The 114,192-nt window shown below is 73.1% G+C and carries 103 protein-coding genes and 1 tRNA gene (2 of these 104 cut by a window edge); 56 read left to right on the top strand and 48 right to left on the bottom strand.

Annotated features, from left to right (window positions below; genetic code table 11):
* Positions 1-195, top strand: partial view of an aspartate-semialdehyde dehydrogenase gene (locus tag GA0070607_RS13900; protein WP_089018584.1) — the 3' portion only. The gene continues 864 nt to the left of window position 1, outside the view; the window shows 195 of its 1,059 coding nt (coding positions 865-1,059); the start codon falls outside the window, past its left edge; the stop codon is at positions 193-195.
* Positions 196-411: 216 nt separating this feature from the next.
* Here GA0070607_RS13900 and GA0070607_RS13905 read toward each other — a convergent pair whose 3' ends face one another.
* Positions 412-1,788 (bottom strand): sensor domain-containing diguanylate cyclase, encoded by a 1,377-nt coding sequence (locus GA0070607_RS13905; protein WP_408630905.1) that lies wholly within the window; start codon positions 1,786-1,788, stop codon positions 412-414.
* Positions 1,789-2,033: 245 nt separating this feature from the next.
* On the opposite strand from GA0070607_RS13905, the gene GA0070607_RS13910 reads away from it, so the two are divergent.
* From GA0070607_RS13910 to GA0070607_RS13920, 3 genes are all read left to right on the top strand, one after another.
* Positions 2,034-2,813, top strand: coding sequence for a phosphodiesterase (locus GA0070607_RS13910; protein ID WP_089018586.1), 780 nt, complete (start codon positions 2,034-2,036; stop codon positions 2,811-2,813).
* An 11-nt stretch (positions 2,814-2,824) separates the two neighbouring features.
* Positions 2,825-3,493: a histone deacetylase gene (locus tag GA0070607_RS13915; protein WP_231931029.1), complete on the top strand. Its 669-nt coding sequence runs from the start codon at positions 2,825-2,827 to the stop codon at positions 3,491-3,493.
* Between the two features lie 286 nt (positions 3,494-3,779).
* Positions 3,780-5,486 (top strand): bifunctional metallophosphatase/5'-nucleotidase, encoded by a 1,707-nt coding sequence (locus GA0070607_RS13920; RefSeq protein WP_089018587.1) that lies wholly within the window; start codon positions 3,780-3,782, stop codon positions 5,484-5,486.
* A gap of 68 nt (positions 5,487-5,554) precedes the next feature.
* Here the strand turns inward: GA0070607_RS13920 and GA0070607_RS13925 are convergent, their stop codons facing one another.
* Positions 5,555-6,838 carry an MFS transporter gene (locus tag GA0070607_RS13925; protein WP_089021846.1) on the bottom strand — a complete coding sequence of 428 codons (1,284 nt, stop codon included), beginning with the start codon at positions 6,836-6,838 and terminating at the stop codon, positions 5,555-5,557.
* 157 nt (positions 6,839-6,995) lie between these two features.
* On the opposite strand from GA0070607_RS13925, the gene GA0070607_RS13930 reads away from it, so the two are divergent.
* Complete coding sequence (locus GA0070607_RS13930; protein ID WP_089018588.1) at positions 6,996-7,469, top strand: hypothetical protein; 474 nt, start codon at positions 6,996-6,998, stop codon at positions 7,467-7,469.
* Positions 7,470-7,496: 27 nt separating this feature from the next.
* On the opposite strand, the gene GA0070607_RS13935 is transcribed toward GA0070607_RS13930, so the two are convergent.
* The 7 genes from GA0070607_RS13935 to GA0070607_RS13965 all read right to left on the bottom strand — a co-directional run bounded on the left by GA0070607_RS13935 (position 7,497) and on the right by GA0070607_RS13965 (position 14,638).
* The gene (locus GA0070607_RS13935; RefSeq protein WP_089018589.1) at positions 7,497-8,315 is read right to left on the bottom strand and encodes a class I SAM-dependent methyltransferase; all 819 of its coding nucleotides are present in this window, start codon (positions 8,313-8,315) and stop codon (positions 7,497-7,499) included.
* 40 nt (positions 8,316-8,355) lie between these two features.
* On the bottom strand, positions 8,356-10,992 hold the full coding sequence (locus GA0070607_RS33795) for an ATP-binding protein (RefSeq protein WP_089018590.1): 2,637 nt from the start codon (positions 10,990-10,992) through the stop codon (positions 8,356-8,358).
* Between the two features lie 38 nt (positions 10,993-11,030).
* On the bottom strand, positions 11,031-11,648 hold the full coding sequence (locus tag GA0070607_RS13945) for a TMEM175 family protein (protein WP_089018591.1): 618 nt from the start codon (positions 11,646-11,648) through the stop codon (positions 11,031-11,033).
* Positions 11,649-11,725: 77 nt separating this feature from the next.
* A complete protein-coding gene (locus GA0070607_RS13950; protein WP_089018592.1) occupies positions 11,726-12,730 on the bottom strand; it encodes a CU044_5270 family protein in 1,005 nt (334 codons plus the stop codon).
* The gene (locus tag GA0070607_RS13955) at positions 12,727-13,260 is read right to left on the bottom strand and encodes an RNA polymerase sigma factor (RefSeq protein WP_089018593.1); all 534 of its coding nucleotides are present in this window, start codon (positions 13,258-13,260) and stop codon (positions 12,727-12,729) included. The genes GA0070607_RS13950 and GA0070607_RS13955 overlap by 4 nt, the downstream gene beginning before the upstream one ends.
* 203 nt (positions 13,261-13,463) lie before the next feature.
* Positions 13,464-13,540: transfer RNA gene (locus GA0070607_RS13960), tRNA-Pro, on the bottom strand.
* Positions 13,541-13,744: 204 nt separating this feature from the next.
* Positions 13,745-14,638: a metallophosphoesterase gene (locus GA0070607_RS13965; RefSeq protein ID WP_089018594.1), complete on the bottom strand. Its 894-nt coding sequence runs from the start codon at positions 14,636-14,638 to the stop codon at positions 13,745-13,747.
* Positions 14,639-14,663: 25 nt separating this feature from the next.
* On the opposite strand from GA0070607_RS13965, the gene GA0070607_RS13970 reads away from it, so the two are divergent.
* A complete protein-coding gene (locus GA0070607_RS13970) occupies positions 14,664-15,119 on the top strand; it encodes a GatB/YqeY domain-containing protein (RefSeq protein ID WP_074315185.1) in 456 nt (151 codons plus the stop codon).
* Between the two features lie 113 nt (positions 15,120-15,232).
* Here GA0070607_RS13970 and GA0070607_RS13975 read toward each other — a convergent pair whose 3' ends face one another.
* Entirely contained in the window at positions 15,233-17,683 is a 2,451-nt protein-coding gene (locus tag GA0070607_RS13975) for a penicillin-binding protein (RefSeq protein WP_089018595.1), read from the bottom strand.
* Positions 17,684-18,088: 405 nt separating this feature from the next.
* Between GA0070607_RS13975 and GA0070607_RS13980 the strand changes: the two genes are divergently transcribed.
* Positions 18,089-18,409: a WhiB family transcriptional regulator gene (locus GA0070607_RS13980; protein ID WP_007466209.1), complete on the top strand. Its 321-nt coding sequence runs from the start codon at positions 18,089-18,091 to the stop codon at positions 18,407-18,409.
* A 6-nt stretch (positions 18,410-18,415) separates the two neighbouring features.
* Here the strand turns inward: GA0070607_RS13980 and GA0070607_RS13985 are convergent, their stop codons facing one another.
* Genes GA0070607_RS13985 through GA0070607_RS13995 form a run of 3 tightly spaced genes read right to left on the bottom strand, consistent with a single transcriptional unit; the run spans position 18,416 to position 21,213 of the window.
* Positions 18,416-19,567, bottom strand: a complete 1,152-nt coding sequence (locus tag GA0070607_RS13985; protein WP_172899031.1) for an ArsA family ATPase — start codon at positions 19,565-19,567, stop codon at positions 18,416-18,418.
* 54 nt (positions 19,568-19,621) lie between these two features.
* Positions 19,622-20,599, bottom strand: coding sequence for an ArsA-related P-loop ATPase (locus GA0070607_RS13990; protein ID WP_089018597.1), 978 nt, complete (start codon positions 20,597-20,599; stop codon positions 19,622-19,624).
* 26 nt (positions 20,600-20,625) lie between these two features.
* Positions 20,626-21,213, bottom strand: a complete 588-nt coding sequence (locus GA0070607_RS13995) for an Rv0361 family membrane protein (protein WP_089021847.1) — start codon at positions 21,211-21,213, stop codon at positions 20,626-20,628.
* Positions 21,214-21,792: 579 nt separating this feature from the next.
* On the opposite strand from GA0070607_RS13995, the gene GA0070607_RS14000 reads away from it, so the two are divergent.
* The 7 genes from GA0070607_RS14000 to GA0070607_RS14035 all read left to right on the top strand — a co-directional run bounded on the left by GA0070607_RS14000 (position 21,793) and on the right by GA0070607_RS14035 (position 29,910).
* On the top strand, positions 21,793-22,275 hold the full coding sequence (locus GA0070607_RS14000) for a hypothetical protein (RefSeq protein ID WP_089018598.1): 483 nt from the start codon (positions 21,793-21,795) through the stop codon (positions 22,273-22,275).
* Between the two features lie 44 nt (positions 22,276-22,319).
* Positions 22,320-22,475, top strand: a complete 156-nt coding sequence (locus tag GA0070607_RS14005; RefSeq protein WP_088950574.1) for a DUF4177 domain-containing protein — start codon at positions 22,320-22,322, stop codon at positions 22,473-22,475.
* Positions 22,472-22,933, top strand: a complete 462-nt coding sequence (locus GA0070607_RS14010; RefSeq protein WP_089018599.1) for a RidA family protein — start codon at positions 22,472-22,474, stop codon at positions 22,931-22,933. The genes GA0070607_RS14005 and GA0070607_RS14010 overlap by 4 nt, the downstream gene beginning before the upstream one ends.
* A gap of 121 nt (positions 22,934-23,054) precedes the next feature.
* Positions 23,055-23,891: an MBL fold metallo-hydrolase gene (locus GA0070607_RS14015; RefSeq protein WP_089018600.1), complete on the top strand. Its 837-nt coding sequence runs from the start codon at positions 23,055-23,057 to the stop codon at positions 23,889-23,891.
* Positions 23,888-27,541 carry an adenylate/guanylate cyclase domain-containing protein gene (locus GA0070607_RS14020; protein WP_089018601.1) on the top strand — a complete coding sequence of 1,218 codons (3,654 nt, stop codon included), beginning with the start codon at positions 23,888-23,890 and terminating at the stop codon, positions 27,539-27,541. The genes GA0070607_RS14015 and GA0070607_RS14020 overlap by 4 nt, the downstream gene beginning before the upstream one ends.
* Before the next feature lie 329 nt (positions 27,542-27,870).
* Complete coding sequence (locus tag GA0070607_RS14030) at positions 27,871-28,395, top strand: hypothetical protein (protein ID WP_231931031.1); 525 nt, start codon at positions 27,871-27,873, stop codon at positions 28,393-28,395.
* Positions 28,396-28,425: 30 nt separating this feature from the next.
* On the top strand, positions 28,426-29,910 hold the full coding sequence (locus tag GA0070607_RS14035) for a serine/threonine-protein kinase (protein ID WP_089018602.1): 1,485 nt from the start codon (positions 28,426-28,428) through the stop codon (positions 29,908-29,910).
* Here the strand turns inward: GA0070607_RS14035 and GA0070607_RS14040 are convergent.
* The gene (locus tag GA0070607_RS14040) at positions 29,897-30,238 is read right to left on the bottom strand and encodes a hypothetical protein (protein WP_157743154.1); all 342 of its coding nucleotides are present in this window, start codon (positions 30,236-30,238) and stop codon (positions 29,897-29,899) included. The genes GA0070607_RS14035 and GA0070607_RS14040 overlap by 14 nt on opposite strands.
* Positions 30,239-30,408: 170 nt before the next feature.
* Here GA0070607_RS14040 and GA0070607_RS14045 point away from each other — a divergent pair, with 170 nt between their 5' ends.
* Together GA0070607_RS14045 and GA0070607_RS14050 are read left to right on the top strand one after the other, a co-directional pair.
* Entirely contained in the window at positions 30,409-31,350 is a 942-nt protein-coding gene (locus GA0070607_RS14045; RefSeq protein ID WP_089018604.1) for a transporter substrate-binding domain-containing protein, read from the top strand.
* Positions 31,347-32,531 (top strand): hypothetical protein, encoded by a 1,185-nt coding sequence (locus tag GA0070607_RS14050; RefSeq protein WP_089018605.1) that lies wholly within the window; start codon positions 31,347-31,349, stop codon positions 32,529-32,531. Before GA0070607_RS14045 ends, GA0070607_RS14050 begins: the two co-directional genes overlap by 4 nt.
* Before the next feature lie 22 nt (positions 32,532-32,553).
* Here the strand turns inward: GA0070607_RS14050 and GA0070607_RS14055 are convergent, their stop codons facing one another.
* From GA0070607_RS14055 to GA0070607_RS14095, 9 genes are all read right to left on the bottom strand, one after another.
* Positions 32,554-33,717: an acyl-CoA dehydrogenase family protein gene (locus GA0070607_RS14055; protein ID WP_089018606.1), complete on the bottom strand. Its 1,164-nt coding sequence runs from the start codon at positions 33,715-33,717 to the stop codon at positions 32,554-32,556.
* Positions 33,714-35,711: an ATP-binding protein gene (locus GA0070607_RS14060; RefSeq protein WP_089018607.1), complete on the bottom strand. Its 1,998-nt coding sequence runs from the start codon at positions 35,709-35,711 to the stop codon at positions 33,714-33,716. Before GA0070607_RS14060 ends, GA0070607_RS14055 begins: the two co-directional genes overlap by 4 nt.
* A 13-nt stretch (positions 35,712-35,724) precedes the next feature.
* The gene (locus GA0070607_RS14065) at positions 35,725-37,326 is read right to left on the bottom strand and encodes an acyl-CoA carboxylase subunit beta (RefSeq protein WP_089018608.1); all 1,602 of its coding nucleotides are present in this window, start codon (positions 37,324-37,326) and stop codon (positions 35,725-35,727) included.
* Positions 37,323-38,519 (bottom strand): acyl-CoA dehydrogenase family protein, encoded by a 1,197-nt coding sequence (locus GA0070607_RS14070; RefSeq protein ID WP_089018609.1) that lies wholly within the window; start codon positions 38,517-38,519, stop codon positions 37,323-37,325. Before GA0070607_RS14070 ends, GA0070607_RS14065 begins: the two co-directional genes overlap by 4 nt.
* On the bottom strand, positions 38,516-40,135 hold the full coding sequence (locus GA0070607_RS14075; RefSeq protein WP_231931159.1) for an acyclic terpene utilization AtuA family protein: 1,620 nt from the start codon (positions 40,133-40,135) through the stop codon (positions 38,516-38,518). The genes GA0070607_RS14070 and GA0070607_RS14075 overlap by 4 nt, the downstream gene beginning before the upstream one ends.
* Positions 40,136-40,191: 56 nt before the next feature.
* Entirely contained in the window at positions 40,192-41,001 is an 810-nt protein-coding gene (locus tag GA0070607_RS14080; protein WP_089018611.1) for a TIGR03084 family metal-binding protein, read from the bottom strand.
* A gap of 37 nt (positions 41,002-41,038) precedes the next feature.
* Positions 41,039-41,644, bottom strand: a complete 606-nt coding sequence (locus GA0070607_RS14085) for a TetR/AcrR family transcriptional regulator (RefSeq protein ID WP_089018612.1) — start codon at positions 41,642-41,644, stop codon at positions 41,039-41,041.
* Positions 41,645-41,721: 77 nt separating this feature from the next.
* Positions 41,722-42,465, bottom strand: coding sequence for a metallophosphoesterase family protein (locus GA0070607_RS14090; protein ID WP_089021848.1), 744 nt, complete (start codon positions 42,463-42,465; stop codon positions 41,722-41,724).
* A 135-nt stretch (positions 42,466-42,600) separates the two neighbouring features.
* A complete protein-coding gene (locus GA0070607_RS14095; RefSeq protein WP_007073398.1) occupies positions 42,601-43,278 on the bottom strand; it encodes a Crp/Fnr family transcriptional regulator in 678 nt (225 codons plus the stop codon).
* A 143-nt stretch (positions 43,279-43,421) separates the two neighbouring features.
* Here GA0070607_RS14095 and GA0070607_RS14100 point away from each other — a divergent pair, with 143 nt between their 5' ends.
* The 6 genes from GA0070607_RS14100 to GA0070607_RS14125 all read left to right on the top strand — a co-directional run bounded on the left by GA0070607_RS14100 (position 43,422) and on the right by GA0070607_RS14125 (position 48,684).
* On the top strand, positions 43,422-44,084 hold the full coding sequence (locus GA0070607_RS14100) for an adenosylcobinamide amidohydrolase (protein ID WP_089018613.1): 663 nt from the start codon (positions 43,422-43,424) through the stop codon (positions 44,082-44,084).
* Between the two features lie 56 nt (positions 44,085-44,140).
* Positions 44,141-45,313, top strand: a complete 1,173-nt coding sequence (locus GA0070607_RS14105; protein WP_089018614.1) for a CapA family protein — start codon at positions 44,141-44,143, stop codon at positions 45,311-45,313.
* A 40-nt stretch (positions 45,314-45,353) separates the two neighbouring features.
* Positions 45,354-46,142: an endonuclease III gene (gene nth / locus GA0070607_RS14110; protein WP_089018615.1), complete on the top strand. Its 789-nt coding sequence runs from the start codon at positions 45,354-45,356 to the stop codon at positions 46,140-46,142.
* A complete protein-coding gene (locus GA0070607_RS14115) occupies positions 46,139-46,753 on the top strand; it encodes a TlpA family protein disulfide reductase (protein WP_089018616.1) in 615 nt (204 codons plus the stop codon). Before nth ends, GA0070607_RS14115 begins: the two co-directional genes overlap by 4 nt.
* Positions 46,750-47,442 (top strand): NUDIX hydrolase, encoded by a 693-nt coding sequence (locus GA0070607_RS14120; RefSeq protein ID WP_089018617.1) that lies wholly within the window; start codon positions 46,750-46,752, stop codon positions 47,440-47,442. The genes GA0070607_RS14115 and GA0070607_RS14120 overlap by 4 nt, the downstream gene beginning before the upstream one ends.
* Before the next feature lie 63 nt (positions 47,443-47,505).
* Positions 47,506-48,684 carry a MarP family serine protease gene (locus GA0070607_RS14125; RefSeq protein WP_089018618.1) on the top strand — a complete coding sequence of 393 codons (1,179 nt, stop codon included), beginning with the start codon at positions 47,506-47,508 and terminating at the stop codon, positions 48,682-48,684.
* Positions 48,685-48,696: 12 nt separating this feature from the next.
* Here GA0070607_RS14125 and GA0070607_RS14130 read toward each other — a convergent pair whose 3' ends face one another.
* From GA0070607_RS14130 to eccCa, 3 genes are all read right to left on the bottom strand, one after another.
* A complete protein-coding gene (locus GA0070607_RS14130; RefSeq protein ID WP_089018619.1) occupies positions 48,697-49,428 on the bottom strand; it encodes a phosphatase PAP2 family protein in 732 nt (243 codons plus the stop codon).
* A gap of 55 nt (positions 49,429-49,483) precedes the next feature.
* Positions 49,484-50,818 carry a type VII secretion-associated serine protease mycosin gene (gene mycP / locus GA0070607_RS14135; protein WP_089018620.1) on the bottom strand — a complete coding sequence of 445 codons (1,335 nt, stop codon included), beginning with the start codon at positions 50,816-50,818 and terminating at the stop codon, positions 49,484-49,486.
* 74 nt (positions 50,819-50,892) lie between these two features.
* The gene (gene eccCa, locus GA0070607_RS14140) at positions 50,893-54,876 is read right to left on the bottom strand and encodes a type VII secretion protein EccCa (protein WP_089018621.1); all 3,984 of its coding nucleotides are present in this window, start codon (positions 54,874-54,876) and stop codon (positions 50,893-50,895) included.
* Positions 54,877-54,977: 101 nt separating this feature from the next.
* Between eccCa and eccD the strand changes: the two genes are divergently transcribed.
* Entirely contained in the window at positions 54,978-56,381 is a 1,404-nt protein-coding gene (gene eccD, locus GA0070607_RS14145) for a type VII secretion integral membrane protein EccD (RefSeq protein WP_089018622.1), read from the top strand.
* A gap of 31 nt (positions 56,382-56,412) precedes the next feature.
* Here the strand turns inward: eccD and GA0070607_RS14150 are convergent, their stop codons facing one another.
* Positions 56,413-56,919, bottom strand: coding sequence for an inorganic diphosphatase (locus GA0070607_RS14150; protein ID WP_089021849.1), 507 nt, complete (start codon positions 56,917-56,919; stop codon positions 56,413-56,415).
* A 589-nt stretch (positions 56,920-57,508) separates the two neighbouring features.
* Here GA0070607_RS14150 and dacB point away from each other — a divergent pair.
* The 3 genes from dacB (at position 57,509) to tilS (ending at position 61,110) form a co-directional block, all read left to right on the top strand.
* On the top strand, positions 57,509-58,945 hold the full coding sequence (gene dacB, locus GA0070607_RS14155; protein ID WP_172899188.1) for a D-alanyl-D-alanine carboxypeptidase/D-alanyl-D-alanine endopeptidase: 1,437 nt from the start codon (positions 57,509-57,511) through the stop codon (positions 58,943-58,945).
* A 91-nt stretch (positions 58,946-59,036) separates the two neighbouring features.
* The gene (locus GA0070607_RS14160) at positions 59,037-60,107 is read left to right on the top strand and encodes a zinc-dependent metalloprotease (RefSeq protein WP_089018624.1); all 1,071 of its coding nucleotides are present in this window, start codon (positions 59,037-59,039) and stop codon (positions 60,105-60,107) included.
* A gap of 10 nt (positions 60,108-60,117) precedes the next feature.
* On the top strand, positions 60,118-61,110 hold the full coding sequence (gene tilS / locus GA0070607_RS14165) for a tRNA lysidine(34) synthetase TilS (RefSeq protein WP_089018625.1): 993 nt from the start codon (positions 60,118-60,120) through the stop codon (positions 61,108-61,110).
* A 10-nt stretch (positions 61,111-61,120) separates the two neighbouring features.
* On the opposite strand, the gene GA0070607_RS14170 is transcribed toward tilS, so the two are convergent.
* Complete coding sequence (locus tag GA0070607_RS14170; protein WP_089018626.1) at positions 61,121-62,083, bottom strand: GlxA family transcriptional regulator; 963 nt, start codon at positions 62,081-62,083, stop codon at positions 61,121-61,123.
* A 138-nt stretch (positions 62,084-62,221) separates the two neighbouring features.
* Between GA0070607_RS14170 and GA0070607_RS14175 the strand changes: the two genes are divergently transcribed.
* The 4 genes from GA0070607_RS14175 (at position 62,222) to folE (ending at position 66,240) form a co-directional block, all read left to right on the top strand.
* Complete coding sequence (locus GA0070607_RS14175; protein WP_157743155.1) at positions 62,222-62,371, top strand: hypothetical protein; 150 nt, start codon at positions 62,222-62,224, stop codon at positions 62,369-62,371.
* Positions 62,372-62,471: 100 nt separating this feature from the next.
* Positions 62,472-63,047 carry a hypoxanthine phosphoribosyltransferase gene (hpt, locus tag GA0070607_RS14180; protein ID WP_074315138.1) on the top strand — a complete coding sequence of 192 codons (576 nt, stop codon included), beginning with the start codon at positions 62,472-62,474 and terminating at the stop codon, positions 63,045-63,047.
* A 476-nt stretch (positions 63,048-63,523) separates the two neighbouring features.
* A complete protein-coding gene (gene ftsH / locus GA0070607_RS14185; RefSeq protein ID WP_089018628.1) occupies positions 63,524-65,539 on the top strand; it encodes an ATP-dependent zinc metalloprotease FtsH in 2,016 nt (671 codons plus the stop codon).
* A 35-nt stretch (positions 65,540-65,574) separates the two neighbouring features.
* Positions 65,575-66,240 carry a GTP cyclohydrolase I FolE gene (gene folE / locus GA0070607_RS14190; RefSeq protein ID WP_089018629.1) on the top strand — a complete coding sequence of 222 codons (666 nt, stop codon included), beginning with the start codon at positions 65,575-65,577 and terminating at the stop codon, positions 66,238-66,240.
* Between the two features lie 54 nt (positions 66,241-66,294).
* Here the strand turns inward: folE and GA0070607_RS14195 are convergent, their stop codons facing one another.
* Complete coding sequence (locus GA0070607_RS14195; RefSeq protein ID WP_089018630.1) at positions 66,295-67,005, bottom strand: hypothetical protein; 711 nt, start codon at positions 67,003-67,005, stop codon at positions 66,295-66,297.
* 28 nt (positions 67,006-67,033) lie between these two features.
* A complete protein-coding gene (locus GA0070607_RS14200; protein WP_089018631.1) occupies positions 67,034-69,595 on the bottom strand; it encodes an FtsK/SpoIIIE domain-containing protein in 2,562 nt (853 codons plus the stop codon).
* A gap of 195 nt (positions 69,596-69,790) precedes the next feature.
* Between GA0070607_RS14200 and GA0070607_RS14205 the strand changes: the two genes are divergently transcribed.
* A complete protein-coding gene (locus tag GA0070607_RS14205) occupies positions 69,791-70,348 on the top strand; it encodes a hypothetical protein (protein ID WP_089018632.1) in 558 nt (185 codons plus the stop codon).
* Between the two features lie 3 nt (positions 70,349-70,351).
* Here GA0070607_RS14205 and GA0070607_RS14210 read toward each other — a convergent pair whose 3' ends face one another.
* The 7 genes from GA0070607_RS14210 to GA0070607_RS14240 form a co-directional block, all read right to left on the bottom strand.
* Positions 70,352-70,951 carry a hypothetical protein gene (locus tag GA0070607_RS14210; protein ID WP_089018633.1) on the bottom strand — a complete coding sequence of 200 codons (600 nt, stop codon included), beginning with the start codon at positions 70,949-70,951 and terminating at the stop codon, positions 70,352-70,354.
* Positions 70,952-70,964: 13 nt separating this feature from the next.
* Positions 70,965-72,134, bottom strand: a complete 1,170-nt coding sequence (locus GA0070607_RS14215; RefSeq protein WP_089018634.1) for a M23 family metallopeptidase — start codon at positions 72,132-72,134, stop codon at positions 70,965-70,967.
* Complete coding sequence (locus tag GA0070607_RS14220; RefSeq protein WP_089018635.1) at positions 72,131-72,688, bottom strand: hypothetical protein; 558 nt, start codon at positions 72,686-72,688, stop codon at positions 72,131-72,133. The genes GA0070607_RS14215 and GA0070607_RS14220 overlap by 4 nt, the downstream gene beginning before the upstream one ends.
* Entirely contained in the window at positions 72,685-74,640 is a 1,956-nt protein-coding gene (locus GA0070607_RS14225; protein WP_089018636.1) for an MFS transporter, read from the bottom strand. Before GA0070607_RS14225 ends, GA0070607_RS14220 begins: the two co-directional genes overlap by 4 nt.
* 1 nt (position 74,641) lies before the next feature.
* On the bottom strand, positions 74,642-78,025 hold the full coding sequence (locus GA0070607_RS14230) for an ATP-binding protein (RefSeq protein WP_089018637.1): 3,384 nt from the start codon (positions 78,023-78,025) through the stop codon (positions 74,642-74,644).
* Positions 78,026-78,104: 79 nt separating this feature from the next.
* Complete coding sequence (locus GA0070607_RS14235) at positions 78,105-78,467, bottom strand: hypothetical protein (RefSeq protein ID WP_007466101.1); 363 nt, start codon at positions 78,465-78,467, stop codon at positions 78,105-78,107.
* A 12-nt stretch (positions 78,468-78,479) separates the two neighbouring features.
* The gene (locus GA0070607_RS14240) at positions 78,480-78,794 is read right to left on the bottom strand and encodes a hypothetical protein (RefSeq protein ID WP_089018638.1); all 315 of its coding nucleotides are present in this window, start codon (positions 78,792-78,794) and stop codon (positions 78,480-78,482) included.
* Positions 78,795-79,150: 356 nt separating this feature from the next.
* On the opposite strand from GA0070607_RS14240, the gene folP reads away from it, so the two are divergent.
* The 7 genes from folP to GA0070607_RS14275 all read left to right on the top strand — a co-directional run bounded on the left by folP (position 79,151) and on the right by GA0070607_RS14275 (position 83,755).
* Positions 79,151-80,026: a dihydropteroate synthase gene (folP, locus tag GA0070607_RS14245; protein ID WP_089021850.1), complete on the top strand. Its 876-nt coding sequence runs from the start codon at positions 79,151-79,153 to the stop codon at positions 80,024-80,026.
* Entirely contained in the window at positions 80,023-80,388 is a 366-nt protein-coding gene (folB, locus tag GA0070607_RS14250; RefSeq protein WP_089018639.1) for a dihydroneopterin aldolase, read from the top strand. The genes folP and folB overlap by 4 nt, the downstream gene beginning before the upstream one ends.
* Positions 80,385-80,912 (top strand): 2-amino-4-hydroxy-6-hydroxymethyldihydropteridine diphosphokinase, encoded by a 528-nt coding sequence (gene folK, locus GA0070607_RS14255; RefSeq protein WP_089018640.1) that lies wholly within the window; start codon positions 80,385-80,387, stop codon positions 80,910-80,912. Before folB ends, folK begins: the two co-directional genes overlap by 4 nt.
* A gap of 19 nt (positions 80,913-80,931) precedes the next feature.
* Positions 80,932-81,471, top strand: a complete 540-nt coding sequence (locus GA0070607_RS14260; RefSeq protein ID WP_089018641.1) for a DUF3180 domain-containing protein — start codon at positions 80,932-80,934, stop codon at positions 81,469-81,471.
* A 150-nt stretch (positions 81,472-81,621) separates the two neighbouring features.
* Positions 81,622-82,836: an ABC transporter permease gene (locus GA0070607_RS14265; RefSeq protein ID WP_089018642.1), complete on the top strand. Its 1,215-nt coding sequence runs from the start codon at positions 81,622-81,624 to the stop codon at positions 82,834-82,836.
* Between the two features lie 53 nt (positions 82,837-82,889).
* Positions 82,890-83,198 (top strand): hypothetical protein, encoded by a 309-nt coding sequence (locus GA0070607_RS14270; RefSeq protein ID WP_089021851.1) that lies wholly within the window; start codon positions 82,890-82,892, stop codon positions 83,196-83,198.
* A gap of 125 nt (positions 83,199-83,323) precedes the next feature.
* Entirely contained in the window at positions 83,324-83,755 is a 432-nt protein-coding gene (locus GA0070607_RS14275; RefSeq protein ID WP_231931033.1) for a hypothetical protein, read from the top strand.
* A gap of 24 nt (positions 83,756-83,779) precedes the next feature.
* Here GA0070607_RS14275 and GA0070607_RS14280 read toward each other — a convergent pair whose 3' ends face one another.
* Positions 83,780-84,784, bottom strand: coding sequence for an ABC transporter ATP-binding protein (locus GA0070607_RS14280; RefSeq protein ID WP_089018643.1), 1,005 nt, complete (start codon positions 84,782-84,784; stop codon positions 83,780-83,782).
* A gap of 2 nt (positions 84,785-84,786) precedes the next feature.
* Between GA0070607_RS14280 and GA0070607_RS14285 the strand changes: the two genes are divergently transcribed.
* From GA0070607_RS14285 to GA0070607_RS14300, 4 genes are all read left to right on the top strand, one after another.
* Complete coding sequence (locus tag GA0070607_RS14285) at positions 84,787-85,473, top strand: ABC transporter permease (protein ID WP_089018644.1); 687 nt, start codon at positions 84,787-84,789, stop codon at positions 85,471-85,473.
* A 32-nt stretch (positions 85,474-85,505) separates the two neighbouring features.
* Positions 85,506-86,207, top strand: a complete 702-nt coding sequence (locus GA0070607_RS14290; RefSeq protein ID WP_089021853.1) for an ABC transporter permease — start codon at positions 85,506-85,508, stop codon at positions 86,205-86,207.
* Positions 86,208-86,433: 226 nt separating this feature from the next.
* The gene (locus tag GA0070607_RS14295; protein ID WP_089018645.1) at positions 86,434-87,438 is read left to right on the top strand and encodes a glycine betaine ABC transporter substrate-binding protein; all 1,005 of its coding nucleotides are present in this window, start codon (positions 86,434-86,436) and stop codon (positions 87,436-87,438) included.
* A gap of 110 nt (positions 87,439-87,548) precedes the next feature.
* On the top strand, positions 87,549-89,201 hold the full coding sequence (locus GA0070607_RS14300) for a hypothetical protein (protein WP_089018646.1): 1,653 nt from the start codon (positions 87,549-87,551) through the stop codon (positions 89,199-89,201).
* A gap of 22 nt (positions 89,202-89,223) precedes the next feature.
* Here GA0070607_RS14300 and GA0070607_RS14305 read toward each other — a convergent pair whose 3' ends face one another.
* From GA0070607_RS14305 to GA0070607_RS14315, 3 genes are all read right to left on the bottom strand, one after another.
* Positions 89,224-90,411, bottom strand: a complete 1,188-nt coding sequence (locus GA0070607_RS14305) for an NADH-quinone oxidoreductase subunit D (RefSeq protein ID WP_172899032.1) — start codon at positions 90,409-90,411, stop codon at positions 89,224-89,226.
* The gene (locus tag GA0070607_RS14310; protein ID WP_089018648.1) at positions 90,408-91,613 is read right to left on the bottom strand and encodes an SAM-dependent methyltransferase; all 1,206 of its coding nucleotides are present in this window, start codon (positions 91,611-91,613) and stop codon (positions 90,408-90,410) included. The genes GA0070607_RS14305 and GA0070607_RS14310 overlap by 4 nt, the downstream gene beginning before the upstream one ends.
* Positions 91,614-91,677: 64 nt before the next feature.
* On the bottom strand, positions 91,678-92,589 hold the full coding sequence (locus GA0070607_RS14315; RefSeq protein ID WP_089018649.1) for an SDR family oxidoreductase: 912 nt from the start codon (positions 92,587-92,589) through the stop codon (positions 91,678-91,680).
* A gap of 116 nt (positions 92,590-92,705) precedes the next feature.
* Here GA0070607_RS14315 and GA0070607_RS14320 point away from each other — a divergent pair, with 116 nt between their 5' ends.
* The 7 genes from GA0070607_RS14320 to nadC all read left to right on the top strand — a co-directional run bounded on the left by GA0070607_RS14320 (position 92,706) and on the right by nadC (position 99,382).
* Entirely contained in the window at positions 92,706-93,275 is a 570-nt protein-coding gene (locus GA0070607_RS14320) for a TetR family transcriptional regulator (RefSeq protein WP_089018650.1), read from the top strand.
* Between the two features lie 128 nt (positions 93,276-93,403).
* Positions 93,404-94,378, top strand: coding sequence for a Rossmann-like and DUF2520 domain-containing protein (locus tag GA0070607_RS14325; RefSeq protein WP_089018651.1), 975 nt, complete (start codon positions 93,404-93,406; stop codon positions 94,376-94,378).
* Complete coding sequence (gene panC, locus GA0070607_RS14330; protein ID WP_089018652.1) at positions 94,375-95,223, top strand: pantoate--beta-alanine ligase; 849 nt, start codon at positions 94,375-94,377, stop codon at positions 95,221-95,223. Before GA0070607_RS14325 ends, panC begins: the two co-directional genes overlap by 4 nt.
* 41 nt (positions 95,224-95,264) lie before the next feature.
* On the top strand, positions 95,265-95,693 hold the full coding sequence (panD, locus tag GA0070607_RS14335; protein ID WP_089018653.1) for an aspartate 1-decarboxylase: 429 nt from the start codon (positions 95,265-95,267) through the stop codon (positions 95,691-95,693).
* A 96-nt stretch (positions 95,694-95,789) separates the two neighbouring features.
* Positions 95,790-96,686, top strand: a complete 897-nt coding sequence (locus GA0070607_RS14340; RefSeq protein ID WP_089018654.1) for a septum formation family protein — start codon at positions 95,790-95,792, stop codon at positions 96,684-96,686.
* 108 nt (positions 96,687-96,794) lie between these two features.
* Positions 96,795-98,489 (top strand): L-aspartate oxidase, encoded by a 1,695-nt coding sequence (locus tag GA0070607_RS14345; protein ID WP_089018655.1) that lies wholly within the window; start codon positions 96,795-96,797, stop codon positions 98,487-98,489.
* Positions 98,486-99,382, top strand: coding sequence for a carboxylating nicotinate-nucleotide diphosphorylase (gene nadC, locus GA0070607_RS14350; RefSeq protein WP_089018656.1), 897 nt, complete (start codon positions 98,486-98,488; stop codon positions 99,380-99,382). Before GA0070607_RS14345 ends, nadC begins: the two co-directional genes overlap by 4 nt.
* A gap of 18 nt (positions 99,383-99,400) precedes the next feature.
* On the opposite strand, the gene GA0070607_RS14355 is transcribed toward nadC, so the two are convergent.
* A complete protein-coding gene (locus GA0070607_RS14355) occupies positions 99,401-100,492 on the bottom strand; it encodes a DUF5919 domain-containing protein (protein ID WP_157743156.1) in 1,092 nt (363 codons plus the stop codon).
* Positions 100,493-100,610: 118 nt separating this feature from the next.
* Between GA0070607_RS14355 and GA0070607_RS14360 the strand changes: the two genes are divergently transcribed.
* Positions 100,611-101,369: a type III pantothenate kinase gene (locus GA0070607_RS14360; protein WP_074315086.1), complete on the top strand. Its 759-nt coding sequence runs from the start codon at positions 100,611-100,613 to the stop codon at positions 101,367-101,369.
* A 10-nt stretch (positions 101,370-101,379) separates the two neighbouring features.
* On the opposite strand, the gene GA0070607_RS14365 is transcribed toward GA0070607_RS14360, so the two are convergent.
* Positions 101,380-102,120, bottom strand: a complete 741-nt coding sequence (locus tag GA0070607_RS14365) for a class I SAM-dependent methyltransferase (protein WP_089018658.1) — start codon at positions 102,118-102,120, stop codon at positions 101,380-101,382.
* Between the two features lie 88 nt (positions 102,121-102,208).
* On the opposite strand from GA0070607_RS14365, the gene lysS reads away from it, so the two are divergent.
* The 3 genes from lysS (at position 102,209) to GA0070607_RS14380 (ending at position 107,220) form a co-directional block, all read left to right on the top strand.
* Positions 102,209-103,717, top strand: a complete 1,509-nt coding sequence (gene lysS / locus GA0070607_RS14370; RefSeq protein ID WP_089018659.1) for a lysine--tRNA ligase — start codon at positions 102,209-102,211, stop codon at positions 103,715-103,717.
* 111 nt (positions 103,718-103,828) lie between these two features.
* The gene (locus GA0070607_RS14375) at positions 103,829-104,173 is read left to right on the top strand and encodes a histone-like nucleoid-structuring protein Lsr2 (protein WP_074318984.1); all 345 of its coding nucleotides are present in this window, start codon (positions 103,829-103,831) and stop codon (positions 104,171-104,173) included.
* Between the two features lie 515 nt (positions 104,174-104,688).
* Positions 104,689-107,220, top strand: a complete 2,532-nt coding sequence (locus GA0070607_RS14380) for an ATP-dependent Clp protease ATP-binding subunit (protein ID WP_089018660.1) — start codon at positions 104,689-104,691, stop codon at positions 107,218-107,220.
* A 134-nt stretch (positions 107,221-107,354) separates the two neighbouring features.
* Here GA0070607_RS14380 and GA0070607_RS14385 read toward each other — a convergent pair whose 3' ends face one another.
* Positions 107,355-108,266, bottom strand: coding sequence for an HhH-GPD family protein (locus GA0070607_RS14385; protein ID WP_089018661.1), 912 nt, complete (start codon positions 108,264-108,266; stop codon positions 107,355-107,357).
* Positions 108,267-108,362: 96 nt separating this feature from the next.
* Between GA0070607_RS14385 and GA0070607_RS14390 the strand changes: the two genes are divergently transcribed.
* From GA0070607_RS14390 to GA0070607_RS14400, 3 genes are all read left to right on the top strand, one after another.
* The gene (locus GA0070607_RS14390) at positions 108,363-108,875 is read left to right on the top strand and encodes a glycine cleavage system protein R (RefSeq protein ID WP_089018662.1); all 513 of its coding nucleotides are present in this window, start codon (positions 108,363-108,365) and stop codon (positions 108,873-108,875) included.
* Positions 108,872-109,468 (top strand): peptide deformylase, encoded by a 597-nt coding sequence (locus GA0070607_RS14395; protein WP_089018663.1) that lies wholly within the window; start codon positions 108,872-108,874, stop codon positions 109,466-109,468. The genes GA0070607_RS14390 and GA0070607_RS14395 overlap by 4 nt, the downstream gene beginning before the upstream one ends.
* 118 nt (positions 109,469-109,586) lie before the next feature.
* Complete coding sequence (locus tag GA0070607_RS14400) at positions 109,587-110,303, top strand: RAD23 family protein (protein ID WP_089018664.1); 717 nt, start codon at positions 109,587-109,589, stop codon at positions 110,301-110,303.
* Positions 110,304-110,309: 6 nt separating this feature from the next.
* Here GA0070607_RS14400 and disA read toward each other — a convergent pair whose 3' ends face one another.
* From disA to GA0070607_RS14420, 4 genes are all read right to left on the bottom strand, one after another.
* Entirely contained in the window at positions 110,310-111,494 is a 1,185-nt protein-coding gene (gene disA / locus GA0070607_RS14405; protein WP_089021854.1) for a DNA integrity scanning diadenylate cyclase DisA, read from the bottom strand.
* 130 nt (positions 111,495-111,624) lie between these two features.
* Positions 111,625-113,082, bottom strand: a complete 1,458-nt coding sequence (gene radA / locus GA0070607_RS14410; protein ID WP_089018665.1) for a DNA repair protein RadA — start codon at positions 113,080-113,082, stop codon at positions 111,625-111,627.
* 83 nt (positions 113,083-113,165) lie between these two features.
* A complete protein-coding gene (locus GA0070607_RS14415) occupies positions 113,166-113,924 on the bottom strand; it encodes a hypothetical protein (protein WP_089018666.1) in 759 nt (252 codons plus the stop codon).
* 140 nt (positions 113,925-114,064) lie between these two features.
* A protein-coding gene (locus tag GA0070607_RS14420; protein WP_089018667.1) for a UbiA family prenyltransferase crosses the window boundary here: on the bottom strand, positions 114,065-114,192 show its final stretch. Its footprint extends 712 nt past the window's final position; 128 of the gene's 840 nt are visible here — the last part of the coding sequence; the start codon falls outside the window, past its right edge; it ends in the stop codon at positions 114,065-114,067.

A 114,192-nucleotide genomic window follows, 5' to 3' on the forward strand; every position in this document is an offset into this window, starting at 1 on the left:
GATCCCGCCGCCGGTGAGTTCCCGATGCCGATCGACGCCGTCGGCACCGACCCGTCCTGGGTCGGCCGGATCCGCCGCGCCCTCGACGACCCGCGCGCCCTCGACCTCTTCATCACCGGCGACAACCTCCGCAAGGGCGCAGCCCTCAACACCGCCCAGATCGCCGAACTCCTGGCCAAGGACCTGACCGCCTAAACCCCCGCGCCCCTCTCCCCTCTCCCCGCCCCGCCCCGCCGCCCCCGCCGCGCCGCGCCCCGCGGGCCCCCCGCCCGGCCCCGTCGATCTAGGGCATATCGCTGCGGCAGGAGATCAACTCGCGGCGATATGCCCTAGATCGACGCGGGCTGGGGACGGGGGCGCGGCGCGGCGCGGCGGGAGGACGGGGAGGGGAGGGGAGGGGCGCGCGGCGGGTCAGGCGGCGGAGAGGTGGACGCCGTCGCGGCCCTGGCGCTTGACGGCGTAGAGGGCCTGGTCGGCGCGGCGGAGGGTGAGGTCGGGCGACTCGCCGGGGCGGGGTAGGGCGACGCCCACGCTGATCGTGCGGCCGGTGCGCCGGGCCGCCTCGGTCAGCCGCTCGGCGATCCGCACCGCCTCCTCCGGGCGGCTCACCTCGATCACCGCGACGAACTCGTCGCCGCCGATCCGGTACAGCTCGTCGCCGTGCCGCAGTGCCCCCTCCAGCGCCCGGGCCAGCCCGACCAGCACCTGGTCGCCGGCCTGGTGGCCGTACGTGTCGTTGACCGTCTTGAAGCCGTCGACGTCGATCGCGAGCAGGGCCGTACGGCCAGGGGTGGCGGCCGCGATCCGCTGCCCGAACGGGCCGGTGTGCCGCAGTCCGGTCAGCGGGTCGGAGCTGGCCTGTTCCCGTAGCCGGGCCAGCGTGCGCAGCCGGTCCAGGCTGGTCCAGGCCTGCCCGGCGAGCAGTTCCATCAGGCTGACCGTGGTCGGGTCCGGGCGCAGCAACCGCTCGTCGGCTACCAGCAGCACCCCGCCGGCGTCCGCCGGACCAACGGGGACGGCGACCAGGGTGCGCACCCCGGCCCGGGTCAACGGCCGGTAGTCCTCGGTCGGTGGCTGACCCGCCTCGCCCAGCGTGTATCCGGCGCCGTACCGGTGCGCCCGGTCGACCATCCGGCCGAGCGCCGCCGGGCCCGCCTCGGTCAGCTCGGCCCGGATGCGGGTCTCCAGCTCGCCGGGGGCCAGCGGCGACGGCCCCAGGAGGGCACCCTCCGGGCCGGCGATCAGCAGCACGGCGGTGGAGAGGGTGGAGACCTCCCGGGCGGCGCAGCTCGCCGCGCCCATCAGTTCCCACTCGGTCGGCGCGGAGGAGAGCGAGGCGGCGTGCCGGAGCAGCTTCTCGCTGCGGCTCTCCGCCGGCGGGCCGCCGAGCGCGACGATGCGCGCGCCGAGCCGGGCGGCCAGCCGCTGCGCGGTCTCCCGCCACGGCTCCAGGTCGACGGGCCCGCTCCACTGCAGGTCGAGCACGCCGATCGCGCGGCCGGACGGATCCAGCACCGGCACGCACAGCTCGGCGGTCACGTCCGGGCGTACCGGCAGGTAGTCCGGGTCGGCGGTGACATCCGGGACGACGGCTGGGGCGCCGGTCGCGTACACCCGGCCGACGATCCCGGTCCCGGGCGGCACGGTGGCGAAGACCTGCCAGGCGCCGGTCGCCGCGACGCAGCGCAGCCGGTCGTGGACCTGGAGCAGCACGGAGATGGTCGCCGGGGTGTAGCGGGACAGCGCGGCGACCGTCCACCGGCAGGCCTCTTGCGCGCTCGACGCCATCGGCAGGCGGACGGTGACGTCACGGATGAGTCGCTGATGATCCACTCGCACGTCGTTCCAGGTAGGGGAGGGGCCGGCCGGCGCCAAGCCGCACGATCAAGCGTACCCACGGCTGTCCGGGGCCGGCCGGGCTTCGTACACATGTGCCATCCACAGGCTGTGGACGCAGCCTGTGGGCGACGCGGGACCCCGGGCGGCGCCGGCCGGCGATAGCGTGGAGTTTCCGGCACCGAGGAGGCGAGCCCATGCTCATCGCCCAGCTCAGTGACCCCCACCTGACCACGGGCGTGCTCGCCGCCGAGCCGGCCGCCGGGCTGCACGGTGCGCTCGGCCGGGTGCTGGCGCTGCGGCCCCGACCGGACTGCGTGGTGATCACCGGCGACCTGGTTGACCACGGCCGACCCGACGAGTACGCCGTGCTCCGCGAGCTGATCGGCCGGTTCCCGCTGCCGGTGCACCTGGTCGCCGGCAATCACGACGATCGGGAGTCCCTGCTCGACGCCTTCGGCGGTACGCCCTGGCTCGGCGGCGGATTCTCCGCCTACTACCACGTCGACCACGCGGCGGCGACCGTCGTGGTGCTCGATTCGCTCATCCCCGGCAGCGACGGCGGCCAGCTCGGCGAGGAGCAGCTCGGCTGGCTCGACGGCGTGCTGGCCGGGCGGCCCGAGGTGCCCGCGGTGGTCTGTCTGCACCACCCGCCGGTCGCGGTCGGCATCCCGGTGGCCGACGCCATCCGGCTTGCCGACGGGGACGCGTTGGCCGAGGTGATCGTCCGGCACCGGCACGTCGTGCGGGTCGCCGCCGGGCACCTGCACCGTCCGGTCACCACGGGGTACGCCGGCACGGTGCTCACCGTGGCGCCCAGCACCTGGCGGCAGAGCACGCTCACCATGAGCGCCGACGAGCTGATCGGCTGGGTTGCCGAGCCGACCGCCTTCCTGCTGCACTCGGTGGAGCCGGGTGGCTGCGTGACGCACACCGTGCAGGTGAGCCACTCCGCCGGCCAGACCTGCGGCTTCTGAGGGCGCCCGTCGTGGTCGACACCGAGGAGCGGCTGGTCTGGTACGTCGCCTACGGCTCGAACATGCACGCCGCCCGGCTGGCGTGGTACATCGGCGGTGGCTGCCCGCCCGGTGGGCGGCGGACCTACCCGGGCTGCCGGGACCGCCGCCCACCGAGCCGATCGGTGCCGGTGTCGCTGCCCGGTGGAATCTACTTCGCCGGGGAGTCCGGCGCCTGGACCGGCGGGATGGCGTTCTACGACCCGCAGCTGCCGGGCGTGGCCGCCGCCCGCGCCTACCTGGTCACCCTCGAGCAGTTCACCGACATCGCGGCGCAGGAGATGTACCGGCCAGCAGGTCACGCCGCCGACCTGACCCGGGCGACCGGCGCGGCGATCGACGCGGCCGTCGTCGACGGGCGGTCCACGCTGGGCCCGGGGCGCTACGAGACGCTGGTCTGCCCGGGTCACCGCGCGGGAGTCCCGATGCTCACCTTCACCGCACCGGAGCCGGCGTCCGCCGTGCGCTGCCGTCCACCGGCGCCGGTCTACCTGGGCATGATCGCCCGAGGGTTGCACGAGTCGCACGGCTGGTCGGCCGAGCGGATCGTCGGCTACCTGGCGCAGCGCCCCGGGGTCGTGGACGGCTGGCCGCGCGACGCCGTCGCGGCGCTGGTCACCGAGGCGGTCGCCGCGGGGTGACCGTCGGTCGTGTCCTCTCTGGACCGGTGTCCGACCGGCTCGGACGGCCCTCGTCATTCGACGTCAGGTCGACGCCATCCGGCTGCCGATTCGGGGGCCACCCGGTGTATCCGCAGCTCCGATGTGCTGCCCGGGTCGACCGGTGGGCGTCTGGATGAGAGGCTGTCCGGGCGGGCGGCGATCCCCACCGCCAGCATCCGCGATCGACCCTTCCGATGGCGTCGGTCGGCGGCCCGGTCGACCCACAGTCCGGGCACCGCACGCGCCGATTCTCACGAGGAGTTCCATGTCCATCCCCGGGATGCGTCGGGCCGCAGTCGGCCTGACCGCACTCGCGCTGGCCGCGTTCGGCGCGGTCGCCACAACCCCCGAGCAGGCCGAGGCGGGACCGAAGCCGGTCGACGTCACCCTGCTGGCCCTCAACGACTTCCACGGCAACCTCGAACCCCCGAGCGGTTCCAGCGGCACCATCGCCGGGCAGGCCGCGGGTGGCGTCGAGTTCCTGGCGACCCACCTGGCCGAGTTGCGCGCCGCCGCCAAGAAGAAGAACACCATCACGGTCGCCGCCGGTGACCTGATCGGCGCGTCCCCGCTGCTCTCCGCGGCGTTCCACGACGAGCCGACCATCGAGGCTCTGAGCATGGCCGGCCTGGACTACGCCAGCGTCGGCAACCACGAGTTCGACGAGGGCGCCGCCGAGCTGCTGCGGATCCAGAACGGCGGCTGCCACCCGGTGGACGGCTGCGCCGACGGCACCCCGTACCGGGGCGCCAGCTTCAAGTACCTGTCCGCGAACGCCTTCAAGACCGCGACCGGCAAGCCGCTGATGGCGCCGTACGCGATCCACAAGGTGCAGGGCGTCAAGGTCGGCTTCATCGGGATGACCCTGGAGGGCACCCCGGAGATCGTCAGCCAGCAGGGCGTCGCCGGCCTCACCTTCGCCGACGAGGCGGTCACCGCCAACCGGTACGCCCGCGAGCTGCGTAGCAAGGGCGTGGAGACGATCGTCGTCCTGCTGCACGAGGGTGGCACCCAGGCCGCGACCGGCGGCATCAACGACTGCGTCGGCATGACCGGCCCCATCGTGGACATCGCCAACCGGATGGACCCGTCGATCGACGTGGTGGTCAGCGGGCACACCCACCAGGCGTACAACTGCGACATCAACGGCAAGCTGGTCACCAGCGCCAGCTCGTTCGGTCGCCTGGTCACCGACATCGACCTCAAGATCGACCGTCGGAGCGGGGACGTGATCTCCGCCGCGGCGAACAACGTCGTGGTCAGCCGGGACGTCGCCAAGGACCCGAAGCAGACAGCTCTGATCGACCGGTACAAGACCGTGCTCGGCCCGGTCGCCGACCGTCAGGTCGGTGAGACCACCCAGGCGATCACCCGCGCCCAGGAGACCCTCTTCGGTACGGCCATGGGCGAATCCGCACTGGGCAACGTGATCGCCGACGCGCAGCTCGCCGCCACCGACGACGAGCAGGGGGCGGTCGCCGCGTTCATGAACCCGGGCGGCGTCCGGGCCGACCTCGACGCCGGCCCGGTCACCTATGAGGAGGCGTTCACGGTGCAGCCGTTCGCCAACAACCTGGTGACGCTCGACCTGACCGGCGCACAGCTCTACTGCGTGCTGGAGCAGCAGTTCGTCACCGGCCGCACGCTGTACCCGTCCGCGACGGTCGGCTACGTGGTCGACCCGGACGGCACCACCGGCACCGCCGCCGACCCGTGCGTCGGCACCCGCGTCGTCCGGGGCAGCCTCACCTTCGGCGGCACCGCGGTCGACACCGCCGCCACCTACCGGGTGACGGTGAACAACTTCCTGGCCGGCGGCGGCGACGGGTTCAGCGCCCTCACCGGCGGCACGAACCTGGTCACCGGGCAGATCGACCTGGACGCGTTCGTGGCGTACCTGACCGCGCAGTCGCCGGTCTCCGCTCCGACGCTGGACCGGATCCGCACCACCGCCGAGGTCCCCGCCGCCTGACGGGCGACCCCGCGACGATCGGGCCCCGGAGCACCCGCTCCGGGGCCCGACCCGTCCCTGCCCGCTCGTCAGGCGGTGGCGGGTGCCGGCTCGGGGGAGGTCGCGCCGGTCGTCACCCGCCCGTCCTGCGCGGCGGTGAGCAGCCGGCGCAGCGAGAGCGCCACCAGCGAGGCCACCAGGCAGCCGCCGACCACGACCGCCACCCAGACCATGCCGTTGGCGGCACCGATGAGTGGACCGGCGGTCACCGGACCGATCACGCCGCTGACTCCGAAGATCATCGAGCTCATGGCGTTGTACCGGCCGCGCAGCTCATCGGTGGCCAGCGCGTTGGTCAGCGCCGGCATCACCGGCGACAGCATCGTCTCGCCGAAGCCGAAGATCGCCGAACAGGCCACCACGCACAGGGCGGCCACCAGGGCGTTTCCGGCGCTGACCAGGCCGGCCGCACCGAGAACCAACCAGGCGGTGGCGAACACCGCACCGACCACCGCGAGCGCGGCGGTGCGGCTGCGCCCCTCGATCCGGCGGATCACCAGCAGCTGGGCGAGCACGATCATCACGGTGTTGGCCGCGAGCGCCCAGGCCACGACCCGGGGGTTCACCTCGGCGACCCGCACGGCATACGCGGCGAAGCCCACCTCGATCTGGGCGTACCCGCACGTGGTGAGGACCAGGCCGAAGATCACCAGCCGGCGGAACGGGCGGTCGCGGAGCACGGTCAGGTAGCCACCGGCCGACGGCTCGCCACGCGTCCGGCGGTTGCCGAGACGGTGGCCGACGCCCGGCAGGGTGAGCAGGATCAGCGCCGGCATCAGGTAGCTCACCGCGTCCAGCAGGTAGATCACCTGGAAGGTGCCGGGTCGGGCGGTGTCGATGATCGCGCCGGAGGTCATGCCGCCGATACCGATACCGAGGTTGAGCAGGGCGAAGTTCAGGCCGAAGACCCGCTGCCGCTCGCCGTCGTCGGTCAGCGAGGCGAGGATCGTGTTCTGCCCGGACCAGATCGCCGAGCTGCCGATCGCGATCACCGTCATCACCAGCAGCGCCGAGCCGGTCGAGTGGACCAGCCCCAGTGAGCCGGTGCCCACCGCCTCGACCAACAGGCACGGCACCACCACCCGGCGGGCGCCGAACCGGTCGATCAGCGTCCCGCCCAGCGGCGACAGGGCCAGCGTGACCGCGCCGTACCAACCGATCACCAGGCCGGCGCGGGTGTCGGTGAGCCCGCGCACGTCGGTCAGGTAGATGAACAGGAACGGCAGGGTCAGCCCGCGCCCGATCGCCGACAGCAGGGTGCCGACGAGGATCCGGCGAGCTTCCGAACGGCGGGGGAGGGAGCGACGCAGCATGTCCGGCATTCTGTTCGTCGGGTGTGACGGTTGGCGAACCGATTACCGTGCTCCCCGCGCACCCGCCGGTGGGTCCGTGACGGAGCACACGACCGGGTCCCTCCAGTCCGGTCGGTGCCCGCGCCCGGCTGTCGGTGCGCTCTGCCATGCTGGCCCGGTGACCGTGACCTGGCGACACCTGCCCGCACCGGCCCGTGAGATCGCCGTCGCGGCCGGCGAGGCCGTCGCCGCCGCACAACAGCGCGACCCCACGGCGTACGGGGCGGCCGTGGAGCGGCTCACCGGTGCCGACCGGTCCGGCCTGGTGCTCGGCGCGGCGGTCCGGCTGCTGTTGGAGGAGACACATCCGGACGGGCTGGACGGCGACGACGTCCGCCAGGTGCTGGAGGTCTGCGTTCGCTCGGCCGCCGGCTGGCTTCCGGAGGTCGACCCGCACGTGGTGCTGGTGCTGCTCGCCGGTGCGCTCGGTGTGTACGACCCGGGCGACGACGACAACCCGCCGGGCCCGGCGGCGATCGCCCGGCACGCCCCGCTGCTCGTCGCCGACCTGCTGACGACCGCCGGCCGGCCGCTCGACGGCTACCTGGCCACCGCGTTCGCCGAGATCGAGCGCACCGAGCGGCAGGACTGACGCCACGCCCGGTGCGCTCCCCTCGGGTCATGCCGCCGTCCGCTGCGCCACCACCTCCAGGTACTCCGCCGGGATCCGTACCGTGCCGTCGCTGGCGCTGTTGTGCGTCCGGGCCAGCTCCACCAGGTCGGCGTGCAGTTGCGGGCGTCGCTCCTCGGGCAGCGCCTCGAACGCCTTCAGCGTCGGCCCGTAGTTGGCCCGGAAGAAGTCCGCGAACTCCTCGGGCGTGCCGAAGCGGAAGACGAAGTCACGGCGTACCGCCCGCAGTTCGCCCACGGACCCGCCCAGCAGCTCGCGGAGCCGGCCCTCGTCGCCCCACTGGACCGGCGGGCGCAGCCCGGCCGGCGGCGGCACGTGCCGCCCGACCGTGCGGAACAGGTCTCCGATGAACCCCTGGGGCGTCCACGACGCCAACGCCACAGTGCCGCCGGGCCGGCAGACCCGGAGCAGCTCCGCCGCCGCCTGCTCCTGGTCCGGCGCGAACATCACGCCGACGACGGAGAGCACCGCGTCGAAGGAACCATCGGGGTACGCCAGCCGCTCCGCGTCGCCGGTCACGAAGGTGACCGGCAGCCGCTCCGCCGCGGCCCGCGCGTGGCCACGCTCCAGCAGTTCGGGTACGTAGTCGACGCCGGTCACCAGGCAGCCGCAGCGGGCGGCGGCGATGGCGGCGTTGCCGGTGCCGGTCGCCACGTCCAGCACCCGGGCGCCGGCCGGCAGGTCGGCCGCCGCCACCAGCCACTCGGCGATCGGGTGGATGAGCGCGGCGACCGCGCCGTAGTCGCCGCTGGCCCAGGTCACCTGCTGGCGTGCCTTCACGGCGCTGAGGTCGAGTGCGGTGGTCATTGTGTGGTCCCCCTTTGGACGGATCGCTGTGCCACCGACGCTAGGTGGCGCGCTGCACCGGGGGATCGGCAGAAACACCTATGTTGGGCGGCACCAGGCCCTGCCGGCGGGCCGCCGCGGCCGCCTGACCACGGCTGGGCACCGCGAGCTTGTCCAACACCGCCGACACGTGGTGACCGACGGTCCGGGTGGAGAGCGACAGCCGGGCGGCGATCTCGGCGTTGCTCAACCCCTCGGCGACCAGCGCGAGCACCTCCCGCTGCCGGGCGGTCAGGCCCGTCGGGTCTGCGGCCGTCGCCGGGCGCGGCCCCCGCGGCACCCGGGCCATGCCGCGTCCGCGCAGCTCGGCCCGGAGCCGCCGGGCCACGGCGACCGCACCAAGCCCGTCCAGGACCCGCAGCGCCTCGCCGGCCGCCGCGTCGTCGCCGCAGGCCAGCGCCTCGGCCCGGGAGTACGGGCAGCCGAGCTGCTGCCACTCCTCGGCCGCACCGGCCCAGTCGCCCTCGATCAGCCGCCGGTACGGGGATGCCAGCGCAGCGGTGTCGCCGACCGGCTCCCCCGACCGCCACAGCCAGTACGCCAGCTCCCCGGCGAACCACGGTTGTCCGGCCTCGACCGCCAGCCCGTGGACCCGGCGCAGCTCTGCGGTTGCCCGTGTCGGCTCGCCGGCCAGCCAGTGCCGTTCCGCCAGCGCCGCGGCCACCGGCACGACGAACTGGAGTTCCCGGCTTTGCGCGGCCCAGCGCGTCGCGCCGTCCAGGTGGTGTGGCCCGGCCGGGCCGCCGCGCCGGGCGTCCAGCCGGTTCAGCGTGACCAGTGCCGGGGCCAGACTCGCGCCGGGCTGCTCGGTGCCGCTCAACGCCTGTTCGGCATCGGCGCGGGCACCGGACCAGTCCCCGGTGGCCAGCCGCAGCCGGGCCCGGTAGCCGAGCAGATGGCGGGCGTACCCGTCGAGGTCCCGCGTGGTGGTGAAGTGCAGGGCGCGATCGAGCGCCTCGGCAGCCGGCGCCAACCGGTGCCAGTCCACCGTCACGGTGGCGAGGTTGACCAGCGCGCGGGCCGCGTGGTCGTCGAGGTGGTGGGCGGCGGCCAGGGTGTGCCCGCGTTCCAGCTCGATGACGCCGGCGACGTCGCCGCGTTGAAGGCGCGCCGAGCCGACGTTGACCAGCGCGTGGGCCTCGGTCTCCGCGTCGCCGAGCCGCCGGGCCAGCTCCCGGGCCCGGCCACCCCAGTCGATGGCCCGGTCGACGTCGTCGCCGAGCATGAGCAGCTGCGACATGTTGCTGTACGCCATGGCCAACTGCACGCCCGGTGGCGCGGACTCCAGCACCTGGACCGCGCGGGTGCCCGCCGCCCGGGCTGCCGTGCTGTCCCCGGTCCACCAGCAGAGCCGGGACACCCAGCGCAGGTTCTCGCCGATCCGCAGCGGATCGCCCTCGGCCTCCCGCAGGGTCAGCGCGTCCCGCCGTGCGGCGAGCGCCTGCGCGCCCAGCCCGGCCAGATATGCCGCGGTCGCGTACGCCTCCAGGAACTCGGCACGGCGCGGCGGCGGCAGACCCGCGGCGTGCGGGAGCGCGACGGTGTAATGGTCCGCCGCCTGCCGGTGCGCGCCCGCCCGGCTCGCCCGCTGTGCCGCCACGGGGGCCCAGCGCAGCACCGCCGTGGGATCGTCGGCGTGGTGTGCGTGGTGCACCAGCCGGGCGGCGTCGACGTCGGCCCGTGGCGTGAGCCGGGCCAGCACGGCCGCGTGCAGCGCGGCCCGGCGCACCGGGGACAGTGACTCCCGCACCGCCCGGCCCAGCAGCTCGTGCCGGAACGCCACCCCGTTCCCCGCCGGCACGAGCACGCCCAGGTCCAGGCTCTCCTGCACGGCGGCCGGCGAATGATCGACCAGCAGGTACGGCTCGGCCCGGGACGGAACCACCGAGACCAGGGCGGCGACCTCCCGCGCCGGCGGCGACAGCGCGGCCAGCCGGGCCAGCACCAGATCGCGTACGGTCGGCGGCACACCCGGACCGGTCGCGGCCAGCACCTCGGTGACCAGCAGCGGGTTGCCCCCGGTGGCCTGGTACAACCCGGCTGGGGCGCGGCCGGCGCGGCGGGCCAGCGCCGCGACGGCGTCCGTGGACAGGGCGGGCAGCGGCAGCCGGTGGACCAGCGGCCGGGGCAGGCCGGCGAGCACGCCGTGCAGCGGATGCTCCGCTCCGACCTCGTCGTCGCGCAGGGTGAGCACGAGCAGCGCCGGGTGGCGTGCCAACCGCCGCCCCAGGTACGCGATCAGGTCCAGCGTGGCCCCGTCCGCCCAGTGCGCGTCCTCCACCACCATCACCGTCCGGTGCCCGCGCCGGGGATCGGTCAGCTCATCGAGGAGCGCGTCGAACACCGTGCCGCGGCGTTCGGCCTCCGCCGCGGCGTGCAGCGCGGTCAGTCGCTCCGCGAGTACGCCGCCGACCTGACGGGCGATGTCGTGCAGTGGGCCGAGTGCCCGCGGCGTCAACAGCGGGTCGCAGCTGCCCCAGAGCACCCGGGCACGCGGCGCGGCCGTCGCCGCGAACGCGTTGACCACTGCGGACTTGCCGGCACCCGCCTCGCCGGCGACCAGCGCGATCGCGCCGCCGGGGGAGACCAGCAGCCGGTCCAGGGTGGCGAGCGTGTTCGCGCGCTCCAGTAGCTCCATCAGGGTCGATGCTAGTCAGCCGGACGTCCGGCCACCGCTCACTGCTGCCGGGCTCCTGCGGGGGAGCCGAGCGCCGGGGCGCGTTCGAAGATGTAGTAGACGGGGACGCCGGCGATGATGACCAGTGCCACCAGCGGGCTGACGAAGGCGACGGCGACCGCGGCCAGATACAGGATCGTCGCCGCCCCGAATCGCAGCCGCGCCTTCCAACGGGTCCGCTCCGGCACCGGCTGCGGGAGCCGCCCCGGACGCAGGGTCCATTCGAAGATTCCGGCGAAGCTCAGCCCCATCCCCAGGAAGGCGGCCGCATACAGAATCACCGCCACCTGGGCGTCCTGCCCGCCCAGCGGGAGGTACTTGGCCACCGTCGCCGTGTCCACCGGAATCAGAACCACGAACAGCAGCAGGACGAGGTTGAGGAGGGCCAGGGTCCGGTCGATGACGACGAGGTTGTCGATGAGGGCGTGGTGGTTGACCCAGATGAGCCCGATCGTGGCGAAGCTGATCAGGTAGACGACGAATGATGACCAGTGGTCCGCGACCTGATGCAGGAGCGGGCCATGGCCCGGGCCGGCCACCGCCAGATTCAGCGCGAGAAGCGTGATCGCGACCGCGAAGACGGCATCACTGAACACCTCCAGCCGGGTTCGGCTCACCCGACAGTTCTACCGCAACGCTCGACGGGCTGTGGGCGTTCAACCGGGCCCGCACCCGTCGAGCAGCGGTGACGTCGTCAGCCGAGCACGTCCGTGTAACCCCGTTCCAGGTACACGGTCGACCACGTCACACCACCGGCAGCGGAGTTGGCGCCGCCACCCCTGGCCAGCAACTCCCCGGTCTGCGGGTCGAAAAGCAGATACTCCCTGCCCCAGTCGCCGGGGCTCGGCCGGGGACCTCGGCCGAAGTCGGCCGACACCACGATCCCGGTCCGTCCTGCCGGATCAGTCTGCTCATCGCGACAGGTCACCCCGTCCGTTCCGGCGAGGAACCGCAGCACCGCAGCCCGACGCGCAAAATCCACGACCCGCTCGTTGTTCAGCTCAGCGACGCTGACAAGGACGTGCGACGGTCCGTTCTCCCGCGCCTGGTACAGCGCCTCAGCCATTGCCGCTGGTTGCGGCGCCGGCAGTGGCAGGACGGTGAAGTCTCCCGGGCGCAGGTCGTCCGTGTCGGAACCCTCGTTCGGGATCATCTCTGGGTGCTCGGCGTAGAAGTTCCGCGATGCGTCGTCCGGATAGGTCGGTGCTCCTCGCACGGTGCGCAGGCGTCCCGAGCCGTCAGCCGCGAGCCACCGCGACGTCTCCTCGCTGTACAGCACGCTCACCAACTGAGTGCGGCTACCCGGCTGCACCATCGAGCTGCCGCCCTGCCCCCTCCGGTGCAGGTATTCATACCGTCCGGCCTGTCCGTCGTACGACGTGGCTCGCATCCGGTCCGCGATCGTGCTCAGGCAGTGGGCCGGAACGCCAGCGGCACCCGGAACAGTCGGAGGCTGGGATGATCCGGCGGGTCCGGCGGTGGGCCGGAGGATCGTGACCGTCATCGCCGCGACGGCGACCACGGCGAAGGCCGCCCCGACGGTGACGAGTCGCCGCGCCCGCCGAACAGGTACCACGGCGCCGTACGACGTGACGTCGTTGCTGGCGAGCCGCAATACTTCCTCGACGTCACCGGCCCCCACCTGGATTCCACGGGCCGGGTCAGCGGCCTCCAGCAGTTCCCGCACTCGCTTGTTCATCGCGCTCCTCCCAGCTGGCCGTCGAGTGAGGGGGTCTGTTCGGGCTGCTCCCGGAGCATCTCGGTCAGCCGCCGTCGAGCCCGGTGCAGCCGCACTTTGGCCGTGGCCGCACCGCAGCCCAGGACCAGCGCCGCCTCGCTCAGCGACGACTGTTCCCAGCCGACCAGCCGCAGGATCTCCTGATCGTCGTCCGACAGCCGGCTGAGCGCCGCACGGACGTCGACCAGCCGCACGACGCCGTCATGGCGGTCCAACGCGGCAGCCTCGGTCAGCTCCACGGGCGGCGGTACGGCCCGTTGGGCCCGCCAATGGTTGGCCAACAGCCGACGAGCGACCCCGTACAGCCAGGGCAACGTCCGCGCCGGAAGTTCAGACCGACGCCGCCAGGCCACCAGGAACACCTCCTGGGCAAGTTCCTCCGCCGCCGTCAGACCGTCGAGTCGCCGCAGTCCGTAGCGCACGACGTCTGGATAGTGCCGCGCGTAGATCCCGCGGAACCAGTCGGCTCCCCGGGCGTTGACTTCCCTCATACCCCTACTTGTGTCAGTGAGCGGCCGGGGGTTACCGAACCTGGACCGTATCCGCTCGCTCGCGTCCCACCATCTACTGCGACTCGTGACGGGGAATCGCAGGGTGCTCGCGTCGGTAGCTGCCTTCTCGCTGCTTCCGGCAGAACAGTGAGCGCCGGAAACGAATCAAGGCCCCTCGGTGGAGGGGCCTTGACCTTTACCTCTGGTCGGGGTGGCCGGATTCGAACCGACGACCTCTTCGTCCCGAACGAAGCGCGCTACCAAGCTGCGCCACACCCCGAGGCGTGCCGACAAATAGTAGCCCACCCGTCCCGATGGTCAAACTCGGTACCCCCGGCGGCCGGCCCCTGCCCGGAGCAGCCAAGATCCGCGCAACGTCAGGGATGTTGTGGTCTCGCGGCGCGGTGAGGCGGCTGTTTCCCTGAAGTCGTGTGGATCTTGACGCAGGGCGGCCGGGTCGCGGCACCGGGCGCGCCGGGGCGGGTCAGCGGGGGATCAGGGTGAGGATTGTCGCCTCGGGGGGGCAGGCGAAGCGGACCGGGGCGGTCGGGTGGGTGCCCAGGCCCGCGGAGACGTGCAGCCAGGAGTCCGAGCCCGGCCACCGGTGCAGCCCGCTCGCCATCGAGCGGGGCAGCCCGCAGTTGGTCACCAACGCACCGACGCCGGGTACGCAGACCTGCCCGCCGTGGGTGTGCCCGGCCAGCAGCAGCCCGAAGCCGTCCGCGGCCATCTGGTCCAGCACCCGCGGTTCGGGGGAGTGCGCCATTGCGATGGACAGGTCCGCCGAGGACGAGATGGCGCCGTCCACGGCCCCGTAGTCGTCCCGCTCGATGTGCGGGTCGTCCACGCCCACCAGGTCGATCTGCCGACCGCCGGCCTTGAGCATGCTGCGGGCGTTGTTCAGGTCCAACCAGCCGGCGCCGGTGAACACCTGCCGCAGCTCCTTGTAGGGCAGGTCGACGCCCTCGGTGTACTCCCGGTCGGGCAGGAAGTAGGTGAACGGGTTCTTCCATACGGGCCCGGTGTAGTCGTTGGAGCCGAACACGAAGGCGCCCGGGTAGTCCAGCAGCGGTTGCAGCGCCCGCAGCACCCCGGGCACCGCCCCCGGGTGCGCCATGTTGTCGCCGGTCACCACGACCAGGTCCGGGTCGAGGGCGGCCAGCGACGCCACCCAGTGCTGCTTGCGCGCCTGGTCGGGCATCATGTGCAGGTCCGACAGGTGGAGCACGCGCAGCGGCTCCGCGTCGGCCGGCAGCATCGGTACGTCGTACCGCCGCAGGGTGAACCTGTTGCGCTCGACGAGTGACGCGTACGCGAGGGTGGCCGCTCCGACCGCGGCGGTTCCGGCGGCGAGCCGGAATAGTGTGCGCTTTCGCATGCCGTTCAGGGTAGTTTGACCGTCCATGAGCACGCTGAAGGACCGCCTCACTGCCGACATGCGTTCCGCGCTCAAGGCGCGCGACGAGCTGACCACCTCCACGCTACGGATGGCCCTGGCCGCCGTCGGCACCGCCGAGGTCGCCGGCAAGGCCAAGCGCGAGCTCACCGACGACGAGGTGCTCGCGGTGCTGACCAAGGAGGCGAAGAAGCGCCGGGAGGCGGCCACCGCCTTCGCCGACGCGGGCCGCGCCGAGCAGGCGGCGAAGGAGACCGCCGAGGGTGAGGTGCTGGACCGCTACCTGCCCAAGCAGCTCTCGGACGCCGAGTTGACCGAGCTGGTGTCGGGGGCGCTCGCCGCGGGCGGCTTCACCGGTAAGGCCCAGATGGGCCCGGCGATGAAGGCGGCCCAGGCCGCGGTGGCCGGCCAGGCCGAGGGTGGTCGGGTGGCCGCCGAGGTACGCCGCCAGCTCGGCCTCTGACACCGGCGGCACCCGGACCGGCGGGGTTCCGATACCGCGCGCACAGTCCGGGCAGACGAAACGGGCGGGCACCCGAGGGTGTCCGCCCGTTTCATTGGTCCTGCTCGGTCGCCTCAGCCGCCGGGGCGGCCCGTGCCGGGTCGACCAGGCCGGTTGCCGGGTTGGTCCGGGTTGCCGGGCGTGGTGCCACCCGGCGGCGGAGTCCCGCCGCCGCTGCTGACCTGGATGGTGACCACCCCGCCCTTGATGGTGCGCCCGTCCGGGCTGGTGCCGGCGGCGGTGCCGGCCGGGCACGTCGAGGTCACCTTCGTGTCGGAGACGACCGGCTCGAAGCTGGCGTTCCTGAGCCGGGACTTCGCGCTGTCCACCGACGAGCACTTCACGTCGGGGATGCTGCGCTGGTCACCCTCGGCGATCTTGCGGCCCGGCGGTTCGAAGTTGACGCGCGGCTTGTGCTTCATGGCGTCCCGAAGCGTCTCGTACACCGGCGGGTTGATGCCGTCCTTCTCCTTGTGCTTCATCTCGACGTTGGTCTGTGGCCAGTCCGGGTCGGCCATGATGCCGGCCACCGAGTACTGCTTGGTCATCGCGACCAGGGCTGCGGTCTTCTCCGAGTCGGTGGTGCCGGACTTGCCGGCCACCGGCGCTTTGACGACGCCCTTCACGACGCCGGCGGTGCGGCTGCCGCCGCACTTGCTGGTGCTGGAGTTGTCACCGACCGGGCAGCGGGCGGCGTCCACGGCGGCTCGGGCCACGTCGGTGCTGAACCGCTTCTCGCAGCGCGGGTTGGCGATGTCCAGCTTCTTGCCCTCCGGGTCGCGGATCTCCTGGACCGGGATCGGCTCGCAGTACTTGCCGTCCGCCGCGATGGTCGCGTACGCGTTGGCCAGGTCGAGCGGGGTCGCCGACGAGACACCGAGGGTGAACGCTCCCCAGTCGTGGGCGTACGCCTTGTTGTTGGCCCAGTCGTTTTCCTCGCTGACCCGGAAGTTGATGCCGGCCCGCTTGGCGGCGTCGACCACGTTCTCCGCACCCACCTGCTGCTGTAGCGGGACGAAGTAGGTGTTGACCGACTGGGCGAACGCGCTCCACATGGTCTGCACGCCGCCGGGCTTCTGGTTGGAGTTGGTCGGGCAGTAGAAGTGGGTGCCCTTGCAGGCGGCGGGGCTGCCCTGCTTGACGACGTACTCCGACTTGAACTGCTGCTGCGCGTTGATGGTGTAGCTGAGCGGGATGCCCTTCTCCAGCGCCGCCAGGATCGTGAAGATCTTGAAGGTCGACCCGGCCTGGTAGCCGGTGATGCCGTCGCCGCCGGTGAGCAGCGGGTTGACCGTCGCCGGATAGTTGCCCCGGATGCCCTTCCGCTTCTTCGCGGGATCGCTGGACAGCTTGTTCTTCGGGTTCTTCGGGTCGTCCAGCTTGAACTGCCGGTTGACCGCGAGCGCCCGGACCCGGCCGCTGCCGGGCTCGACCACCGCGACCATGGCGGCTTCCTTGCTGTTCTCGCTCTTGGCCCTGCGGACCGCCCGGTCCGCGCCGTTCTGCGCCTGAACCTCGAGCGAGGTCACGATGTTGTAGCCGCCGCTCTTCAGCCGCCGCTCCCGGTCGTACGAGGTCGAGCCGAACGTCTCCTGCTGCATCCACCAGCGGTAGAAGTAGTCGCAGAAGAAGCCCCAGCTGTTGACGTTGGCGGCGACGCAGCCGTTCGGGGTGCGCTTGTCCTTCACCACGAGCTTGGTCGCCTTGGCCGCGTCGGCCTCCTGCTGGCTGATGGCCTTGATGTCGACCATGTTCTGGATGACGTAGTTGCGTCGGTTCAGCGCGAGCGGGAAGCCCGCCTTGGTGGTCGGGTCGTTGGTGGTCGGCGCCTTCACCATCCCGGCCAGCAGCGCCGCTTCCTCGATCTTCAGCTTGCTCGGCGGCTTGCCGAAGTAGACCTGGCTGGCGGCGAAGACGCCGTACGCGCCGTTGCCGAACGAGGCCAGGTTGAGGTAGCGGGTGAGGATTTCGTCCTTGGTGAACTCCTTGTCGACCTGCAGGGCCAGCCGCATCTCACGGAGCTTGCGGGCGCTGGTGTCCTCGGTCGCCGCGACCACGTCGGCCGGGTGGGTGGCCGAGTACGCGATGGCCAGCCGGACGTACTGCATGGTCAGCGTCGAGGCGCCCTGCCGGCCGGCGCTCTCGTTCTGGTTGTTCACGAACGCGCGGGCGACACCGTTGATGTCGACGCCGTTGTGCTTGTAGAAGTCATGGTCTTCGGCCGCGATGATGGCCTTCTGCATGTACGGCGAGATGTCGGGGAGCTTCACGTCGCGCCGGTTCTCGTCGTACATGATCGCCAGCGGTGTCTTGCCGTCCGAGGCGTACAGGTAGCTGATCTGTGGCGCGCGGGCCACCGTCAGCTCCGTGGGCAGGGCGCCGAAGGTCTCGGCGCCGGCCTTGGCGGCCAGGCCGGACATCGCCACCGCGGGGAAGGCCGCCGCGGCGACCACCACGCCGGCCAACAGGCCGCACACGAGCAGCGATGCGGCGTTGGTCAGCACATTGTGGTCACGTTTCCGCATCCAGGTCACCTCAGCAGGGTACGCGAGTAGGGAACGAGGGGCGCCGGGGAGTTGTTTCCCCATTTCCTGCGCGCGCTGCCCTCGTTGTGCTAAACGCACGACCCCCGGTGCGTGGTTGCGTCTGACCTGGCGTGAGTCTCCACCGATCGAAGGAGGCGGCGCAGCGTTTTCGCCGACCTCGACGGGGTAACCGGCGGTCGAGCGCCCGGGAAGCCGGGAGTGTCCGGAATGATGGATTTCGTCGACAACGTTGCGTAATCAGTCGACTACAGAGCATGATGGGGGACGGCGACAGCGCCACATGTCGTTCGCGCCGCCTTGGGGAAGGCGAGCCGGGCGATCGGGGGGAATTGCCGGCTGACGTGCATCGAGGTCGGTAGGTACTGCAAGGGGGGACGTGTACACATGGGCATGATCACTGACTGGCCGTCGCTGGCGGCGTGTCAGAACGGGGACCCGGACGCGTTGTTCGTACAGGGCGCCGAACAGAACGTGGCGAAGCGGATCTGCCGGAGCTGCCCAGTTCGGTACGAGTGCCTGGCCGACGCGCTGGACAACCGGATCGAGTTCGGTGTGTGGGGTGGCATGACCGAACGCGAACGCCGAGCGCTACTGCGTCGTCACCCGCAGGTGACGAGCTGGCGCAAGATGTTCGAGGCCGCGATGAAGAAGAACAGCAAGGACAAGGCCGGCAAGGACAAGATCCTCGTCAGCGCGGCCACCTGACGCCGGTCACGGCCGGCTGATCGCCGCGCCGATCGTCCGCAACCCGTCGACGTCGTGCACGTCGGCGGGTTGCGCCGTCACCGACACCGCTGGCACCGCCGGGAACGCCTCGGTGAACCGCGCGGCCACCTGCTGCTCGCGTACCGCCTGGCGGGCCAGCGCGGCGTGCGCCCGCAGCACGTCGGCGGTGGCCTCGTGCCCACCCACCTCGGCCAGCCGCTCCGCGGCGGCCCGGCTCCGTTCGGCGTCCAGCTCCGGCACCGCGGGCCGGTGCACCCGGTTGAGCACCAGGCCGGCCAGCGGCATGTTCTCCTCCCGCAGTCGGCCGGCGAAGTAGGCGGCCTCCCGGACCGCGTCCGGCTCCGGCGCCGCGACCAGCACGAAGGCCGTCTCCCGTGCCTGGAGGATGCGGTACGTCTGCTCGGCCCGCTGGCGGAAACCGCCGAACATGGAGTCCAGCGCGGCCACGAAGCCGGACAGGTCGGTGAGCAGCTGCGCGCCGAGCACCTTCTGCACCACCTTCGAGAACATCCCGAACGAGGCGGTGACCAGGCTGAACATGCTCCGCCCACCGCTGCGGGCCGGTGCCAGCAGCAGTCGCAGCATGCGGCCGTCGAGGAAGCGGGAGAGCCGGGCCGGCGCGTCCAGGAAGTCGAGCGCGGAGCGGGACGGCGGCGTGTCCACGACGATCAGGTCCCACTCGCCCCGGGCGTGCAACTGGCCGAGCTTCTCCATCGCCATGTATTCCTGTGTGCCGGCGAAGGTCGAACTCATCGCCTGGTAGAAGGGGTTGGCGAAGATGTCCGCCGCCTTCGCCGGATCGGTGTGCTGCAGCACCACGTCGTCGAAGGTGCGCTTCATGTCCAGCATCATGGCGTGCAGTTCGCCGCCGCTGGTCTCGACGTCGATCCCCTTGACCTGGCGGGGCGTGTTGTCCAGCTCGGTCAGGCCCAGTGACTGGGCCAACCGGCGGGCCGGGTCGATGGTGAGCACCACCGTGCGTCGGCCGTGGTGCTCGGCGGCCCGCAGCGCCAGCGCGGCGGCCGTGGTCGTCTTTCCCACCCCGCCGGCACCGCAACACACGACGATCCGCACGCCCGGGTCGGCGAGGATCTTGTCGACGTCCAGCTGCGGCGCCGCGTCTTCGGAAGGCACCAATCGAGCGTATCGGGCCGGGTGGGTCCATGCGCCCGTGCCGACCTCAGGTGTGAGTCAATCCGCCCGGAGGAGAGCCTGAGCCAGCGTCGCGAGCCCCGCCCGGTCCACCCCGTCGGTGAGCAACGGCAGCTCGGTCATCGGCAGCCCCAGCTCCACCAGCTCGGCCCGCAGTGAATCCTCCAACTCGCGCCGGATGAGCTGGTCACGCGCCTCGTCGTGCAGGCCGGCGACGGTTTCCCGGTCGGCCGGCAGCCCGGCGGCGACCAGCCCGCGCCTCAGCTCGGCCGCGGTGACCGCCCGGCCGGAGGGCACCGGTGGCCGCGTGCCGTTGACGATCACCCGCCCGATCCCGAAGCCGAGCGAGGTCAGGTCGGCGATGGCGTCCACCGTCTCCTGCACCGGCATCTCCTCCAGCAGCGTGACCACGTGCACCGCGGTTATCGGGGACCGCAGCAGCGCCGCGACCCCCTCGCTCTGGGTCTTGATCGGGCCCACCTTGGCCAGCCGGGCCGTCTCGGCCGTGACGTTGAGGAACCGGCCGATCCGCCCGGTCGGCGGTGCGTCCAGCACCACCGCGTCGTAAACGCGCCGCTGCCCGGACGTGCGGGTGGTGGCCTCCTTCGCCTTGCCGGTGAGCAGCACGTCGCGCAGGCCCGGGGCGATGGTGGTGGCGAAATCGATGGCGCCGAGCTTGCGCAGCGCCCGACCGGCCGCACCCAGCTTGTAGAACATGTCGAGGTATTCGAGCAACGCCTCCTCGGCGTCCACCGCCAGCGCGCGCACCTCACCGCCGCCCGGGGCGTCAGCGAGGTGCCGCTCCTCGTACGGCAGCGGGTCGATGCCGAAGAGCTGGGCGATGCCCTGCCGCCCCTCGACCTCCACCAGCAGGGTGCGCCGGCCGCCGGCGGCCAGCGCCAGGGCCAGCGCCGCCGCCACGCTGGTCTTGCCGGTGCCACCCTTGCCGGTCACCACGTGGAGACGGGCCGACCATCCGGTACCGGCCGGGTCGGTCGGCCGCTCAGCTGCACGCACCCGTCGAGCCTATCCAGGCCTGCCGGTCACGCGACCTCGCAGACCCACCAACCCGACTTCTGCACCACCGTGAAGCGCAGGTCCTGGTCGGCCACCTTCTCGTCCGAGGTCGTCATGGTGATCCGGGTGGAGACGGTGGCCCGTGCCCCGGTCTGGTTGTCCACCTTCGGGCTGGTCCACCGGAAGCGGGGGTTCTTGTACTCGGCGGCGTACTTCTGCACCTCGGCGACCTTCGCGGCGATCTTCTCGTCGTCCCGGGAGGCCGCGCAGACGCGGCTGGCCGCCTTGGTCGCGTCGCGATCCTTGTAGACCGCTGTGAGGAACTCGTCGACGGCGACCGCCGGTTCCTTCGCTCCCTCGCCGGTCTCGGCGTTGCGCAGGGTCAGGAACGCCACCACGCCGCCGCCCACGCAGAGCACCATGATCACGACGAGCGCGATGGCCGCGATCAGCAGGCCGCGCTTCTTCCTGGGTGCGGCGGTGCCCGGGTACGGGGGGTAGCCGGGCGGGGGTGACGGGATCGCCGACGGGTCCTGGGCACCCGGTGCCGGGGCCGAGCCGCCCGGGCCCTCGGGCTGGCGCGTGCCACCAGCAGCGCCGGGTTGCCCGGGCAGAGTCGGTTGGGTGGGGAAGGTCGACCCGGCCGGGGACGCCGGGAAGACCGGCCCGCCGGGGGACGCCGGGAGCGCCGGCCTGTCGGGCTGGGCGGGTAGGGCGAGCGGGCCGGGCTGTGCCGTGGGGGCCGGCTGGTCGGGAACGGCCGGACCGGCGGGATCCGGGTGGGCCGGCGGCACTGCGGGCGGCCCGGCCTGGTCGCCGCTGGGCGGTTGGGTCATGTCTTTCCCCCGGGGGGTGCGGCGCCCGCCGCCACCCCTGGCGCCGAGCGTGATCGAGCGGGTGGCCGGCGCTGATACGACCGTCCGACCGGAAGGGTAGCGGTCAATCATCGAACCGGTGTCGCCCCTGCCGCCCCGTGCGGGCGACCGATCTGGCGGACCGGATCCTCGGCGCGGTGCCCGGTCCGGCCTCTCACCTGCGATGTGTCGCATATGTGACTGGGGGTTACCGGCCGTGCGCGTCCTGTTGGCGGGACTGCGGCAGCGGACCTACCTTCGATCCCGGGTGCGGGGGTCGGGGCGGATGGATGGTCCGGACCGGAGGCGTGATCCGACAGGTACGACCGGAGGCAGTGCATGCGCGACGTGGACAACATCCCTCGCACCCAGTTCCCGGCCAACGACCGGCCGCGCCGGTCCGGGTCTCGCGGCGAGGCTGACGGGCCGGTCGGCAGCCCGCCGGTCAACGAGCGGTCGTACCGCCGGGCGCCGGAGCCGACCGAGGTGGTTCTGGCGTCGGGTCGCCCCGCTGAGCGGGGCCGGGACGACGAGGAGCCGGGCTTCGTCATCCACCTGCCGATCCGGGTGCCCGACCTGGCGGCGGCGACCGCGCTGGCCGGTCGGGTCGCGGTGTCCCTGGGTTTCCTGCCGGAGCTGGACGCCGGTGAGACCACCGTTTCCAACGCCGACGACCAGAACAACCGGCACCGGGTCTTCTGCGACCTGCTGCTGCCCGACCGCTCCCGCTGCCCGCAGGGGTACGAGCACGAGGGGCCCTGCGGGGAGCTGCCGGCCGCGCCGGAGCAGCGTCCCGCACCTCGCCCCGCCAGCGGACCGTAGGCTGTGCCTCGAATACGTCCGCACCGAGAGGGAGCCCTCCAGCGATGCAGAAGTGGGAATACTCCACGGTCCCGCTGCTGGTCCACGCGACCAAGCAGATCCTCGACAACTGGGGCGAGGACGGGTGGGAACTCGTCGCCGTGATCCCCGGGCCGAACCCGGACCAGCTGGTCGCGTACCTGAAGCGGCCCAAGGCATGAGCAACGGTCCGCACGCGAAGCTCGCCGAGCTGGGTCTTGAACTGCCCGAGGTGGTGCCGCCGGTGGCCAGCTACGTGCCGGCCGTGCAGTCCGGGCAGCACGTGTACGTCTCCGGGCAGCTGCCGATCGTCGAGGGCAAGCTGCTGGCCACCGGTAAGGTCGGCGCCGGGATCTCCGGCGAGCAGGCGAAGGATCTGGCCCAGCGGTGCGCGCTCAACGCGCTGGCGGCGGTCGACTCGCTGGTCGGTCTGGAGAACGTGGTCAAGGTGGTCAAGCTGACCGGTTTCGTGGCCTCCGCGCCCGGCTTCACCGGCCAGCCCGCGGTGATCAACGGCGCCTCCGACCTACTGGGCACAGTCTTCGGTGAGGCCGGCCGCCACGCCCGCAGCGCCGTCGGGGTGGCCGAGCTTCCCCTGGACGCCCCGGTGGAGATCGAACTGATCCTCGAGGTCGCCTGACGCGTCGCCGCCCCCGCGATCGTGCGCTTCCTGGTCGGATGAAAGCCCTGAACGGGGACGAATCAGGGACCGCAAGTGCAAGATCGCGGGGTGTGGCGAGCGGGGCCGTACGATCGCAGCCATGAGCGGGCACGTGACGGCGCCGGCGGCCGCCCTCGCCGACGAGCTGCCGAGCTGGGTGAGGCTGCTGCGTGCGCCGAACCCGGGCCCGATGACCCTCGACGGCACAAACACCTGGGTGCTGCGTGCGGCCCCGGGCGAGCCGGCGGTGGTGATCGACCCCGGACCGGCCGACGAGGGGCACCTGGCCGCGATCGCCGCGCACGCGCCGGTCGGCTTCGTGTTGATCACTCACGGCCATTCCGACCACACCGAGGGCGCGCCGCGGCTGAGTGAGCTGCTCGGCGGCGTGCACGTCCTCGCCGTCGACCCGACGCACGCGATCGGCGGTGCGCCGTTGACCGAGCCGGGCGAGCACTTCGACGGCGTCGGCCTGAAGATCCGTCTGCTGGACACCCCGGGGCACACCGCCGACTCGGTCTGCTTCCTGGTCGAGTGCGGCGACGAGCGGGTGGTGCTCACCGGTGACACCATCCTGGGCCGGGGCACCACCGTGGTGGCGCACCCCGACGGGCACCTCGGCGACTACCTGACCAGCCTGGAGCTGCTCACCGCGTACCGCGGGATCCCGGCGCTGCCCGGGCACGGCCCGGCGCTGGCCGACTGCGCCGCCGCCGCCGAGTTCTACCTCGCCCACCGCCGGGCCCGGCTCGACCAGGTCCGGGCGGCCGTCGCCGCGGGCGCACACACCCCCGGTGAGGTGGTCGCCGCGGTCTACGCGGACGTGGACCGCTCGCTCTGGTGGGCCGCCGAGTGGTCGGTCCGCGCCCAGCTTGAGTACCTCGGCGTCGGCTCCGGGGAATCCGAGCCCCGGGTCAGTGGGTTGGAGCAGACGTGACCTGCCCCGTGTGCGGAACCGTCGCCGTTCCCGGCGCGCGGTTCTGCCACAACTGCGGGGCCGCGCTGCCGGCCGCCGCGACGTTGCCGGCGGCCGAGCGCCGGGTGGTCACCGTGCTCTTCGGCGACCTCTCCGAATTCACCTCCTGGTCGGAGGACCTCGACCCGGAACGCGTCGGGGCGGTAACCGACCGGGTGCTCGCCGCCCTCGCCGGGGCCGTGAAGACCTTCGGCGGCCACGTAGACAAGCTGACCGGAGACGGGATCATGGCGGTCTTCGGCGCTCCGGTGGCGCACGAGGACGACGCCGAGCGGGCCGTCCGGGCCGCCCTGTCCATGCAGCGGGCCGTCCGTCGGGTGCTCGACGACGAGCGGGGCGGCGGCGCGCCGCTCGGGCTGCGGGTCGGGCTGAACACCGGCGACGTCATCGCGGGCATCCAGGCCGCCATCGAGTACACGGTCATCGGGGACACGGTGAACACCGCCGCCCGGCTGGCTGACGCCGCCGCGGTCGGCGCCGTCTACGCCGGCGGGCGGACCTCCGCCGCCACCCGGCACGTGGCCTCGTGGCGGGCGCTGCGCCCGCTGCGACTCAAGGGCAAGCGTGAACCGGTCGAGGCGTACGAGCTGCTGGGTCTGCTGGACGCGCCGGGCACCCGGTCGGGGCTCGGCGACGAGGCACCCTACGTGGGCCGGGAGACCGAGATAGGTCGGGTCGCCGGCCGGCTCGCCGAGGTGATCGACCAGGGTGACCCGCGGGTGCTGCTGATGACCGCCGAGGCGGGCATCGGCAAGTCCCGCTTCGCGGCCGAGGTGGAACGGCTCGCCGCCGGATACGACGTCGGCGCCGGCCGGTACGCCGCGCACACCGGTGCCCGGGTGCTCTCGGTGCGCTGCGCCGCCTTCGGTGAGCGGCGCCGGCTCGCGCCGTTGGCCGATCTGGTCCGCGCCGCGGTCGGCCTGCCCGGTGACGCGGCCACCGCGCTGACCCGGCCGGCCGTCGAGGAGCGGTTTCGCCGACTCGGCCAGCGGCTCGCCCGAGCCGGTGGAGAGACCGCACCGATCGCCACCGACCAGCTGCTCGCGCTGCTCGGCTATGCCGAACTTCCCGCGCACGGCGGCACCGACAACGGCGAATGGGGCGCGGGCATGCCGGCGGCCGACGCCGAGGCGGTGCCGAACGCGGTCGCCGACCTGCTCAGCGGGCTCGCCGCCGAGGCGCCGCTGGTGATCGTGGTGGACGATCTGCACGACGCCACCGCCGAGACGATCCGCGCCCTCGGGCTGACCCTGTCCCGGCTCACCGGCCCGGTGCTGGTGCTGCTGCTCGGGCGCCCCGAGCTGGTCCGTACCGCCGGCGCGCTGACCCGGGTCGCGGACGCCGAGGTGCACTCCCTGCCGCCGCTGCGTGGTGCCGACGCGGCCCGGCTGCTCACCAGCTACCTCGGAGGCGGCAAGCTGCCGCCGGCCGACGCGGACCGACTGCTCGCCACCGCACAGGGCAACCCCTTCTACCTGGCCGAGCTGGTCACCCTGCTGATCGAGCGCGGGGCGCTCACCACTGTGGAGCCCGTGCGCGGTGTCCGCGACACGGTGGAGCCGGCCCGTGGTGTCCGCGCCGCCTCCGGTGAGCGGGATCAGGGCTCGGCGGCCGGCTGGCGGCTGGTGCCCGGCTCGCTGGGCAGCCGGCTGCTCTCCCGCGACCTCGCCGCGGTGCTCGCCGCCCGGATCGACGCGCTGCCGCCGGACGCCCGCGCTGTGCTGCGCGACGCCGCGGTCATCGGTGACACGGTCCCGACCGGTGCACTGGAGGCGCTGCGCGAGCAGCACGGCGGCCGCGATGGCCGGCCCTCGGCCGTGGCCGCGGTGGAACTCGACCGGGCCGTCGACGAGCTGCTGCAACGCCGGATGCTGCACCGCACCCGCCTCGGCTACGCGTTCGCCACTCCGCTGATGCGGGAGGCCGCGTACGCGGGGGTGAGCAAGGCGGAGCTGGCCGAGCGGCACGCCGCGCTGGCCCGCTGGGCGGCACCGCGGGACGACGCCGCCGCCGGCACGCCGGGCGGATTCACCGACGAGGCCCGGGACGACTTCGTGGCCACCCACGTCGAACGGGCCGCCAGGCTCGCGGACGCGGTGAAGCTCCGTCCGGACGCGCCGGCCCGCGCGGTGGCCCCGCTCGGGGTCGCCGCGCTGGGCCGGGCCGCCCGCCGGTCGCTGTCGGCCGGCGAGCCGGCCCTGGCCGTGGAGTACGCCGAGCGCGCCACCGAACTGGCCCGCGACGGGGTGCCGGCGGCCGACCGGGTGGTGCACGCCCGGGCGCTGCTCCAGATCGGCCGGGTCGTCGACGCGCTCGCCTACGCCGAGAAGATCGCCGCGAACGCGGGAGACGAGGCCGTTCGGGCCAGCGCCCTGCTGCTCGCCGGGCAGGCCCAGCAGACCCTCGGCGACCAGGGCCGGGCGGTGGCCGCCTGGCAGGAGGCGTTGCAGGTGGCCACGGCCGGCGGGCTGCCCACCCTGCGCGCCTCGGCGATGCGCCGGCTCGGCATGGCCGACTTCGTGACCGGACGGCTGAGTCAGGCGAGCAGCCGGTTGGCCGCCGCGTACCAGGTCAGCCTCGGCGCGCAGGACCGGCGCGGGCAGGCCTGGTCGTTGCAGAACCTGGCCTGGGTGACCACCACCAGGGGCGACTTCGCCGGCACCGACGCGGTGCTCGGCCGGGCCGCCCGGCTCTTCGCCGAGCTGAAGGATCCGTACGGGCGGGCCTGGCTGCGGGGCACGACGGCGTTCGCCCGGCTGCTCGCGGGCCGGCTACGCGAGGCGGGCCGGCTGGCCCGGGTCTTCCTGCCCTTCGGCGAGCGGGTCGGCGAGGCGTGGGCGGTGGGCACCCTGCGGGCGGTGGCGGCGTTCGCCACAGCCGAGCTGGGCGACCTGGCCGAGGCGGACCGGGAGGCCCGGCGCGCCTACCGGGAGTTCGCCGCCGCCTCCGACGACTGGGGGCGCGGGTTCGCGCTGGTGGTCCGGGCCGTGGTGGCGCGCGGGCTGGGCGAGCCGGAGCACGCGGCCGACCTGCTCACCGACGCCCTGGCGTACGCCGACCGGACCTCGCACCCGCTGCTCACCGGGATGGCCGGCACGCTGCGGGGCTTCGTGGCGCTGGACATGGGCGACTGCGAGACCGCCGAGCAGGCCGCCCGCGCGGTCCTGACCGCCGTGGAGCCGCACAACCCGCAGGCTCCGGCGCAGGTCGCACCCCGGGTCCTGCTGGCGACCGCCCGGCTGGCGGCCGGCGACTCGGCGACCGCGGTCGGGCTGCTCGCCCCGGTGGCCACCGCCGCCGCGAACGCACCGTCGCTGCTCTTCTCCCGCCGCCAGACGATGGCCCGGTACGCGTCGGCGCTGCTCGCCCACGGTCAGCGGGACCAGGCGCTGGACTGGGCGCGGCGGGCGGTCACCGCACCGGCCGAGGACGTACGCAGCCAGGTGATCGCGGCCATCGTGCTGGCCGAGGCGCTGGCCGCCTGCGGGCGCCCGGCGGAGGCCCTGTCCTGTGCGGACGAGGCGGTCCGTCTGGCGTACGCCACCGAGCAGCGCAGCGAACGCGCCGAAGCAGACGCCGTCCGCGCCCGCCTCCTCACCCCCACCCCCTAACCCCACCGCCCCCCCGCCCCGCGCCCCGCCCCGCGCCCCGCCCGCGCCCCGCCCCCGCCCCGCCCCCGCCCGCGCCCGCCCCGCCCGCGCCCCGGCGCGCGTCGATCTAGGGACGATTGCTGCTCTAGGAGATCAACTCGCCACTATTTGCCCTAGATCGGCCAGGCAGGGCGCCGCGGCGGCGGCGAGGCAGGGGCGCGGCGGCGGGGCGGGATGGGGATCTGGTTCTGACGGTTTCGGGGATGTGGTGTTCGGGGTGAGCGGCTAGCGTGTCACCACCGTGTGCCGGTCCACATTGGTGAACGTCGCCGTGCCTGGGGAGGCCCTTAATGAAGCTGCCGCGTTCCATCGCGGGCTGGACCATCGCGGTCTTCGGCGTGCTGGCGCTGGGGATGGGCGCGGTTGGGCTGCTCTGGCCGGAGGCGCAGCTGCGCATGCTCGGGTTCGAGGTGCCGGCGACGCGTGCCGTTGGTGACCACACCGGCACCTTCCTGCTGGCGTCTTCGATGGCGTCGTTCAACATGGGCGTCTACTACCTGCTCGCGACGGTGACCGAGTGGCGGGCGTTCTACCGGTTCACCGTGGTCTTCCGGCTGGTCACGTTCACCGTGTTCACCATCGCCGTGCTGAGCGACATCGCTCCCGACCGGTTCTTCGGGGTGGCCGCCTGGGAGGGCCTTGGCGCGCTGGCCACCGCCGTCGGCCTGCGCCTGGACGCCGGTAGGAGTGCGCCGGCCGGCGCTGGCGCGACGGAGGAACGCACCGCTGCGACCGCTGATGGCACGGACGTGGCCGACGACGTCGGAGAGGGGCCCGGCGCGGCCGGTGCCGCTCCGGCGGACGCGGTGCGCTGAGCCACCGGCAGGGTTGGGTATTTTCGAGCAGTGACCGACACCCCGACCGGCGGCTTGCCGGTGCCGAATGTGCCCGGTCTGACCGACTTGCGGGTTTTTGCCCGAGGCGGTTACGCGACCGTCTACAAGGCCACCCAGATCTCGGTGGGCCGCGAGGTCGCCGTCAAGGTGGAGAACCGCACGCTGGACAGCGAGCGCGACCAGGCCCGCTTCCTGCGCGAGGCGCGAGCGGCCGGGCGGATGTCGTCACACCCGCACGTGGTCGACCTCTTCGACGTCGGGGTCACCGTCGACCAGCACCCGTATCTGATCATGGAGCTCTGCGACGGGTCGTACGCCGAACGGATGCGCACCTCGCCGCTGGGCCCGGTGGAGGCCCGTGACCTCGGCCTGAAGATCGCTGACGCGCTGGCCCACTCGCACGCGGCCGGGGTGCTGCACCGGGACGTGAAGCCGGCGAACATCCTCTACTCGCACTTCAACTCGGCCGTGCTGGCCGACTTCGGGCTGGCCGTGCTGGCCGAGGCCCGGGACGCCTCGGTCACCCTGGAGGTGCTCACCCCGGCGTACGCGCCGCCGGAGATGTTCAACCACAGCCCACCGTCGCCGGCCGTCGACGTGTACGCGCTCTGCGCCACCCTCTACGCGGTGATGCACGGCCGGCCGCCACGCTGGCAGTCCGAGCGCAACCCCAGCCTCGTCACCGTGCTGGAGATGTTCAACCAGCCGGTTCCCCGCCTGCCCGGCGTGCCGGACGAGCTGATCGACGTACTCCGCGCCGGCATGGCCAACGACCCGGCCGATCGGCCCTCCGCTCTCGAACTGCACGACCTGCTCGCCAGCCTGCCGCTCGGCCCGCCGTCGGCGCCGGTCAGCGGTGCCCCGGTCAGCGGCGGGACGGGTTACATCGCCGGCCAGCCGGCGCCGCGCCCCCCGGTTGAGGACGTCCACCCGACGGTCCCCGCCGGTCGGCGCTGGCGACGCTGGTTCCTCGGCGGAGCCGGGGCGCTCGCACTCGCCGCCTCGGCCAGCGCCGGCGCCTGGATGGCCGGCAGCGGCCCACCACCCGAGCCGTCCCCCTCGGTCAGCCGGGTCGCCGCGCCAGCGACCGGGCCGCTGCCCGGTTGCACGACCGGCACCGGCGCGCCGACCGCTCTGCCCGAGGGTGCCCGCTGCCTGCCCGAACTGGAGTGCTTCGGCCCCGTGCGGATCCGCGGCACCCGCGCCGAGGCGGCCCGCGTCCCCTGCACCGGGCGGCACACCTGGGAGACGTACGCCGAGGGTGTCCTGCCGGTGTCGCTGGTCGGCGCCGAATACGACGACGTGGTCACGGCCGAGCCGGTGCGCCAGGTGTGCAGCACGACCACGTTCCGACTGACCACGGGAATCACCGAGCCGGTCGGCTGGCACCTGGAGGTGCTGCCGCCGGTGGACGGCAGCGTCGAACGGACCTACCGGTGCCTGGCCGGGCGGGGCGTCGACGCGCTGGCCGCGCCCACGCTCACCGGTCGCTGAGCCCGCCCAACCCGCGCCGCCGGTCACGCACCGCACGCAACGCGTCCCGGCTGTCCAGAGCTTCGAGGGTGTCCGCGTCGATCCCGTACGGCATCAACTCGGGCGGCCCGGCGGCGAACGGACGGTCCACCGGCTCCGGATCGTCGCCCTGCCGGGCGGCGGACACGGACACCCCGGCCACCATTGTCAGCAGGACGCAGAACAACGCGAGGACCACGCCGAGAAGGTCCTGACGGCGCCAGACGACCAGCATGACCAGCAGCGCAAGGGCTCCCAGCGCCGCGACCACCGCTACCGTCCGCGCATTGGACCTGGACAATCGACTCACCCGTCCAGCATGTCGTCACAGGGCCCGCTGTCAACCGCGCGGCCACCCTGGCACGACATCCACCGCCGCCCTGCCGGGCCGGCCGGCATGGCCGATAGGCGTCCACACGGACTGGCTCCAAGTCGCTACTCTCGGTGTCCCGCAGGCTGGTTCCGTCAGCGAGGTCGCCCATGAACACACGCAGTGCCCAGACCCGGCTCCGCTCGATCGCGACGACGCTGGCGGTCGCCCTGACCCTCAGCCTGGCCGCCGCGGCCGGCTGCGACAGCCGTCAGCAGCCGGACCTGTCGTCCGTGCAGGAGAAGCTGCGCGAGACGCACATCTACGGCCAGTCGAAGCTGCGCATCGGCGTCGCCACCAACGAGCCGCTGATGGGCGAGCTGCGCAACGGCCAGCACGTCGGCTTCGACGTGGAGATCGGCCGGTACGTCGCCGCCTCGCTCGGTTACGAGGGCGACCAGCGGCTGGAGTTCGTCTCGGTGTCCACGGAGGACCGCATCCCGGCCCTGCAGGGCGGCACTGTCGACCTGGTGGTCTCCAGCTTCTCCATGACGGAGGACCGCAAGAAGCTGGTCAGCTTCGCCGGGCCGTACTTCGTCACGACCCAGGAGGTGATGGTGCCGACCCGGCTCAAGGACCGGATCCGCACCATTGAGGACCTCCGTGACCCGGCCTACAAGATCTGCACCAGCGGCGGCTCCACCACGGAGGCCGAGCTGGAGAAGCACCAGGTCAAGACGTTCGTGGTGAAGGACGTCGGTGACTGCGTCGACGGCATTCGGAAAGGCCGGTACGACGCGGTCAGCTCCGACGAGGCGATCCTCGCCGGCTTCCTGGCCAGCTTCCCCAAGGAGTTCGAGATCGTGGACATGCCGTTCGGCACCAGCGAGCTGCTGGGCATCGGCGTCCCGATCGGTGACCCCGCCCTGCGCGACCTGGTCGCGTTCTTCCTGCAGAAGAGCTACCAGCAGGGCCGGGACGGGCAGGCGAGCCCCTGGCAGACCGCGTACAACCGGACGCTCGGCCCGTGGCTGCGGGCCGAGAAGCGGCAGCCGCAGCCGCTGGACGTGCCGAAGCTTGTCGACTTCGACGACAAGGCGCCCCGGCGGTGAGCACGGCGCCGACCGCCACCGGCGCAGCGGGCGCGGATGACCCGGTCCCGCCGCGTCGGGCGCCCGCGCCCACCGGTACCGCTCCGGTTACCAAGGTTCCGCCCGGCGTCGAGGCGGACGTCGTCGCAGGTTGGCCGGCGGGTGTGCCGGTCGCCGAACCCGCCGAATCGCTCGCCGACGTCGAGCCGGGGCGGGTGCGGTGGGACCCGGCGGAGCGGCGAGCCCGGGCCAGCCAGTCGTTCTGGACCGCTGTGGTGGGCGTACCGGCCATCTTCTCGGTGCTCCGGCTCGGCGTGGAGGCCGGCGGCGAACTCCAGACCACGCTGCTGCTGGTGGCCAACGTCGGGCCGGTCAACCTGCTCGCCGGCTTCCTGACCACCGCGGCCCGGCTGCTCTCCACCGGGCTGGTCGCGGTCTTCGCGCTCGGCGCGGTGCTGGCCGTCAGTGTGGACCGGTTGCCGCCGGGCACCCGCCGCCGCCCGCTGTTCGCCCGCTGGGCCGATCTCACCCCGGCCTGGCTCGTGTTGGCCAGCTTCCTGCTCGCCCTGCTCACCTGGCCGTTGCTCTACCTGCCACTGCTGCTGCCGGCGTTCGTGGCCGCTCTCCAGCTCCGCCCGGGGCGGCTGCACGAACGGGTCGTGCCACGGCTGCTGCTGATCGTCGTGCTGCTCGCCGGGTACGGCTGGCTGGTGCTGCCCACGCTGCGCGACGCCGGGAAGCAGGGCGAGCTGCTTGTGCTGGCGCTCATCGTGGTGCCGCCGGTGCTGGCCCTCTTCATCGCCGGGCCGCTGCCCGGCGTGGTGATCCGGCCGCTGGCGTCGGTGACCGAGGTGGCGGTGCTGGCCACACTGGTCTGGGCCGCGCTGCCGGTGATCAGCACGCCGGTGCTGCCGCTGACCGTCACCACGGTGGGCGCGGAGAACGGGCCCACCGAGGACGTTCGGGGGCACGTGGTGACCACCGACGACGTCAACATGGTGATCCTCCAGGAGCGGGGCGGCGTGCGGTACGTGCCGGTCGAGCTGGTCCGCGCCCAGGTGCTCTGCCCGAGCGAGGAGGAGTTGCCCCGGCACCGGCTGCGGATCCACGACTTCCACGTCGAGGACTCGCTGCTGGAGGGGATGGGTCGCCGGGTCCGACCGGTGCACCGGATCGACGCCGCCTGCCGCGCCCCGAGCTGAGCGACGGACCCGGCAGGCCGGGTCAGTACGACTTTTCCTGGCCGAGCACGTGCTGGGCGACGAAGTTGAGGATCATCTCCCGGCTGACCGGGGCGATCCGGCCGGCCCGGACCGCGCCGAGCAGGGTCGCCACCCCGTACTCGGTGGTCATGCCGGCGCCGCCGAGCACCTGGACGGCGGTGTCCACGGCGAGCGCGGCGGCCTCCCCGGCGGCGTACTTGGCCATGTTGCCGGCCACCCCGGCCTCCAGATCGCGGCCGGCGTCGTACAGGGTGGCCGCCTTCTGGATCATCAGGCGGGCCAGCTCGACCTGCACCGCCGCGTGCGCCAGCGGGTGCGACACCCCCTGGTGCGAGCCGATGCTCCGGCCGCCCCAGACCTTGCGGGTGGCGGTGTACTCGCTGGCCCGCTCGATGGCGTACCGGCCGGTGCCGGCACCCATCGCGGCCACGGTGATCCGTTCCGGGTTCAGCCCGGCGAAGAGCGCCGGCAGGCCCGCCTCCAGCGACTCGCCGAGCAGCGCGTCGGCGGGCAGCCGCACGTCGTCCAGGTAGAGCAGGAACTGGTTCTCCGGAGACAGGATCTCCATGTCCAGCTTGGACCGGGTCAGCCCGGGCGCGTCGGTCGGCACGAGGAACAGCGCGGGCTTCAGCTTGCCGGTCGACGAGTCTTCGGTACGGGCCACCACCAGCACGTGGTCGGCCTCGTCGACCCCGGAGATGTAGCACTTGCGGCCGGAGAGCAGCCAGCCGTCGCCGTCGCGGCGGGCCACAGTACCCAGGCGGTGGAAGTTGGAGCCGGCCTCCGGCTCGGTGATCGCGAAGACGATCTTCTGGGAGCCGTCGGCGAGGCCTGGGAGGTGCCGCTTGCGCTGCGCCTCGGTGCCGTGCCGGTTGATGACGGTTGCCGCGATGGCGGGGGAGACCACCAGTAGCAGCAGCGGGCAGCCGGCGGCTGCCAACTCCTCGCAGACGATGGCCAGCTCGGTGATGCCGCCGCCCCCGCCGCCGTACTCGGTGGGGATGTTGACCCCCAGGTAGCCGAGCTGGCCGGCCTCGGCCCACAGTTCGGTGGTGTGCTCGCCGGCCTTCGCCTTCTCCACGAAGTAGCCGTGGCCGTACCGGCGGCCCAGCCCCCGCACGGCGTCGCGCAGCTGGTCCTGCTCGGGGGTGAGGTCGAAGGTCATCGGGCGTCCTCCTCAGGATTGACCACGGCCAGCACGGCACCGGTGCGGACCTGACCGCCGGCCGGCACCGGCAGTTCGGCGACGACGCCGTCGGTCGGGGCGAGTACGGGATGTTCCAGCTTCATCGCTTCCAGCGTGAGCAGCGGATCGCCGGCCGTGACCCGCTGGCCGACCTCGACGTGCACCCGGGTCACCGCGCCGGGCAGCGGCGCGAGCAGTGACCCGGCGGCCAGCTCCGCGGTGGGCAACGGGAAACGCGGCATCTCGGCAAGGCTCGCCGCCCCGTCCGGGCCGTCCACGAAGACCGCCGTTCCCGCCCGGTGTACGCGGTACGCGCGCCGCACGCCGTCGACGTCGAGCACGACCCGCTCCGGAGCCGCCTCGACCAGCGCCACGGCCGGCCCTTCGGCACCCGTCGTCGCCGCCTCGCCGGTCGACGTCGCCGACCACTCGGCGAGCCCGCCCGTACGGTCCAGCCGGTAGTGGACCTCCACCTCGCCGTGCGGTCCGCTGAAGCGGGTGATCTGCGGAACCGCGGGCACGTTGCGCCAGCCCGACGGCAGCCCGGCGAGCACCCGAGCCTCGGCGCGGCGGCCCGCGGCCGAGGCGAGCGCGGCGGCCAGCGCGGCCAACTGGAGTTTCGCCGCCGGCAGCAGCGGGGCGAAGACCTCGGGATGTCGGTCCAGGAACCCCGTGTCGATCTCCACGGCGGCGAACGCCGGGCTGCGCAGCACCCGGACCAGCAGATCCCGGTTGGTGGTGACCCCGTGCAGCTCGGCCCGTGCGAGCGCGGTGGACAGCAGCCGGGTCGCCTCGGCCCGGGTCCGGCCCCAGGCGACCAGCTTCGCCAGCATCGAGTCGTAGTGCACGCCGACCGTCGAGCCGGCCACCACGCCCGAGTCGAGTCGCAGCCCGGGGGCGGCCAGCGCGCCGAACTCGGAGGCCACCCCGGGGACCGTGAACCGGTGCAGGGTGCCGGTGGCCGGCCGCCAGTTCGCGGACGCGTCCTCGGCGCAGAGGCGTACCTCGATCGCGTGCCCTGTGCTGCCCGGCAGGGCCGCCGGCAGCGGCTCCCCCTCGGCGACGAGCAGTTGCAGCCCGACCAGGTCCAGCCCGGTGCACAGCTCGGTGACCGGATGTTCCACCTGGAGTCGGGTGTTCATCTCCAGGAAGAAGAACTCCCCGCTCGGGGCGAGCAGGAACTCCACAGTGCCGGCACCCAGATAGTCGACCGCGCGACCGGCCGCGACCGCCGCCTCGTGCAACGCCGCACGCACCCGCGACGGGACGACCGCCGGTGCCTCCTCGACGATCTTCTGGTGCCGGCGCTGGATCGAGCACTCCCGGTCGCCGAGGGACACCACCCGGCCCTGGGTGTCGCCGATGATCTGTACCTCGACGTGCCGGCCGCGCTCGACGTACCGCTCGATGAAGACCGTGCCGTCGCCGAACGCCGCAGCCGCCTCGCGGCGCGCCGAGGCGACGGCCTCGGCCAGCCCCCCGGCGTCCCGGACGATCCGCATCCCGCGCCCGCCGCCACCAGCCGACGCCTTGACCAGCACCGGGAAGTCGACGATCTCGTCGGTGTCGGTCCAGCTGGGCAGCATCGGCACGCCCGCCTCGGCGAGCAGCGCCTTCGCGGCCAGCTTGTCGCCCATCGCGGCGATCACCTTGGCCGGCGGCCCCACCCAGGTCAGGCCGGCGTCGGTCACCGCCGCCGCGAACTCGGCGTTCTCGGCGAGGAAGCCGTAGCCCGGGTGGACGGCGTCCGCGCCACTGCGGCGGGCCGCGTCCAGGACCTTCTCCACCCGCAGGTACGTCTCCGCCGGCGTGTCCCCCGGTAGCCGGACCGCCTGGTCGGCCTCGGCGACGAACGGCGCGGCGGCGTCCGCGTCCGAGTGCACGGCGACCGTCTCCACGCCCAGCGCCCGGCAGGTCGCGAAGACCCGGCGGGCGATCTCCCCCCGGTTGGCCACCAGAAGTCGGTTGATCATGTCTGCTCCGCCCCTACATCCGGAAGACGCCGAAACGGTCGGCGCCCTTCACCGGGCCGTTGTGGATCGCCGAGAGGCAGAGCCCGAGGACGGTCCGGGTGTCCCGGGGGTCGATCACCCCGTCGTCGTAGAGCCGGCCGGAGAGGAACAGCGCCCCGGACTGCGACTCGATCTGCTGCTCGACCATCATCCGCATCGCCGCGTCGGACTCCTCGTCGTAGTCGCGCCCGCGGGCGGCGGCGGCCTGCCGGGCCACGATGGACAGCACGCCGGCGAGCTGCGCCGGGCCCATCACCGCCGACTTGGCGTTCGGCCAGGTGAACAGGAACCTCGGCTCGTACGCCCGGCCGCACATGCCGTAGTTGCCGGCCCCGTACGAGGCGCCCAGGTTCACCGTCAGGTGCGGCACCGTCGAGTTCGACACCGCGTTGATCATCAGAGCACCGTGCTTGATGATGCCGCGCTGCTCGTACTCGGTGCCGACCATGTAGCCGGTGGTGTTCTGGAGGAAGACCAGCGGGGTGTCGGCGGCGTTGGCGAGCTGGATGAACTGCGCCGCCTTCTGCGCCTCCTCGCTGAACAGCACCCCCCGGGCGTTGGCCAGGACACCCACCGGATACCCGTGCAGCTCGCCCCAGCCGGTCACCAGCGCGTCACCGTACGCCGGTTTGAACTCGTCGAAGTCGCTGCCGTCCAGGATCCGGGCCAGCACCTCGCGCGGGTCGAACGGCACCTTGAGGTCTGCGCTGGCGATGCCGAGCAGCTCCTCCGGGTCGTACTTCGGCGGCTGCGGGACCGCCGTGCGCGGTGACGGGCCCTGCTTGCGCCAGTTCAACCGGCGTACGCACTGCCGGGCCAGTCGGACGCCGTCCCGCTCGTCCTCGGCCAGGTAGTCGGCGAGCCCGGACGTGCCCGCGTGCATCGCCGCGCCGCCCAGCGACTCGTCGTCGGTGACCTCGCCGGTCGCCATCTTCACCAACGGTGGCCCGGCCAGGTAGACCTGCGACCGGTCCCGGATCATGATCACGTGGTCGGACATGCCCGGCACGTACGCGCCACCGGCCGTGGCGTTGCCGAATACCACGCTGACCGTGGGGATGCCCGCCGCGGAGAGCCGGGTCAGGTCGCGGAACACCCGGCCGCCCGGAATGAAGATCTCCGCCTGGGTGGGCAGGTCCGCCCCGGCCGATTCGACAAGATTGACCATCGGGAGCCGGTTGGCCAGCGCGATCTCCCCGGCCCGCCGGGTCTTGGCCAGCGACCACGGGTTGACCGCGCCGCCGCGGACCGTCGGGTCATTGGCGACGATCAGGCACTCGACGCCCTCGACCACGCCGATGCCGGTGACCACGCTGGCCCCGACCGGGAAGTCGGTGCCGTAGGCGGCGACCGGCGACAACTCCAGGAACGGGCTGTCGGCGTCCACCAGCAGCTCGATCCGCTCCCGGGGGAGCAGCTTGCCGCGGGCGTGGTGCCGGGTCACGTACTTGTCGCCGCCGCCCGCCCGGGCCTGGTCCAGCGCGGCGTCCAGCGCGGCCAGCCGCTCCAGCAACGCTGCCCGGTTCGCCGCGTACCCGGCTGCGGACGGGTCGATAGCACTGTCCAGGGTGCTCACAGGCCCATGCCTTTCGCGATGATCTCGTTCATGATCTCGGTGGTGCCGCCGCCGATGCCGAGAATCCGGGCGTCCCGGTAGTGCCGCTCCACCTCGGCGTCGCGCAGGTAGCCGAAGCCGCCGTGCAGCTGCAACGCCTGGTCGACGACGTGGTCGCACGCGGCCACCGCGAAGTTCTTCGCCATCGCCACCTCGGTCACCACCGGCTCGCCGGCCGCCACCCGGCCGGCCACCTCGTGCACGTACGACCGCGCCGCCTCGGCCCGGGTGTGCATCTCGGCCAGCCGGTGCCGGACCAGCTGCCGGCTGGCCAGCGGGCGGCCGAAGGTCTCCCGGTCCCGGCACCAACGCACCGCCAGCTCGACGCAGCGCTGCGCCGTGGCGTACGCCTGGGTGGCCAGCGAGAGCCGCTCCGGGGCGAAGTGCTGCATGATCGCCAGGAAGCCGGTGTTCTCCGCACCGATCCGGTTGGCCACCGGCACCCGCACGTCGACGAAGGACAGCTCGGCCGTGTCCGAGCAGTGCCAGCCCAGCTTCTCCAGCCGGCGCCCCACGGTGAACCCGGGGCTGCCCTTGTCGATGACCAGCAGACTGAGCTGGCCACTGCCCGGGAAGTCGGTGCAGACCGCGGTGGTCACGAAGTCGGCCCGGTGCCCGCTGGTGATGTAGGTCTTCGACCCGTTCACCACGTAGTGGTCGCCGTCCCGACGGGCGGTGGTACGGATGCCGGCCACGTCCGAACCGCCGTCCGGTTCGGTGATCGCCAACGCCCCGATCATCGTGCCGGCCAGGGTGGGCCGGACGTACCGCTCGATCAGGTCGTCGGCATCGGGCGTCGACGCGCCGCCGAGCCGGCCGCCCAGCGACCCGCCGGTACGCGCACCGGACGCCGCGACCATGTGCGGCAGCGCGATGCCGTGCGTGAACAGGGCCGCGACCAGGCCGGACGAGCCGCCGGAGCGGATCAGCTCCTCGGTGACGAGGATCGAGTCGAGCAGGTCGCCGCCGCTGCCGCCGACGGACTCGGGGAAGCCGATGCCGAGCAGGCCGAGCTTCGCGGCGGTGGCGTGCAGTGCCCGGGGGACCTCGCCCGCCCGCTCCCACTCGTCCAGGTGCGGCAGCACCTCCCGGGTCACGAAAGCCCGGGTCAGCTCGCGCAGCTGTCGGCGTTCGGGGGTGTCCACGATGCTCACGAAGCCACTCCCGTCGGCACGTCGGCGGGCAGGTCGACGATCCGCGAGCGCAGCAGCTCGCCGAGCGCCTTGGCCTGCGGGTCGAACCGGGTGGACGCGGCCACCCCGGCCCCGAGCAGGCCCTCGATCACGAAGTTGACCGCTCGCAGGTTCGGCAGCTCGTACCGCTGCACCGCCAGCGGTGCCGTCTCCGGCAGCAGCTCGGCCAGCCGTTCGACTGTCAACCAGTGGCGCAGCCAGGCGTACCCGGCGTCGGAGCGCGCCCAGACGCCGAGGTTGGCGTCCCCGCCCTTGTCCCCCGACCGAGCGCCTACCAGTTCCCCGAGTGCCCCCCGCCGGGTCCGCGGTGAGGAAGGGCCCCCTGTTATCGGATTTTGTTGTACAAGGGGCCCCTGCAAACGGGTGGTCGGCGGTGGCGCGATCGGCACCCGCTCGCCGGAGGGCAGCACCGCGACGTGCGCCACCGCGTCCTGCGGCACAGTGTCGGCGGTGAATACGCCGTACGGGGTGGCGTCGCCCGGCAGGGTGGTCAGGGTGCAGCCCGGGTACGAGGCGAGCGCCAACTCCACCGCCGCTGCCGAGAAGGCCCGACCGGCCCGCGTCCGGTCGCTGTCGCGCAGGTGCACGTGGAGCAGGGCGCTGGCCGCCTCGGTGTCGGTGGCGTCCGGATGGTCGGTCCGGGCCAGCACGAACTCCAGCCCGTCCTTGCCCACCGCCTCCTCGACCTGCCCCCGGACCAGGGCCGCCTTCGCCTCGATGTCCAGCCCGCAGAGCACGAATGTCATGGAGTTGCGGAAGCCACCGAGGTTGTTGACGCCCACCTTGAGGGTGGCCGGCGGAGGCGTGCCCCGGACGCCGGAGACCCGGACCCGGTCCGGCCCGTCGGGGCGCAGGTTCACGCTGTCCAACCGGGTCACCACGTCCGGCCCCAGGTACGCCGGCCCGCCGACCTCGTAGAGCAGTTGGGCGGTGACCGTCTCCACCGTGACCGCACCGCCGGTGCCCGGATGCTTGGTGAGCACAGTGGAGCCGTCCGGGTGCACCTCGGCGATCGGGAAGCCGGGCCGGTGCCCGCCATCGGGCAGCTCGGTGAAGAAGCTGAAGTTGCCGCCGGTGACCTGCGCACCGCACTCGACGAGGTGCCCCGCGACGGTCGCCCCGGCCAGCTCGTCCAGGTCGTCGCGGCCCCACCCGTAGCGGGCGATGGCCGGGCCGACCACCAGCGACGCGTCGGTGACCCGCCCGGTGACCACCACGTCCGCCCCGCCGTCGAGGCAGGCGGCGATCCCGAACGCGCCAAGGTAGGCGTTCGCCGTCAACGCGTCGGGCCGCTGGATCGCGTCGCCCTCGACGTACCCGACCCGCACCGGCAGGTCCAGCCGGTCGGCGAGCCGGGTGATGGCGGCGGCGAGGCCGGCCGGGTTCAATCCACCGGCGTTCGTCACGATCCGCGTCCCCTGGTCGAGGGCGGTGCCGAGGCAGGTCTCCAACTGGCGCAGGAAGGTCTTCGCGTAGCCCAGATCGGGGTCGCGCAGCCGGTCCCGGCCCAGGATCAGCATGGTCAGCTCGGCCAGGTAGTCGCCGGTCAGCACGTCCAGCTCGCCGCCGTCGAGCATCTCCCGCCAGGCGGTGAACCGGTCGCCGTAGAACCCGGAGGCGTTGCCGATGCGGATCACGCCCGTACTCCGTGCTCGCCACCCGGCGTCGCGGACGGCTCCCGGCCGGCGCCCGACGGGCCGGCGAAGGCCTGCGCCACGTCGAGCCACTCGTCGGCGACCGGCCCGGTGGCCAGCAGCGCGAGGTCCGCGCGATGCCGGCGCTGGGTGACCAGCAGGCAGAAGTCCCGGGCCGGGCCGGTCAGCCGGTCGGCGGCGTCCGCCGGACCCCAGCTCCACGTGTCGCCGCCGGGCCCGGTCAGCTCGACCCGGACCGGCGCCGTCGGTGCCGGTCGGCCGTGCGCGGCGAAGCCGTGCCCGAGGGTACGCACGCCGAGGTGCGCCACGTGCCGGAGCCGGTCGCTGGCGGGGCGGACGACGCCGAGCGCGTCGGCCACGTCCTCGCCGTGCGCCCAGGTTTCCATGATCCGGGCGGTCGCCATCGAGGTGGCCGACATCCGGGTGCCGTACCAGGGCAGTTTCTCGCCGGCCGGGACGGCGGCCAGCGCGGCGGCGAGCGCCGTCCGGCCGGCGCGCCACCGGGCCAGCAGTTCGGCCGGCGGGGCGAGGAACTGCTCGGCGCCGTGGTCGACCAGTCGGGCCGGATCGGGTGCGGCGCTCACCGTCGCGAAGAAGGCCGCCGCGTCGGTGGCGGCCAGCAGCGCCACGTGGTCGGTCCAGGCGAGGTGGGCGACCTGGTGCGCGATGCTCCAGCCCGGCGCGGGGGTCGGCCGGGCCCAGTCGGCCGCCGGTAGCGGAGCCACCAGGGCGTCCACCTGGTCGGACTCGTCGGCCAGGTCCGTGAGCAGGTCGCTGAGGTCAACCATTGTGCCTCCGGTCGGTGCGGGCCGGTGCGGCCGGCGGTCAGGGCGTGAGCAGAGCGGCGAGCTGGCGCTTCCAGGTGGTCAACAGGGCGGTACGCCGGGCCGAGTCGTCGTTGAGCAGGTTCGCCACGCCCAGCCCACGAAGCAGGTCGAGGGTGGCCTGCACCGCCTCCCGGACGCCGGGGCGGCGCTCGTCGACGCCGAGGAGGGCGACGGTGAGCCGGTGCATCTCCCGGCCGACCGTCGCCTCCAGAGGGACGAGGGCTTCCCGAAGCTCCCGGTCGGTGCGGGCGGCGACCCAGAGTTCGAGCGCGGCCACGAAGAGCGGCCCGGTGAAGGCCACGCCGAGCAGGTCGATCACCCGGTCCAGCCGCTGCGGCCCGGCCGGCAACGCCTCCGCCTCGGTGCGCAGCTCGTCGGCTCGGCGCTCGGCGAGGTGGGCGACGGCGGCCGTGACCAGCGCGGCCTTGGTGGGGTAGTGGTGCAGCTGGGCGCCCCGCGAGACTCCGGCCCGGGCCGCGACGACGGTCGTGGTGGTGCCGGACCAGCCGTGCTCGACCAGGCAGTCGACGGTGGCCTCCAGCAGTCGGGCCTGGGTGGCCCGACTGCGCTCCTGCTGAGGGACACGCGTCGATGCGGTGGACATGGGCACAGCCTGCGGCCTACGAAACAAACAGTCAAGACTGACTTTTTCTCGGCCTCCGCGACGACGGGTGCCGCCTCTCAGCGACCGTCGCGCGGAGCGAAGACCGCCAGCGCCTCGGCGTCGCTGTACTGGGAGCGCAGGTACTCGTCGACCCAGGCGACGGCATCGGGGAAGGTGGATTCGGCGGCCACCCGAGCGCAGGCCGCGTCCACGTCGAACGCGGTGCTGCGTAGTTGCACCCCCGGCCCGAGCAGCGCCCGCCACGCGCCCGCTCCGCCGTACGACATGCCGACGCTGCCCGCGTTGACCACCAGGCGGCGGTCGACCAGGCGGGCGAACGGCATGTGGGTGTGGCCGCAGACCACCGTGCCGATCTCCGGCGGGAGGCCGGCGAACACCTCCGACCAGCGTGCCATCCGGGAGTCGACGAGCACGACCTCCTCGTCGTCGCGGGGCGTCGCGTGGCAGAACAGCGTCGGGCCGAGGCCGTCGATCTCCAGCGTCACAGTTTTCGGCAGCGCGGCGAGCCGGGCCACCTGGTCCTCGCGCAACTGCCCGGCGGCCCAGTTCGACACCTCGATCGAGGCGGGCCGGCCGGCGCGGGCCTCGACCAGCTCGCGGTCGGCGTTGCCCCCGACCCAGCAGATCCGCTCGCCGAGGCCGGCGAGCAGGTCGAGCACCTCGACCGGTTGCGGGCCGGCGGCGATGTCGCCGGTGAGCACGATCAGGTCGGCGGCGGCGACGTCCGGTTCGGCCAGCACCGCCTCCAGTGCGGGCAGCACCCCGTGGACGTCGGACAGGACGGCGACTCGGCTCAGCATCGCCCCACCCTCCCGCCGGACCGGCACACCGTCCAGCGATTCTGCGCCGGGCAGAGGAGAACGCGGTGCGCGCCAGGCCACAACGAGACGTCCCCGCCCACCGTCATCGACGGCGGGCGGGGACGGACGTGCTGCTCAGACGCGGGCGCGGCGGGCCAGGCGCTCCGGGTCCAGGATGATGATGCTCTTGCCGTCCAGCCGCAGCCAGCCGCGCGAGGCGAAGTCGGCAAGCGCCTTGTTGACCGTCTCCCGGGAGGCGCCGACGAGCTGGGCGATCTCCTCCTGGGTGAGGTCGTGGGTCACCCGCAGCACGCCACCGTCGCGGGTGCCGAACCGACCGGCCATCTGGAGCAGGTTCTTGGCGACCCGACCCGGCACGTCCGTGAAGATCAGGTCGGCGAGCGAGTCGTTGGTCCGGCGCAGCCGCCGGGCGAGCACCCGGAGCAGCTGCTCGGCGATCTCCGGACGGTTGTTCAGCCACGGTCGCAGCGCCTGCTTGCGCAGCCGCACGAGCCGGGTGTCGGTCACCGCAGTGGCGGTCGCCGTACGCGGACCCGGGTCGAAGAGCGACAGCTCACCGACCATGTCCGACGGGCCCATCACCGCGATCAGGTTCTGCCGGCCGTCCGCCGCGCGGCGTCCAACCTTGATCTTTCCAGACAGCAGGATATAGAGGCTGTCACCGGGCTCGCCCTCATTGAAGACGACCTCGCCCTTGCGGACCTCGATCGTCTCCATCTCCTTGGCGAGCGCCTCGGCAGCCTCCGGGTCTACACCCTGGAAGATCCCGCTGCGGGCCAGTACCTCGTCCATCGCGCACCTCCGGTTGCGCGTGCCGTCCGTCGGCCGGGTCCGCCGTCCGCTGATCCCCTCGCGCGCCGCCAAGTCTAGGCGCACGTGAGCATGAATCAGAGGTCGCCCCTGGAATCTTGATCGGTGGGCGTAACCTGCCCGACGTGCTGAGCGAGCCGATTCTGACCAGCCGCACCGAGGACGGGCGGGACATCCCGCTGCTCGTCTGGCGCGCGGACGGGCCGCTGCGTGCCGTCAGCAGCGGCCCGCTGGGCGGTGGGATCGGCGTCCGGCGCTGGGTCGTCAACGCCACAGTGCCGATGTCGTACGACCGGGACGACCCGGCCGCGCACCTGGCCTCGCTCGCCACCGACCTGGCCCTCGACGGGCCCGGGGTGGGCCTGCTGACCGGCGTCGATGTGGGCGAGGTGGTGAGCCGGAGCGACACCGGCGTTCGGGCCTGGGCGACGGTCGGGCTCGGTATCCCGGTGCCGGCCGCCGCGCCGGCTCCGGCCGCGCTCACCCAACGGGTCGGAACGGTCAACATCGTGGTGTACGTGCCGGCCCGGCTCGCCGATTCAGCTCTGGTCAACGCGGTGGCCACCGCGACCGAGGCGAAGACCCAGGCGATCAGGGACCTGGGGTTGCCGGGAACCGGCACGCCGACCGACGCGGTCACCGTGCTCTGTCCGGTGGACGGGCCGGAGGCCGCGTACGGCGGGCCGCGCTCCGTCTGGGGCGGCCCGCTGGCCCGAGCGGTGCACGCCGCGGTGTTCGCCGGCGGCGACCGGCCGGTCGTGCCCTGGTCGGAGCGCCTCACCGGCTGAACTTCCGGCCGATCGGCCCTCGTCGGCGCGTTTAACGACCGGTAGGGTCGCCAACGATGTACGCTCCCGAGCCCCTCACCCCCCGCCCGCGCCGCCGCGTGGCCCTCGGCCTCGCCGCGCTGCTGGCCGCCCTGCTCGTCGCCGGCTGTGCGGACTCCGCGGAGGCGCCCGTCTGGCAGCCGGGTGCCGGCGGCGGTGGCACCGGCGCGCCGGTGGCGACGGCCGGCCCGAAGGGCAGCGGCGGCCCGACGACCTCCGGCGGCGCCATCTCGCTCTCCGCCACCGGCGACATCATCATGGGCAACGCGCCGAACCGGCTGCCCGCCGCCGGCGGGAAGGGCTTCTTCAACTCGGTCACCGGGGCGCTCAAGGCCGACCTGGTGATGGGCAACCTGGAGGAGCCGCTGACGGTGGACACCGGCACCGGCAAGTGCGGGGTCAACTCCACCCGCTGCTTCCAGTTCCGCGCCCCACCGGAGTACGCCGCGCACCTGCGGGACGCCGGCTTCGACGTGCTCAACCAGGCCAACAACCACGGCTACGACTACGGGCCGAAGGGTTACCGGAACACCCAGCAGGCGCTGGAGAAGTACGACCTGGAGCACACCGGCGCCCCCGACCAGATCACCGTGGTCGACGTCAAGGGCGTCAAGGTCGCCGTGGCCGGCTTCTCGTCGTACGTCTGGTCCAACAGCCTGGTCGACATCACCAAGGCGAAGGCGGTGGTCGCCAAGGCCGCCACGATGGCGGACCTGGTCGTGGTGCAGGTGCACATGGGTGGCGAGGGCGTCGAGAAGACCCGCGTGAAGCCGGGCACCGAGATGTTCCTGGGCGAGAACCGGGGCGACCCGGTCAAGTTCTCGCACGCCATGATCGACGCCGGCGCGGATCTGATCGTCGGGCACGGGCCGCACGTGCTGCGCGGCATGGAGTTCTACCGGGGTCGGCTGATCGCGTACAGCCTGGGCAACTTCGCCGGTGGGGGCAACTCGCTGAGCAACGACGGCCGGCTCGGCTGGGGCGGTGTGCTCAAGGTGTCGCTGAAGCCGGACGGCACGTGGGCCGGTGGCTCGTTCGCCTCGACGTACATGAACTCCGCAGGCAAGCCGACGATGGACCCGGACGACCGGGGCCTGGGCCTGGTCACCGAGCTGAGCCGCAGCGACTTTCCCAAGGGCGGCGCCCGGTTGGACGGGCAGGGCAAGATCTCCGCGCCGACCGGCGGTTGACCCGGCGGGTACGTGCGGGGCGCGACGTAGGCTGACCGTCGTGACCAGTAGCCCTCCCGGTGCCAGCGAGACCGACCTCGGGCGCAAACGGCGTGCCCGAAAGATCGGCCGGGTGCTGGCCGAGACACACCCCGACGCGCACTGTGAGCTGGACCATTCCACCCCGCTGGAGCTGGCCGTCGCCACCATCCTCTCCGCGCAGTGCACGGACAAGAAGGTCAACGAGGTCACTCCGAAGCTCTTCGCCCGCTACCCGACCGCCGCGGCGTACGCAGGCGCGGACCGGGGCGAGATGGAGGAGCTGATCCGGCCCACCGGCTTCTACCGCAACAAGACCGACTCACTGCTCAAGCTCGGTCAGGCCCTCCTCGACCGGTACGACGGCCAGGTCCCCGGCCGGCTCGTCGACCTGGTCACGCTGCCCGGGATCGGCCGCAAGACCGCCAACGTGATCCTGGGCAACGCCTTCGACGTCCCCGGCATCACCGTCGACACGCACTTCCAGCGGCTGGTCCACCGGTGGCGGCTGACCACCGAGACCGACCCGGTCAAGATCGAGCACGCGGTCGGCGCGCTGTACGACAAGCGCGACTGGACAATGCTGTCGCACCGGATCATCTTCCACGGGCGACGGGTCTGCCATGCCCGCAAGCCGGCCTGCGGCGCGTGCACGCTGGCCAGGCTCTGCCCCTCGTACGGCACCGGGCCGACCGAGCCGGCCGCCGCCGCCAAGCTGCTCAAGGGGCCCCGGGCGCGCGACCTCGCGGCGGCCGCCGGCGTCGACCCGGAGCTGGTGCCCGCCCAGGCGGTTGCCGCGGAGGTGCCGTGAACCGGCGCCTCGCCCTGCTGGTCCTGCCGCTGCTGCTGCTCGTCGTCGCCGGGTGCACCACCGGCGCGGACGACGCCCCCGTGCCCAGGGCGACCGCCGCCGAGCGCCCGTCGCCGTTTCGGGACTGCGCCGCGCTGAGCACGGCACCCACGGCGGGCGCGGCCACGGCGGCACCCGCCACCGGCGGGGAGTTGCTGCCGGAGCTGAGCCTGGCCTGCTTCACCGGCGGCGCTCCCGTCGCGGTGCGGGACGTGGCCGGGCCGGCTGTGATCAACGTGTGGGCGTCCTGGTGTCCGCCGTGCCGCAAGGAACTGCCCGCCTTCCAGCGGCTCAGCGAGCGCGCCGCCGGCCGGCTCCAGGTGGTCGGGGTGAACAGCCGGGACAGCCGAAGCGGCGCCCAGTCGATCGGCGAGGATTTCGGCGTCCGGTTCCCGATCCTGGTCGACCAGGGTGAGGCGCTGCAACGGGCGCTGAACCGCAACGCCATCCCGCTGACCCTCTTCGTCGACGCGCAGGGCCGGATCCGGCACATCGACGCCACCGGCGCGCTCGACGACGCCCGACTCGCCGAGCTGGTCCGTCAGCACCTCGGCCTGGCGGTGTCGGCGTGACCCGCCGCCCGCCGGAGTGGATCGAGCCGCTGCTGGCCCGGCTGGGCACCGCCCGTGCGGAGGACTTCACCCGACTGACCACCCCGGCCCAGGGCGGCCGGGAGAGCGCCGTGCTTGTGCTGCTCGGCGAGCAGCCCGGCGCCGGCCCCGACGTGCTCGTGCTGCAGCGCGCCGCCACCCTGCGCAACCACGCTGGTCAGCCGGCCTTTCCCGGTGGCGCAGCCGACCCCGAGGACACCGACGTCCGCGCCACCGCGCTGCGCGAGGCGAACGAGGAGGTCGGCCTCGACCCGGCGAGCGTGACAGTGCTGGCCGAGCTGCCAAAGCTGTGGATCCCGGTCAGCGATTTCGTGGTCACCCCGGTGCTGGCCTGGTGGCACGACCCGCACCCGGTGCACCCCCGGGAGCCCGCCGAGGTGGCGCACGTGGCCCGGCTGCCAGTCAGCGAGCTGGTCGACCCGGCCAACCGGCTGCGGGTCCGCCACCCCAGCGGCTGGATCGGGCCGGCGTTCTCGGCGCGCGGCATGCTGGTCTGGGGGTTCACCGCCGGGGTGCTGGCCACCCTGCTGGAGATGGGCGGCTGGGCCCGCCCGTGGCCGCGTGGCCGGGTCGTCGAGCTGCCGCCGACCGGTGCGACGCCGGCACCCTCGGCCGGCACCGACGACGCCGACGAGACCGCCCTGCGCTGACCGCACAGTCACCTTCCGCATGCGATGGTCATCTGTCGGGCGCCCTGCCCGTACGCTGGACCCGTGTCCGTCGTGGATCTCGTCCTGCTGCTGCTCATGCTCGTGTTCGCGATCAGCGGATACCGCCAGGGCTTCGTCATCGGAATCCTGTCGCTCTCCGGCTTCTTCCTGGGGCTGCTGCTGGGCCTCCAGCTCGGGCCGCTGTTCGCCCGGCAGTTCGTGGACCCTGGCATCCGGGTGCTGATCTCGCTCGTGGCGGTCTTCGGGCTGGCCGTGGTCGGGCAGGCGCTCGCCGGCTGGCTCGGCTCGCACCTGCGCAAGACGATCACCAGTGAGGTCGGCAAGCAGGTCGACGACGTCGGCGGGGCGTTCGTCTCGCTCTTCGCGGTGCTCCTGCTCGCCTGGCTGGTCGCCGTGCCGCTCGGCTCGTCCTCGGTGCCCTGGCTCGCCGCCTCGGTACGCAACAGCGCGCTGATCACCGTGGTGAACCAGGTCCTACCGGAACAGGCCCACGAGCTCTCCACCGCGCTGCGGGACACCGTCGACACCGACGGATTCCCGGACGTCTTCGGTGACCTCGCACCAACCCGGGCCCGGCAGGTCGAACCTCCCGACCCGGCGTTGGCCGGCTCCCAGGTGGTGGTGAACGGCCAGCGGTCGGTGGTCAAGGTGCTCGGCTCCGCGCCCGGCTGCTCGCGCCGGATCGAGGGTTCCGGCTTCGTGTACGCCGACGACCGGGTCATGACCAACGCGCACGTGGTGGCCGGCACCCGCTCGGTGTCGGTGGAACTGGGTGGCGACCGGTACGACGGCGAGGTGGTGGTCTACGACCCGGACCGGGACCTGGCCGTGCTTCTCGTACCAGGGCTGCCCGGCCCGTCGCTGCGGTTCGCGGCCGGCAACGCCGGCAGCGGTACGGACGCCATCGTGCTCGGCTTCCCGCTCGACGGCCCGTACAACGCGCAGTCGGCGCGTGTGCGCGACGTCGACCGGATCACCGGGCCGGACATCTACGCCTCCGGGGACGTCAACCGGGAGATCTACACGATCCGGGCGTTGGTCCGCAGCGGCAACTCCGGCGGACCGCTGGTATCCGCCAACGGCCTGGTGCTCGGCGTCATCTTCGCGGCGGCGGCCGACGACCCGAACACCGGCTTCGCGGTGACCGCCGCCGAGGCGCGCCCGGTGGCGCTGGCCGGCGCGGAACGCAACCGGCGCGTCGGCACCGGCGAGTGCACCTGAGGCCGGCTCGGGTCAGCTACGAGGGAGATCGCTGCGTGACCGCCAACCGGTGAACGCCGCGGTGGTCGCCGCGACCACCGCCGCACCCAGCAGCCACCCGCCCAGCACGTCGCTGGCCCAGTGCACGCCGAGTGCCACCCGGCTCAGGCCGGTCAGCGCGGCGACCAGCACCGCGGTGACCCAGAGCGCGACCCGCCACCGCCCGGCGTACGGCAGGACCACCACCAGCAGCACCCCGGCCGCCAGGGTGGCGTTAAGCGCGTGCCCGGAGGGGAACGCGTACCCGGCGGCCCGGGCAACCGGGTCGAGCAGGTCCGGCCGGTCGCGGCCGACGAGCAGCTTGAGCAGGGGGCCGATCAACCCGCCCACCACCATGGTGGTGGTCACCCACAGGGCCAGCCGGCGGGCTCCCCGGCGTAGCAGCCAGATCACCACGAGCAGGGCGACGGCCCGCAGCGGCATCGGCGCGAACACCTCGGTCCAGACCCGCATCAGCGCGACCCAGGCCGGATGGTCGAGCGCGTAGCCGTGCAGCGCGTCGGTGGCCGTCGCGTCCAGCCGGTGCAGAGGCGCCCAGCCCCCGAGCACCAGCAGGGCGAGCAGCGCGAACGGCACAAGCACCAGGAACGCCGCCGCCGCGGCCAGGGTCAGCCGCAGGCCCAGCGAATGATCCGGGTCGAGTCGGCGGCGCCACCAGGACGGGTGGGTGGCGCGGGCCAGGGTGCGCGGGCCGGGCGTGCTCATGGGCACGGTTCTACCCCACCGAAGGTGCGCTCAGCCCTGCGGCTCCGGCAGCCGATCAGCGGGCCCGCTGACGGAACCGCCGCACCATCAACGCCGCGCCGGTGATCAGGGCGACGAGGAGCGCGGCCCCGGTCCACAGCCGCTCCGGCGCCGAATCGGCCTGCCCGCCCGCCGCCCGGGCCGTCCACCGGGTCTGCTGCCGGGGGGCGGTGAGACCGAGCGGGTCGCTGCCGGCGCCGGTCACCGGGTCGTTGTCGGCGGAACCGGGGGCCGGGCCGAAGCCGACCACGCCCGGCGACGTCTGGTCGTCCAACGGGTTGGCGGTCACCGGGGGGACCTGTGCGGTCAGCGCGGCCACCGGGTCCACCGCCCCGTACCCGAAGCGGTCGTCCCGCCCGGTCGGGCCGAGGTCGCGCGCGGTGGCCAGCAGCCGGTTGACCACCTCGCCGGCCGGCATCCGCGGATAGCGGGACCGCACCAGCGCGGCGGTGGCGGTCACCAGCGGCGCGGCGAAGCTGGTGCCCTGCACCCGCCAGTACCCGTCCGGGGACTTGGCGCCGACCAGCCCGGTGGCGGGTGCGGTCAGCACCGTCGCCCGCCCGGTGATCGAACCGGACCAGAGATTGTCGCTGCTGCGTTCCAGGCCGGCGACCGCGATCACGCCCGGTTCGCGCGCCGGATACCAGACCTTGGAGTTGCTGGAGGTGGCCAGGTTGCCGGTGCAGGCGACCACCACCACGTCCCGGGCGAACGCGTAGTCCAACGCCGCGGCCAGGGCGGGGCTGTCGCCGCTGCCGCCCAGCGACAGGTTGATCACGCTGGCGCCATGGTCGACCGCCCAACGCACACCCTGGGCGACGATCAACGCGTCGTCGTAGCGGTTCTCGTCGTCGAGCACGCGCACCGGCAGGATCCGGGCGTCCGGCGCCAGGCCGACCACGCCCCGCTTGTCGTCCTTCCGACCAGCGATCAGGCCGGCGACGGTGGTGCCGTGCCCCACCGGATCCGGCCCGGCGCCGCCGTCAGGGCCGACCAGATCGACGCCGGACAGCACCTGGCCGGCCAGGTCGGGATGCCGGGCGTCCACTCCGGAGTCGATCACCGCGACTGTCACACCCCGCCCGGTCGAGCTGCGCCAGGCTGTCTCGGCACGCAGCTCGTCGAGCTGCCACTGCTCGTCGCGGACCTGGTCGGTGCGGCTCACGCTGTCACCGGGGGCGAACACCACAGGTGCGCCGGCGAGCTGTCCGCCGGTGGCGGGCGCGGCGACGGGCGCGGCGGCGGGGGCCACGACGGCGAGCACCGCCACCACACCGAGCAGCACCCGGCCGGTTGCCCGTCGGGCCGCTGCCGGACAGCTGTGCCGAACCCCAGTCACATCCTCAGCCATTCATCCCGACGGAACCATGACGATCGGAGATTACCGGTTTCCCCACCTGTCACGGGAGGAACTGGGGAGACACGTCACGGCGGCGGCAGCTGAGCGAGCTGGACCAGGCGTACGCCCTCCCGCCGGGTGACCAACCGACCACGGCCCGGTGGCAGCGGCCCGGGCCGGACCGGGCCGACCAGCGCGCCCTCCTCCGGGCTGCCCGCCATCACCAGGCCGGCCGTGGACAGCTCCCGCAGTCGCTGCACGATGGACTCGTACTGGGCCCGGCCCGCGCCGCCGGAGCGGCGGGCCAGCACCAGGTGCAGGCCGACGTCGCGGGCGTGCGGCAGGTGCTCCTCAAGGGCCCGCAACGGGTTCGCCGGCCCGGCCGCCACCAGGTCGTAGTCGTCCACAAGCACGAAGAGCTCCGGCCCGGACCACCAGGACCGGTCGCGCAGCTGCTGCGGGGTGACCTCCGGCCCCGGAGCCCGCCGCTCCAGGTAGCCGGCCGCCGACTCGACGAGGTCTGCGGTGTGCGCCGCAGCGGTGCCGTAGCCGATCAGGTGCGGCGTCTCGATGGCGCCGAGCAGGCTGCGCCGGTAGTCGACCAGGATCACCCGGGCCTGCTCCGGGGTGAACCGGGTGATGATCGAGGTGGCCAGCGCGCGCAGGAACGACGACTTGCCGCACTCCGCGTCCCCGAAGACCACGAAGTGCGGCTCGATGGCGAAGTCGAGCACCACCGGGCGCAGGTCCGCCTCGGCGATACCGATCGGCAGCCGCAACCCGGTCGTCGCCGCGAGATCCAGCTCGGCGTACGGCAGCACCGGCGGCAGCAGCCGCACCCGGGGCGCCGGACGGCCCGACCAACTGCCGGCGACCTGCTTGACCAGGTCGGCGGTGTCACCGCTCCCGGCGGCGAGCTGGGGTAGCGCGGTGAGGAAGTGCAGGCTCTCCGCGGTGACTCCCCGTCCGGACCGCTCCGGAACGTTCGCCGCCGCCCGCCGGGCCACCAGCGAGTCGGCCGGGTCGCCGAGGCGCAGCTCCAGCCGGGAGCCGAACAGGTCCCGGATCGCCGGCCGGAAGTCCAGCCAGCGCAGCGCCGTGGCCACCACGTGCAGCCCGTACGACAGGCCCCGGGTGGCCAGCTCGGTGACCAGTGGCTCCAGGTCGTCGTACTCGCCGCGCACAGTGGTCCAGCCGTCGATCACCAGGAACACGTCGCCGAACGGGTCGGCGCCCGGCTGGCTGGCCGCACCCGCCGCGGCCCGGCGCTGCCGATACGCGGCCATCGACTCCACACCCAGCTCGGCGAAGCGGCGTTCCCGATCGGCCAGCAGGGTGGTCATTTCGCCGACTGTGCGCCGCACCGCCGTCGGGTCGGCGCGGCCGGTCACCCCGCCCACGTGCGGCAGGTCGCGCAGTGCGGCCAGCCCTCCACCGCCGAAGTCGAGGCAGTAGATCTGCACCTCGGCCGGGGTGTGGGTGAGTGCCAGCGCGCAGATCAGCGTGCGCAGCGCGGTGGACTTGCCGCTCTGCGGCGCACCGACCACCGCGACGTGCCCGGCCGCGCCGTCCAGCGCCAGCCAGAGCAGGTCCCGACGCTGTTCCAGCGGCCTGTCCACCACGGCCACCGGCACCCCGAGCGCGCCGTGCAGCTCCGGGTTGCCCACGGTGAGCCCGCGCGCCGGGTCCATTTCGACCGGGCCGAGCAGATCGTCCAGGGCCGGCGGCTGGCCGAGCGGCGGGAGCCAGACCTGGTGCGCGGGCGGGCCCTGCCCGACGAGCCGGTCGACCAGCAGGTCGATCAGGGTCTCCCGGCCGCTCTCCTCCTCCGCCACGACGGGCGCGGTCGAGCTGACCGGCTCGGCGACGGGAACGACGTGGGTGGTGAAGGCGAGCAGGCGGGCACCGCCCCCGCCGGTGGCGCCGGTCGGCGTGGCCCGGCGGCGGACCGGGCCGGAGACGTACGCGGCCCGGAACCGGGCCAGCGGGTCCGTGCCGGCGCGCAGGTAGCCGTGGCCCGGCGAGCGGGGCAGCTCGTGCGCGTCCGGCACCCCGAGCACGGTCCTGGATTCCAGTGCGGAGAAGGTCCGCAGCCCGATCCGGTACGACAGGTGGGTGTCGAGCCCCCGCAGGCGTCCCTCCTCCAGGCGCTGGCTGGCGAGGAGCAGGTGCACGCCGAGTGACCGGCCCAGCCGGCCGATCTGCACGAACAGGTCGATGAAATCGGGTTTCGCGGAGAGCAGCTCGGAGAACTCGTCGCAGATCAGCAGCAGGGACGGCAGCGGGGCCAGCGGGCTGCCGGCCGCCCGGGCCCGTTCGTAGTCGCGCACGCTGGCGAAGTTGCCGGCGCGCCGCAGCAGCTCCTGGCGGCGGATCAGCTCCCCGTTTATCGCGTCCACCATCCGGTCGACCAGGGGCAGCGCGTCGGCCAGGTTGGTGATCACCGCAGCGGTGTGCGGCAGCCGGTCGAACGAGGCGAAGGTGGCGCCGCCCTTGAAATCGACAAGCACGAAGTTGAGCTGTTCGGAGCTGTGCGTGACGGCCAAACCCAGCACCAGCGTGCGCAGCAGCTCGGACTTGCCGGAGCCGGTGGCTCCGATGAGCAGGCCGTGCGGGCCCATCCCGTCCTGGGCGGACTCCTTGAGGTCCAGCTCGATGGCGCCGCCGTCGGCCCCCACCCCGATCGGCACCCGCAACCGGTCCCGGGCCGAGCGCGGCGTCCAGCCCTGCTCGGCGGTGAAGCTCTCCGGGTCGCCGAGGCCGAGCAGTTCGGGCAGGCCCAGCTCGGCCTGGAGCGGTGCGTCCGGGCCACGTGCCGCCCCGGCCAGGCGCAGTGGCGCCACCCGTCGGGCGACCGCCTCGGCGTCGGCGGGGTCGAGCTGGTCGGCGGTGCCCACCTCGGCGTGCCCCTCGAGCGACCAGGAGTGCAGCCGCCGGCCGCGTAGCTCCAGCAGCAGCGCGTACCGGTCGAGCAGGCGCGGCGGCGGGGTGTCCAGGTCCAGGATGGTGACCGCGTCGATGCCGCCGTCGCCGGTCAGGTCGGTGGCACCGGTCAGGTCGCCCCCGTCGAGGACCACCACCACGTGCGGGCCGTCGGTGGCCGGGCCGGCCGGGCTGAACCGGGACCGGCTGGTCAGCACGTCTCCGAGCAGTCGTTCCAGCTCGGCGGCGGAGCTGCTGACCAGCCGGACCGGGCCGAGCGCGTCGGTGCGGCCGGGATGGTGGGCGTGCGGGAGCCACTTCACCCACTCCCAGACGGCCCGGCGTTCCGGCCCGGCGCAGATCGCGACCAGCAGCTCGTCGGGCGCGTGGAAGACGGCCAACTGGGTCAGCACCGCCCGGACCAGCGCCTGTGCGGCCTGGTCACCGGTGGGCGGACCGTTGGTGGCCGGGCCGCTGGCGGAACGGCCGCCGGCCCGCACGTACACCCGGGCGAAGCTGCGCAGCGACAGCGCCACCGGCAGGTCCGGCACCACGGAGTACGCGTCCAGAAAGCGGCGCAGCGCGCCGGCGGTCATCGGTTCCAGCTCCTCCAGCGGTCGGGTGACCGGTGGGACGAGTGGGGTGGCCAGCGTCTGCGGACCGACGGCGACCCGGACCACCGCGAAGTCCGGGTCGGCGGGACGCCGCTCCCAGACCCGGTGGCTGTCCACCGTCGACCACAGTCGACCCGGGTCCGGGTGCCGGTAGTAGAGCCCGGCCCGCTGCCGCTCGACGGTCTGCCGGACCCGGCGGCGCAGCGTGGCCAGGTGGCGCAGGTACTCCCGGCGGGCAGCCATCATCTCGGACTTCTTGGGGGTGCCCGAGGCGCTGCCCCAGGAGGTCACCAGCATCGCCAACGAGGAGAGCCCGAACATCCCGCCCACCACGTACGAGTAGGCGCCGCCGCCGCGGCCGAACATCATCGCCATCGCCACAGTGCCGCCGAGCATGGGCAGCAGCATGAGCATCTGCTGCCACCGTCCACCGGTCACCGCGGGGATCTCCGGCGGTGCCTCGACCGGTAGCTCACCTGCCGGGATCTCCGGCGCCGGCCGCCGAGGCGGACGCTTGATGACGACTGTGGACACTCGGCCTCCTGACTGCGCTGGGTAACCCGAGCCTGGCTCATGGTAGGTAAAGTCCTGTCGTCCGCGCAGCCTCCGATCCCCCTCGATATGGAGATCAGTCGATGACAACCGGGCTGGCCCGCGTCACCATCAGCGCGCCGCAACGGCGGGTGGACGTCGCCCTGCCGGAGCAGGTGCCCCTGGCCGAGCTGTTGCCCGACGTGCTCCGACACGCCGGTGAAGGGTTGGCCGACGACGGCGAACGGCACGGCGGCTGGGTGCTGCGCCGCACCGACGGCGCCCTGCTGGTGACCGCTCAGGCGCTGTTGCCGCAGGGGGTCCGCGACGGTGAGGTACTGCACCTGGTGCCGGCCCGCGCCCACTGGCCCGAGCTGGAGTACGACGACGTGGTGGAGGCGATCGCCGACGGCGCCCGTCGCCGCGGCGGCGCCTGGTCGCCCACCGCCACCCGGGCGGCCGGTCTGGCCGGCGCCGCGGTGCCGCTCGCCGTCGGGCTGCTCGCCCTGCTCGTCGGTGGTCCGGCGTACCGCGGCGGCTGGCTGGCGGCGGCCGTGGTGGCGGTGCTGCTCACGGTGGCCGGGACGATCGCCTCCCGTGCCAACGGCGACGGCGCCGCCGGGGCGACCCTCGGCGGCTACGCCCTGCCGTACGCGTTCGTGGCCGGCGCCCTCGCGGTCGGCTCGGGCGACCCGGTCGGCTTCTTCGGGCCGGCGCGCTGGGTCGGCGCGCCCGAACTGCTGGCCGGTTCGGTGGCGCTTCTGCTGGTCGCCCTGCTCGGGCTGCTCGGGGTGGCCAGCCGGCTGCGGGTCTTCGTGGCCGGTGTCACGGTCGGGCTGGTCGGCGCCGGGGCGGCGCTCGGCGGACTGCTGCTGACCCCGGCGGGCACGGCGGCGGTGCTGCTCAGCGCGTTGGTCTTCGCCGTCGGGGCGATCCCGCTGCTGGCCATCCGGCTGGGCAAGCTGCCGTTGCCGCCGGTCACCCTGCCGGCCGCCGCCCCCACCGTGGAGCCGGAGCGGGCCCGGGACCTGCCGGACCAGGGCCGGGTGCATGCGGCGGTGACCCGCACCGAGGAGATGCTCACCGGGATGCTGCTCGGGCACGCGCTGCTGGCCGTGGCCGCGGCGGCGGTGCTGGGGGTGGCCGGCGGCACCGCCGGCCGGGTGCTGGTGGCGGTGACCTCGGCCGTGCTGCTGCTGCGGTCCCGGCTGTTCGTCGCGCTGCGGCACCGGGTACCCACGGTGCTCGCCGGTCTGGCCGGCTACGCGGTGCTGGGCACGGTGCTCGCCGGGCGGGCCGACGACGCCGGGCGGCTGGCGCTGGTCCTCGGCGGGGCGGCGCTGGCCCTGGTGGCCGTCGCGGCCGGCACCGGGTACGCCCGCCGGCCGGTCTCGCCGTACCTGGGCAGGACCGCGGACCTGACCGACACGGCGCTGGTGGTCGCCGTGGTGCCGGTCGCCTGCGCGGTGCTCGACCTGTACGACCGGGCCCGGGGGCTGCTCGGTTGAGCGGCCCCCGGGCCCGGCACGTCAGCGTTCGTCAGTGCGCGGCTTCGCCGCGCGCCTCGGCGTCCCGGGCCCGCTTGTAGGAGGCGTGGATCTCAGCCTCGGCCTCGGTGCGGCCGACCCAGGTCGCGCCCTCCACCGACTTGCCGGGCTCCAGGTCCTTGTACACCTCGAAGAAGTGCTGGATCTCCAGCCGGTCGAACTCGCCCAGGTGGTGGATGTCGCGCAGGTGCTCCTGGCGGGGGTCCTCGTAGGGCACGCAGAGGACCTTGTCGTCGCCGCCCTTTTCGTCCGTCATCCGGAACATGCCGATGGTGCGGCAGCGGATCAGGCAGCCCGGGAAGGTCGGCTCGGGGACCAGCACCAGGGCGTCCAGCGGGTCGCCGTCCTCGCCCAGTGTGCCCTCGATGAACCCGTAGTCCGCCGGGTACTGGGTGGAGGTGAAGAGGGTGCGATCCAGCCGGATCCGGCCGGTCTTGTGGTCCACCTCGTACTTGTTCCGGTGACCTTTGGGGATCTCAACCGTCACGTCGAAATCCATCTGCACGCTCCCTCGTCTGCCCACGCTGGCTAACGGAAACCACTGGCGGCCCACTCGGACAGGTGAATGCCCACCCGCCGACTCCGGCCGCCGCATAGTCTTCGGACCGAAGTAGTGTCACCCAAGCCGATTTTCGCTGGGGGAGGAGGGGGTCGTGGGGAGGGAAGATTCACACTACCGCCCGGACGGGGGCGCCGCGCGCGGTACCGGACGATCCGGCTCCGGTGGTGCCACCGGTCGGGTCCCGGTGCCCGACGCCCACCTCCCTCGGGCGGCGGAGCCGCCGCCTCCGGCACCGGACGCGGTTCCCGACCGACCCCCGCCGTTGCCCTGGCGCCCGCCCGCGGGGTCGGCTCCCGTGGGCCCGAACGCCGGTCGCTTCCCGACCCTCGACGGCAACCGGCCGACGAGCGCCCCGCCGAGCGGGAGGGCTGCGATCCCGACCAGCCCGGCCCCGGGCCACCCGCCGTCCGGCGGCGAGTCGACAATCCCGATCCCGACCGGCGTCCCACCGCTGGGCCCGCCGATCTCCGCGCTGCCCGCGTCCGGCGGCGCCGCGTCGCCTCCCGCGCCCACCGGTGCCGCACCGCTGCCCACGCCCGCCGCGCCGCGCCGGCGGCTGCCGGTGGTGCTGGGCCTGGTGCTGCTGCTGGTGCTCGCCGGCGTCGGGGTCGGCCTGACCCGGCCCGGCCCGGTCGCCGGATGGCTGGGCGACGACGCCGGGCCGGCCCGGAACTCCGCCGGGGCGACCCCGGAGCCCGACCCGGCGGACGTGCTCGCCGGCCCGGACCCGAACGCCCCCCTGCCCAGCGCCGACGGGGTACGCGCCGCACTGGACCCGCTGGTCGGGGTGGCCGACCTGGGTGACCGGGTGAACGTCTCGGTGGCCGACGTGACCTCCGGCCACACGCTGTTCGCCAAGGGGGCGGACGACGGGACGGTGCCCGCCTCGGTGACCAAGCTGGTGACGGCTGTGACCGTGCTGGCCGCCCGTGGCCCCGCGTACCGGATCCCCACCCGGGCCGTGGCCGGCGCCCAGCCCGGTGAGGTGGTGATCGTCGGTGCGGGCGACCCCACGGTCGCGGTCGACAAGAAGGGCTACTACCCGGGCGCGGCACGCCTCGACGACCTGGCCGCCCAGGTGCGTACCGCGCTCGGCGGCGTCGCCCCGACCAGGGTCATCGTCGACGGCTCGATCTACTCCGGCCCGGTCTACGGCCCGGGTTGGGACGACGACATCCCCACCGGCGGGTCCGGCGGGGCGGTGACCGCGTTGACGGCCGACGGGGCGCGCAGGGACCCGGGCGTCGGGCAGGGTGCCGCCGAGCGGTTCGCTGAGCCGGACCTGGCCGCCGGCCGGTCGTTCGCGCGGCTGCTCGGCGTACCGACCGACGCCGTCAAGCGCGGCACGGCCCCGGCCGCGGCCGCCGGTGGCGCCGCCCCGGCACCCGGCAGCGAGCTGGGCGTGGTGCAGTCGCCGCCGCTGATCCGGCTGGTCGACATCATGATCAGCGAGAGTGACAATCTGCTGGCCGAGGCGCTGGCACGGCAGGTCGCGCTGGCCCGCAACCAGCCGGCGTCGTTCGACGGGGCCGCCGCGGCGATGGACGCCCAGGTGGCCGAGCTGGGCCTGCCCGCCGACGAGATCACCCTCTCCGACGGCAGCGGGCTGTCCCGCCGCAACCGGATCAGCCCGTCCCTGCTGACCGACCTGGTCCGGCTGGCCGCCAGCCCCGACCATCCGGAGCTGGCGGGGGTCTTCGGCGGCCTGCCGGTGGGCGGCTGGTCCGGCACCCTGGGCGACCGCTACCGCAACGCCCCCGGCACCGGTGCCGGTGCGGGCACCGTGCGGGCGAAGACAGGCACGCTGACCGGTGTGCACGCCATCGCGGGCCTGGTCACCACGGCCGACGGCCGGCTGCTCACCTTCGCGGTGCTCACCGACAAGGTGCCCGGCGGGAAGGAGACCGCCCAGCCGGCGCTGGACCGGATCGCCGCCGCGCTGGCGAACTGCGGCTGTAGCTGACCGTCGCAGGCACGGGTCTGCGGTCGGCGTGCGGCCGCGACCACCGTCGCGAGCCCGGGCCGGGGTGTTGCGGCGCGGGTACGGTGGGTCCATGGCGCAGTTCGTGGACTGGGATCTGGCCGCCGCCACCGCGGGGGCGTTGAGCAAGTCGGGCCCCCGGGTGTCGTACGCCGAGGCCACCGACGTGGTCGGCGACCTGCGGCGGCTGACCGACGAGGCAGCCGGGCACGTGGCCGACTACACGGGGCTGCGGGCGCAGGTGGCGCACCCGCCGGTGCGGGTTGTCGACCGCCGGGACTGGGCCGCCGCCAACATCGCCGGGCTGCGTGAGGTGATCACTCCGTTGGTCAGCCGGCTCTCGGGCGACAAGCAGCCCGGCGCGCTGACCGAGGCGATCGGGTCCCGGCTGACCGGGGTGCAGGCCGGGACCGTGCTGGCCTACCTGTCCGGCCGGGTGCTCGGCCAGTACGAGGTCTTCTCCGCCGACCCGGGCCAACTGCTGCTGGTCGCGCCGAACATCGTCGAGGTGGAGCGCAAGCTCGGCGCCGACCCGCGGGACTTCCGGCTCTGGGTGTGCCTGCACGAGGTCACCCACCGCACCCAGTTCACCGCGGTGCCATGGATGCGGGCCTACTTCCTGAGCGAGGTGCAGGCGTTCGTGGACGCCTCGTCCAGCGGCGGGGAGCACCTGATCGAGCGGCTGCGGCGCGGGGTGGCCACCCTGTCCGAGGCGGTCCGCGACCCGGAGAGCCGGACCAGCGTGCTGGACATCGTGCAGACCCCGGCGCAGCGGGCGGTGCTGGACCGGCTCACCGCGCTGATGACCCTGTTGGAGGGCCACGCCGAGTTCGTCATGGACGGCGTCGGCCCGCAGGTGATCCCGAGCGTGGAGCGGATCCGGGCGTCGTTCAACCGGCGCCGCGAGGCGGGCAACCCGCTGGAGAAGGCGATCCGCCGGCTGCTCGGGGTGGACGTCAAGATGCGCCAGTACGCCGAGGGGCGCAAGTTCGTGCACGGCGTGGTCGAGCGGGTCGGCATGGACGGGTTCAACACGATCTTCAACTCGCCGCTCACCCTCCCCCGTCTCGCCGAGCTGGGCGATCCGGACGCCTGGGTGGCCCGGGTGCACGGCCCGGCCGGCACCTTCCCGGCCGCCGGCTGACCGTCCGCCGGTGGCCGCACTCGCCCCGTCGGTGGCCGCGATCCGGCTGGCGGTCCGCCGCGCGCTGACCGGGCTGCCGTCCGCCGGTCCGGTGCTGGTCGCCTGCTCCGGCGGTGCCGACTCGCTCGCCCTGGCCGCGGCCACCGCGTTCGTGGCGCCCCGGCTGGGTCGGGCCGCCGGCCTGGTGACCGTCGATCATGGCCTGCAGGCCGGCTCCGCGCAGCGCGCCGAGATGGTGGCCGCCTGGGCCCGGGAGGCCGGGTTCACCTCGGCGACGGTGGTCCGGGTGGAGGTGGCCGGCCGGCCGGGCGGACCCGAGGCGGCCGCGCGGGAGGCCCGCTACCAGGCGTTGACCGAGGTCGCCGGCCAGCACGGCGCGGTGGCGGTGCTCGCCGGGCACACCCGCGACGACCAGGCGGAGACTGTGCTGCTGGCGCTCGCCCGGGGGGCCGGCCCGCGCGGGCTGGCCGGGATGCCCGTCCGGCGGGACCTGGCCGGGGTGCCGCTGCTGCGCCCGCTGCTGGAGATCAGTCGGGAGCAGACCCGCGCCGCGTGTGAGGTGCTCGGGTTGAGCCCGTGGCAGGACCCGCACAACACCGACCCGTCGTACGCCCGGTCCCGGGTGCGGGCCGACGTGCTGCCGGCGCTGGTGCGGGCGCTCGGGCCGGGCGTGCTGGACAATCTGGCGCGTACCGCCCGGCTGGTGGCGGCCGACAACGCCGCCCTCGACGATGTGGCGCAGGAGGCGCTGGCGGCGGCCCGGCATCCCCGGGGCGGGCTCCGGGTGCCGGACCTGGTCGCCCTGGCCCCCGCCGTACGCGGCCGGGTACTGCACGCGTGGGCGCGCGAGCTGGGCGCTTCGCCGAGCGCCCTGTCGTACCGGCACGTCGCCGCGCTGGACGCCCTGGTCACCGGGTGGCACGGCCAGGGCCCGGCCGACCTGCCCGGCGGTGTCCGGGTGCTGCGCAGCGCCGACCGGCTGGCGCTGGTCGACCCCACCTGACCGGCCCGCCTCAGGCGGTGTGCTCGCGGTCGCGGAAGGTGGTCCGGTAGCCGTGCGGGGTGGCGCCCACCCGGCGACTGAAGTGGTGGCGCAGCGCCGCCGCGTCGCTGAAGCCGGCCTGGTCGGCGACTGCCTCGACGCTCAACGGGGTTTCCTCCAACAGCCGGCGGGCGAGGAGCACCCGCTGGTTGGTGAGCCAGTCGTGCGGGGTGGTGCCGGTCTCGGCGCGGAACCGGCGGGCGAACGTGCGCGGTGCCATGCCGGCTCTGGCCGCCAGCTCCTCCACCGTGATCGTCCGGTCCAGGTGTCCCATCAGCCACTCCAGCACCGGCTCGAGGGTTGGGGCCTCGGGCGCCTTCGGGATGGGCGCTTCGACGTACTGCGACTGGCCGCCGTCGCGGTGCGGCGGAACCACCATCCGCCGGGCCAGCCGGGTCGCGGTGGTCGAGCCGTGCTCCTGGCGGATCAGGTGCAGGCAGGCGTCGATGCCGGCTGCGGTGCCGGCGCTGGTGAGTAGCCGGCCGTCCTGGACGTACAGCGCGTTGCAGCGCACCCGGGCGCGCGGGTGCCGACGTTGCAACTCGTCGACGTACCGCCAGTGGGTGGTGCACTCCCGGTCGTCCAGCAGCCCGGCCGCGCCGAGTACGAAGGCGCCGGAGCAGACGCTGAACAGGTGTGCGCCGCGGGCGTCGGCCCGGCGCAGCGCGTCGAGCACCGGGCAGGGAACGGTGGTGCCATCGCTGTGCGCGGGCACGGCCACCAGGTCGGCGTCCTCCACCGGGCCGAGGTCGGCGTGCGGGGTGAGGTGGAAGCCGGATGAGGTACGCACGGGCGCGCCGTCCGGGCTGCACACGCGGAAGCGGTAACCGGGGAAGCCGTCGGCCGTGCGGTCGGTGCCGAACACCTCGGCGAGCACGCCGAGCTCGAACGGGGCGACCTGATCGAGGGCGAGGACGGCCACGGAGCGAAGCATGTGACGAGGGTAACCCGAGGGGTGGCAGAAAATCGATGCCCAGTGGCATTACTGCCACTGTCCGGTCGGCGCGAGTCGTCGCAGACTGGTCTCAGTCCGGTGCGCACCGGCGGCGAAACCGACAGCAACCATGCGAAAGTGAGCGCCGCCATGGAGTTCCTGCTCTTCCTCCTGTTCCTCGTCCTGCTCGCCGCCGCCTCGACGGCCGGCCTCACCACCGACAGCCGTGATTCGGCCGACTGGAAGCCCAGCGACAACGGCCGCCGCTGGCGGTCCCGTACCAGCTGATGTGTTTGGTGAGTTTTGCGACGAAAATCCCGGGCGGGACCGCGCCAAAAGGTGCGGCCCCGCCGACGGAGGCCATCCGACGTACGGCAGGCTAGGAGTCATGGCTGACGGCTCCTGGTACGACGCCGACATCGACCACGTGATCATTTCCGAGGCGCAGATCCGCGAGAAGACCGCGGAACTGGCCAAACAGGTCTCCGCCGACTACGCCCACGTGGGCGACGGACTGCTGCTGGTCTGCGTGCTCAAGGGCGCGGTGATGTTCATGGCGGACTTCGCCCGGGCGTTGGGTCGCAACGGCCCCCCGGCCGAGCTCGACTTCATGGCCATCTCCTCCTACGGCCAGGGCACCACCTCCTCCGGAGTGGTCCGCATCCTCAAGGACCTCGACCGGGACATCGCCGGCCGGCACGTGGTGGTCGTCGAGGACATCGTCGACTCCGGGCTGACGCTGTCCTGGCTGCTGCGCTACCTGGAGTCCCGCTCCGCGGCGAGCGTCGAGGTGGTCGCGCTGTTCCGCAAGCCGGACGCGGTCCGGGTGCCGGTCCCGGTCAAGTACGTCGGCTTCGACATCCCGACCGAGTTCGTGGTCGGGTACGGCCTGGACTTCGGTGAGCGATACCGGGAACTGCCGTACGTCGGGGTGCTCAAGCCCGAGGTCTACGCCCGGTCCTGAGGCGGGCCGGAGCCACGAACGCCAGGCCCGGCGGCCATGCGAGGTCAACTCGCATCGGTATCCGTCAAGCCGACGTTCAGCGCGCTCTCAGCTGTTCCGGCTACCGTGGAGCCCGGTGGCGCGGAGGTTACTCCGCGCCCGACCCCCTCGATCGCGTGACCGGGCGTTCGGGTGGTCGGGCCGGACTCTCCGCCACGCCGGCTTCTGCCCGGACCCGCCGTACGTTTCGGTGAGGGCTGGCGAGCCTGCCCACGGTGCGCGCCGTCGATGGCGAAGGTGTGCCGAGTGCGGGGCTCGCAAGCTCACTCCTCGCGTACACGGTGTACCGTCGAATGACCGCGGCGCGGCAGTTTTCGCGCTTCGGGGTCGAGGCCGGCCCGCACGGCGGCTCCGGCCGCCGCTCAACCGCGGCGACACCATCAGACGGTCAGGACGTCGATCAGGAGGATGCGGGCGCTCCGGCGCTCGACAACAGTATGGAACGTACGCGTTTCTTCCGCCGACCGGTGGTCTGGATCATCCTGGTCATCCTCGGCGCCGTTGTGCTCAGTCAGCTGTTCACCGCTGGTCCCAGCTACCACCGCGTGGACACTTCCGTTGCGCTCGACCAGCTCCACACCGCCAAGATCAATAAGGTCGTCTTCCAGGACAAGGAGCAGACGCTCCAGCTGGACCTGGCCCAGAAGACGAAGTTCGGCGAGACCACCACCAACAAGATCGAGGCCCAGTTCCCGTACCAGGTTGGGGACCAGGTCTGGAACGAGGTGCTGGATGCCAAGGCAAACAACCGGGTCACCGGCCCGGCCGACGCCAAGGTCTCGTCGGACAGCATCTGGGTGAGCCTGCTGGTCAACCTGCTGCCGATCGCGCTGCTCGTGCTCCTGCTGCTGTTCTTCATGTCGCAGATGCAGGGCGGCGGCTCCCGGGTGCTCAACTTCGGCAAGTCCAAGGCGAAGATGATCACCAAGGACACTCCGAAGACGACCTTCGCGGACGTCGCGGGTGCCGAGGAGGCCGTCGAGGAGCTGTACGAGATCAAGGACTTCCTGCAGAGCCCGGCGAAGTACCAGGCCCTGGGCGCCAAGATCCCGAAGGGCGTGCTGCTGTTCGGCCCGCCCGGCACCGGCAAGACCCTGCTGGCCCGCGCGGTCGCCGGCGAGGCCGGGGTGCCGTTCTACTCGATCTCCGGCTCCGACTTTGTCGAGATGTTCGTCGGTGTCGGCGCCAGCCGGGTCCGTGACCTGTTCGAGCAGGCCAAGACGAACGCTCCGGCGATCGTCTTCGTCGACGAGATCGACGCCGTCGGCCGGCACCGTGGCGCCGGCATGGGTGGCGGTCACGACGAACGCGAGCAGACGCTCAACCAGTTGCTCGTCGAGATGGACGGCTTCGACACCAAGGGCGGCGTGATCCTGATCGCGGCCACCAACCGGCCGGACATCCTCGACCCGGCGCTGCTGCGCCCGGGCCGGTTCGACCGGCAGATCCCGGTGGACGCCCCCGACATGGAGGGCCGCAAGGCCATCCTGCGGGTGCACGCCAAGGGCAAGCCGTTCACCCCCGACGTCGACCTCGACGCCGTGGCCCGGCGTACCCCTGGCTTCAGCGGCGCCGACCTGGCCAACGTGATCAACGAGTCGGCCCTGCTCACCGCCCGCAAGGAACAGCGGGCGATCAGCAACGACTCGCTCGAAGAGTCGATCGACCGGGTGATCGCCGGTCCGCAGCGGCGGACCCGGGTCATGAGCGACCAGGAAAAGAAGATCACCGCGTACCACGAGGGTGGGCACGCGCTGGTCGCCTGGGCGCTGCCGCACGCCGCGCCGGTGCACAAGGTGACGATCCTGTCCCGCGGCCGCTCGCTGGGCCACACCCTGGTGCTGCCCACCGAGGACAAGTACACCCAGACCCGCGCCGAGATGATCGACACCCTGGCGTACGCGCTGGGCGGTCGGGCCGCCGAGGAGCTGGTCTTCCACGAGCCGACCACCGGCGCCGGGAACGACATCGAGAAGGCCACCCAACTGGCCCGCGCGATGATCACCCAGTACGGCATGAGCTCCAAGCTCGGTGCGATCAAGTACGGCACCAGCGGCGACGAGCCGTTCCTCGGCCGCAACATGGGCCACGAGCGGGACTACTCGGACTCGGTGGCCGCCGAGATCGACGGCGAGATGCGGGCGTTGGTCGAGCTGGCGCACGACGAGGCCTGGGAGATCCTGGTGGAGTACCGGGACGTCCTGGACAACATCGTGCTCGAGCTGATGGAGAAGGAGACCCTCTCCACCGCCGACATGGCCCGGATCTGCGCGCGCGTGGTCAAGCGCCCGCCGCTGGCACCGTACAACGGTTTCGGCAAGCGCCAGCCGTCCACCGAGCCGCCCGTGCTCACCCCGGCCGAGAAGGACAAGCTGAAGGCGCAGGCCGAGGCCGACGGCGCGCAGGCGTCGGTCGGCGGTGCCTCGTCCAACAACTCGGACGGCACGCACTGAGCAGCGACCCGACGGCCAGCTCCCCGCACCGGGAGCTGGCCGTCTCCGCGACCGAGCCCGACGGCGACGACGGGCTGGACTACGTGGCCGCGCGGCTGATCAGCGGCAAGCTGACCGGCCGCCCGGTCGAGGACGCGATCGACCTGGGCCGGATCGAGAAGGCGGTCCGGGAGATCCTGATCGCGGTCGGCGAGGATCCGGACCGCGACGGGCTCCAGCAGACACCGGCCCGGGTCGCCCGGGCGTACGCCGAGCTCTTCGCCGGCCTGCGGGTCGACCCGGCCCAGGTGCTCAGCACCACCTTCGAGGCCAACCACGAAGAGCTGGTGATCGTCCGGGACATCGACGTCATGAGTCTCTGCGAGCACCACCTGCTGCCGTTCCGCGGCAGTGCCCACATCGGCTACATCCCCGGCCCGGACGGGCGGATCACCGGCCTGTCCAAGCTGGCCCGGCTGGTCGAGGTCTTCGCCCGCCGGCCGCAGGTGCAGGAGCGGCTCACCTCGCAGGTCGCCGACCTGCTGATGAGCAAACTCTCCCCGCGCGGCGTCGTCGTCGTACTCGAGTGCGAGCACATGTGCATGGCGATGCGCGGCATCCAGAAGTCGGGTGCCAAGACCATCACGTCGGCCGTGCGCGGCATCCTGCAGACGGACTCCAAGTCGCGGGCCGAGGCGATGGCGCTGATCATGCCCCGCTGACACCCGGACGCGTCACCGACCGGCCGACCCGCCTCGGGACGGCCGGTCGTTGCGTCAGCCGGCCAGTAGGGCCAGCAACAGGCCGGCCGTGACCAGCACCGCCGGGACCAGGCAGACCAGCGCGCCGAAGCGCACAGTGCGCTCGCCGGGCCCGGCGCGGAACACCCGCCCGACGCCCACCCAGCCGGCGACGAAGGCGACCGCCGGCATCGGCAGCCCGCAGATCAACGCCGCCACACTGGCCGGGCCCGCTCCGGTCGCCACGAACACCACGACCTGGACCAGCGGCACCAGCAGCGCCAGCGGCCCGTACACCAGGAGGTTGCGTCCCCGCGCCGGCCAGGATCCCGGGCGGAACCGATGACGCGGGGCCAACGCCGCGTCCGCCGCCTCGGCCCGCCCCCGCGCGGCCCGCAGCGCCGCCAGCACGGCTGCCGGGCCGCCCGCCATCGAGCGCGCCGCCTCGGTCAGCTCCGGCGGGGACGGCACCAGGGAGATCGCCGGTACGCCCAGCTCACGCAGCCGCTCCTGCTGGCTCGCCAGCCCGGTGCGGACCACCGTCAGCTCCTCCCGCGCGGCCTCCGCCGAGCGGGCCTGCTCGCCCGCGGCGGATGCCGCGCTGCGGCGTACCCCGTCCAGCTGACGGGCCGCGGCGAGATACTCCGACCAGGCCGTGGTCGGCTCCGCGCCCGCCGGCGCGACGTCCCCGCCCGGCTCGGCGGTCCGCTGCCGTCCCGGCCCGGTCACCGTCGCGTTCGCACCCATCCCGACACCCCCCGCGCGCACCGCCGGATCACCTGGCCTCGTCGGCGAACGGCACCAGGACCGTGCCCCGCTCGTCCGGCCCGTCCCAGAGCACCGCCCGGTCGGGACGGGCCCGCCACTCCACCGGCCGACCGAAGACCGCGGCGAGCTGCGCCGCCGGCACGTCGAGCACAGCCACGGCCGCGAGCTTGTCCACCTCGCCGTCCGGCTCCAGCAACGCGGCGAACGGCGGCACGGCCCGCCACCAGCCCAGCAGATGCCGGCCCGACGGCGGCCCGTCCCGCAGCAGCGCGCGCAGCCGGTCCACCGGCAGCTCGCGGGGGCCCGGCCGGTCCAGGCCGAAGACGACCAGGTAGGTCGGCAGCTCGGCGTCCGCGTCCGCGAGCAGCGTCGGCAGGTCCACCATGGTCGCCGAATGGCGGACGGCCAGCTCGGCAGTCAACGCCTCGGCCAGTGGCCGGGAACCCGGGTCCGGAGCTGCCACCAGGAACCGGGCGGTACCCGGTGCGTGGTGGTCCGCCGTGCTCCGCGCCGCCGTCGCCACCAGCCCGCCCGCAGCCGGGCCGGATCCCAGCACCGCGAGGTTGCGCCCCGCCGCCGGCCCGAGCGGTACGGCGACCGTCGAGCGGGCCACGTCCACCGCCCTGCCGAGCAGAGCCGCAGGCCCGTGCGCCTGGCCGGCCAAGGCCGCCCGGTGTCGCGGGTCGTTGCCGAGCAACGGACGGGCGTACCCGGCGAACACCACCGGCGGCACCGACCCGGCCGGCCGTGCCGTCCACAGCTCGTGCCGCAGCCGATCCACCACCTCCGGGTGGTCCTGCGGATCGGGGTGGCGGATCAACCGTTCGTGACCTCGGATAGCGCCCCGGGGGCCGCCGAGCCCGCCTGCGGTGTTCACCACCGCGCTGCCCACCGGCAGGCCGGCGGCCGAGTCGTTTGTCGGTTCCAGCACCGGACCGCCGCCCGGCAGCGCCACCCGCACCGGGAACTGGCCGAGCACCGAATCCCGGTGCCCGGTGTCCGCCCGGCCGCTGAGGCCCAGCTCGCCCGCGCCGGCCAGCACCAGGTGTACGCCGTACGCCCGGCCGGCGCGGGCCAGCCCGTCCAGCTGGGCCGCCACCTCCGCGGCCAGCCGGTCCCGCTCGGCGAAGATCAGCGGCAGATTGTCCAGTACGCACACGATCCGGGGCAGCGCTCGGTGCTGGCGCAGCTCCGCGAAGCGTTGCCCACCGGCGCGCCCGCCGGCCTCGGCCCGGCGCTGCACCTCGACCGTCAACTGATCCAGCAGGTCGCGGACGTACTCCCGATCGGCGGCCATCGCCGCCGCCCGCACCTGCGGAATCCAGGACCGGTCCCGCTCGGTCTGGAGGAACTCCACGAAGGACTCGCCGTCGCCCAGATCCACCAGGTAGAGCGACAGCTCGTCCGGGCCGTACCGGGCGGCGAGGCCGAGCAGCGCCGTGGTCAGGAACGCCGAGCGACCCGCACCGGACCGGCCACTGACCAGCCAGTGCGGGGTCAGCTCGGTGAAGCCCAGCGGGACCGGGCGGCCCCCGGCGTCACCGACCGTGGTGGTCAACCCGTCCACCGAATCCGACTCCCACAGCCCCGCACCCGTCGCCGGCAGCAGATCTGCCAGGGCCAACCGGGAACCCGCCTCCACCTGCGCGGCGAGCCGCCGGCAGACCGCGTCGACCAGATCGGCCGGCGGGTCCGCCTCCACGAAGACCGGCGAGTTCAACCCGCCCGGCGGATCGGCGCCGGGGCTGGCGAAGGACGTCCCCGGCGGATCACCGAGCAGCGCGTACGCGTTGCGAAGCACCAGCGGGGTGGCGCGCGGCAGTGGCCCCCGGGCCGCGTACGGGCCGGCGGGCGGCCAGCCGGCCACCACCAGGTGCAGCCCGGCCGCCGGCCCCTGCTCGGCCAACGCCTCGATCCGTGCCAGGTCGGTCGGCCCGGTCAGCTCCGGCAGCGCGGCGACCACCAGCAGCAGCGTCCGGTCATGCCGGCGTCGCCCACTCGCCCCCGGCGTGACCCACTGCTCCGCCTCGGTCAACACCGCGCGCAGACCCGCCACATCCACCGCTGGCGGCGGCAACAAACCAGCATCAGCCAGCGCCCCGAACGGGGTGAGCACGCCCCCCGTGGCGTCCACCGCGCGCACCAGCAGGGCACCCGCCGGTGCCGCCGCCAGCGACCGCAGCAGCACAGCCCGAAGCAACCCGGCCACCCGCGGTTCCCGCGCGTCGGTGTCCACGCTCAGGTGCCCGGTGCCGACCAGCGGCACCAGCGCGGGAAAGCGGGCATCGTCCAGCGGCGCCGCGGTGCCGACCCGCACGAAGGGCGGCGGGCCGTCTCCGGCCGGCGAGTCCACGGTCAGCGAGTCCAGGGCGGCACCCGACCATCCCGGGGCCAGCCGCGCGGCCACCGCCCGCAGCCGGTCGGCCACCTCGTACTGGCGGCGCTGATCGGCAGGGGCCGGTCGGGTCTCGTCGAGAATGCCAGCCGCGGCGGTTGCGACGGCCGCAGCCCGCCGGTGCAGAGCTGCGGCGCGGTTCGTGCGTGCCTTCGGACCGGCCACCGCGTCCACCCCCTCTGCCCGAGGTTGGCAACCCCTCCCTGAGCAGAGACGGTATCCCAGCCGGGGCTCCTCCTCCGGGAGGTGCCGCGGCGGTGCGCCGGTGTTGTCGGGGATGTCACCGGTGGGGAGGGGTCCGTCACGATCCGCTGGATCTGAGGCATTGGCTCGGGAGCGTCCAGCCGTTAGCTTCAGGGGGTGGAATCAGTGCAGCCCCCCGCCGGTTCCCAGGTCTCCCGCGTACCGGCCCAGCGGACGCCGTCCGAGCAGCTGCCGCCGGCCCCGGCCGCGCCAGCGCCGCAGCGGCCCCGTCGCCGGGCGCGGACCGTGCTCACCGTGGTCGCCGGAGTGCTCGCCCTGCTCTGCCTGGGCGCGGTGGCCACCGCCTATGTGTTGTACGGCCGCGCGTCCACCCCGGACCGCAGCGCGCCCGACGTGGTCGTGGACAACTACCTGCGCGCGTTCCTCGTGGATCGCAACGATGCGAGGGCAGACGCGTTCACCTGTAAGGCTGGCGGCCAGCTGGAGCCGCTTCGTTTGCTGCGATCCGACCTAATCGAACGTGAAGAACGTTTTGACGTCACCATCTCGGTCAGTTGGGGGAGCCTTGCCGTGCAGAAACAGGGCGAGATCGCTGCCGTTCAAGTCACGTTGATCATTTCCGCGTTCGTCGACGGGATCAATCAGAGCGATCGACAGTCCTGGCAGTTCGACACCCGGCACGACGATGGTTGGCGGGTCTGCGGCGGCACACGAGCCGGCTGACCGTCACTCGATCCACAGCAGATGGACCGGCACCTCCAGAGTGGTGGGTGACTGGCCGCGCCAGGCCCAGCGGTACCACTCCACCTCGGGCGTGATCCGGACGCAGATGTCTCCCTCGGCACCCGAGTAGGTCTCGGTTACCGCCCGGAGGTCGCGGTGCTCCAGGCCGCCCTCGATGTGCACCACGCGGCGCCCGGTGACGGCATCCGCCTCGAAGACCGGCGTGGGGGACCGGTGGGCCGGGCCGTCCAGTGAGACCAGCCGGATCCCGCTGACCCGGCTGTCGGCCGGCTCGGGCCGGTCGCCGACCGCCTCCACCCAGACCCGATCGACCGGCACCAGCGGCGCGAACACCTCGACCTGGTCGGCCTCGGCCCGGTACCACTCGTGCTCGGGGATCACCGGCACATAGGTCCGGGCGCCCTGCACCACCCGGTCGTCCGCCCGCAGGTCGCCCCGCCAGCCCAGCCCCGGCAGCCCGACCAGCACGCGCCGCCCACGCAGCTCCACGCGCTCGGTGGCCGGCACGATCGCCAGCGGTCGGGGTGGCCGGGGCGCCCAGTCGGGCTGGTCCGCGAACGGGTCCGGCAGAGGTCCGGTCATGCCCGTCGTGGCCTCACTCCGCGCTACGCAGCGGGGCGCCCCGCTCGCGCATGAACGGTATCGGATCGATGGCGCCACGGCTGGTGCGGTCGTTGCGCAGGTGGACCTCGAAGTGCAGGTGCGGGCCGGACGAGTTGCCGCTGCTGCCGACCTGCCCGATAACCTCGCCGGCCGGCACGATCTGATCGGGTGACACCCGGGGACGGACCACCATGTGGCAGTACCGGGTGATGTAACCCCCGGCATGCAGCAGGTCGACGAACCAGCCGCAGCCGCCCTTGCCGGGGTGCCCGTCCACGTCGCAGTCCTTTCGGCCGCGGTCGTCCGGGTCGCAGCGGGCGACCAGCACCCGGCCCGCGGCGGCGGCGCGTATCTCGGTGCCCTTGGCCGTCCCGATGTCGACCCCGTTGTGGCTGGGTCGGCTGCTGGTGCGGAAGCCGGAGCCGACCTCGCCCGGGATCGGAGCGGTCCAGCCGGAGGCGGCGATCTGGCCGCGCTCGGCCGCGTTGCACACCGCCTTGCCGTTGATCTCGATCGTGCGCGCCGCGCCGCCGGCCAGCGCGTCGACGACCTGGCTGGCCAGCTCCTCGTGCTTGGCGTAGGCGTCCGGATAGGCGCTGACCTGGACCTGCTGCGCCACCACCGTCAGCGGCCGGCGCTGCCAGCTCCGCACCTTGACCAGCTTCTCGTAGAACTTGCGGGCGGTGTATGCGGGGGTCATCCGCTCGGTGACGCTGCCCCATCCCGGCCGCTGTTGGAACAGGCCCAGCGAGTCGTGGTCGGCGCCGACGCCCTCATGCGGCAGGGCCAGTGACGCCGGAACGCCACTGTTCGCCAGGTTGCGCAGTGCGGACTCCTGCATCGCGGTGGCCAGGGCGATCACCCAGCCCCGTGACGGCACCCCCAGGTCCTGGCCGACCTTGATGATGATGGCGGCGTTGCGGATCTGCGCATCGCCGTACTCGGTGAACCGCGGCAGCTCGCCGGCGATGTCCACCGGGCGGATTGGGCCGCAGCCCCACCCGGCGAGGCTGTCCCCGTCCTCCGCATCGCCGCCGAGTCCACTGAGAAAGAACGCCGCCGTCCCCCCGGCGCAGCAGAGCAGGAGCAGCACCCCGGTGAGCACTGTGGCGATCACACCGACCCGTACCGGTCGGCGGAGGACGCGGCTGCCGGCGTTCACTGTCGCTCCCAATCCACCACGTCGACCAGCCAGCCGCCATCCGCCGCGAGCAACTCCAACCGCAGCCGGCCGGTGTCGAGGGGCAGTAGCACCTCGACGAACGTGTCGCTGCGCGACCGCACCGCCGGTGGCCCGGTCACCTCCTCGGCCGGGACCCCGCCGGGATCGACGCCGGTCAGCTTCTCGGTCAACGCCGCCGTGGACAACGGACGCAGGCCGGCCTGCCACTGTTCGGCAGTCATCCCCGGACGGCCGAGCCAGGCGCTGGTGAACTGGTCGGCGGTCTGTTCGGGCGTACGGTCGCCCGGCCGGGTCACCGGTGACGGTGGAGCCTCGGTGGAGATCGCACCATCGTCGCCGGCTGTCGGGTCCACGGTGGTGATCGGCCGATCCGGCCGCGTGCTCAACCCGTCCGCCGGGTCGGCCGGACCGGAGACCAGCCGGGCCGCCCCGAGCACCCCGAAGACGATCACCGCGATCACCAGCGCCACCCCCAGCCGGGATCGCAGAAGCCGCGTGAACAGGAACTCAAGAGCGCGTCGCATCGCCATCACCGCGCCTCTGAGCGCACCCGCGGTCCGGTGCGGTCCGGCGCACGCTCGGCCGAGCCTGGTCGGTAGACCACGAACGCCGGGTTCTCGGCTGGCACGTCCGGCTCGGTCCAGGTCGCTGGCTGCCTGCGACGGGGTTGGGGTGCGACCGGCCGGCCGCGGCCACCGGACCCCTCGTGCGAAGCGTCGTCCGCGCGTTCCCGACCGTCCGGGCGCCCGGCGTCGGGACGCCGGCCGTCGACCGGGGCCGTCGGCGCCAGGACCGGGTCTTCCCGCCGCGCCTCCGGGCGCAGCGTGGTTTGCTCCGCAACGGGTGAGCGACGGCGGCCGCCCACCGGCTCGGCCGTGCCGCCCGGTTCCGCCACGTCCAGCCGCGCCGCGGTCCGCATGTCCCGGAAGAACCGACGGTGCCAGGAACCGGCCGAACTGACCGCCTCGCTGTTGTCCTTGCCGCCGAGTTGGGTGATGCGCCGGTAGGGCCGCAGCAGCAGCCAACCGACCACCCCGCAGAGCCAGACCAGCACCACCTGGAGCCAGCCCGGCAGGGTTGGCGTGCTCATGATCAGGTCAACCGCGAACAGGTAGATCGCTGCCCCGGTGCCGAAGATGGCGATGTTGAAGACCGCGGCCACCACGGCGTTCGCGAGCCGCCGCAGCCCGGCGCTCGCCGGACGGAGCAGACCGACGGTACCCAGGATCGGTGCGGCGATCACCGCCCACCGGAAGATGAGGAAGCCCAGCAGGACCAGCAATGACGCGGTCAGATCGAACATGGCGAACAGCACCGACGCCAGCACCGCGATGAACCCGGCACCCACCCGATCCATGTCCCGCACACCCTGGAGGTACTCGTACGCCTCCGGGTCCTCGTCCTGAATCTGTTGGGCAACTCGCGCCCACTGCTGCTGCTTGGCCTTGATCGTTGCCTCTCGGGTGGCCGGGTTGGCGCGCAGCTTCTCAGCCTCGTCCCAGGAGAGTGACTTGGCGTCGTAGAGCGCGGGGCCGTACTTCCGAGCGGTTTCACTGTCGGCCGAGCCGAGCACACCCCGTAGCCAGTTCCGGTAGAGCATTGCCTCAGTGGCGGTGTCACTGGCCCGCACGGCGGGCGGTCGCTTGTCGACACAGGCATCTGGATTGGGAACGGCACAACGGTCCGCCGGGGTGTCCCGGGCCGCGGGACCCACGGCGTCGTGCACCACGCCCAGTGTGGTGACCAACGTGCCGTCCGCGATGTTCGCCGATTTGACGGGCCAGGCGGCAAGCGCGGTCACCGCAACCATCACCAAGAGCGCCCAGCCTGCAGTGGTCATGGCGTTGCTCATGTCCGACTGGCGGGAGCGCCAGAGTAGGTACAGCCCCACGACGCAGAGCGTGACGATGCCGAAGACGCTGAACACCTTCTGATAGACGGCCTTGGTCGCCTGCTCAACCAGCGGATCGGCCCAGCCCCACATCGAACGGGGGTCCCAGGCTCGCTCACGCAGTGCATTCGAGGCACCGACAATCGCGGTCGCGATCATGAACTCGCCGTTCGCCACAGTGGTGGTGAACTTGTAGTCCGGATGCAGGACCGACGACGCGCATCCGCCCGGGATGTCGTACGTCGGATAGCTGTAGCCGGCGTAGCCGTAGTCGCTGTAGAGGCCCTTCGGCCCGAGCTGCTTGGCGGAGTCCGGCCGGCCGGCGAACCAGCCGGCGAGCCCCGAATCGGGCGTGCCCGGGGTCGGTGCGTTTCGGCAGGTGACCTCGTCCTCGCTGACCTCCTTGAGTTTCGCCACGCAGGCCCGGAAGTCGGCCTGCCACTCCGGGGTCGTGCAGAGGTCGGCGCGGGCCTGGGCGGCGGGCGGGGTGGCGGCAGCCGCCTCCGCACCGATCAGCGGCCAGGTGAGGGAGGCCCCGGCCAGTACGCCGAGGGCGAGCAGGAACGCCGCGATCCGCGCCCGGGCCCTCGCCATGTCACGCCTCCAGATCCGGCAGGGGGATGCTCGGCAGCACTCCGGCCGCCGCGGCGATCGCGGCGGGCGTCGTGTCGAGGTGGTCAAGCAGCCCTTCGACGTACGAGACGTCGACGCGAACCTTCTGCACCCGCCCGTCGACGTCGCGCATCACGAACTCGCGGAAGCCGAGGCGGTTGGCCGAGCTGGTGTCGGCGGCGGAGAGCGAGGCCAGGGTGGCCTCGTATCCGTCGTTGACGGGCACCCGCAGCAGTCGCAGCGCTTCGGAGGCGATCTCGGCGTCCTCGGCGATCCTTCCGACGAAGACGGTGGAGACGAGGTTCTGCACGTCGAGGCCGAGGATGTCGCGCGGGTTCTGGGAGGCGACGAGCGCGGCGAGGTTCCACTTGCGGGAGTCCCGGGCGAGCCGGACGAGGAACGACCGCCCGGACCGCCAGCCCTCCATGAAGTGCGCCTCGTCCAGGCCGACGAGCTTGCGCGACGACATCGACCCGCCGTAGCAGCGGCGGACGGCGAGCCGGTGCGCGGTGTGCAGCATCGGCAGGGCGAGTGCCTCCTCGGCGGACCAGTACTCCCGTTCGATCTTGAGGTCGGGCAGCCGCAACCCGGCCATGGTGATCACCGTGAGCGCCGCGTCGGCGCCGAGCAGCCCTTCCGGCGGCCGGCCGAAGAAGAGCATGGCCAGTGGCATCTCGGCGGTGTCGAGCAGGAGGTTGGCCAGCTCCTTTCCGGCGTCGTCGTCGAGTTGCCCGAGGCAGCTCACCACGTCGTCCAGGGTGGACGTCTCCTCGGCGGGAACCTGACGGACCGCGTGCCGGAACAGGGTGGCGGTGGACGCCTCGCGAGCCACCTGCGGTGGCACCAGCATCATGCAGATGTCCTGGACCAGCATCCGACGCTCGGCCCGGGCGTTGGAGACCGCGATCTCGAACTCACGGTCACCGGAGGCGCCGGCGCCGAACTCACTGCGCAGCGGCGTTGGGATCAGCGAGTAGGGCGCCAGGGTGCCGTGCTCCGAGCCGGTCAGGTTCAGCACCCGGGAGTACGGCCGCAGCTCCGGCATGGCGCAGAGCCGGGCCAGCGGCCCGGACGGGTCGAGCAGGGTCACCTGGACGCCGCGCCGTGCGGCCAGGTAGCCCAGCGCGCCGAGCAGGGTCGACTTGCCACCGCCCGGCTCGGCCACGAAGACCGCGAGCCCGGAGCGTTCCCGTACCTCCATGGGGAAGTGCAGGTCGAGGAAGACCGGGCGGCGGCAGGTGCCGGCGGTCCGGCCGATCAGGTCGCCCCGTCGGTCGCCGACGTTGGAGGCGGCCTGGGGGAGCGCGGCGGCGAGCAGCGGGACCGGCATCCGACGGACGTAGCCGGTGTTGGCGATCGGCTCGCCGGGGATGAACTCGCGGGCCAGCCAGTCCTGGTTCTTCGGGTGCTGGAGCGAGACGCGCAGCTCCCGGGAGTAGAGCTGGATGAGCCGGCGGGCCCGTTCCAGGCACTCTTCCCGGGTCCGGCCGCCGACTGCGATCCGGTGCCAGCCGTGGGCGCGGGCCGAGTCGACCGGCAGCCCGGTGGTCATCTCGTCACCGATCACCAGCGCGCGCTTGGCCAGCCGCTCCAACTCGGGCGGCGCGTCGATGCCGTGCTCGGCGTAGTCGAGCTGCTGTGAGCGGATCATCCGCAGCCGGTGTTCGAGATTGCGGAACGAGTCGCCGGAGCCGAGGATGTCGACCCGGGTGGAGATCTCCATCGGCCAGGGAAGCCGCTCGTGGAAGTGCAGCCACGGCTCGTGCCGTTCCGGGATCTCCAGTGGCTCCATCCGGCCGACGGCGAGCACGGCGACGTGCCGTTCCTCGCCGGTCATGCGGTTGACCAGCTTCACCGTCGAGCCGTACGGGGTGCGGTAGCGCTCGACCTGCTCGGTCAGGGCGAGCAGGTCACCGCGCTCCCAGCGACCGTTGGTCACCGGGGAGAGCGTGCCCGGAGGTGCCATGCACAGCGCCACCGAGCGGTAGAGCAACCACTCCAGCTCCTGGGCGGTGACCCTGCGGCCGCGCATGCCGAACGCGCCGAGCACCTCGTCGAACTGCTCCACTGTGCGGCCCAGCTTGCGGCGTTCGCCTTCGGCGGTGCCCCGCCCGAAGGTGCGCAGCAACCGCTCGGTGAGCGAGTCACCGAGCGACCGGCGGGCGAAGGTGACGCCCAGGTAGGTCTGCCCCTCGGCGTGGTTGACCGCCATCAGGTGCCGCTGGGCGGCGACCAGGTGGTCGGCCCAGCCGGTGGTGCCGGGCACGTCGGGCAGCGGCGCCGGGGTGTGCGCGTCGATGGTGCGGGCCCACTCGTCAGCGGGGAACGGCCGGGTGGTGCGGCGCAGGTGCAGCCGGAAGCCGGCCAGGCCGGCGTACTGCTCGGAGATCGCCGACAGCAACGCCTCGCGTTCGGCGTCGGGGCGGAAGGCCCAGCGCACCTCGGGCAGCCAGTACCAGGCGGTGACCGTGTTCGGGGTGAAGGTCAGGTGGCCGGCGATCTCGGTGATGGCCAGCTCGACGGACGGGTCCCGGTCCCCAAACTTGATCTTCGGGGCGCGGACCCGGACCGGCCGGGTCGGCCGGTCCTGTCGGCTCACGGCCTTCTGTCGGGGCGTGGCTATCTCCCGCCCGGTCGGCTCCGCGCCGCCCGGTCCCGACCGCGCCGTGCCGGTGGCGCGGCGCGGCGCGCGTTCCAGGGCCGGCCGGTCCGTCGGGCCGGCGCTGGACGGTCCCGCCGCCGGTGCTGCCGGTCGGCTGGGCGGCGCGGCACCGGGCGGTCGGGTCGTCGCGCCGGTGGTCGACGACGCCGGCGCACCCCCGCCGGTCGGCTCGGTCTCGCCTGGTGGCCGGAGCATCGGCAGCCGGTCGCCGGCCTGGTGCGGCACCCGGGACTCGCCGGCAGGACTGCCGCCGCGGCGCCGCGGCTCCACCGGCCGCCCACTGCTGGTGGCCGCGTCGTCGGGGGCCCAGGGCGGTTCCAGGTCGGCGGCCCGGTCCGGCGCCCGGTGGGCCGACTCGGCGGCGGGCGGCTGCTGCGGGATCGCCGGCTGCTCCCGGGGCGCCGGGGCGGCCGGCACGGCACGCGTCGCGCCCGGCCGGGACGCGCCGAAGAGATCCAGGAACGGGGAGTCGATGTCGGCGTTCTCGCCGGCCGACACCGTGCTCGGCTCGGCGGGCGGCGGTCGGCGGGGCACTGGTCGGGGGGCCTGGAAGACGCCGACCGCACCGTGCCCGGGCGAGGTCACCAGCGCGGGATCGAGCGCCACCTCGTCCTCGGAGTCGGTGTAGTCAATTGACTGCGCACGGTGACCGGTCGGCGCGGCCGGACGGCCGGCCGGGGTACCCGGCGTGGAAGAGCGACTCATGCGACCGCCTCGCTCGCGCCGGGGTCTACCGACAGCCTCTTGCCCGCGTCGTGCGATGGACCGGTCGGCGTACACCCGGTCATGCCAGCTCCTCCCGGATCCTGATCCGGCTACCGACCAGGCGCGGGTCGCGCTGCTCGATCGCCGGCTCCCGGGTGCGTCGCCAGTCGGTCAGCGCGGTGCGGATGACCACCCGCGCAGGCCGGTCCGGGTCGACGTGCCGGAAGATGAACGACGTGGTCACGATGGCGAGCGCGATCTCCCAGGCCGGGAAGAGCTCGACCGTCAACGTGAACAGCCAGTGGATGAACATGTAGAGGGGGACGAGCAGCATGAAGAGCCCGTACTGGGCGTACGGCAGGTGGACCGGAAGGGTGTAGCCGGGCGGCCCGAGGTAGACCAGGCGGGCCCGGTAGATGTCGTCGTCGGTGCGCAGCCGCATCTGGGAACGCGCCTATTCGAAGATCAGGTCGATCAGGTAATCGCCGACGAAGAAGAGTGTGGCCGCGCCGGCGATGAAGGCCAGCCCGACGATCGCGATCGCGGAGCTGGTCAGCACCTTGGAGATCTCGCCCCGGCTGGCCCGCCCGATGAAGATGACGCCCAGGACGGCGAGCAGGATTGGCGCGATCTTGCTGGCGAAGAAGGTGACAACACTGTTGGTGTCGATCCCCTTCGGTGCCGGCTCGGCGAGCGGAGCTGACGCCAGGGTGGAGAGCGCGTGGGCGACGCTGGACGACGCCGTCTCCATGAGCTCGAAGGCGATCACTGGAACCTCCCCATATCGCGGCCGGCGATGCCGCGGCGGTGCAATAGGCAAGCCTGGCGGGAAATGTGCTCGCAGGGCGCAGCCTTCTCGACCCTGTGTTCGTTACTCACCACGGAGAGTGGCGAGCTTTGGGCGGTTTTTCCCCGCTTCGGCCCTCCCTCCAGGCTTCGCCATCTCGATGCTGGCCAATTCCAAAGCGTACGGGCCGGCCCGGATTGCGACAAGCCGCGAAGGGACTGCCCGATACTGCCCGGACGACCGATCGTACACCTGTTCCAATGCGCACGTCAGGGATGGTGTGTCGGGGGCGGACCCGGGTCGGCCGGGCCGACCGCCACGACCGGTACCGTCTAGTCGTGACCGATCTGGTGCGGGCCCCGGGCCCGGTGGTGATGGGCGTCCTCAACGTCACGCCGGACTCCTTCTCCGACGGCGGACGGTACGCCGACCTGGGCTCAGCCGTCGGACACGGCGTCCGTCTGCGTGCCGCGGGGGCGCACCTGGTCGACGTCGGCGGTGAGTCGACCCGCCCGGGTGCCGAAAGGATCGACGCGGCGACCGAGGCCGACCGCGTGCTGCCGGTCATCCGCGAGCTGACCGCCGCCGGAGTGCCGGTCAGCATCGACACCAGCCGCGCCCGGGTGGCCGAGGCGGCCCTGGGCGCGGGCGCGGTCGTCGTCAACGACGTCTCCGGCGGGCTGGCCGACCCGGACATGGCCCGGGTGGTCCGCGACGCCGGCTGCCCGTGGGTGCTGATGCACTGGCGTGGCCACTCACGGGAGATGCGCGAGCTGGCCAGCTACACCGACGTGGTGGCGGACGTCCGGGCCGAGCTGGCCCAGCGGATCGACGCGGCGCTGGCCGCCGGAGTGGCCGCCGACCGCATCGTCGTCGACCCCGGCCTCGGGTTCGCCAAGACGGCCGCGCACAACTGGGAGTTGAGCGCCCGCCTGCCGGAGCTGCTCGACCTCGGGTACCCGCTGCTCTTCGGCGCCAGCCGCAAGTCCTACCTCGGCCGACTGCTCGCCGGCCCGGACGGGACGCCGCGACCCACGGCGCAGCGGGAGGCGGCCACCGTCGCCACCAGTGTGCTGGCCGTCGCGGCCGGCGCCTGGGGGGTACGCGTGCACGACGTCCAGGCCACCGCCGACGCGCTCGCCGTCTGGGTCGCCACCGGCAGCCCGCGTCTGGTCCCCGCCCGTGCCGGCGACGAGCGAGAGGTGCAGCGATGACCGACCGGATCCAGCTGACCGGCCTGCGGGCCCGGGGCCGGCACGGGGTGTACGACTTCGAACGGGTCCAGGGGCAGGACTTCGTCGTCGACGCCGTGCTGGAACTGGACCTCGCCCCGGCCGCCGCCAGCGACGACGTCACCGCCACCGTCCACTACGGTGAGCTGGCCGAACAGCTGGTCGCGGTGGTGACCGGCGAGCCGGTCAACCTGATCGAGACCCTCGCCGACCGGCTGCTCACGGTCTGCCTGGCCGACGAGCGGGTCACCAGCGCCACCATCACCGTGCACAAGCCGGAGGCGCCGGTGCCGCACACGTTCACCGACGTGGCCGTCACCATGACCCGGGCGCGTGCCCGGTGACCCGTGCGGTGCTCTCGCTCGGCAGCAACCTGGGCGACCGGCTGGGTCACCTGCGTACGGCCGTCGCCACGCTCGGCGACAGCGTGCTGGTGCTCTCCGGCGTGTACGAGACTCCACCGTGGGGCGACGCCGATCAGCCCGCGTACCTCAACGCGGCGCTGCTGGCCCAGGACGACGCCGCCACCCCTCGCGACTGGCTGGAGCGGGCGCGGGCCGCGGAGCGCGCGGCCGGCCGGGCACGTGACCCGCAGCGGCGGTTCGGGCCGCGCACCCTCGACGTGGACGTGATCGCGGTCTGGGGCGACGACGACGAGCCGGTGCTCAGCGACGACCCCGAGCTGACCCTGCCGCACCCCCGGGCGCACCTGCGCGCCTTCGTGCTGCGACCGTGGATCGACATCCAGCCGTACGGGCGGCTGCCCGGTCACGGCTGGTTGACCGACCTGCTCACCGCCGGCCCGGCCGCCGACGACGCGCTGGATCTGCGCCCCCGGCCGGAACTGGCGTTAGAGTCGACGGCATGACCGAGCGGAGCCGGCCGGCATGACGCAGGCGAAGTCCCCACCACCGGGCGGGCCGGGCCCGGACCGGTCACGGATGGGCCCCACCCGGATCTCCACCCTGGTCGTGGCCGCACTGGCAGCCGCGGCGGTGGCCTGGCTGCTGATCAGCACCCTCTACTACAGCGGCATCCCCCGGCTGCCCTGGCTGCCGGTGGTGACACTGGCCGCGCTCGCCGTGCTCGAGGCGTACGCCGCCGTCAACACCCGAGGACGGATCGAACGCAAGCCCGGCCGGGACCCGGTCAACCCGCTGCTGGTCGCCCGGTTCGTGGTGCTGGCCAAGGCGTCGGCGCTGGCCGCGGCCATTTTCGCCGGCTTCTACGCCGGGCTGGCCGGCTGGCTCTTCGTCGAGACCACGCGGGCCGCCACGGAGGATCGACCGGCCGCCGGGAGCGGTCTGCTCGCCTCGCTGGCGCTGGTGGGCGCCGCGCTCTGGCTTGAGCGCTCCTGCCGGGTGCCGGAGCGCCCGGACGACGAGCGTGAGCCCGACCAGCGGGAGAGCCGCCCCGGCCAGCGTTGAGAGGCCCCCGGGGTCTCCCGACAGCCCCTGACAGGGGGTTACGCCCGGCTCCGGGCGCAGGTACGGTGCCTGCGATCGGAGAGCAACGGCCGCCCCGGTCCGTCCGCGCGCACCGGACCGGGGGCGGCCGGCCAGTGGGGAGGCGGCGTCATGGGGTACGAAGAAGCGGGCCGGGAAGGGTCGGTCGAGCCCTCGTCCGGGGTGCCCGCCGCCGTTCTGGAGAACGTCTTCGACGACCCCAGCCAGGGTGAGCCCGGTCGGGACCGGGTCGGCGTGCACCTGGGGTGGGAGGTCCTGCTGCTCGCCGGTGTCGCCACTCTGGGCTGGCTGCTCTGGCGGGTCGACTCGGACGTGCTGCGCGGCGACAGCCTGCGCACCCTGCTGGTCGGCATGGTCGGGCTCGGGCTGCTCACCCTCGCGGCCGGGGTGAGCCTGCGTACCGCCGCACCGAACCTGGCCGTCGGGCCGGTAGCGGTCGCCGCCGCGCTGCACTACGCGGAGCAGGGTGACCAGGGCCTGGCGGCGTCCGTCGGCCCGGCGGTCGGGGTCGCCGCGCTGGCCGGACTGGCGCTGGCGCTGGCGGTGGTGGTGCTGCACGTGCCGGGCTGGGCGGCCAGTCTCGCCGGTGCCGCCGGCGTGGTGGTGTACATCGAACGCCGGTCGGCGCCCGTGCTGGTGCAGGGCGACTACGACCCCGGGCGGAGCGCCGGCTACCTCTTCGCCGGGTTCGCCGCGGTGGCGGTCCTCGGCGGGCTGTTCGGCGCCATCCGGGCGATCCGCCGGCTGGTCGGCCGGTACCGGCCGGTCACCGATCCGGCCCGTCGCCGGGGAGTGGTGGCTGCCGTGGTCACCGCGCTCGCACTGGTCGGCTCCACCGTGCTCGCCGCCCTCGCCGGCGTGCTGCTCGCCGCCAACGGCCCGGGGCCGGTCACGCCCGACCCCGGGCTGGACTGGACAGTACTGGCGATCGGGGTGGCCCTGCTCGGCGGCACCAGCGCGTACGGCCGTCGGGGTGGGCTGTTCGGCACCCTGCTGGCGGTGGGCCTGGTCACCGTCTTTCAGGCGTACGCGCTGGCGCGCGGCTGGACGTTCGACCACTGGACGGTCGGCGGCGTCGCGCTCGGTGTCGGACTGCTGGTCACCCGCCTGGTCGAGACGTTCGGACGGCCCCGGCCGGACAGCACCGACGCGCCCGAGCCGGTCGGCGACGGCACGATCAGCACGGGCTGGGCGATGCCCCGGTCGCAGCCGGTCGACAGCTGGCCCCCCACCCTGCCGACGCCGGCCGCGCCGCAACCGGTCGACCCGTGGCGGGATCCGCGCTGGGAGGACAGCCCGCGCCGGTGGGACGCCGGTGAGCGGTGAGCCGTGCCGCGTCCGCCGAGCCGGAGCTGATCTCGACCGTTAGGCTCGGCGGCATGACCGACACACCTGCCGCCACCCCCGGCGGATCCTCGTTCGAGGAGCTCGACGCGCTGTCCACCGAGGAGCTGCGGGAGCGGGCGTTCGCCCGGGCCCGGGAGCACCGCGACGTGGGTTTCTACTGGTCGGTGCTGCGGCACCTGCCGAACGCGGACGAGGCGACGGTGCTGGACGGCGCGCCGAACTCGATCGGCCCGACCATCGACGAGGCGAACGCTCTGTGGCGGGAGCTGACCGGCCACGGTTACGAGGAGTCGGCGCCGCTGCTGCGGGCCGCCTTCATCGACTACCTGTTGAAGCACTGAGCCGGCCGGGGCGGCCCAGGTCCACCCGGTCGGTCGGCTCGGGGTCTGGGCGGATCTTCGCGCGGTTCACCCGTACCGGTCCGATCAGCCGGTACGGGACGGCCGCCGGCACCGGCGCGCTCGCCGTGCTGCTGCTGGTCGGGATCTGCGGGAGCCCGGCGTACACCGGATGGGCCGGCGCGCAGGCCGACCCGGCGTCGGCGGGCGGTTACTACCTGCGTGTGCTCGCCTGGCCCGCGTGGCGGCTGGACGCGGACGGGCAGCCCGGCGGGTTGCTCGCCGCCGACCTGCGGGCCGTCCTGCTGGTGGTCCTCGCGGTGGCCCTGCTCTACCTGCTGCCCGCCGCCCAGGTGGCCCGGGTGCCCGGCCCGGTCAGCCAGTTCTTCTCCGGCTGGGCCGCGTACGTGCTGGCCGGTGGGCTCGCCGCCGTGCTGGCGGCGCCGTTCGGCCCGGACCCGTCGCTGCTCGGCGCGTTGCAGGACGCCAGCAGCGGCGCCGGCTACGGCTTCCTCTGCGGTTGGATCATCGGCACCGCCAGCCTCGGCGGGCGGGCCTGACCCCGACCGGTCGAGCCGTGCGGGTCAGCCCGTCACGCGGCCGAGGTCGAGCAGGCGCTGCCGGCTGAGCGCGCCCACGGGCCGGCCGCCGTCGGTCACCACGAGCCGGTCCCGTCCGGACGTGAGCAGTACCGCCAGCGCGTCGTACGCGGAGCCGTCCAGCGGCACGGTGGGCAGGTCCGCCTCGGCGTCGCCGGGCACCGGCTCCAGCGCGTCCCGGTCGAGTCGGGTGACCGCGAGCCGGCGGATGCCCCGGTCGGCCCCGACGAACTCGCGCACGAACGGCGTGGCGGGCGCGCCGAGCAGGGCGGCCGGCGTGTCGTACTGCTCCAGGTGCCCTCCCTGGGAGAGCACCGCGATCCGGTCGCCGAGCCGGACCGCCTCGTCGAGGTCGTGGGTGACCAGCAGGATCGTCTTGCGGACCTCGGCCTGGAGTCGGAGGAACTCCTCCTGGAGCCGGGCCCGGACGATCGGGTCGACGGCGGAGAACGGCTCGTCCATCAGGAGCACCACCGGGTCGGCGGCGAGTGCGCGGGCCACCCCGACGCGCTGCCGCTGCCCACCCGACAGCTCGTGCGGGTAGCGGCGGCCGAACTGGGCCGGGTCCAGCCCGACCAGGTCGAGCAGCTCGTCGACCCGGGCCCGGGTCTGGTCGCGGGACCAGCCGAGCAGCCCGGGCACGGTGGCCACGTTCGCCCGGACAGTCTGGTGTGGAAACAGCCCGACGTTCTGGATCACGTAGCCGATCCGGCGGCGCAGCCGCACCGGGTCGACGTCGGTGACGTCCTCGTCACCGAGCAGGATCCGCCCGGCGGTCGGCTCGATCAGCCGGTTGACCATGCGGAGCACCGTCGACTTGCCGCAGCCGGACGGGCCGATCAGCACCACCAGCTCGCCGGCCCGGACCTCCAGGGTGAGGTCCCGGACGGCCTCGGTGCCGTTCGGGTAGCGCTTCTGGATGGCCTGCAGGGAGATCGACGCCGCGCGAGGGGACTCGGCCCCGCCGGCAGCCTCCGGGGTAACGTCCACGTATGTCCTTCCGCCTGAGCTACCGGGCCGACCCGGGTAACCCCTGGTTCTCCTGGCAGTACGTGCGGGACAACTCTGACACGATCGTCGCGGCGGTGGGTGAACACGCCTCCCTCACCGGGCGCGCGGTGCTGATCGCGGCGCTGATCGCCCTGCCGTTGTCCGTGCTCGCGTACTGGTTCCGCCCGCTGGCCGGGCCGATCCTCGGCATCACCGGCGTGATCTACACCATTCCGTCGCTGGCGCTGTTCGCGTTCATCGCGCCCTACCTGGGCACCGGCGCCACCACCGTGCTGGTCGGCCTGGTCCTGTACGCGCTGCTGCTGATCGTCCGGAACGTGGTGGCGGGGCTCAACCAGGTGCCGCCCGAGGTCCGCGAGGCCGCCGAGGGCATGGGCTACGGCCGGTGGGGCCGGCTGTTCCGGATCGACCTGCCGCTGGCGATCCCGGGCATCATGACCGGGCTGCGGCTGGCCACCGTGTCGACGGTCGCGCTGGTCACCGTGGGGGTGCTGGTCGGGCACGGCGGGCTCGGGCAGCTGATCTTCGCGGGCTTCCAGAACAACCTCTACAAGGCTGAGATCATGACCGGGACTGTGCTCAGCGTGGCGCTCGCGGTGCTGCTGGACCTGCTGCTGGTCCTCGTCGGCCGGCTGGTCACCCCCTGGTCCGCCCGGGGCGTGCGGTGAGTGCCGCGGCGAGCCCGGTGTCCCAGGCGGTGATGTGGCTCAACGACCCGCTGAACTGGACCAATCCCGGCGGCATCCTGGACCGGCTCGGCGAGCATCTGGAGATCTCCGCCGCGGCGGTGGCGCTCGGCTGCCTGGTGGCCTGGCCGCTCGGGCTCTGGCTGGGGCACACCGGGCGCGGTGGTGGCCTGGTGGTGCTGGTGTCCAACGCCACACTGGCCATCCCGACCCTCGCGCTGCTGACCATCCTGCCGTTGACGTTCCTCGGCTTCGGCCGCACGCCGGTGGTGGTGGCGCTGGCCGTCTTCGCCGTTCCACCGCTGCTGGCGAACGCGTACACCGGCGTACGCCAGGCGGACCTGGAGGCGCTCGACGCGGCCCGCGGGATGGGCCTGTCCGGCGGGCAGGTGCTGCGGCGGGTGGAGCTGCCGCTCGCGATTCCCTACCTCGCCGCCGGGTTCCGGACCGCCGCCGTGCAGGTCATCGCCACCGCCGCGCTGGCCTCGTTCGTCAACGGCGGCGGCCTCGGTGAGATCATCCGTACCGGCTTCGGCCTGAGCATCGCGGTCGGCGGGGGCCAGATCCTGGCCGGCGGTGTGCTGGTCGCCGGGCTCGCGTTGCTGGCCGAGCTGGTCCTGGGCGGCGTCGAACGGCTGGTCACCCCCCGTCCGCTGCGGCGCGACCGGCAACGCGCGGGACGACCCCGCCCCGCCGACGCCACCGGCCGCGCCTGATCTGACGCCATTTCGTCCCCGGGACGACCCGTTCGGGCGACCGGTGGACGAGCCGGCGATCGGCAGCGAGGCGTCCGTGACGATGCGGTGACGAACTCCACCTCAGGTTGTCGGTCGGTCCCGGAGGATGTTGGGTGGACATTCACGGGCGGCCGACAGTCAGGATCGCCCGTCGGACACGCGGCCGGCCCGGGACGGGTCGCGCCGGGACACGGAAGGCGGGCACATGCGCGCACGTACACGTCTGGCGATCGGCGCGGTCGGCGCAGTCGCCGCGGCAGGGCTTCTGACCGGGTGCGGTGACGCCGGTTCGTCCGGCACCGACGCGCCCCAGCAGAGCGCCTCCGGGGCCGGGTGCGCCCCGATCGCCGGGCAGCAGCTCATCGCGTTGCAGGACGACAAGAAGCTCCAGAACTCCGACAACGTCATCCCGGCGGTCAACAGCAAGGCGGCCAACCCGCAGTTGATCGCCGCGCTGGACAAGGTCTCCGCCGTGCTGGACACGCCGAAGCTGATCCAGCTCAACAAGGCCGTCAACGACGACCGCAAGACCCCCAAGGTGGCGGCCGAGGAGTTCGCCTCCGCCAACAACGTCACCGCGGGCATCGCCAAGGGTCCGGGTGGCGAGATCGTGGTGGGAGCCGGCAACTTCGCCGAGAGCCAGACCCTGGGCGAGCTGTACCGGATCGTGCTCACCGCCGCCGGCTACCAGGTCAAGGTGCAGCAGATCGGCAACCGGGAGCTCTACGAGCCGGCGCTGGAGAAGGGCGAGGTGCAGGTCGTCCCGGAGTACGCGGCGACCATGGCCGAGTTCCTCAACACCAAGGCCAACGGCCCCAACGCCCAGCCGGTCTCCTCGCCCGACATCAACAACACCGTGAGCGCGCTGAAGGCCGAAGGCGACAAGGTGGGCATCACCTTCGGCGCCCCGGCCGCCGCCCAGGACCAGAACGCCTTCGCGGTCACCCAGGCCTTCGCCGACAAGTACGGCGTGCGGACCCTGTCCGAGCTGGCCGCGAAGTGCTCGGGCAACGCGACAGTGCTGGGTGGTCCGCCGGAGTGCCAGCAGCGTCCGTTCTGCAAGCCGGGCCTGGAGAAGACGTACGGGCTGTCGGTGGGCTCGTTCTCCTCCCTGGACCAGGGCGGGCCGCTGACCAAGAACGGGCTGCGCACCGGCGCCATCAGCGCGGGCCTGATCTTCTCGTCGGACGGTGCCTTCGCCACCAGCTGAGCCACCCCGTGACGTGCTGACGACGCCCCCGCCCCACCCCGGAGCGGGGGCGTCCGCGCGTCCCGGGACCCCGTTCCCTCAGCTGGGGATTCTCGGTAGGCTGCACAGCCATGCCAGCCCCGGTCACCCCCGATGCCCGGCGTCAACCGCCGCTGCTCACCCTGCTCTTCTGGGCCGGCGTGGGCCTCGCCCCGGTGGCGGCGCTGATCCTGCTGGTCGCCGACGGCAACGGCCCGCTGCGCTTCGCGGCGGTGCTCGCCATCCTGGCGGTGGTGCTGATCGGCCTGTCCATCGCGCTGCGGCCCGACGGTGAGGACGCGTCGGCGCGGGCCGACGAGCTGCTGGACGAGATCGAGGAACTCCGCCGGGAGCTGCGCGCCGAGATCGTCGCCGCGGCGCAGCGCGGTAACCAGGCGCTCGACCAGGCACAGCGGGCCCAGGAGGGTGTCGTCGCCGTCCGCCGCCGACTCGACGCCAGCGGTGCCGCGCTCGCCGGTGCCGCCCCGGCCGCCGATCCGGCGGGTGCCGGCCGGGCGCGGGTGCCGGTCGGCGAGCCGGTGGACGATGCTCCGGTGGCCCGCAGTCGCGTGTCGGTGCCCGGTGGTGCCCCGGCGGGTCGGGGCCGGGTGTCGGCCCCGGAGGACGCCGGTGCCCGGTGGGGTCGCCCCGAGCGCGTGGACGACGACGGGCCGGCGTACCACCGGGAGGCCCTGGACGCCGACGCCGAGCCGGCCGTCGGCCGCTACGGTGCCGAGCCGCCGGCCGCCGGACTCTACGGCGGGGAACGACAGGCCGCCGCCGGGTACGGATCGGTGCCCCGCCCTCGCGAGCACGACCGCCCGGAGTCGGCGCACCGCCCGGTCGGTGTGGTGCGGCACACCGAGACCGTGCACGTCACCACCCGGCACACAGTCGTGGACGGCGGTCCGGCCGAGCCGGGTGGGCGGTACGGCGGCGGGTACGCCGGCCAGTGGACCCCGCCGGCGCAGGAGTGGACCCGGGACGGGGGCGCGGAGGAGCGTTCCCGGGGCGCGCAGGCCGGGACCCGGGGTGAGCCCGGCTGGACGGCCCGCCGCGACGAGCCGGAGTGGACCGATCCGCGCGACGCGTACCCCGAGCCCGACGAGCCCGGCCGGGGGGCCCGGCCGCAGCCGGATTCGTGGGCCGGCGCCGACGACCGCGACTGGTCGGAGGAGCGGGAACCCGACCGGGCATCCGCCGGAGCGCAGCCCGGCCCGGCTCTGCGGGCGGACGACACCGGTGAGTACTGGTCGCAGCTGCGGGCCGGTGACCGGTGGGCCGCCGTGCGGGACGACGAGAACGGCCGTGAGTTGCGGGTCGGGGAGCGCCGGGCCGAGGTGCACGCGGATGCCACGGGCGCCGAGTACCGGGTGGCCGACCGCTGGGCCTCCGTCCGGCACGAGGAGCCCCGCCGGCACGAGGAGCCCCGCCGGCACGAGGAGCCCCGCCGCCATGAGGACGCGCACCGGTACGACGAGCGCGAGTCGTACCGCCGGGACGAACCGGCGCGCTGGCAGGATCGCGACGGCGGTTGGCGGGACGAGCCGGCGGACCGGCCGGCGTTGCCGGTGGGCGGCGTGCCGGTGCCGGACGAGTGGCGTCCACCCCGCCAGCGGAGCCACCAGGCGGAGGCCGTACCGGAGCGGGCCGGCCGGCGCCGGGTCGACGAGCGGTACGGCTACCCGCCGCAGGACGACGTGCCACGCGCCGGGGGCGCGCCGGCCACCGACCGCTGGCGCTGACCGGCGGCCCTGCCGCTCGGGGTCACTTGTCGATGTCCCCGACCACGAAGAACATCGAGCCGAGGATGGCGATCAGGTCCGGCACCAGGCAGCCGGGGAGCAGGGCGGCCAGTGCCTGCACGTTGGCGTACGACGCGGTGCGCAACTTCAACCGCCAGGGCGTCTTCTCGCCCCGGGACACCAGGTAGTAGCCGTTGATGCCGAGCGGGTTCTCGGTCCAGGCGTAGGTGTGCCCCTCCGGCGCCTTGAGCACCTTCGGCAGGCGGGTGTTGATCGGCCCGGTCAGCCGGTCCACCCGGTCCAGGCACTGCTCGGCGAGGTCCAGCGACGCGTACACCTGGTCGAGCAGCACTTCGAAGCGGGCGTGGCAGTCACCGGCGGTCTTCGTCACCACCGGCACGTCCAGCTGGTCGTAGGCCAGGTAGGGGTCGTCGCGGCGTAGGTCCAGGTCGAGCCCGGACGCCCGCGCCACCGGCCCGGACGCGCCGAACGCGGCGGCGTCCGCGGCGGAGAGCACCCCCACGCCCACCGTCCGGGCCAGGAAGATCTCGTTACGCCGGATCAGGTGGTCCAGGTCGGGCAGCCGCCGGCGTACCTCGCCGATCGCCGCGCGGGCGCGGCCGGTCCAGCCGTACGGCACCTCTTCCTTCAGGCCGCCGACCCGGTTGAACATGTAGTGGATCCGGCCGCCGGAGACCTCCTCCATCACCGCCTGGATGGTCTCGCGTTCCCGGAAGGCGTAGAAGATCGGCGTGATCGCCCCGATCTCCAACGGGTACGAGCCGAGGAACATCAGGTGGTTGAGCACCCGGTTCAGCTCCGCGAGGGCCATCCGCAGCCAGGTGGCCCGCTCCGGTACCTCCATGCCCATCAGGCGTTCCACAGCGAGCACGACACCCAGCTCGTTGGAGAACGCCGAGAGCCAGTCGTGCCGGTTGGCCAGCACGATGATCTGCCGGTAGTCGCGTACCTCGAAGAGCTTCTCCGCGCCCCGGTGCATGTAACCGACGATCGGTTCGCAGGCGATCACCCGCTCGCCGTCGAGCACCAGCTTCAGCCGCAGCACACCATGGGTGGAGGGGTGCTGCGGGCCGATGTTCAGCACCATGTCGGTGCCGAGCTGCTGATCACCGGTGCCGGCGATCAGCCCGGCCCCGGTGCCGACGGTCAGTTCACGGAGGTCCCCGGCGTCGGTGGTCATGCCCGTCATCGTGCCACGGCCGGCCCGAGCGGGATGCCGACCGGTTGGCGCAGCCACAAGTGCCCGCCGAGCCCGGCCGGGTCGGTCAGCTCGGCCACCGCCGACGCGGCGGCCAACGCCCGCACGTAACCGGCCGGGTCGGTGCCGGCCAGGCTCAGCGGCGGTCGGCCCCCGTCGGCCCCGAGCGCCCGCAGCGCCTCCCGCTGCGAAACCAGGGAGTACGCACACCGGGCGACCGCCGCACCGGCGGAGGCGACCGAGTCCATGGCCACGTGCGCGGTGACATCACTCGACCCGTCCGGCACCGGCGGCACCTGTCGCCCACCCCGATACCCGGTCAACGTCCCGTCCACCGGTCGGCTCTCCCGCAGGTGCCCGTAGTCCACGGCCACCGCCATGCCCCGCTCGATCCTGCTCACCGCGTCCGCCCAGGCTTCGTCCCTCGGCCTTCCTATCTCTGCGCGGTGGTCGCTGTGCGGGGTTTCGGGGCAGCCCGGCCGGCTCCGGGCGGTCAGGCTTGATCCCTCCGCCGGCCGGGCTGCCCCGAAACCCGACTCGCTGCCGCTTGTCGCGCCCGACCAGGTCGCCCCCGGATCCGGGTCACTGTCCGTACTGGGCGGGCTCGCGGGGCTGGGCCACCACTCTGTCAGCCAATCAAGATCGTCAGGGCTGACCAGATCACCGAGCGTTTCCGCGCCGCTCTTCGGGTCGACCAGCACATACCGCCAGCCGTCTTCGGTGTGTACTGCGACGTCCAGCGGGACGTTGTCCAGCCACTCGGTGGCGAGCAGCACTCCGGTGATCTCGGTGGGGATCTCGGCTGTCCAGTTGATCTCTTCGGGCAGGTCCTCGGGGCGGTCGGCGTACTCGACTGCTGTGAAGCGGATGCGTTCCGCGAGCGACGGTCGGACCGTGCCGGACGACGGCTCATCCCGCAAGGAACGGACGGAAACCCCCACCGCAACCCCGACGGACGCCAGCAGAGCGTGGAGCAGTTCCCCGCGCCCAGCGCCCACGTCGACCACGTCAAGTCGCGAGGGGTGGCCGAGGGCTGCGTCCACCTCCGTGACAAGGCGCAGCAGGGCGGTGGCGAAGGCCGGGGACGCGTGCACGCTGGTGCGGAAGTGGTCGGCCGGCCCGGTGCCGGCGACGAAGAAGCCGCCCGGCCCGTAGAGCGCCCGGCTCATCGCGTCCCGCCACAGGATCGACATCAGTCCACTCCGAGTTGAGCGTGGTTCACCGTGCCGACCCTACGGTCAGGGCCGCCGTCCTGGATCAGGCCTGGAAGTAGTGCCCTTCGTGCAGGTCGGCGATCAGGCCGGGGTGGGTGGGGGTCCAGCCCAGCAGTTCGCGGGTGATGGCGGACGACGTCGGGTTGTCCATCTGTGCGAACGATCCGAGGAAGCCGAAGTGGTCGTTGGCCTCGGCGGGGCTGATGCTCCGGACCGGGATGTCGAGGTTGTGGCCGATGGCTGCCGCGATCTGCTGGAAGGGGACGCCTTCGTCGGCGGCTCCGTGCAGGCGCGTACCGGCTGGGGCCTTTTCGAGGGCGAGTCGGTAGAGCACGGCCGCGTCGAGCGTGTGTACGGCCGGCCACCGGTTGGCTCCCTCGCCGACGTACGCGGCGTACCCCTTCCGTCGGGCCGCGGCGATGATGGCGGTGATGAAGCCGTAGCGGTCGAGTGGACTGTGCACAGTGGGCGCGAGCCGGACGATGGAGGAGCGCACACCGCGGGAGGCGAGGCCGGCCACGAAGTTCTCCGCGTCGATCCGGTAGCCGCCGCCCGGGAAGGTGTCGTGTTCGGTGCCGGGGCGGCCGACGATGCCGCCGATCACGAGCATGGCCGTCCCGCCGGTGCCGACCAGGGGCTTGCCGGAACCGGCCAGGCCGTCGGCGAGTGCCGTGAGGGCGTCCAGGTCAGCCCTGGCGGCGCCGGCCAGGTCGCCGTTGACCATGAGGTCGTGGCGGAACGCCAGGTGGATCACCCCGTCGGAGGCGGCCGCCTCTTCCCGGAGCACGTCGAGGTCGGACAGATCGCCGCGGTGTGCCTGAGCGCCGAGCTTCTCGATGGCGGCGGCGGACGTGTCGGAGCGGGCGAGGCCGACGACCTCGTGCCCGGCGGAGAGCAGTTCCGGGACGACCGCGGAGCCGAGATGGCCGGAGGCGCCCGTGACGAGTACGCGCATTGTGGTTCCTTCGTGAGTGCCGATGTCACCTTGCGACATCACCGTACCTCGCCCGATGTCACACCGCGACATGGAACGAGTTAATGTCGCATTGTGACGTCGGATACCATCGCCGCATGGCCCGCTGGCAACCGGACGCGCGCGGCCGCCTGGAGGCGGCCGCCTTCGAGTTGTTCCGCGAGCGCGGCTTCGAACAGACCACTGTCGCCGACATCGCCGCCCGTGCCGGCCTCGACAAACGCACCTTCTACCGGCTCTTCGGCGACAAGCGTGAGGCGCTCTTCAGCGGCAGCGGGCACCTGGAGGAGGTCCTGGTCCGGGCGGTGACCGAGACCGACGCCGGCCCCTTCGAGGCCGTCGTCGCCGCCTTCCGCCGGGTGGCGGAGGAGATCTTCGCGGACCGTCTCGAGCTGGTCCGAGCGCGGCAGACCATCATCGAGAGCAGCCCGGAGCTGCAGGAGCGTGAACTGCGCAAGACCGGCTCACTGGTGGCCGCGGTCACCGCCGCCCTGCGTGCCAGGGGCCTCGACGAGACCACGGCCACCCTGGCCACCGAGTCGGGTGCCACTGTCTTCCGGGTCGCATACGCCCGCTGGGTCGCGCCCGACAGCGACGCCCCGCTCAGCGACCTGATCGCCGATGTGGCGGCCAAGCTACGCGCCATCACGTCGGCCCCGACGCCCTGACCTCAGGCGGCCCTGATCGAGCCGTCTCGTCGGTGGTGAAGGTTTTCACACATGCTTGTCCCGGTTCGGCGGGCCGGGCGCATACTTGCGATCGACCGGTACCCCTTCTCGAGGACTGGATCGTCGTCATGAGCGCACCGCTGCGCCCGCGCCCGGCCGCCCCTCAAGGGCCTGCCGCGTCGCGGGATCGCGCCGTTCCCGGCGCCCGCGTCACCCCCCGCCTGCTCACCGTCGGTGTCCTCGGCGCGGGCCGCGTCGGGGCCGTGCTGGGCGCCGCGCTCGCCGCCGCCGGGCACCAGTTGGCCGCCGTCACGGGTGAATCCGGGGCCAGCCGTGCACGCCTCGCCCTGCTGCTGCCCGAGGTTCCCCGCCGCCCGGCCACCGCCGTCGCCCGCGCCGCCGCCGACCTGCTGCTGATCGCGGTACCGGACGACGCGCTGGCCGGGGTGGTCGCCGACCTCGCCGAGCGGGGCGCCCTGCACCCCGGCCAGGTCGTCGCGCACACCTCCGGCGCCCACGGTCTCGGCGTGCTGGCACCTATCGCCGCGGCGGGCGCCCGGCCGCTCGCCCTGCACCCCGCCATGACCTTCACCGGTACGCCGGATGACCTGGCCCGCCTCGACGGCATCTCGTACGGGGTGACGGCACCGGCGGAGCTGCGCCCGTTGGCCGCCCGCCTGGTCGCCGACCTGGGTGGCGTGCCCGAGTGGGTGGCCGAGGCGGACCGCCCGCTGTACCACGCCGCGCTCGCGCACGGCGCGAACCACCTGGTGACCCTGGTGAACGAGGCGACCGACCGGCTGCGCGACGCCGGGGTGGCCCGGCCGGAGAAGGTGCTGGCCCCGCTGCTGCGGGCCGCCCTGGAGAACGCGTTGCGGCTCGGCGACGACGCGCTGACCGGCCCGGTGTCCCGGGGCGACGCGGGCACCGTGCGGCGGCATCTGGCCCGGCTGACGGCCACCGCCCCGGAGTCCGTCCCCGCGTACCTGGCGCTGGCCCGGCGCACCGCCGACCGGGCGATCGCCGCCGGCCGGCTGCGCCCGGTGGACGCGCAGTCGCTGCTCGGCGTGCTCGCCGATTCGGGCCGGGAGGTGGCCGCGTGACGCAGCTCGTACACACCCGTGCCGACCTGGCCGAGGCTCGCGTCGGGCTGAAGGGCTCGGTCGGTGTGGTGATGACCATGGGTGCTCTGCACTCCGGGCACGAGACGCTGCTGCGCGCGGCTCGGGACCGGGCCGACCACGTGCTGGTGACGATCTTCGTGAACCCGTTGCAGTTCGGGCCGAACGAGGACTTCGACCGCTACCCGCGGACCCTGGACGCGGACCTGGAGGTGTGCCGTCGGGCCGGCGCGGATGTCGTCTTCGCCCCGTCGGTGGCCGAGATGTACCCGGACGGCCAGCCCCGGGTGCGGCTCGACTCGGGCCCGCTCGGCGGCGAACTGGAGGGCGCGAGCCGCCCCGGCTTCTTCCACGGCGTGCTCACCGTGGTGCTGAAGCTGTTCCAGCTCACCCGGCCTGACCTGGCGTTCTTCGGCGAGAAGGACTACCAGCAGCTGACCCTGGTCCGGCGGATGGCCCGGGACCTGGACGTGGCGGTCGAGGTGGTCGGCGTGCCGACCGTCCGGGAGCCCGACGGGTTGGCGATGTCCAGCCGCAACCGCTACCTCAGCGAGCCCGAACGGGCCGCCGCGCTGAGCCTGTCCGCCGCGCTGCGGGCCGGTGCCCAGGCGGCCGACGCCGGCCTGGACGCGGGGGCGGTGCTGACCGCCGCGCACGCCGCGTTCGGCGCCGGTACGCCGGGAGCCCGGCTCGACTACCTGGTGCTCACCGATCCCGACCTGGAGCCGGGGCCGGTGTCCGGGTCGGCGCGGCTGGTGATCGCCGCGTGGGTGGGCGCCACGCGGTTGATCGACAACGCGGCCATCCACCTCGCGCCCCGCCCCTGACCCGGTCGCACCCTCCACCACTTTCGCGAAAGGCCATCCCGATGCTGCGGACCATGCTCAAGTCGAAGATCCACCGCGCCACGGTGACCCAGGCCGATCTGCACTACGTCGGCTCGGTGACGGTGGACGAGGACCTGCTCGACGCCGCCGACCTGCTCCCCGGCGAGCAGGTGGCGATCGTGGACATCACCAACGGGGCCCGGTTGGAGACGTACGTCATTCCGGGCGAGCGGGGCAGCGGCGTGATCGGCATCAACGGCGCGGCCGCGCACCTGGTGCATCCCGGTGACCTGGTCATCCTGATCTCGTACGGGCAGATGGACGACGCCGAGGCCCGGTCGTACCGGCCGCGGGTGGTGCACGTGGACGCCGACAACCGGGTGGTCGAGCTGGGCGCCGATCCGGCTGCGGCGGCACCCGGCACGGCAGGAGACCCGGTGCCCAGCCCGCTGGCCGTGGCGAGCGCCTGATCCCACGCGCGGCGATTCCGGTCTGTCACCGGAAGGTCATTTCCGGTTACCCTTGTCCCGCCGTCGGAAGCTGGTCGGTGGCTGGGGGAGGCCGCGATGCGCCGTGCGATGACGACCCTGCTCGCCGCTGCCGCCACGGCAGTTCTGCTGGTCGGCTGCGCCGGGGACGGCGACCTGGACGGTGACCTGACCGACGACTGGGCGGCCCTGCCGCCGCCCGCGGCGTTCACCCCGGTCGCCGGGGTGTGTCAGGCCGCCGACTTCACCGACGTGGTCACCCTGGCCAGCTACCAGCCGATGGACTGCGCTGGCCCGCACCGGGTGGAGACCGTGCACGTGGGAGCCTTTCCGGTCGAGGCGGCCAACGCCCCGGCCGGCGGCTCGGCGGAGCTGCGTGGCGCGTTCGCCGAGTGCGACACCCGGGCCACCGGGTACGTGGGCGACGACTGGCGGGCGGGCCGGCTGCGGCTGTCGGTGGCGCTGCCCTCGGCGCCGGGCTGGGCGGCGGGGTCCCGCTGGTACAGGTGCGACCTCAGCGAGCTGACCACGGTGGAGGCGGCGGCCATGGTGGTGGTCCGGTCGGGCAGCCTGCGGGACGCGTTGAAGGGGCCCTCCGGGCTGCGGCTGGGCTGCCAGCAGACCCGTGGCGGGTCCGGCCGGGGCGTGCAGACGCTGGTCCCGGTGGAGTGCGGCGCTCGGCACGACGCCGAGTTCGTCGGGGTCTGGCGAGCGCCGGACAGGCCGTACCCGACCCGGGATGCCGAGTGGGCGCCGCTCTACACGGGCTGTCGCAGCGTCCTCGGCCGGTACGTGGGTGTGCCGGACGACGCCGCGCTGCGGTTCCGCAGCGGGGTGGTCGTCCGCCCGCCGGGTGCGGGGCGCTGGCGGGTCGGTGACCGGGGGGTCCGCTGCTACCTGTGGCTCAGCGACCGTACGGTGACCGCCTCGCTGCGGAGTGCGGGCCCGGCGGGGCTGCCGGTCCGGACGAAGTGACCAACGCCCGCCGGTCGGCGCGGTGCGGTGGGCGCGGGACGGGGTAGCCCATACCACTCGTCCCGCCCCCGGCGCCCCGGACGAGGACGGTTCGGGTTGACTGGGGGGATGGACCTTCCGACCGTCGACCTGCCGGCCCTGCCCCCGTTGCTGGCCGCGCCCGCCCCCGGCTGGGTGGAGACCACCGACGTGATCGTGGTGGGTTCCGGGGTGGCCGGGTTGACCGCCGCGCTGCACCTGCGCGAGGCGGGCCTGCACGTCACGGTGGTCACCAAGGTCAATATCGATGACGGCTCGACCCGGTGGGCGCAGGGCGGCATCGCCGCGGTGCTCGATCCGCGGGACACTCCGGCGGCGCACGCCTCGGACACCGAGGTCGCCGGCGTCGGGCTCTGCGACCCGGCGGCGGTCCGGGTGCTGGTCGAGGAGGGTCCGATCCGGCTGCGGGAGCTGATCCGGATCGGCGCCGAGTTCGACCGCTACCCGGACGGTTCGTTGATGCTGACCCGTGAGGGCGGGCACCGGGCGGACCGGATCGTGCACGCCGGCGGGGACGCCACGGGGGCCGAGGTGCAGCGGGCCCTGCACGCGGCGGTGCGGCGGGACCCGTGGATCCGGTTGGTCGAGCACGCCCTGGTGCTGGACCTGTTGCGGGCTCCGGGAGACGGCCCCGACGGGCTCGGCCCGGCCTGCGGGATCACCCTGCACGTGCTCGGTGAGGGCAGCGAGGACGGAGTCGGCGCACTGCTGGCCCGGGCGGTGGTGCTGGCCACCGGCGGGATGGGCCAGATCTTCGCGGCCACCACCAACCCGGCCGTCTCCACGGGGGACGGGGTTGCGCTGGCGATGCGGGCGGGCGCGGCGGTGACCGACGTGGAGTTCGTCCAGTTCCATCCGACCGCCCTGATGACGCCGCCCGGCGCCGGTGTGCCCGGCGCCGGTCACGCGCAGCAGCCGCTCGTCTCCGAGGCGCTGCGCGGCGAGGGCGCGTACCTGGTGGACGGGGACGGCAAGCGGTTCATGGTGGGCCAGCACGAGTTGGCCGAGCTGGCTCCCCGGGACGTGGTGGCCAAGGGCATCCACCGGGTGCTGCTCGCCACCGGCGCGGACCATGTCTTCCTGGACGCCCGGCACCTGGGCGGAGAGTTCCTGGCCGGGCGGTTCCCGACCATCGTGGCGTCCTGTCTGGCGATCGGCGTCGACCCGGCCACCGACCTGATCCCGGTCGCCCCGGCCGCGCACTACGCCTCCGGCGGTGTCCGTACGGATCTCTTCGGCCGCACCTCGATCCCCGGCCTCTACGCGTGCGGTGAGGTCGCCTGCACGGGTGTGCACGGCGCGAACCGCCTGGCCAGCAACTCGCTGCTGGAGGGCCTGGTCTTCTCCCGGCGGATCGCCGACGACATCGCGGCGGGCCTGCCCGAGCAGATCCGACCGGCGGACACCGGCGCGTGGCGGGGTGGTGCGGGCTGGGTGCTGCCGGCCGAGGCGACGCCCGCCCTGCAACGGGCGATGACCCGGGGCGCCGGAGTGCTCCGCTCGGCTGCCACGCTGGCCGAGACGGCCGGGACGCTGACCGAGCTGGGCTCCGCCCGAGGTCGGCCGCGGACAGCGGACTGGGAGGCGACGAACCTGCTCACCGTGGCGTCGACTCTGGTGGCCGCCGCGTACGCGCGCGGCGAGACCCGGGGTTGCCACTGGCGGGAGGACTTCCCGACGGCCGACGAGCGGTGGTTGGGGCACCTGGTCGGGTCGGTCGGGGCGCAGGGTCGGTTGACGCAGCAGTGGGAGGAACGGCGATGACGGAGTCGACGCAGCGGGCGTTGCGGGCGGGCGGCCTGGACCCGGCGCAGGTACGGCGGGTGATCGAGAACGCGCTGGTCGAGGATCTGGGGCCGGACTTCCTCGACGTCACCAGCGTGGCCACCATCCCGGCGGAGCAGACCGACACCGCCGACCTGGTGGCCCGCGCGGACGGCGTGGTGGCCGGGCTGAGCGTGGCCGCCGCCGTGTTCGAGCTGGTCGGCGAGGTGACCGGGTTCGGCCGTACCGTCGAGGTGTCGCAGGTGGCCCGCGACGGCGAGCGGGTGGCCCGCGGCGATGTGCTGGTGACGGTGACCGGGCCGACCCGGCTGCTGCTCACCGCCGAACGGACCGCGCTCAACCTGCTGTGCCGGATGTCCGGGGTCGCCACCCACACCCGTGCCTGGGCGGACGCGCTGGCCGGCACGAAGGCCATGGTGCTGGACACCCGCAAGACCACGCCGGGTCTGCGGGCGCTGGAGAAGTACGCGGTGCGGGCGGGCGGCGGCACCAACAAACGGATGGGCCTCTACGACGTTGCCATGATCAAGGACAACCACAAGCTCGCGGCCGGGGGCATCACCGCGGCGTACCGGCGGGTTCGGGAGGCGTTCCCGGAGGTGCCGGTGCAGGTCGAGGTGACCACTGTCGGCGAGGCGCTGGAGGCGGTGGACGCCGGCGCGGACTTCCTGCTCTGCGACAACATGAGCCCGGAGACGCTGGCCGAGGCGGTGGCGGCGGTGGGTGACCGGGCGGAGCTGGAGGCGACCGGCGGGCTCACCCTGGAGGTGGCCGGCCGGTACGCGGCCACCGGCGTGGACTTCCTCTCGGTGGGCGCGCTGACCCACTCGTCGCCCATCCTGGACATCGCGATGGACCTGCGCGTCGAGTAGGGGATGCCTGGCCGGGCCTCAGACGGTGGTCAGCGAGGTGGTGGCCAGATTGAAGATCACCCGGTTCTCGGTGTCCTGCCGGCCGTCCAGGCCGTACTTGGCGCGGAAGAGCTCCAGCACCCGGTTGTAGACCTCGGGCGCCAGCTCGTCGGCCTCGCCGATGGCGAAGACCTCGCCGGCCGCCTCGGGCCGGTCCAGCACCACGCTCAGCCCGGCCAGCCCGTGCCGGGCGACGTTACGCACCAGGTCGGTGCCGGCGATGTACCAGTCGCCGTCGGAGCGTACGTAGAGCGCCTCGCAGGTCTCCAGGTCCCGCCCGGCCTGCCGCAGGCAGAGCCGCAGGCTGAGGCAGGCCTCCAGGTCCTCCAGGGGCGCGGTCTCCCACAGCTCGGCGAACCGGTCGTCGACGAACTCGCCCAGTGGGGTGGAGACGAACGCCTCGATCTGCTGCGTGTCGAAGGTGCTGCCCTGCACCGGGAAGAACGAGATGAACGCCTTGCCGTCCCAGCGGTACATCTGCACCGAAGGGGCGGCGCTGTAGACCCGGACCTGGAGCCGGGCCCGGGCGGTCTCCGGCAGCTCCTCGCGGAGCCGGGCCAGGTGCCACAGGTTGTTCAGGATCGCCACCGAGGCGTCCCGCCGGCGCAGCTCCTCGCCGCGCAGCCGAACCGCCGGCGAGTCCGGATCCAGCAGCAGCACCTTGACGGTGGCGCCGTTGGCGAGTGCGGAGCGCAGCGCTGCCACGAACCGGGTCGCGTACGGGCCCTCGAGCATGCTGGTCCAGGTCTCCAGGATGGCCACGGTCTCCCGGCACTGGGCGACCCGTTCGATAAGCGCGTCCCGGTCCAGCCGGGGATGCTCGATGATGCTGACCGTCTGGAGTTCGCGAAAGAGCGGGTTGAGCACCACATAGGTCAGCAGCGTCATGATCAGCGCGGCGCCGATGTTGAGGTAGAGGTCACCGGCGAAGCTGCCGGTCTCCCGTCGGGACGCCTGCCACGCCTGCACGATCATCCAGATCGCGCCGCCGGCCAGCGCGACCAGCACCAGCACGTGCCGCCGGCGCCGGCGCAGGGTGTTGCGCCCGCGCATCCACCACGTCCCCGACATGTCCGCTCCCCGTCCGGCCGCGCCGTGGATCGACCTATGTTCATGCCGTGATGGGACCAGGATACGGTCCGCCGGCCGGTCCGCGCCCGCCCGGACGGTCGTTGTCTAGGCTGCGTGCGTGCTGCTCTGCATCGACATCGGAAACACCAACACCGTGCTTGCGACCTTCGACGGCGACAAGCTGGTGCACTCCTGGCGGATCAAGACCGATGCCCGTTCGACGGCGGACGAGCTGGGTCTGATGTTCCGGGGGCTGCTCGCCGGGGACAACGTCGAGATCACCGGCGTGGCCGCCTGCTCCACGGTGCCGGCCGCACTGCGCTCGCTGCGCACCATGCTCGGCCGCTACTACGCCGACCTGCCGAGCGTGATCGTCGAGCCCGGGGTGCGGACCGGGGTTCAACTGGCGATCGACAACCCGAAGGAGGTGGGCGCCGACCGGGTGGTGAACACCCTGGCCGCGTACACGCTCTACGGCGGGCCGTCGATCGTGGTGGACTTCGGCACCACCACCAACTTCGACGTGATCAGCGGTCGGGGTGAGTTCCTCGGTGGTGCGTTCGCCCCGGGCATCGAGATCTCCTTCGACGCGCTGGCCGCCAGGGCCGCCCAGCTGCGCAAGGTCGAGGCCACCAAGCCGCGTTCGGTGATCGGCAAGAACACCGTCGAGTGCCTCCAGGCCGGCCTGTACTTCGGCTTCGCCGGGCAGGTGGACCGGATCGTCGAGCGGATGACCGAGGAGTTGGGCGAGGTGAAGGCGGTGATCGCCACCGGTGGCCTCGCCTCGCTGGTGATCAACGAGTGCCGCAGCATCACCCACCACGAGCCGATGATCACGTTGATCGGTCTGCGCATGGTCTACGACCGGAACCTGTGACCCGTGGCGTTCAGCGTCGGCGGGCCCGGAAGACCAGCGTGCGGTACGGCAGCTCGACGCTCTCCCGTCCGGCCAGGTCCGGATGGCCGGCGAGGAGCTCCCGCAGCTCCCGGTCGACCGACGCCTGCTGCTGGCGATCCGCCGTCAGGTAGTAGGAGCGGGTGCGACACATCCCGACCACTTCGTCCGGGGTGAGCGTGGTGTGGTGCTCGAACACGCCCGGCTCCACCGCGTCGAAGGCCGGGCCGAAGTCGGTCACCGACCCGGTCAGGTCGGTGGTGTTGTCGCCCATGTGGGCGATCCGGCCCAGCTCGGCCACCCAGTCGACGCGTTCGTCCCGGACGTTCCAGATCGGGCTGAACGTCCCGCCCGGCCGGAGCACCCGGGCGACCTCGGTGTGCGCGCGCTCCTTGTCGAACCAGTGGTAGGCCTGGCCGACCAGCACGGCGTCGGCGCTGCCGTCCGGTAGCGGCATCGACTCGGCGCTGCCGGCCAGGGCCGTGACGTCGGGGGTGGCGGAGTCCAGTTGGGCCCGCATTCCGGGGTCGGGTTCCACCGGCAGCACCCGGTGGCCGACTGCCCGTACGACCCTGGTCAGGATGCCGGTGCCGGCACCGAGGTCGACGACCTGGGCGGCGTCGCTCAGCCCGTCAAGCGCCCAGCGGATGGCCTCTTCCGGATAGCTGGGACGGAAACGGTCATAGTCGCTCGCCGCGGCACCAAAGGAGAGGGCGTGAGTGTGATCGACCATGAGGCGCAGGTTATCCCGTAACGACCCCCGGGGCGCTTGAGTACGCTCGGGCCTGACCCCCCGTATCTCCGTGACGAGGAAGCGTGCCGTGAGCGAGCAGAACGCCGTGCCAGTGGACCCCGCCGACGACCTTCCCGAGCAGATGAAGGTCCGCCGGGAGAAGCGGGACCGGATGATCGCCGACGGCGCCGAGGCCTACCCCGTCGGATTCCCCCGCACCGCCACCCTGTCGGAGGTCCGGGGGCGCTACGCCGACCTGCCCACCGACACCGCCACCGGCGACCAGGTCTCGGTCACCGGCCGGGTGATCTTCGTACGCAACACGGGCAAGCTCTGCTTCGCGACGCTGCGCGACGGCGACGGCACCGAGTTGCAGGCGATGCTGTCGCTGGACCGGGTCGGGCCGGAGCGGCTGGAGGCCTGGAAGCGGCTGGTCGACCTCGGCGACCACGTCGGCGTCGCCGGCGAGGTGATCACCAGCCGCCGCGGCGAGCTGTCGGTGCTGGCCGATCGCTGGGACATGACCGCCAAGGCGCTGCGGCCGTTGCCGGTGGCGCACAAGCCACTCTCCGAGGAGGCGCGGGTCCGGCAGCGCTACGTCGACCTGATCGTCCGGCCACAGGCCCGGCAGATGGTCCGTACCCGGGCCGCGGCGGTGCGCAGCCTTCGCGATTCGTTGCATGGGCAGGGCTTCATCGAGGTGGAAACTCCGATGTTGCAACTGCTGCACGGCGGCGCTGCGGCCCGACCGTTCGTGACCCACAGCAATGCGTTGAACACCGATCTGTATCTGCGAATCGCTCCGGAACTGTTTCTCAAGCGCGCGGTGGTCGGCGGTGTCGACCGTGTCTTCGAGATCAACCGCAACTTCCGTAATGAGGGTATCGACTCTTCGCACTCACCGGAGTTCGCGATGCTGGAGACCTACGAGGCGTACGGCGACTACGACACGATGGCCGAGTTGACCCGCAATCTCGTGCAGCAGGCGGCGATCGCGGTGAGCGGCTCGACCGTGGTGACCCACGCCGACGGGCGGGAGTTCGACCTTGGTGGTGAGTGGCGGTCGGTGACCCTGTTCGGAGTGCTTTCCGAGGCGCTTGGCGAGGAGGTCACGGTCCGCACCGAACGGTCCCGCCTGGTGGAGTACGCGGACAAGGTGGGATTGGCCGTGGACCCGAAGTGGGGCCCGGGCAAGCTGGCCGAGGAACTGTTCGAGGAGCTTGTCGTCCCCGGCCTGGAGGCACCCACCTTCGTCCGCGACTACCCGGAGGAGACCAGCCCGCTCACCCGTGCGCACCGCAGCGAGCCGGGGCTGGCCGAGAAGTGGGACCTCTACGTGCTCGGGTTCGAGCTGGGCACCGCGTACTCGGAACTGGTCGACCCGGTGGTGCAGCGGGAGCGGCTGGTGGCCCAGGCGCAGCTCGCCGCCCGTGGTGACGACGAGGCGATGCGTCTCGACGAGGACTTTCTCCGGGCCATGGAGTACGGAATGCCGCCGGCCGGCGGTATGGGAATGGGAATCGACCGGCTGTTGATGGCCCTGACCGGGCTCGGAATTCGGGAAACGATCCTCTTCCCGTTGGTCCGCCCGGAGTAGTCCGGCGCGGCTCGCGCCGTGTCGATACCGCATCCTATTGACGGGGCGCGCGGCGCGCGGGTTATTGTGCTCTCGTTAGCAGGAGCACCCTGCTCGAAAGGAATGTGGGACGTGGCCAAGCAGATCATTCACAAGCTGGTCGATGACCTGGACGGCGGGGACGCGGACGAGACTGTCAAGTTCGCCCTCGACGGCGTTCAGTACGAGATCGACCTGTCGAGTTCCAACGCCGCGAAATTGCGCGACGTATTCGCTCCCTACGTGGGTGCCGGCACCAAGGTGGGCCGGGGTGGCGTGGTGATCGGTGGACGCGCCGCCCGCGGCCGGGGCGGCGCGACCGCCGACCGGGAGCAGAACAAGGCGATCCGGGAGTGGGCCAAGAAGGCCGGCAAGGACATCTCGGACCGGGGGCGCATCCCGCAGGAGATCGTCGACGAGTACCACGCGAAGCGCTGATCCTCAGCAGTCTGGTGGCCAACGGCCGCCGCAGGGCGACACCGACGCCGGGCCGGAGCACTCTCCGGGCCGGCGTCGCCGTATTCCCGGCAGGCGCGCAGCCCGACGCCGGAGGCCGAGCCCAGAGCCGGGAAGCATTCCCGCGCGACCGACGTTGTCCACAACCGGTGGAGCAGCTGTCCACAGCCTGTGGACAACCCTCCCCAGGGTCGGGCGCGGCGTTCGTCGCCGGCGCCGGCCCCCTCCCCGGAGCTCTCCGGAGCCGGGAGAGGACTTCCGTCGCGCCAGTCGGATTTCGCTCTGCGCGTAGCGACAGGGGTACCGGAACACCTCCTGAGCGCGGACGGTTGTGCAAAACGACGTGGAACCGACCCGTACCCGAGACACACGACCTCAGCTGAGTCGGTCAGCGACGATAGAGTAAGGAGGCACGGACGCCCGTCCCGGACGTTCGTGCACCGGCCCCGCCAAGATCTTGACCATCAAGGCGCACGGCACGTGAGGAGCACGAGGGCATGTTCGAGCGGTTCACCGACCGAGCGCGACGGGTTGTCGTCCTGGCCCAAGAAGAGGCCCGGATGCTCAACCACAACTACATCGGTACGGAACACATCCTGCTGGGCCTGATCCACGAAGGTGAAGGCGTCGCGGCAAAGGCCCTGGAGAGCCTCGGCATCTCCCTGGAGGGCGTCCGCCAGCAGGTCGAGGAGATCATCGGCCAGGGCCAGCAGGCGCCGAGCGGGCACATCCCGTTCACGCCGCGGGCCAAGAAGGTGCTGGAGCTGTCGCTGCGCGAGGCGCTGCAGCTCGGCCACAACTACATCGGCACGGAGCACATCCTGCTCGGTCTGATCCGCGAGGGTGAGGGCGTCGCCGCCCAGGTGCTGGTCAAGCTCGGCGCCGACCTCAACCGGGTCCGCCAGCAGGTGATCCAGCTGCTCTCCGGCTACCAGGGCAAGGAGCCGGCCGCGGCGGGCGCCGCGCCGGGTGAGGCCGCGCCGTCGACCAGCCTGGTGCTGGACCAGTTCGGCCGCAACCTGACCCAGGCCGCCCGTGAGGGCAAGCTCGACCCGGTCATCGGGCGCGAGAAGGAAATCGAGCGGGTCATGCAGGTGCTCTCCCGCCGTACCAAGAACAACCCGGTCCTGATCGGTGAGCCCGGCGTCGGTAAGACCGCCGTGGTGGAGGGGCTTTCCCAGAAGATCATCAAGGGCGAGGTGCCCGAGACGCTCAAGGACAAGCAGCTCTACACGCTCGACCTCGGTGCGCTGGTCGCCGGTTCCCGTTACCGCGGTGACTTCGAGGAGCGCCTCAAGAAGGTGCTCAAGGAGATCCGCACCCGCGGCGACATCATCCTGTTCATCGACGAGATCCACACCCTCGTGGGTGCGGGTGCCGCCGAGGGCGCGATCGACGCGGCGAGCATCCTCAAGCCGATGCTGGCCCGTGGTGAGCTGCAGACCATCGGTGCCACCACGCTCGACGAGTACCGCAAGCACCTGGAGAAGGACGCCGCGCTCGAGCGCCGGTTCCAGCCGATCCAGGTGGGTGAGCCGTCGCTGGCGCACACCATCGAGATCCTGAAGGGCCTGCGCGACCGTTACGAGGCGCACCACCGCGTTTCGATCACGGACGCAGCGCTCGTGGCTGCCGCAACGCTGGCCGACAGGTACATCTCCGACCGCTTCCTGCCGGACAAGGCGATCGACCTGATCGACGAGGCCGGCGCCCGGATGCGGATCCGCCGGATGACCGCGCCGCCAGACCTGCGCGACTTCGACGAGCGCATCGCTCAGGTGCGTCGCGACAAGGAGTCCGCGATCGACGCGCAGGACTTCGAGCGCGCCGCCCAGCTGCGTGACAAGGAGAAGCAGCTCCTCGGTCAGAAGGCGCAGCGGGAGAAGGAGTGGAAGGCCGGTGACCTGGACGTCGTCAGCGAGGTTGACGACGAGCAGATCGCCGAGGTGCTCGGCAACTGGACCGGCATCCCGGTCTACAAGCTGACCGAGGAGGAGACCTCGCGCCTGCTGCGCATGGAGGACGAGCTGCACAAGCGCGTCATCGGCCAGGAGGACGCGGTCAAGGCCGTCTCGAAGGCGATCCGGCGTACCCGGGCCGGCCTGAAGGACCCGAAGCGCCCGTCGGGCTCGTTCATCTTCGCCGGCCCGTCCGGCGTCGGTAAGACCGAGCTGTCCAAGGCGCTCGCCGAGTTCCTGTTCGGCAGCGAGGACGCCCTCATCCAGCTGGACATGTCCGAGTTCCACGACCGCTACACGGTCTCCCGGCTGGTGGGTGCCCCTCCCGGCTACGTCGGCTACGACGAGGGCGGGCAGCTGACCGAGAAGGTGCGGCGTCGGCCGTTCTCGGTGGTTCTCTTCGACGAGATCGAGAAGGCCCACCCGGACGTGTTCAACACGCTGCTCCAGATCCTGGAGGACGGTCGGCTCACCGACGGTCAGGGTCGGATCGTGGACTTCAAGAACACGGTCATCATCCTGACCACCAACCTGGGCACCAGGGACGTCGCCAAGGCGGTGTCGCTCGGCTTCCAGGCTTCGGAGGACTCCGAGTCCAACTACGACCGGATGAAGCAGAAGGTCAACGACGAGCTCAAGCAGCACTTCCGGCCTGAGTTCCTCAACCGGATCGACGACACCATCGTCTTCCACCAGCTGCGCCAGAACGAGATCCTCTCGATCGTGGACATCATGATCCAGCGGATCGAGACGCAGCTGCGCAACAAGGACATGGGTCTGGAGCTGACCGACAACGCCAAGAAGTACCTGGCGATGAAGGGCTTCGACCCGGTGCTCGGTGCCCGTCCTCTGCGTCGCACGATCCAGCGCGACATCGAGGACAACCTGTCCGAGCGGATCCTGTTCAACGAGTTGACCCCGGGTCAGATCGTTGTGGTGGACTGCGAGGGCGACCCGAACGACATCGACAAGTCCAAGCTCGTGTTCCGGGGCGCGGAGAAGCCGGTGGAAGTTCCGGACGCCGTGCCGGCCGACCTCGGTGGCACCGCCGCCGCGGGCGCGGACGAGTAGCACAAGCAGCATCAGGGAGCGGGGCCCCGGTGGCGTAAGCCACCGGGGCCCCGCTCTTTTCGCTGCGCCCCTGCCCTTTCGCGCTCGTCGCGGACCTCGCCCCTGCCCGAGCGGCGGCGCGCCGGAGGGCTCGGTCAGGTGGCGAGTTCGGCGGTGGGCAGGGACGGGCCGTCGCCGGTGAGGCGGAAGGCGTCGGTGCCCACCGGTTCCACAAGCCCGTCCTGCACCAGGCCGGCCAGGGCCCGGGCTCGCTGCACGTCGTCGGTCCAGACCTGGTCCAGCCGTTGGTGGGGGACCGGTCCGGTGTTCTCCCGGAGCACCCCGAGCAGGAGACCGCGTACCTGCCGGTCGGTGCCCGCGTACCGCTGGGGGCGGCGGGTGGGTCCGGCCGGCGCCTCCTGGCCGGAGGCCCGCCACGCGCAGACCGACTCGACCGGGCAGGCCGCGCAGCGCGGTGACCGGGCCGTGCAGATCACCGCGCCCAGCTCCATGAACGCCGCACTGGCCAGGGCCGCTGCGGCCGGCTCGGCGGGCAGCAGTTCCTCGGTCGCGACCAGGTCGGCCGGTCGGGTGGCCGCCCCCGCGTCCGGTTCGCCGGCCACTGCCCGGCAGACCACCCGGCGCACATTCGTGTCGACCACCGGGTGCCGTTGCCCGTACGCGAACGTGGCCACCGCCCGTGCCGTGTACGTGCCGACCCCGGGCAGCGCCAGCAGCTGCTCCAGCCGTTCCGGCACCTGGCCGCCGTGCCGGTCCACGATCGCGACCGCGCACTCCCGCAGCCGGACGGCCCGGCGGGGGTAGCCGAGGCGCCCCCACATCCGGATCGCCTCGGCCGGGCTGTCCGCCGCCAGCGCGGCCGGGTCCGGCCAGCGGGCCAACCACGCCTGCCAGGCGGGGACCACCCGGACCACAGGCGTTTGCTGGAGCATGACCTCGCTGACCAGAATGGCCCACGGGCTGACGCCGGGCTCGCGCCACGGCAGGTCACGGGCGTGCTCTCGGTACCAGTGGCTGACCAGAGTGGCGAAATCGGGTTGAGTCATCGCGCCGTCGATGATGTCACGCGGCGCGGTCCCGCTGGATGGGCGGCTCGGGCGGGGTGTCACGGCGGCGGCCGGCGGATCGGGCAGAATGCCCGGATGAACGAGCTCGCGATCACCGTCATCGGTCGGGACCGGCCGGGCATCGTGGCCGACGTCGCCGAGGTGCTGGCCCGACTGGGCGCCAATCTCACCGACAGCACGATGACCCGGTTGCGGGGGCATTTCGCGATGACCCTCATCTGCACCGGTCCGGCCGCCGCCGAGGTCGAGGCGGCGCTGGCGCCGCTGGCCGCCGAGGGCCAGCTTCTGGCGACGGTACGCGCGGTCACCCCGGACGGTGAGGTGGCCCCAGTGGGCGAGCCGTACGTGATGGCGGTGCACGGGTCGGACCGGATGGGCATCGTCGCGGCGATGACCCGGGTGCTGGTGGACGCCGGTGGGAACGTCACCGACCTGAGCACCCGGTTGGCCGGCTCGCTCTACGTGGTGCTGGCCGAGGTGGAGTTGCCAACCGGCGTCGCCGGCACACTGATCGACCGGTTGCACCGGACGGCTGGCGAGCTGGGGGTCGAGGTCACCCTCCGGCCGGCGGATCCGGATCTGCTGTGACCGGCGAGCGGAGCGGCCCGGACACCGGCCGGAACGTCGGGACGTACGTCGGCCTGGGCGACTGGACGCCCGAGTCGCTGGCCGTGCCGGGCGAGGTGCGTGCGGTGGTGTCGGCCCCGCACCCGGTGCTGAGCCGGGCCGGCGGCGAGGTCGACCCAACGGCGGGGGACACGGTCCGGCTGGCCGCCGACCTGGTCGCCACCATGCGGGTGTCGCCGGGTTGCGTCGGCCTGGCCGCACCGCAGATCGGCGTGCCGGCCCGGGTGTTCGCCGTCGACGTGACCGGGCACCCGAAGGCCGTCACCGTGCACGGCACCTTCGTGCTCTGCAACGCCCGGGTGGTCGAGGCGACCCGGTGGAAACCGGGGCGGGAGGGCTGCATGTCGGTGCCGGACCTGACCGGGGACGTGAAGCGGGCCAGCCGGCTGGTGGTGGAGGGCGACCTGCCGGGCAGCGGGGAGCCGGTCCGTCTGGTGACCGACGGCTTCGAGGCACGGGCGTTGCAGCACGAGATCGATCACTGCGCCGGGTTGCTGTTCCTCGACCGGGTGGCCGGCGCACACGCCGTCTATCAGCGCAAGGTCTACCTCTGACGATGCGCCGGGCGATCGACCTGTCTCTCCTCAGTGGACGGTCTCCGGGTGGTGCCGGCGACGTTCCGGCGCGTCGCGGCGGGCTGGCGGGCGCAGCGCCGCTACGGTGGGAGGCATCATGCGTCTGACGGTCGGCCCCCTGCCACCCGCCGTGTACTGGCGGCGTCGCGCCGTCGTACTCGGAGCGGGGCTTCTCTTCCTGATTGTCCTGCTCTACTCCTGCACCGGCTCGGGTCGCTCCGACGATCGACCGCAGGCGGGGGCGACGTCGACGTCGGCTCCGACGTCCGCCGCGAGCCCGGGTCCCGGCGGGCCGGTGTTGACCCCGCAGACCGGCGCTCCGCCGGCCTCCGAGGATCCCGACACCGGGAGTCCGAGTCCGGAGACCACCAGCAACGACCCGCCACCGGGTTCGGCCGCCGGGTCGGTGGACGACGGCACCTGCACCGACGCGGAGATCAGCGTGACCTCGGTGGCACGGCCCACCTCCGTTCAACGCGGAGCGGTGGTCGACCTGCAGCTAAAGGTCAAGAACACCTCGGATCGGACGTGCACCCGGAACGTCGGCGCCGACCTCCAGGAGATCTTCATCAAGTCCGGGGCCGAGAAGGTGTGGTCGTCGGACACCTGCGGCAAGGTCAAGGGCTCTGACCCGCAGTCCTTCACCCCGAACTTCGAGCGTGCCTACGAGGTGGGCTGGAACGGGCGGGACACCAGCCGCTGCAACGGCAGTGGGCTGGCCGCCGGGCCCTTCCCGCCGGTCGGGACGTACCAGGTGTTCGCCCGGGTCGGCACCAAGCTCAGCGCGCCGGTAAAGCTCACCATCACCGGCTGAGCCGGGTCAGACGTACCGCTCCAGGATGGATGCCTCGGCGAGCCGGGACAGCCCCTCGCGGACGCCCCGGGCCCGGGCGTCGCCGACCCCCTCGACGGCCTGCAGGTCTTCCACCGTGGCACCCAGCAGCCGCTGGAGGCTGCCGAAGTGCACCACCAGCCGGTCGACCACCGGCACCGGCAGCCGGGGCACCTTGGCCAGCAGTCGGAAGCCCCGAGGGCTGACCGCGGCGTCCAGCGCGTCCGATGCGGCCGGGTAGCCGATCGCCTTGGCCACCGACACCAGGTCGATCAGCTCGGTGGCGCCGAGCAGGTCCAGCTCGACCAGCGCCTCGTCCAGAGTGCGGGACTTGCGGCCGACCGGGAGGTAGTCCCGGATGACAAGCGTCCGGTCGGCGTCCACGCCTGCCATCAGCTCGTCGAGCTGGAGGGCGAGCAGCCGGCCGTCGGTGCCGAGCTCGACCACGTAGCCGGCGATCTCGTCAGCGATCCGGCGGACCATCTCCAGTCGCTGCACCACCGCCACCGCGTCCCGTACGGTGACCAGATCCTCGATCTCCAGCGCGGAGAGCGTCCCGGAGACCTCGTCCAGCCGGAGCTTGTAGCGCTCCAGGGTGGCCAGCGCCTGGTTGGCCCTGGAGAGGATCGCCGCCGAGTCGTCGAGCACGTGTCGCTGACCGTTGACGTAGAGGCTGATGATCCGCATGGACTGGCTGACCGAGATGACCGGATAGCCGGTCTGCCGGGCCACCCGCTCCGCGGTGCGGTGCCGGGTGCCGGACTCCTCCGTCGGAATGGACGGGTCGGGCATCAGGTGCACGGCCGCCCGGACGATCCGGGTGCCGTCGCTGGAGAGCACGACCGCGCCGTCCATCTTGCAGAGCTCCCGCACCCGCGTCGCGGAGAACTCCACATCCAGGGGGAAGCCACCGGTGCACAGGCCCTCGACGACCTTGTCGTAGCCGAGCACGATGAGCGCGCCGGTGCGGCCGCGCAGAATGCGCTCCAACCCGTCCCGCAGAGCGGTGCCGGGTGCCATCAGGGCGAGGTTCGCCCGCAGCGGGTCCCCGGCGCTCCCGGCGGCTCCCGCGGTCACGCTGACACTGATCGTGCGGGCGGGCGAGCCCACGCCGCCGGTGCGGGCGTGGGGCGGCGCGCCGGCAGGCTTGGTGGTATCGCGGTCGATCGGCACGGGCACAGTCTACGGACTGCCGTGCGGTGGGTGCTGTCGTGGTTACTGTGATGTGTCACGATGCCCCCCTCCGACCGTTTCCCGCTTGCGGTGCGCTGTCCGGTATCGCCGTCCCCGTCGACACGGTGGGTCACTCGGCGGACGCGCGAGCGGCATGATGCAACGCCGAGCGGACGTCCGTGACCTCGGTCACCCGCATCTGCTCGGGACCGGCACCGGTGCTGACCGGGCCGCAGCCGGGAGGGACCAGGGCCACCTTGAACCCCAGCCGGGCCGCCTCGGCCAGCCGGCGCGGCACCGCCCCGACCCGGCGCACCTCGCCGGTCAGCCCCACCTCGCCGATCGCCACCAGGTGCGGCGCGATGGCCAGGTTGAGCCCGCCGGAGGCGACCGCCAGTGCGACGGCCAGGTCGGCGGCCGGCTCCACCACGCGGATGCCGCCCACGGTGGCCGCGAAGACCTCCCGGTCGTGCAGGGTGAGCCGCTCGGTGCGGCGTTGCAGCACCGCGAGCACCATCGCCAGCCGGGCCGAGTCGAGGCCGGAGACGGTACGCCGGGGCGAGCCGGCGACCGTCGCGCCGATCAGCGCCTGCACCTCGGTGACCAGGGCGCGGCGCCCCTCCATGGCCACCGTCACGCAGGTGCCCGGCACCGGCTCGGAGTAACGGGTCAGGAACAGCCCGGACGGGTCGGCGAGGCTGCTGATGCCGCCCTCGTGCATCTCGAAGCAGCCGACCTCGTCGGCCGCGCCGAACCGGTTCTTCACACCGCGCACGAGGCGCAGCGACGAGTGCTTGTCACCCTCGAAGTGCAGCACCACGTCGACCAGGTGCTCCAGCACCCGGGGGCCGGCGACCTGGCCGTCCTTGGTGACGTGCCCGACCAGCACCGTGGCGATGCCACGTTCCTTCGCGACCGAGACCAGCGCCGCGGTGACCGCCCGGACCTGGGTCACCCCACCGGGCACCCCCTCGGTGCCCGTCGTCGAGATGGTCTGCACCGAGTCGAGCACCAGCAGGCCCGGCTTGACCGCGTCGAGGTGCCCGAGCACCGCCGCCAGGTCGCTCTCCGCCGCGAGGTAGAGCTGGTCGTGCAGGGTGCCCATCCGCTCGGCGCGGAGTCGCACCTGACTGACCGACTCTTCGCCGCTGACCACCAGCGACGGGCTGCCGGCGCCGACGGCCCACTGCTGCGCCACGTCCAGCAGCAGGGTGGACTTGCCCACGCCCGGCTCGCCGGCGAGCAGCACCACCGCGCCCGGGACCAGGCCACCGCCGAGCACCCGGTCGAGCTCGCTCACCCCGGTGGGCCGGGCCCGGGCCGGTGCGGCGCTGATGGTGGCGATCGGTCGGGCCGGCTCGGCGGGCAGCCGGGAGCTGACCACCCGACCGGAAACCGTAGGCCCGGTCACAGTGCTTTCGACCACCGAGCCCCACTCACCGCACTCCGGGCAGCGCCCCACCCACTTGGGCGGCTGGTGGCCACAGGCGTCGCACTCGTACGCCGGACGTGGCTCGCGGGCGGTGGACCGACCGCGGGCGCCGCCGGCCGTGGCGCCGCGCGGAGAGGTCGATCGGGGAGTGGTCACATCAGGACGCTAGCCCTCGCGTACGACGAAAACACCCCGGCGTGGTGGTCACCACGCCGGGGCGTTTGTCGATGTCGGTCGGGTCAGCCGTGGGTCGTGCCGCCCTCGTCACCCTCGTAGCCGCCCTCGCGCTCGATGATCGGCGAGGGGGGAGCCGCCGGGGTGAGCGGCACCGCGACCGGCGCGGGGCCGGTGACCGTGTTGCCGTTACCGAAGTCGAAGGTCAGGAAGACGTTCTGGCCGGAGCGCAGCGCCTCGGTCAGGCCGATCAGCCGGAGCTGCTGGGTGGCCTCGGAGTTGAGCTGGAGGTAGCTCAGCGGAGCCAGCTCGATCCGGGCGGGCTGACCCGGAGCCGAGGGGCTGGCCGAGCCGGACGCCCGCGCCGACTCCGGGGCGGACGGGGTGGCCGAGGACGACCCGGTCTCCGACGGGGTCGCCGACGGGCTGGCCGAGCCGGACTCGGACGTGGACGGGCTGGCGGAGGCCGACTCCGAGGCGGACGGCGACGGGCTCGCCGAACCGCCGCTGATCACCACCTCACGGGCGCTCTCGGTGGTGACGGTGACCGTCACCGTGTCCTTCGAGTCGTTGTAGATCACGGCGTTGAGGGCGGCGTCCTGCCCCGCCCGGTAGCCCTCGGTGCCCGGGTAGTCGACCAGCAGGCCGCGCACCGCGAAGGCGCCGTTGCCGGCCGAGAGGTTGACGCCCTGGACCGACGGCTCCTTGTTGGCGGTCTCGGCGATCTGGCCGGTGCCGCACCCGGACGCCAGCAGGCTGGTCGCCGCCGCAATCCCGGACAGCAGCAGGGCCGCCCGCCGGGATCCCCTGATCGAGCGCGTCACGTCGGTCCTCCTCGTCACGATCCCCACCCGGCCGCACGCCGGGCACGGTGGCCATACCCGCGCAGACCGCGCTCCAGGGTAGTTGGGGCTGATCGAGGCCCGCACGCGGACCCGGGCAATGCCACCTTCCCGGGTGCCGCTCACACCACCCGACCGCTCGCCACCAGCAGGACCACGTCGATGAGGGCCACCAGCATCACCGCCCGGAAGGCGGCCACCGGCCGCCGGCCGGCCCGGACCGCCGAGCGCCCGGCGTACCAGCCCAGCG

Source organism: Micromonospora coriariae (genome assembly GCF_900091455.1).
Lineage (GTDB): Bacteria > Actinomycetota > Actinomycetes > Mycobacteriales > Micromonosporaceae > Micromonospora > Micromonospora coriariae.

Bases quoted from the DNA above. Each gene is read 5' to 3' on its own strand.
- GA0070607_RS14075 (WP_231931159.1), bottom strand. From the start codon at position 40,135: ATGCTCGACGGCGGCGAGCTGGACGTGCTGACCGGCGACTACCTGGCC.
- GA0070607_RS14310 (WP_089018648.1), bottom strand. From the start codon at position 91,613: ATGTCGATCCTGTGGCGGGACGCGATGAGCCGGGCGCTCTACGGGCCG.
- GA0070607_RS14095 (WP_007073398.1), bottom strand. From the start codon at position 43,278: ATGGACGAGGTACTGGCCCGCAGCGGGATCTTCCAGGGTGTAGACCCG.
- GA0070607_RS14225 (WP_089018636.1), bottom strand. From the start codon at position 74,640: ATGGCGAGGGCCCGGGCGCGGATCGCGGCGTTCCTGCTCGCCCTCGGC.
- hpt (WP_074315138.1), top strand. From the start codon at position 62,472: ATGGCTGACGGCTCCTGGTACGACGCCGACATCGACCACGTGATCATT.
- GA0070607_RS14150 (WP_089021849.1), bottom strand. From the start codon at position 56,919: ATGGATTTCGACGTGACGGTTGAGATCCCCAAAGGTCACCGGAACAAG.
- GA0070607_RS14160 (WP_089018624.1), top strand. From the start codon at position 59,037: ATGGCGCAGTTCGTGGACTGGGATCTGGCCGCCGCCACCGCGGGGGCG.
- GA0070607_RS14230 (WP_089018637.1), bottom strand. From the start codon at position 78,025: ATGAGTCGCTCTTCCACGCCGGGTACCCCGGCCGGCCGTCCGGCCGCG.
- GA0070607_RS14105 (WP_089018614.1), top strand. From the start codon at position 44,141: ATGTACGCTCCCGAGCCCCTCACCCCCCGCCCGCGCCGCCGCGTGGCC.
- GA0070607_RS14235 (WP_007466101.1), bottom strand. From the start codon at position 78,467: ATGCGGCTGCGCACCGACGACGACATCTACCGGGCCCGCCTGGTCTAC.
- GA0070607_RS13920 (WP_089018587.1), top strand. From the start codon at position 3,780: ATGTCCATCCCCGGGATGCGTCGGGCCGCAGTCGGCCTGACCGCACTC.
- GA0070607_RS14130 (WP_089018619.1), bottom strand. From the start codon at position 49,428: ATGAGCACGCCCGGCCCGCGCACCCTGGCCCGCGCCACCCACCCGTCC.
- GA0070607_RS14260 (WP_089018641.1), top strand. From the start codon at position 80,932: ATGACGCAGGCGAAGTCCCCACCACCGGGCGGGCCGGGCCCGGACCGG.
- GA0070607_RS14270 (WP_089021851.1), top strand. From the start codon at position 82,890: ATGACCGACACACCTGCCGCCACCCCCGGCGGATCCTCGTTCGAGGAG.
- GA0070607_RS14005 (WP_088950574.1), top strand. From the start codon at position 22,320: ATGCAGAAGTGGGAATACTCCACGGTCCCGCTGCTGGTCCACGCGACC.
- GA0070607_RS14000 (WP_089018598.1), top strand. From the start codon at position 21,793: ATGCGCGACGTGGACAACATCCCTCGCACCCAGTTCCCGGCCAACGAC.
- GA0070607_RS14305 (WP_172899032.1), bottom strand. From the start codon at position 90,411: ATGACGGGCATGACCACCGACGCCGGGGACCTCCGTGAACTGACCGTC.
- nadC (WP_089018656.1), top strand. From the start codon at position 98,486: ATGACGGAGTCGACGCAGCGGGCGTTGCGGGCGGGCGGCCTGGACCCG.
- eccD (WP_089018622.1), top strand. From the start codon at position 54,978: ATGACAACCGGGCTGGCCCGCGTCACCATCAGCGCGCCGCAACGGCGG.
- panD (WP_089018653.1), top strand. From the start codon at position 95,265: ATGCTGCGGACCATGCTCAAGTCGAAGATCCACCGCGCCACGGTGACC.
- GA0070607_RS14340 (WP_089018654.1), top strand. From the start codon at position 95,790: ATGCGCCGTGCGATGACGACCCTGCTCGCCGCTGCCGCCACGGCAGTT.
- GA0070607_RS13955 (WP_089018593.1), bottom strand. From the start codon at position 13,260: ATGAGGGAAGTCAACGCCCGGGGAGCCGACTGGTTCCGCGGGATCTAC.
- GA0070607_RS14380 (WP_089018660.1), top strand. From the start codon at position 104,689: ATGTTCGAGCGGTTCACCGACCGAGCGCGACGGGTTGTCGTCCTGGCC.
- GA0070607_RS14080 (WP_089018611.1), bottom strand. From the start codon at position 41,001: ATGGTTGACCTCAGCGACCTGCTCACGGACCTGGCCGACGAGTCCGAC.
- GA0070607_RS14315 (WP_089018649.1), bottom strand. From the start codon at position 92,589: ATGCGCGTACTCGTCACGGGCGCCTCCGGCCATCTCGGCTCCGCGGTC.
- GA0070607_RS14085 (WP_089018612.1), bottom strand. From the start codon at position 41,644: ATGTCCACCGCATCGACGCGTGTCCCTCAGCAGGAGCGCAGTCGGGCC.
- GA0070607_RS13975 (WP_089018595.1), bottom strand. From the start codon at position 17,683: ATGCGGAAACGTGACCACAATGTGCTGACCAACGCCGCATCGCTGCTC.
- GA0070607_RS14355 (WP_157743156.1), bottom strand. From the start codon at position 100,492: ATGTCGGGGACGTGGTGGATGCGCGGGCGCAACACCCTGCGCCGGCGC.
- GA0070607_RS14170 (WP_089018626.1), bottom strand. From the start codon at position 62,083: ATGCTTCGCTCCGTGGCCGTCCTCGCCCTCGATCAGGTCGCCCCGTTC.
- folB (WP_089018639.1), top strand. From the start codon at position 80,023: ATGACCGACCGGATCCAGCTGACCGGCCTGCGGGCCCGGGGCCGGCAC.
- GA0070607_RS13925 (WP_089021846.1), bottom strand. From the start codon at position 6,838: ATGCTGCGTCGCTCCCTCCCCCGCCGTTCGGAAGCTCGCCGGATCCTC.
- GA0070607_RS14390 (WP_089018662.1), top strand. From the start codon at position 108,363: ATGAACGAGCTCGCGATCACCGTCATCGGTCGGGACCGGCCGGGCATC.
- GA0070607_RS13950 (WP_089018592.1), bottom strand. From the start codon at position 12,730: ATGAACAAGCGAGTGCGGGAACTGCTGGAGGCCGCTGACCCGGCCCGT.
- GA0070607_RS13935 (WP_089018589.1), bottom strand. From the start codon at position 8,315: ATGACCACCGCACTCGACCTCAGCGCCGTGAAGGCACGCCAGCAGGTG.
- GA0070607_RS14265 (WP_089018642.1), top strand. From the start codon at position 81,622: ATGGGGTACGAAGAAGCGGGCCGGGAAGGGTCGGTCGAGCCCTCGTCC.
- GA0070607_RS14210 (WP_089018633.1), bottom strand. From the start codon at position 70,951: ATGACCGGACCTCTGCCGGACCCGTTCGCGGACCAGCCCGACTGGGCG.
- GA0070607_RS14385 (WP_089018661.1), bottom strand. From the start codon at position 108,266: ATGACTCAACCCGATTTCGCCACTCTGGTCAGCCACTGGTACCGAGAG.
- GA0070607_RS33795 (WP_089018590.1), bottom strand. From the start codon at position 10,992: ATGGAGCTACTGGAGCGCGCGAACACGCTCGCCACCCTGGACCGGCTG.
- GA0070607_RS14400 (WP_089018664.1), top strand. From the start codon at position 109,587: ATGCGTCTGACGGTCGGCCCCCTGCCACCCGCCGTGTACTGGCGGCGT.
- GA0070607_RS14060 (WP_089018607.1), bottom strand. From the start codon at position 35,711: ATGATCAACCGACTTCTGGTGGCCAACCGGGGGGAGATCGCCCGCCGG.
- GA0070607_RS14365 (WP_089018658.1), bottom strand. From the start codon at position 102,120: ATGGTCGATCACACTCACGCCCTCTCCTTTGGTGCCGCGGCGAGCGAC.
- GA0070607_RS14010 (WP_089018599.1), top strand. From the start codon at position 22,472: ATGAGCAACGGTCCGCACGCGAAGCTCGCCGAGCTGGGTCTTGAACTG.
- GA0070607_RS13970 (WP_074315185.1), top strand. From the start codon at position 14,664: ATGAGCACGCTGAAGGACCGCCTCACTGCCGACATGCGTTCCGCGCTC.
- GA0070607_RS13905 (WP_408630905.1), bottom strand. From the start codon at position 1,788: ATGGCGTCGAGCGCGCAAGAGGCCTGCCGGTGGACGGTCGCCGCGCTG.
- GA0070607_RS14195 (WP_089018630.1), bottom strand. From the start codon at position 67,005: ATGGGTGCGAACGCGACGGTGACCGGGCCGGGACGGCAGCGGACCGCC.
- GA0070607_RS14045 (WP_089018604.1), top strand. From the start codon at position 30,409: ATGAACACACGCAGTGCCCAGACCCGGCTCCGCTCGATCGCGACGACG.
- GA0070607_RS14055 (WP_089018606.1), bottom strand. From the start codon at position 33,717: ATGACCTTCGACCTCACCCCCGAGCAGGACCAGCTGCGCGACGCCGTG.
- GA0070607_RS13910 (WP_089018586.1), top strand. From the start codon at position 2,034: ATGCTCATCGCCCAGCTCAGTGACCCCCACCTGACCACGGGCGTGCTC.
- GA0070607_RS14325 (WP_089018651.1), top strand. From the start codon at position 93,404: ATGAGCGCACCGCTGCGCCCGCGCCCGGCCGCCCCTCAAGGGCCTGCC.
- GA0070607_RS14300 (WP_089018646.1), top strand. From the start codon at position 87,549: ATGCCAGCCCCGGTCACCCCCGATGCCCGGCGTCAACCGCCGCTGCTC.
- GA0070607_RS13980 (WP_007466209.1), top strand. From the start codon at position 18,089: ATGGGCATGATCACTGACTGGCCGTCGCTGGCGGCGTGTCAGAACGGG.
- GA0070607_RS14295 (WP_089018645.1), top strand. From the start codon at position 86,434: ATGCGCGCACGTACACGTCTGGCGATCGGCGCGGTCGGCGCAGTCGCC.
- GA0070607_RS14345 (WP_089018655.1), top strand. From the start codon at position 96,795: ATGGACCTTCCGACCGTCGACCTGCCGGCCCTGCCCCCGTTGCTGGCC.
- GA0070607_RS14030 (WP_231931031.1), top strand. From the start codon at position 27,871: ATGAAGCTGCCGCGTTCCATCGCGGGCTGGACCATCGCGGTCTTCGGC.
- GA0070607_RS14320 (WP_089018650.1), top strand. From the start codon at position 92,706: ATGGCCCGCTGGCAACCGGACGCGCGCGGCCGCCTGGAGGCGGCCGCC.
- mycP (WP_089018620.1), bottom strand. From the start codon at position 50,818: ATGGCTGAGGATGTGACTGGGGTTCGGCACAGCTGTCCGGCAGCGGCC.
- GA0070607_RS14090 (WP_089021848.1), bottom strand. From the start codon at position 42,465: ATGCTGAGCCGAGTCGCCGTCCTGTCCGACGTCCACGGGGTGCTGCCC.
- ftsH (WP_089018628.1), top strand. From the start codon at position 63,524: ATGGAACGTACGCGTTTCTTCCGCCGACCGGTGGTCTGGATCATCCTG.
- GA0070607_RS14285 (WP_089018644.1), top strand. From the start codon at position 84,787: ATGTCCTTCCGCCTGAGCTACCGGGCCGACCCGGGTAACCCCTGGTTC.
- GA0070607_RS14015 (WP_089018600.1), top strand. From the start codon at position 23,055: ATGAGCGGGCACGTGACGGCGCCGGCGGCCGCCCTCGCCGACGAGCTG.
- GA0070607_RS13965 (WP_089018594.1), bottom strand. From the start codon at position 14,638: ATGCGAAAGCGCACACTATTCCGGCTCGCCGCCGGAACCGCCGCGGTC.
- GA0070607_RS14290 (WP_089021853.1), top strand. From the start codon at position 85,506: ATGTGGCTCAACGACCCGCTGAACTGGACCAATCCCGGCGGCATCCTG.